Source organism: Streptomyces sp. NPDC031121 (genome assembly GCF_055570615.1).
Genome location: NZ_JBVIGV010000003.1, coordinates 465731 through 560434, shown reverse-complemented (window position 1 = coordinate 560434; position 94704 = coordinate 465731). Strand labels below are relative to the sequence as shown.

Here is a 94704-nt window from a genome sequence, read left to right as displayed (position 1 = left end):
TACAAGCACCGCAACGTCGTGGAACGGTGCTTCAACCGCCTCAAGCAGTGGCGAGGCATCGCCACCCGCTACGACAAGACCGCCCAGTCCTACAAAGCAGCCGTCACCCTCGCATCGATCCTGATGTGGGCCTGACACTTTGACGACAACTCCTAGTGGTGGGTGCCGCCGTCGATGCGGATCTCGGTGCCGGTGATGAACGCGCCGTCCTCGGAGCCCAGCATCGCGACGACGCCGGCGACCGTCTCCGGCGGCGCGAAGCCCTGGCCGATCGCGGGGGCGAGCTTGGCGAACAGGCTCCAGTCGGTGTCCTCGGGCAGGCCGGGGCCGGCGCCGGTGGTCATGCCGGACTCGATGGACCCGGGCGCGACGGCGACGAAGCGCAGGCCCCGCTTGCTGTACTCGGCGGACAGGGCGTGCGTCATGGACTGGATGCCGCCCTTGCTGGCCGCGTACGCGGCCATGTAGGGGTGGGCGAAGGACGCCGAGGTGGAGCTGAAGTTCACGACGACCGGCCGGTCGCCCTCCAGCAGCGCCGGCAGCGACTCGCGGATCATGAGGAAGGTGCCGGTCAGGTTGACGGCGAGGACCTTGTTCCACAGGTCGAGCGGGGTCTGGTGGGTGTGGGCGCAGCGCAGGATGCCGGCGGCGTTGACGAGCACGTCGAGCCCGCCGAGGGCGGCGACGGCGGCGGGCACGGCCGCGGCGACGGCGGCCTCGTCGGATATGTCGAGGACGGCGGTGGTGAGCCGGTCCGCGTGCCCGTCGGCGGCAGCCTGCCCGGCGGTGGCCTTCAGGCCTGCCTCGTCGACGTCGGCGGTGTGGACACGGCCGCCCTCGGCCAGGATGCGGTGCACGGTGGCCCGGCCGATGCCGGAGCCACCGCCGGTGATGAGGACGCGTCGTCCCTCGTAACGGTTCATGCGCTGAGAGTACCCATACGGTGACACGCTTTGCCAGCATGCCAAAACGCGCATTCCGGGCTCGCGGGAGGGGTAGGCTGTCCCCCCGTGAGATCCCCTCGTCCGTACTCCCCCCGGACCGGCCCCGCCGCCGCCCAGTCCCTGACCGAGCGCCGCAAGGCCGCCACCCAGCTCGACATCGCCCGCGCCGCCTGCGCCCTGTTCGCCGAGCACGGCCCCGACGGCACCACCGCGGAGGACATCGCCCACCGCGCCGGCGTCGCCCTGCGCACCTTCTACCGCTACTTCCGCAACAAGCAGGAGGCCGTCGCCCCGCTCCTCGCCACCGGCGCGGACACCTGGCGCGCGATGCTCGCCGAGGAAACCCCCGGCACCCCGGTCGCGGAAGCACTGGAACGCGCGATCACCCGCACCCTCACCGCCCCTCAGGCCGTCGGCGAAGGCCTGGAGGTCACCCGCGGCCTCCTCCGCGCCGCCGCGACCGACCCGGCCCTGCGCGCCGTCTGGTACCGCGTCAACCAGGACTCCGAGGAGGCCCTGGTCCCGCTCCTCACCCGCCTCACGGCCGGAACGGCGGACCCCCTCTCCGTCCGCCTCCTGGCCGCGGCCGCCACGGACGCCATCCGCATCGCCCTGGAACTCTGGTCCGCCACGGACACCCCCTGCACGGGCCCGGACTCCCCGCACCAGCTGGCCATCCGCTCCCTCCGCGCCCTGACGGCGTCGCTCCCCCTTCCCCAGGGCCGGACCGTGCCTGCGCCGTGAGGCCGCGCACCCGCCGCACCGGGGTCGGTTTGCAACCATGCAACCTTTTTTGTTGCATGGTTGCATGCTGTTTCGGATCCCCTCCCTGGCTGATGACGATCTGCGGGTCCTCGAGGAGATCGAGGAGCTCCGCGGCGAACTGGACCTCTACCTCAAGCCCACGGTGCGAGGGACAAAGCAGTTGCGCAGGAATCTGACCGCGCGGGCCATCGCCGGCTCCAACACGATTGAGGGCTATGCCGCCTCCGTCGACGACGTCGAAGCCCTCATGGCAGGAGAGCAGCCGCTCGACGCCAGCGAGACGACCCGCAAGGAGCTTGATGGCTACCAGCGGGCCATGACGTACATCCAGTCCCTGCACGATGTGCCGAAGGAGGACTTCCGATACGACCTGGGCCTCCTCAACGGCATCCACTTCATGATCCAGGAACACCACCCCGCCAAGCGGCCCGGCCGGCTCCGGCTAGGCCCGGTGTTCGTGACCAATCCCGACGACAGCACGATCATGGACTACACGGGGCCGGATCACGAGCGGGTCCCCGGCCTCGTAGCCGAGCTGCTGGAGTGGCTGAACGAGGGCGACCTCGATCAGCCGGTACACGTGCGGGCGTCGATGGCCCACTTGAACCTGGTGAAGATCCATCCCTGGGCCGACGGCAACGGCAGGACATCACGCTCCCTGTCGACGCTGGTCTTCTCCCGCGAGGCACGGATGCCGGCAGAGTTCTCCTCCATCGAGGAGTGGCTCGGCCTCGGCGCCAACACCTTCCGCTACTACGACATGCTCAAGGAGGTCGGCGGAGAAGTCTGGAGTCCGCAGCGGGACGCGGGGCCGTGGATCAAATTCTGTCTGGGCGCCCACCATATGCAGGCGCAGATGACCAAGCGGCGCATCGGCTTCTTCCGCGACGCGTGGGGCCTTCTCGTCGAGGCGGCCACCGCCTCCGGCCTCGACGAGCGGACGGTCTTCGCGCTGCTGCCCGCCCTGGCAGGATCGAGGGTGCGGCGCACGGTCTACCAGCAGGACGCCGAGCTGAGCGCGGACACGGCAATGCGGGACATGAAGGCGATGGTGGCCGCGGGGTGGCTGGAGGCGCACGGCCAGGCTCGCGGACGCTTCTACACGGCCGGTGAGGCGATGGGCGCGGTGCGGGAGAAGGTACGGCAGTCGACGAGGCCCGTACGGAATCCCTACAACCGCTGACGCCCCCGGTCCCCCCAGGTTTCCGGGCCCGCACCCGACCGCCCGAGGCCGGCCCGGGAACGGCGAAGGGCCCCGCTGCTCCCGGGTGGGAGCGGCGGGGCCCTTCGGCTGCCGGCTTAGAGGTCGAAGTAGAGCTCGAACTCGTGCGGGTGCGGGCGCAGGGCGATCGGGGCGATCTCGTGGGTGCGCTTGTAGTCGATCCACGTCTCGATCAGGTCCGCGGTGAAGACGCCGCCGGCGAGGAGGTACTCGTGGTCGTCCTCCAGGGCCTTGAGGACGTTCTCCAGGCTGGTCGGGACCTGCGGGACGTTCGCGTGCTCCTCGGGAGCCAGCTCGTACAGGTCCTTGTCGATCGGCTCCATCGGCTCGATCTTGTTCTTGACGCCGTCGAGACCGGCCAGCAGCAGCGCCGAGAACGCCAGGTACGGGTTCGAGGACGGGTCCGGGGCGCGGAACTCGACGCGCTTCGCCTTCGGGTTCGAGCCCGTGATCGGGATGCGCATCGCGGCGGAGCGGTTGCGCTGCGAGTACACCAGGTTCACCGGCGCCTCGAAGCCCGGCACCAGGCGGTGGTACGAGTTCACCGTCGGGTTGGTGAAGGCCAGCAGCGACGGGGCGTGCTTGAGGATGCCGCCGATGTAGTAGCGGGCGGTGTCCGACAGGCCCGCGTAGCCCGCCTCGTCGTAGAAGAGCGGCTCGCCGCCCTGCCACAGCGACTGGTGGACGTGCATGCCGGAGCCGTTGTCGCCGAAGATCGGCTTCGGCATGAAGGTCGCGGTCTTGCCGTTGCGCCAGGCGACGTTCTTCACGATGTACTTGAAGAGCATCAGGTCGTCGGCCGCGGCGAGCAGCGTGTTGAACTTGTAGTTGATCTCGGCCTGGCCGCCGGTGCCGACCTCGTGGTGCTGGCGCTCGACCTGGAGGCCCTGGGCGTCCAGCTCCAGGGAGATCTCGGCGCGCAGGTCGGCGAAGTGGTCGACCGGGGCGACCGGGAAGTAGCCGCCCTTGTAGCGGACCTTGTAGCCGCGGTTGTTCTCCTCGGAGCCGGTGTTCCAGGCGCCGGCCTCGGAGTCGATGTGGTAGAAGCCCTCGTTCGCGGTGGTCGCGAAGCGCACGCTGTCGAAGATGTAGAACTCGGCCTCGGGCCCGAAGAACGCGGTGTCGGCGATGCCGGTGGAGGCGAGGTACGCCTCGGCCTTCTTCGCGATGTTGCGCGGGTCGCGGCTGTAGGCCTCGCCCGTGATCGGGTCGTGGATGAAGAAGTTGATGTTCAGCGTCTTGTCGCGGCGGAACGGGTCCAGGCGGGCGGTGCTGATGTCGGCACGCAGCGCCATGTCGGACTCGTGGATCGCCTGGAAGCCGCGGATCGAGGAGCCGTCGAAGGCGAGCTCCTCGGCCGGGTCGAACGCCTTCGCCGGGATGGTGAAGTGCTGCATCACACCGGGCAGGTCGCAGAACCGGACGTCGACGAACTTGACGTCGTTGTCCGCGATGTACTTCTTGATCTCGTCGGCGTTCTGGAACATCCAACTCCTCCTACTCCCGATCCCGGGGGAGGGACGGGCTGTATAGCTCGTGGTGCGTCAGTGCGGTGCCGCACGCTGACCCGACCATAAGCAGGCGGGATTTCTCAGGCATGACCCATTTGTTTCGCCCAAGTTAACCAGGGTCCGCCCGAAGCGCCGGGGAGCACCACAGGTACCGTGGTCCGGTGGACAACAGGCAAGCAATCGGATCGTGGCTCTCCGGCCCCCGCGCGGCGGCCGAGGACATGGGCGTGGAGTTCGGCTATCCGGGCCAGCAGCTCGGCCTGCCGGAGCAGGGCCCGGGCTCGGTGGCGCGTTTCGGGCGCCGGCTGGGCGCGGTCGCCGTCGACTGGATCGGCTGCCAGGTGATCGCATACGGGCTGATCACGGGCGGCGACATGTCCGCGACGGGCAACTGGACGCTCGGCCTGTTCCTGGGCCTCACCCTCCTGACCGTGGGCACGGTCGGCTCCACCCCGGGCAAGCGCCTCCTGGGCCTGCGCGTCGTCTCCCTGGACGGCGGCCGCCTCGGCTTCGGCAGGGTGCTGCTGCGCACCGCGCTGCTGGCCCTCGCCATCCCGGCCCTGATCTGGGACCGCGACGGCCGCGGCCTCCACGACCGCGTGTCCCGCGCCGTCCAGGTCAGGATCTGAGCCCGGACGGCAAGAAGGGCGCCCTGGCGGCCATCCGGCCGGCCAGTGGCGCCCTTTTCCGTCTGTCTGCGTATACGGCTCGGAAGAAGCTTCCCGGGTGGGACATGACCGGCAGGGGGCCCTGCCGGTCACCGTCTCGCCGCCGGCTAGCGCCCGCGGGGCGGGCGGGCGGAACCGCCGCGCCCGGGGATCGGGCCCTTCGGGAGCGGCATGTTGCTCATGAGGTCGCCCATGGCGCGGAGCTTGTCGTTGACCTGGGTGACCTGGGGGCCGGAGAGGACGCGGGGCAGCTTGAGCAGGGTGGTGCGGACCTTCTTCAGCGGCACCTGGCCCTCGCCGGTGCCGACGATGAAGTCGTGGACCGGGACGTCCGGCATGATGCGGGCGAGCTTGCGCTTCTCGGCGGCCAGCAGGGCCTTGACCCGGTTCGGGTTGCCCTCGGCGATCAGGACGACGCCGGCCTTGCCGACGGCGCGGTGGACGAGGTCCTGGCTGCGGTTCATCGCGATGGCCGGGGTGGTGGTCCAGCCGCGGCCCACGTTGTCCAGGACGGCCGCGGCGGCGCCGGGCTGGCCCTCCATCTGGCCGAACGCGGCCCGCTCGGCGCGGCGGCCGAAGATGATCGCCATCGCGAGGAACGCCACCAGGAAGCCCAGGATGCCCAGGTAGACCGGGTGGTCGATCAGGAAGCCGATCGCAAGGAAGACACCGAAGGTGACGATTCCCACGCCCGCGACGACCAGGCCGACCTTCGGGTCGGCCTTCCGCGTCATTTTGTACGTCAGGGCGATCTGCTTCAGTCGCCCGGGGTTCGCAGCAGTCTCTGCGTTTGCCTTCCTCGCCATAAGCGCAGTTTACGTGGCCTGCGGGGTCCGGGTCGCCGCGGCCTCGAGTACGTGCTCGGTTTCGACGCGGTCCCTGGCCCGGCGCCGGTCCTCCAGGACTGCGGCCCAGGCGTTGCGCCGGGCGCCGCTCATGAGGAGCGACTCGAAGCCCCGGAAGGCCTGGGTGAACGACGGGATGGCAATGGCGCGTACGGGCGCGGCCTGCATGGTCTCGTTCCCTTTCACGGTGCTCTCGTCGGTCTGGAGCGCACGGCGGGGGACGGCGGCGGGCCCGGCGGCGTGCGCGGTGCGTTGACCCATGGTCACTGTCCGGTGTTACCAGGGCGTGACCGGCTGGTCAAACGGTGATGAAACATTTACGCGGCCCGTCGGTCCTCTTCCCACGAAGAGCCTACGGGCCGCGTCCATGCGTATTACCGTCCGGTAATAACCTGTGCGGGAGTTCACACCACGCCGTCAGGCGAGGGTTTCGGCTCCGCTCCGCTTCTCCATCGCCTGCTGGTAGAGGCGGCCGGCCCGGTACGAGGAGCGGACCAGCGGCCCGGACATGACGCCTGAGAAGCCGATCTCCTCGGCCTCCTTCGCCAGCTCGACGAACTCGGCGGGCTTCACCCACCGCTCCACGGGGTGGTGCCGCGGCGAGGGCCGCAGGTACTGGGTGATGGTGATGAGCTCGCAGCCGGCCTCGTGCAGGTCGCGCAGGGCCTGCGTGACCTCCTCGCGCTCCTCGCCCATGCCGAGGATCAGGTTCGACTTGGTGACCAGGCCGTACGCGCGGGCCTTGGTGATCACTTCGAGGGAGCGCTCGTAGCGGAAGCCGGGCCGGATCCGGCGGAAGATCCGCGGGACCGTCTCGACGTTGTGCGCGAAGACCTCGGGGCGGGAGGCGAAGACCTCCTCCAGCAGCTCCGGGACCGCGTTGAAGTCGGGGGCGAGCAGTTCGACCTTGGTGCGGCCGGCCTCGCGGCCCGCCGTCTGCTCGTGGATCTGGCGCACGGTCTCGGCGTACAGCCAGGCGCCGCCGTCGGCCAGGTCGTCACGGGCGACGCCGGTGATGGTGGCGTAGTTGAGGTCCATCGTGACGACGGACTCGCCGACGCGGCGGGGCTCGTCGCGGTCCAGGGCCTCGGGCTTGCCGGTGTCGATCTGGCAGAAGTCGCAGCGGCGGGTGCACTGGTCGCCGCCGATGAGGAAGGTGGCCTCGCGGTCCTCCCAGCACTCGTAGATGTTCGGGCAGCCGGCCTCCTGGCACACGGTGTGCAGGCCCTCGCCCTTCACGAGGTTCTGCATCTTCGTGTACTCGGGACCCATCTTCGCCCGGGTCTTGATCCACTCGGGCTTGCGCTCGATGGGGGTCTGGCTGTTGCGGACCTCCAGGCGCAGCATCTTGCGTCCGTCGGGTGCGACTGCGCTCACGACCGGCTCCCTGTGACTTCGATTCCTCGGCGACCACCAGGGTACGCCCGTAATTTCGTACGCTCTTACGTCGGCCAACCCGGGGAGGGGCGGGCCCATTCCCGGCGGGCTACGCCCCGGCCGCGCCCTCGACGGGGCGGGGCCGCAGGTCGGCGTTCTCCAGGATGTCCTTCAGGTGCTTCTCCGCCACCGGCACGACCTCGGCGACGGTGACCTCGCGGCCCAGTTCGTACGAGAGCGAGGTCACACCGGCGTCGCGGATGCCACAGGGCACGATCCGGTCGAACCAGGTGTTGTCCGGATTCACGTTCAGCGAGAAGCCGTGCATCGTGACGCCCTTCGCGACGCGGATGCCGATCGCGGCGAGCTTGCGGTCCTCGCGGCGCTGGCCGGCGTTGGAGGGGGCGTACTCGGGGCCGTTCAGCCGGGGGTCGAACTCGTCGTCGTGGAGCCGGGGGTCGAGGTCGAGGGAGAGGCCGCCGATCCTGGGGCGCTCCTCGACGGGGTCGCCGAGCACCCACACCCCGGAGCGGCCCTCTACGCGGGTGGTCTCCAGGCCGAAGTCGGCGGCGGTGCGGATCAGCGCCTCCTCCAGGCGGCGCACGTGCGCGACGACGTCCACGGGCCGGGGCAGCTTCATGATCGGGTAGCCGACGAGCTGGCCGGGGCCGTGCCAGGTGATCTTGCCGCCGCGGTCGACGTCCACGACGGGGGTGCCGTCGAGGGGGCGCTCGCTGTCGGCGGTGCGCCGCCCGGCCGTGTACACGGGCCGGTGCTCCAGCAGCAGGCAGGTGTCGGCGATCTCGTCGGCGAAGCGCGCCGCGTGGACCCGCCGCTGCTCGTCCCACGCCTCGGTGTACTCGACGTAGTCCGGCCCGAAGCCCAGGTGGACGAATTCCAGCTCAGCCACGGCAGCGCCTCCTCGTTGAAACTGCTGTGTGCACGTATCGCACGAGCCAAGGGTACGGCGCCCCCTTCCGGGCCCCTCCTGGGGTCGGCGGCAGCCGGAGCCCGGCCCCTGGGCCGCTGCTCAGCGGCCGCTCTCCGGGAGCGGGCCGGGCAGCAGCCGGGGCGGCCTGCGGCCGGCGGGCGGGCGGTCCGGGTCCTCGTCGGCGCGCGGCAGCCGCCGGTGGCCCTCCGAGTGGTCGTTGACCCAGCCGCAGACCCCGCACGCGTACCGCCCGTCGAGCCCCGCGATGTACGTGCCGCACCGGCGGCACTCGGCCTCGGTGATCTCGGGCGCGGGCAGCGGCGCGGGGGCGGCGGCGGACGGCTCCGCCTTGGTGGGCCTGGGGGTCATGGGGCGCAGCGTACGCGGCCGGCGTCGACGCGGCCGTAAAGAGCCCTGCCGATTCTGCACACGATCGGATGAATATGGGGCAGAGAGGGCGGCACGGGGGTAGTTCGCCGCTACATTCACGCCGTTCACAGGGCCGGGACCCCGGTCCGGCACGTCAGGAAACCGTGGAGCCGATGACGGAACGACCCGCGCAGCACGTCCCCAACCGCCAGCTCGCGGCGCTGATCGCGGAAGCCGGTTTCTCCAACGCCGGTCTGGCCCGCCGCGTCGACCAGCTGGGCCTGGAGCACGGCCTCGACCTCCGGTACGACAAGACCTCCGTGACCCGGTGGCTGCGCGGGCAGCAGCCCCGCGGCACGACTCCGGCGCTCATCGCCGAGGTCTTCACCCGGCGCCTGGGCCGCCGGCTCTCCGCACAGGATCTGGGCCTGGACGCGTGCGCCCCCGTCTACGCCGGGCTGGAGTTCGCGGCCACGCCGGAGGAGGCCGTGGACATCGCCAGCGGGCTGTGGCGCAAGGACTCCGGCTCGCACGCCGAACTGCGGAAGATCGCCTTCACCCCGGCCGGGCTGGTCGTGCCCAGCCGCGACTGGCTGATCGGCCGGCCCGACGAGCGGGTCGGCCGCGGCGCCGACCCGGCCGCCGCCGCCGCACGCGTCCCCGTCCAGGGTCGCGGCAGCGTGCCCCGCCAGCGCCAGATCGACCGCGGGCCCGGCCAGCGCGTCACCGGCGGGGACATCGCGGCGCTGCGCTCGGTCGGCGAGCTGTTCCGGACCCTGGACCAGGCGTACGGCGGCGGGCACGCCCGCCAGGCGCTGGTGCGCTATCTGGAGCACGAGGCGGAGCCGATGCTCCGCGGCACCTACGGGGAGACCACCGGCCGCCGGCTGTTCGCGGCCGCCGCGGACCTGACCCGGCTGGCCGGCTGGACCTCGTACGACATCGCCGCGCACGGGCTGGCGCAGCGGTACTTCGTGCAGGCGCTGCGGCTCGCGCAGGCCGCCGCGGACCGGCCGTACGGGGCGTACGTGCTGGTCACGATGAGCCGGCAGGCGGTCTACCTGGGGCACGGCCGGGAGGCGGTGCAGCTTGCCCGCGTCGCCCAGCAGGGCGTGGGCTCCGGCCCGCCGCCGCTGGTCCAGGCCCTGCTGCACGCCGCGGAGGCCCGGGGGCACGCGGTGCTCGGCGAGGTCCGGGCCGCGACGGCGTCGCTGGTGCGGGCCGAGCGCTGCCTGGGCGCGGCGCGGCCCGGCGACGACGTGCCGCACTGGGCGAAGTCCTTCGACGAGGCGACGCTCGCCGACGAGTTCGGGCACTGCCACCGCGACCTCCAGCAGTACCGGGCCGCGGCCCAGCATGCGGAGCGCTCGCTCCAGTTGCGCGCGCCGGCGTACGCCCGCTCGCGCCTCTTCTGCAAGGTGGTGCTGGCCACGGCACGCCTCGGCCTGGGCGAACTCGACCAGGCGTGCGCGCTCGGCGCGGAGGCGGCGCAGCAGGCCATGGAGATGCGCTCGGTGCGCGCGGTGGAGTACGTACGGGACTTCGAGCGCCGGCTGGAGCCGTACCGGGACGCCTCGGCCGTGCGGACGTACCGGGACCGGGTCGCGGCCCTGTCCTAGCTAGGGGGTGTGGCCGCACGCAGTCGGGCCCGGCCGCCCCGCCGGGGGACCGGGCACCGGGCCTCTGTGGTTCTCAGGCCACCGCTGGCAGGGCCTCCCCGGCGCCGGCCGGGAGCCGGATGCCGAAGTCGCGCAGGACGGCCCCGGCGGCGCGGCGGGCCGAGTGCAGGGCGCCCTGGACGGTGTTCGCGTCACGGTGGTCGCCGCACACGTACAGCCCGGCGAGGACCCGGACCGGTCGCCGCAGGTCGTACGGGGGCGGCATCGCGGGGACGGCCTCGGGGGCGTGGTGGACGGCGAGCGGCTCCCAGTCCCGGGTGGCGGTGTCGTACAGCCGGGCCAGCCGGGAGGCGACGGTGCGCACGGGCGGCGGAGGGCCGAGGACGGTGGTGGTGACGAGGCTGCGCCCGGCCGGCGCCCGCGTCGGGTCGACCGCGCTCATGACGGCGGTGTGGGCGACGGGCCAGCGGGGGTCGCCGTCGAGGAGGAGGGAGCCGTCCCAGGGCAGGGGGGCGGCGGTGGCGTGGTGGATGACGGTCACCTCGTGGAAGGTTGGCACCCGCAGCCCCGGCAGGAGCGCGGCGGCGGCCCGCGCGCCCGTGGCGAGGACGAGGGAGCGGCAGGCGAAGTCGCCGTGGTCCTCGGTGGTGACGAGGTTCGTCGCGACCGACCGGACGCGGACGCCGGTGCGGACGGTGCCCGGCGGCAGTCCGGTGGCGAGCAGCCGGGGCAGGGCCGCGGCCCCGCCCTCGGGCACGGCGAGCCGCCCGCGGGCGAAGGTGCGCAGGGCCAGGTCGGCGACCCGGCTGGAGGTGGTGAGGTCCGGGTCCCGCAGCAGGGCGGAGAGCAGCGGGCGCAGCGTGCTGCCCATGCCCCGGGTGCGGAGGGCCTGTGCGGCGGTGCGCTCGGGCCGGGCGAGGACGCGGTCGGCGGGCAGGGCGGCGAGCCGCCCGAGGTAGGCGCTGAGCCGGGCCTGGTCGAAGGAGCCGCTGGCCAGTGCGCGGGCGGGGGTGAGTGCCCCGGCCCGCAGTTGCCGGCCTTCGGCGTGGACGAGGACGCCGGGGGCGAAGGGCCGCAGCACGAGGGCGGCGAGGCCGGGCGTCCGGTCGAGTTCGGTGTACGAGGTGTTGAGCAACTGGCCGACCCGGTCGAGCCGGAACCCGTCCGCGTGCTCGGTGGCCATGCGGCCGCCGCTGTCCTCCGCGGCCTCCAGGACGGTGACGGTGACCCCCGCCGCGATCAGGTGCTGTGCCGCCGCGAGTCCTGAGACCCCGGCTCCTACGATGACGACGTCCGCATGCTGTGCGGCGCGGTGCGAGCTGCTGAGCACGTGCCCCTCCCCGAGGTCGGCGCGGCTGTGTGGGGATGCTCCTTCCCCCAACGGACTCAAGGGGAACCCGAGTTCGGTGCGCTATTCCGGTCGGATCCGGTCGCACGGCGGTCGCATCCGGGTCACGAACGGTCGCACGACGCCCTTTTGTGCGCTGCCGTGGGAGCCGTGGGACGGGCGCGCCGCGACGTGTCGCGTGCGGCGACGCGGGCGGGCGGCGGGCCGGGCGGCGCGGGGCGCCGCGGTGCGGTCAGGGGGCCGCGGGGGCGGCGAGCGCCGCGCGCAGCGCGTCCTCGATGCCCGGGTGCCGGAACGCGAACCCCGACCTCAGCAGCCTGAGGGGGCGCGCACGCTGACTGCCCAGCACGTCCTGCGCGAGCTCGCCGAGGACCAGGCGCAGCGCCGGGGCGGGCACCGCCAGCAGTGTCGGCCGGTGCAGGACCCGGCCCATCGCGGCGGTCACCTCCCGGTTGGTCGCCGGCTCCGGCGCGGCCAGGTTCACCGGCCCGGACAGCTCGGGGGTGTCGAGGAGGTGCCGCAGTGCCGCGACCTCGTCGTGCAGGGAGATGAACGGCCAGAACTGGCGGCCGCTGCCGAGCCGCCCGCCGAGCCCCGCCCGGAACAGCGGGAACATCCGCCCCCAGGCTCCCCCGCGGCCGGAGACGACCAGCCCGGTCCGTGCGAACACCGTCCGCACGCCCGCCTCCCGGACCGGGTCGGCCGCGGCCTCCCACGCCTGGCACACCTCCGGCAGGAAGCCGCTCCCGGCGGGGGCGGTCTCGTCGACGACGCGGTCGCCGGCGTCCCCGTAGTAGCCGACGGCCGAGCCGCTGACGAACACCGCGGGCGGCTCGTCCATCGCGGCGACGGCCCGCGCCAGCGCGTCCGTCCCCTGTACCCGGCTGTCCCGGATCTCCTTCTTGTACGCCGGCGTCCACCGGTGGTCGCCGATGCCGGCGCCCGCCAGGTGGACCACGGCCCCGCACCCGGCGAGCCCCGCCGGGTCGACCCGCCCGCCCCGCGGGTCCCACCGCGCCTCGTCAGGTCCGGCGGGCGCCCGCCGGACGAAGCGGACGACGTCGTGGCCGTCCGCCCGCAGGGACTGCACGAGGGCACTGCCGATGAGGCCGGTGGAACCGGTGACCGCGATGCGCATGGGCCCCATGATGCCGCCGCGCCCGTCCCCCGGGCGGCGGAACACCGCCGGGCGTGTCCGCGGCGCCGCGGCCGCCGGCCGGGGGTCAGACCCCGGCCGCCGTCCCCAGCCAGGTCCCGACCGCGTAGGTGACCCCCATCGCCAGCGCACCGCCCGCCACGTTCCGCACGACCGCCCGCCCCGCCGGCGCCCCGCCCAGCCGGGCGCTGACCACCCCGCACAGCACCAGCGCCGCCGCCACGGACGCCGCCGTGACCGGGACCCGCTCCGACGGCCCGGGCAGGACGATCGCCAGGAGCGGCAGCAGCGCCCCCACCGTGAACGCGGCCAGACTGGCCAGCGCCGCGTGCCACGGGTTCGCCAGCGCCTCCGGGTCGATGCCCAGCTCCACCCCGGCGTGCGCGCGCAGCGCGTCCCGCTCGGTCAGCTGCACCGCCGCCTCCCGGGCGAGGTTCCGGCTCAGCCCGCGCGCCGCCAGCAGGTCGGTCAGCTCGTCCAGCTCCGCCTCCGGCTCGTCCACGAGCTCCCGGCGCTCCTGGTCGAGCGCGGCCCGCTCGGAGTCCCGCTGGGAGCTCACCGACACGTACTCCCCCGCCGCCATGGACAGTGCCCCCGCCAGCAGCCCGGCCACGCCCGCCGCGAGGATCGCCGCCCGCGACGTGGTCGCCCCGGCCACGCCCACGACCAGGCCGGCGGTGGAGATGATCCCGTCGTTCGCGCCGAGCACTCCGGCCCTCAGCCAGTTCATCCGCGTGCTCATCGCCCCGTCGGGCTGCGCCCGGCCCGGCGGGGCCGTCCGCCGCGGCTCCGGTTCCGTCACGGCTCCACTGTCGGCGCGCGCGCCCCGCACGGCCACCCGGCGCACCGCCGGGGTGCGCGGCAGTGGCCGGCGGGGCGGTGCGCTCACTCCAGCAGCCGCAGCGACGTCTCCGCGATGCCCAGGCGTACGCTCTGCCCCCAGGTCAGCTGGAGGGCGTCGGCCTCCATGCCGTCGCCGAAGACCACGATCCGGTCCGACTCCACGGTCAGCCGCAGCCCCTGCCGGTCCTCCAGGTGGCCGGAGACCCGCGTCGTCCCGGTGGCGGGCGACGGCCACGCCTCGCGGACGAACCACAGGAGCCGGCGGTCGCACGGCGCGGGCAGCGGCAGGGCGCTGCCGCGCTCCAGCCACAGGGAGCGCAGCCAGCCGGTGGCGCCGGTGCCGGTGCCGACGAGGACCCCGGAGGACGCCTGGGCCTCGCCGGGCCCGGTCTCGCCGTCGGGGCCGAGGCGGTAGCGGGCCGTCTGGTGGCCGGGCGGGCCCAGGTAGACCTCGTTCAGGGCGAGGAGGCGCTGGGTGTCGTCGGCGACGGCCTCGACCATGGTGAGGTCCTCCGTCCGCCCGCCGGCGGTCGCGGCACGCAGGAGGGCGGCCGTGTCGGTGCTGCGGTGGCGGACCAGGACTCCGGCGTTGCGCCCCGGGTCGGTGTCGATGCCGACCACCGGCTGCCCGCTCAGGTACTTGGCGGCGTTGGCGACCAGGCCGTCCTGCCCGACGACGACCACCACGTCCTCCGGCGCGAACGGGAAGCGGTCCAGGTCCGCCCGCTCCACCCGGGAGCTGCGCCAGGTGAGCGGGACCGCCGCCGCCACCTCGCGCAGCGCCTGCCGGGTCCGGTGGTGGCGGCCGGCCACCTCGTCGATGGAGCGGCCCCGGCTGGAGAGGAAGAACGCGGCCTGCCCGTGCGTGCCGTGCCGGTCGACCAGTTCCTCGTACTCGGTCCTGCGGTGCACGAGCACCGCGCGAGGGGCCAGGCTCACGCGTCGGCCCCGGGCTGCGGGCGCCCGAGCCTGCCGAGGAGGCCGGTGAGGACGTCCGGGGTGAGCGTGATGCTGTCGACGCGCGGCAGGTTCTCCGCCAGCCGCGTCGCCGCCAGGGCGTACAGGGTGCCCGGGCCGGTCTCGCCGTGCACCTGCAGCCAGGCGGCCTGGGCCTCGGCCCGTGCGGCGCCCGTCTCGCGCGCCGCCGCGGCGTCCGCGCGAGCCAGGGCGACCTTGCGGGCCGCCTCGGCCTCGGTCCGCACGCTGTCGGCCGCCGCCTTCTCCTCGGCCTCGCGGCGGGCGTTGACGCCCCGCTGCTCGACGAGCTGCTCCTCGCGGCGGGCCAGTTCGATCTTGCTGGCCAGCTCGTTCTCGGCGATCGCCCGCTCGCGCTCGACGGCGACGGCCCGCCGCTCGTAGGTGGCCCGGTCCGCCTCCTGCTGGATCTGCTCGCGGGCCGGTGTGCGCAGGGCCCGTTCCACCTCCGCCTCGGGCCGGATCGCGACGACGCGCACGGCCACCACCTCGATGCCGGTGTCCGGCAGCCTGGGCTCGGCGGCGAGGCCGGCGGCGACGCTCTGCCGTACGGACGCGACGCCGTCCACCAGGGCGGCCGCCAGCGGGGTCCGGGCCAGCACGTCCAGCGCGTGCTGCTGCGCGGTCTCGGTGAGGAGGGTGGAGATCTGCTCCAGGGGCGCGCCGCGCCAGCTCCCGGTGTCCGGGTCCACGGAGAAGTCGAGGCGGTCGGCCGCCGCGGCGGGGTCGCTGATCCGGTAGGTGACGGTGGCCTGCACGGTGACGTCCTGGAAGTCGGCCGTACGGGCGTGGAAGGCCATGGCCAGCTCGCGGTCGTCGACGGGCACCTCGGACAGGGCGGCCGACAGCGAGCGGTACCAGAAACTGAGCCCCCGGCCGTCGTGGACGAGCCGGCCGCGCCGGTGGTGGCGGATGTGGGCGGTGGGCGCGGAGCGCAGATGGCGCCAGCCGAGGCGCCGGGTGATGTCGGCCATGGGACCCCCTGATTTCGTCATCATGACGATAATCGGGGGCCCTGATATCGTCAAGCGGACGAGAACAGGCGCGTGCGGCGGAGCCGCCGCACGCACATATCCGGGGGGACAGCGAGTGAGCACGGCAGGAACGCGGGCGGACCACGAGGCAACGGGGCCGCTCGCCACGGTCAACGAGCTCTTCCTCGCCTTCATGGGCAGCCACGCGCCGGACGCGGACGAACGTCCGGACGACCGGCTCATACGCAGGATGCAGACCGCGCGGACCCTCCTCGGCCTGGGCGGCGCCGTGTGGCTCGTCCTGGCCTACCCGCTCAGCTCCGGCCGGGAGGAGTTCGTCCTCGGCAAACTCGTCGAACTCGGCATGGCCTGCGCCGTCCTGCTGGCCGGCAGCATCTTCGGCATCACCGCCTTCCTCGCGGCGGGCACACCGGACCGCCGCCGCGCCTTCGCCCGGCGGCTCGCGGGGCCGCTCGTGTGCGTGCTGGCGCTCGCCCTGGGCCCCGCCCTCTTCTGGCTGGCCCTCTCCACCGTCAAGGGCGACCTCGTCGGCGAAGTGGAGCTGGTGAACTTCTACTCCTCGCTCCTGGGCCGCGGCATCCTCTGCTCCCTCCTCAGCTTCCTCACCCTCGTGGTCGGCTGCCTGCTCGCCATCGCCGTGCTGATCGTCTCCGTCCCCTACACGGTCGTCACGGCGTACGCCTGCGTGACCTCCTGCTTCCGCGCCTCGGACGTCCACCAGCTGCTCCCCGCGCTGCTCTCTCCCCTGCTGGTGTGGTCCCTCTTCGCCTTCCAGCTCTTCAACGGCCCCGACGTCGCCGCACCGCCGGAGGTGCTCTACACCTTCCTCCTCGGCGGCCCCCTCTCGGTGACCGCTCTCTCCGTCTGGGAGGTGCGCCGCCTGCGCACCCGGTACGGGATCACCCTGCGCAGCGCCCTGGGACGCTGACCGCCGCGCACGCGCACCGCCACCCGGCGCACCGTCCGGGTGCGCGGCCCGCGCGCCCGTACCAGGGTGGAGGGGTGAGACGCCGACGCCAGGAGCCGGGGTGGCTGCGCGGGGCACCGCCGCCGCGCTGGGCCCGCATCGCCCCCGCGGTCGCCCTGGTCGTGCTCGTGCTCGCCCAGCGGCTCACGCCCGCCGCCGAACTCGGCTTCTTCCTCGCCGGACTGCCGCCCGTCGCCGCCTTCGCGTACGGCCCCGCCGGCACCGCCGTCTGCGCCGCCGTGACGCTCGCGGCACTCGCCGTGCCGTCCGTCGCCGGCACGCACCCGCGCGGCTCCGACCTGGCGACCGTCGCCGCGATCGGCCTGCTCAGCGTGGTCATCGCCTGGGTGCGCCGAAGACGCGACACCCAGCTCGTGAACGTCCGCACCGTCGCCGAGGCCGCCCAGATGGCCGTCCTGCCGCCGGTGCCGCAGCGGGTGGGCCCGGTGCGCTGCGCCGGCCTGTACCGGGCCGCGCAGCGCGGCACGCTCGTCGGCGGCGACCTGTACGACGTACGGGCCGGGCCGTACGGGGTGCGCGCCCTCGTCGGGGACGTGCAGGGCCACGGCCTCGCCGCGGTCGGCACGGTCGCCGCGCTGCTCGGCGCCTTCCGGGAAGGCGTCCTCGACGATGCCGGGCTCGCCGCGGTGGCCGCCCGGCTGGACCGCAGGCTCCTCGCGGACGCCGCCGGCACGGCCGACGCCCCGGCGGGGCAGCCCGAACTGTTCGCGACCGCGCTGCTCCTGGAGTTCCCGCCCGACCTGGACCTCGTACGCGTCGTCTCCTGCGGCCATCCCCCGGCCCTTCTGCTGCGCGGTATACGGGTCGCCGAAGTGGACGTCGAACCGGGCCCGCCGCTCGGCCTCGGCCTCACCGCGGCGACCGCGCCCGCCGTCGCGGACGTCCCGCTGCTGCCGGGCGACCGGCTCCTCGCCTACACCGACGGCGTCACCGAGGCCCGCGATGCGGGCGGCTCCTTCTACCCCCTCGCCACCCGCATCCCCGTGGTCGCCTCCCCCGCCCGGGTCCGCGACCCGGACCGCCTGGTCGAGGCCCTCTGGCACGACCTCGCCGACTACACCCGGGGTGGCCCCCGCGACGACGTCGCCCTCCTGGCCCTGTGTGCCGCGGACGACTGAGCCGCGCCCCCGCCGGACGGCCGACCGGGGCGCGGACAGCGGACGCGTCAGCCCGCGTTGCTCACGATGAACGCGCGCACCAGCTTGCAGGTGGTGTTGGACGGCCGGTGGACGCCCGTCCGCACCGCCATCGTGCGGATCTTGCGATTGGTGGCGCGCCGGGCGTCGTACGTCCCGGAGTCGAGCAGGGATATCGCCAGCCGCATCGCCTTCAGACGGCGGTTGTGGCTCTCGTACCACTCCCGGGGCAGACCCGCGGGAAGGGGCTTCTTCTTGACGGGCATCGGGGTCCTGGCAGTGGCCATCTACAGCCTCCCAAACGGTAGTTGGCGTCCTGTCCTACTCCCTGAATTCTACCGGCGGGCGCTGACAGAACCCCCTGGCCACACCCCCTCTGACTACCCTGTGGGCCATGGAGATCTGGATCAATCCCGCCTGCTCGAAGTGCCGCAGCGCCCTCACCCTGCTGGACGCGGAGGGCGCCGACTACACCGTCCGCCGCTACCTGGAGGACGTCCCGTCAGAAACCGAGATCCGCGACGTCCTGACCCGCCTCGGCCTGGAGCCCTGGGACATCACCCGCACCGCGGACCCCCTCGCGAAGGAAACCGGCGTACGAGACCTCCCGCGCGAGCCGACGGAGGCATCCCGCACCCGCTGGATCACCCACCTGGCCACCCACCCGAAGCTGATCCAGCGCCCCATCATCACGGCAGACGACGGCACGGCGGTGGTGGCCCGCTCGGAGGAAGCGGTCCGCGAGGCCCTGTCCCGGCGGGGGTAGACGGGGCGGGGGCAGGGAGTAGGGGGGAGCCAGAGGCTCGGCGGAGGCAGGCGACGGCGGGGGTGGGGGGAACGACGGGAGCCGACGACTCGGGGTCGGGGTCGTGCTGGGGGCGTCCCGTCAGCCCATTGTCGTTCCGGCGCGGGCCGCCCTGTAAAGGGCGCGCCCGTTGGGCGCGTCGCTGCGCGATGGCCCTTGCGGGCCACCCTTGACAGGACGTCCCACACCGGAAAGACAACAAGCTGCCGGGAAGCCCCCAGAGGGAGGAACGGCCTGGGGGAGCTTGGCCACAGGGGCGTGTCAGAGCCCTTGCTCCCCCGCCCCGGCTACCCCTTCCACCCCACCGGCATCAGCCGACCCGTCGGCGGCAGCCCGGCTGGCTCTGACCGTACGAAACGACGCCCAGAGCATCATCCGCAGACAGGACCGCCCAGATCGCTACACGCCCCCCTCTGTTGGGCGCCCGTCCGCCGCCCTGGGCAGCGGAGCGCCCCAGATCGCTACACGGTCCGGTCGGATCGGCGACCGACCGCCGCCCTGGGCAGCGAAGCGCCCCAGTCCACTGCGCGTCCCTGTCTTCTCGGCGACCGCCGGTCGCCGTGGGTCGCGAAGCGGCCCAGCCCGCTCCACTCTCCTCGCGTCCGACGGTCAGCCGCCGATCCGACCGGACCGTGTAGCGATCCGACGCGCTCCCCGCCCCGGCCGGCCGCCAGACGCCGAGAAGACGGAGGCGTGTAGCGATCTGGGGCGGTCCTGTCTGCGGATGATGCTCTGGGCGTCGTTTCCTGCGGTCAAGCCAGCCGGGCCCCGGCCGACGGGTCGGCTGATGCCGGTGGCGCGCAGGGGGCCCCTGGGGCGGGAGGGCAAGCTCTCTGATGGCCCCTGATGCCTCCTGGTCCCACCAGGCCATTCCCCTGGGGGCTTCCCGGCAGCTTGTTGGCATTCCGGGGCGGGTCGTCCTGTCAAGGGTGGCCGCAAGGCCATCGCGCAGCGACGCGCCCAACGGGCGCGCCCTTTACAGGGCGGCCCGCACCGGAAGGACAATGGGCTGCCGGGACACCCCCAGTACCACCCGGCCCCGAGCCACAGGCTCCCGCCCACCCACAGCCCGCCGACGCCCTCCGACCCCGACCGCGCAGCCCCCTACTCCCCCAGCCGCCCCTCCGCCTCCGCCAGGATCTCCGTCAGCCGGGCCGCGAACCTCGCGTCGCACGCGTGCGGCGTGGCCGTGCGGGCCGCCGTCAGGAGGGCGTCCAGGGCGCGACCGTAGGCCGCCGGGACGTCCGTCCAGTTGGGGAGGGAGTGGACGCCCTCCGTGCCGCGGAGTTCCAGGCCCACCCCGGCGGCTGCGACCGGGGCGCCCAGGCTGAGGACCGCGGTGCTGGCCGCGCCGGAGGCGTGGCGCAGGGCCAGTTGGACCACGTCGGACGGCCCGCGGGCTGCCGTGACGGCAGTGACGTCGCCGAGGACCGGGATCAGGACGGACAGGACGTGCGGGCCGACGTCCCACAGCCCGCCCTTGTCCTTGCGCCACGGCGAGTCCGCGTACGCGCTGGGCGCGCCGTCCGGCGGGAAGACGGCGCCCAGCCAGTGCGCGGCCGCGGTGAACCACCCGGCGCGGCCGGTCTGCTCGCGCACCCAGGAGGCGGCCGGCTCGGCGAAGCGCAGGGTGAGGAAGACGACGGAGGAGACGCCGTGCCGGTCGGCGGCGTCGGCGACGGCGCGGGCGTCGGCGACGGTCGTGGCGACGGGCTTGTCGAGCAGCAGGTGGCAGCCGGCTGCGGCGGCTCGGACGGCGAGGGGGGCCTGGACGTCGGGCGGGAGGGCGAAGGCGGCGATGTCGCAGTCGGCGAAGAGCGCGTCGGGATCGTCGTACACCTTCACGCCGTACGTGTCGGCGAGTTCGGCGGCGGCTTCGGGCCTGCGGCCCCAGACGCCGGCGAAGTCGGTGCCTGCGTGGGCGGCGAGGGCGGGGGCGTGGGTGCGGTGCGCCCAGGGTCCTGTGCCCAGCAGGCCGACACGGGGGCGAACGGGCGGAGGGGTGGGGTCCGCGGGGTCGCCTGTGGCGATCAAATCGTACGAAATGCTCACCCGGTCAGTGTGCCGCACCCGGGCGGTGGCACGGGACGCGACCCGCACGGGCGGCCGGACCGGGTGCGTAAACGCCGGTAACACGGGGTTCACAGCCGGGCAACGGCCGGGAAATCGCGACGGGGCACGCTGCGGTCTGAACCACAGCACGCAGCGCGCAGCACGCAGCGCCCACACCCAGCACACCCACCAACACACCCCACCACGCACCGCACCCCGCACCACCCCCGCAGCCCCCGCCGGGTCTGCGCCGGAGCGACGCACCGAAGGACGGGTCCCGTGAGCTACAAGGCCGAGTACATCTGGATCGACGGCACGGCGCCGACGGCGAAGCTGCGCTCCAAGACGAAGATCCTCGCGGACGGCGCCGAGCTGCCGATCTGGGGCTTCGACGGGTCGAGCACGAACCAGGCCGAGGGCCACGCGTCCGACCGCGTCCTCCAGCCGGTGTTCTCCTGCCCGGACCCGATCCGCGGCGGGAACAACGTCCTGGTGCTGTGCGAGGTCCTGAACATCGACATGACCCCGCACGAGTCGAACACCCGCGCCCTGCTCCGCCCGGTCGCGGAGAAGTACGCGGCGCAGGAGCCGATCTTCGGCATCGAGCAGGAGTACACCTTCTTCGACGGCCAGCGCCCGCTCGGCTTCCCGGTCGGGGGCTTCCCCGCCGCGCAGGGCGGCTACTACTGCGGTGTCGGCTCGGACGAGATCTTCGGCCGGGACATCGTGGAGAAGCACCTCGACCACTGCCTGGCGGCGGGCCTGGACATCTCCGGCATCAACGCCGAGGTCATGCCCGGGCAGTGGGAGTTCCAGGTGGGCCCGCTCGGCCCGCTGGAGGTCGCGGACCAGCTGTGGGTGGCGCGCTGGCTGCTGTACCGGACCGCGGAGGACTTCAACGTCTCGGCGACGCTGAACCCGAAGCCGGTGAAGGGCGACTGGAACGGCGCGGGCGCGCACACGAACTTCTCCACGAAGGCGATGCGCGAGGACTACCGCGCGATCATCTCGGCGTGCGAGGCGCTGGGTGAGGGCGGCAAGCCGCTCGACCACGTCAAGAACTACGGCGCCGGCATCGACGAGCGCCTGACGGGCCTCCACGAGACGGCCCCGTGGAACGAGTTCAGCTACGGCGTCTCCGACCGCGGCGCGTCGGTGCGCATCCCGTGGCAGGTGGAGAAGGACGGCAAGGGCTACATCGAGGACCGCCGCCCGAACGCCAACGTGGACCCGTACGTGGTGACGCGCCTGATCACGGACACCTGCTGCGCCGGCCTGGAGAAGGACGGGCTGGTCTGACCGGCCTCCACCCCCGGCCCTGGGCCCCTGGCCCCCGGCCCCACCGGCCCACCGGCCGACGCCCCGCCCGCCGAACCCCGCTGGTTCCGGCGGGCGTTCGCGTCCCCACAACTGAATATGGGATTCCGCTCCACGGAGTGGGACGCGCCCTGCCCGGTCCGGGGCGCATCTGCTTCAATGGGCCCATGGCCAGCCCTTCGCACACCTCGACCGGTCGCAGCGACCTCGAGCCGTTCTGGCCCTCCCGTCAGGACCACGATTTCGACCGGGTGTGTTGCCGCGCGGTGAACGCGCCGGCCCTCTAAAGCCTTCCGGGACCGCCCTGCGCGGCTGTCCTGCACCGAGGCCTTCGGTCTGCGCGCGGAACGAGGACGTACGCACGTCTCCTGCCGACCACTCGCGTGAAAGAGCCGACCACCCATGTCCCAGACCCGTTCCCTGACGCCCGCCGCCGCCTCCGCGTCCGCTGCGACCGCCGCCGCCCCCGTCTTCCCCCCGCCCGGTGCGCGCCATCGGCTGCGGGCCGTCTCCGCCGGCGAGCCGGCCGGCGTGGCCGGCGTGGCCGGCCTGCTCCCGCCGGGTGCCACCTGGCTGCCGGCGCCGCAGCACACCCTGCCGGTGCTGCCGGGCCGACCGCCGATGGTCGGCTACCTGGTGCTGGTGCCGGCCGACGAACAACCGGTCCCGTCCACCCCGCAGTCCACCCCGCAGTCCGCCCCGCCCGCCATCACGGGCGACGGCCTCGTCCGCATCGACCCCGACCGGCGCACGGCCGAGGTCGGGGGCCGCGTACTCGACCTGACGTACCTGGAGTTCGAGCTGCTGGCGCACCTGGTCGCACACCCGCACCGCGTGCACACCCGCGACCAGCTGGTGACGACGGTGTGGGGGTACGGGCACGTGGGCGACGGCCGGACCGTGGACGTGCACGTCGCCCGCCTGCGCCGCAAGCTGGGCGCCGCCCACCGGGGCGCGATCCAGACGGTGCGCCGCGTCGGCTACAAGTACGCCCCCTGAGCACCGGCGGCCCGCCGGGCCGAGACGGCAGCGGGCCCGTACTCCCCCCTGTGGAGTACGGGCCCGCACGGTGCCGGTCCGGGCCGGTCCGGGCCGGTCCGGACCGGGTCTAGCCGGCGGCCTCCGCCTTGGCGCGGCGGCCGGCGAGGGCGCCGAGCAGCATGTCGACGGCGAGGAACGCCACGAGGCTGAGGCCGAGCAGCGGCACGAACCAGCCGACGGCGGCGGTCGCGGCGGCGAGCGGCAGCAGGAGCGTCACGGGCAGCTTGCGCCAGGCGCCGCGCGGCTGGGCGCGCCCGGCCGACAGGGCGCGCTCCTTGGTGGGCCGGCGCAGCCACCACATGCGGTAGCCCCAGAAGACGAGCAGCATGAGCGCGACGGCGAGGGCCGCCAGGGCGATCTGGTTGGCGAGCCCGAAGGTCTGGCCCATGTGCAGGTCGATGCCGAAGCGGGTCAGCTTGGCGAGGAGCGGGTAGTCGGAGAAGCGCAGGACGTCCATGACGCGCCCGTCGGCGGGGTCGACGGCGACGGTGTCGAAGTTGACCGGGAACTCGCGGTCCTTCTCCTTGACGACGTAGCCCTTGCCCTTCGCGGGCAGGGTGACCTGGAGGGACTCGGTGGCGCCGGCCTCGCGGGCGGCGGCGACGGCCCGGTCGATGCCGATGTCGGCGGTCGGGGGTGCCGGGGGCATCTCCATGTCCTCGGTCATGACGTGCCCGGCGTGCTCGTCGCCGCCGGCGGCCTGGCCCGGGGTGAGGGAGGCGGAGACGGAGGGAGTGGCACCGCCGAGGCGGTCCTGGAGCTGCCCGATGTTCTCGCCGGCGTACTTCGACCAGGTCAGGCCGGTCGCGGAGAGAGCGACGAGGCCGAGGGCGGCCCACAGGCCGACGGTGCCGTGCCAGGAGAGCGTCCTGCGGCGGCCGGTGGCCTTGCGGTCGGGGAGGACGAGGAGGGCCTTGCGGCTGCGGCGGCGGCCGATCCAGAGGGCGGCGCCGCCGAGGGCGACCACCCACAGCCAGCTCGCGGCGAGTTCGCTGTAGTTCCGGCCGAACTCGCCGAGCTGGAGGCTGGCGTGGAACTCGCTGAGCCAGGCGCGCAGCGGCAGGGCGTCGCCCTGCGTGGTCAGGGTGCCGTCGATCTGGGCGGTGTACGGGTCGACGAACACGGTGCGGGTCTCGCCCTCGGCGAGGCCCGGCGCCTCCATGATCACGCGCGTGGTGGCCTCGGCGTCGGGCGCGGGCCACACGGCGACGACCTTGCCTTCGGGTTCGGCGTGCCGGGCGGCGGCGACCTGGGTGCTGAGCGGTACGGCGGCCTCGCCGACGCGGTCGACGGTCAGCTCGTCCGCGTAGAGGAGCTTCTCGGCCTGCCAGGAGCCCGCGTAGAGCAGGCCGGTGGCGGCGGCGAGGAAGAGCAGCGGGGCTATGAGGAGGCCCGCGTAGAAGTGCATGCGCAGCAGGAGCGGCCGCAGGGCCGCCCATCCGCCGGGCCTGGCCTCGGGGCCGGCCGGGTCGGGGGCCGGCCCGCCGGCCGGCGCGGGTCGGGATGCAGGGATGCCGGTGCCGGTATCGGTGTCGGTGTCGGTGTCGGCGGCGTCCGCGGTGCGGGCGCCTTGGGCCTCGTCGAGAGACATGGGTGTCCTGTCGTATGGGCGAAGACATGGGGAACGGGCCCCCTGTCTCGCCCCGCCCCGCCTCCTCGCGTGGCGGGAGGCGCGCCGGTCAGGCGCGGGCGGCACGGCCGGGGGCCGTGGAGGTGGTGCCGAGGGCACTGCCGGGCCGGCGGGGCGGTCCGCGGCGTACGAGCGCGTGGGCGTGGACGGCGCCGCGCAGCCGGCGCGGCGGCGCGTACGCGGGCCGCCGGGTTGCGGGCGGCCGCGGGGTGAGGGCGGCGCGCGCCCGTACGAGGGCCAGGGCGCGGGCGAGCGGGCGGGCGGCGTGGACGGCGGCCGCGCCGAGGGCTGCGGCGAGCCGGAAGACGGCGGCCTCGCCCCGGGCGAGCCAGGCGGCGCACAGGAGCGCGGCGAGCAGGTGGGCGGCGACCATGCCGGGGCCGCCGTGCCCGGCCGTGTCGGCCAGTCGGGCCGCGGCGTCGGCGAGGGAGGTGCCTCCGGCGGCGAGGGCGTCGGCGCCCGCGGCGGCGTGCGTGTCGGCGGCTCCGGCGGGGAGCACCGTGCCGTGGAGGTGGGGGTGGCCGGGCATCGGCACGGCGGGGGCGGGCGCGGCGGCGTGGTGGTGGCCGGCCGCGGTCCCGGAGAAGGCGAGGTGCAGGGCTGCCTGGGCGGCGAGCAGGGCCGCGCCGATCGGGAGGGGGCCGCGGCGGCGTCCGGCGGCGAGCCAGGCGAGTGCGCCGGTCGCCGCGAAGGCGGCGAGGAGGCCGCGGGGCGGGATGTCGGCGCCGGACATCAGGGCGTGCCCTGCGGCGCCCAGCGCGGTGCACACCGCCGCGAAGAGCGCGGCTCGTGTGGCGCGCAGGGGCGCGGGTTGACCTGACATGGCCGGAACATGCTCGCACAGCCCGCGGCGAAGGCGGAACGTCCGCTACCGGACCCGGCGGCGCGCGCCGTGGGAGCTTGGCCGATCATGGGCGGATGAATCCGACGCCTTCGCCGGGGCCGGTCCCGGCGCGGGGGCCGCGCCCCGCGCCCGCGCCGTCGCCGGCCGCCGCACGGCCCGCCCCCGCCCCGCGGCCGGCGGTGTCCCCGTCCGGCCCGCCGCCCACCACGGGGCCGTGGCCGCTGCCCGGGGCGTGGCGCCTGCCCGCCGCCCGCCCTCTGCCGCTGGGCGGGGCCGTGTACACGGTCGGGGTGCAGCTCGGGGCGTACGCGCTGCGCGCGGTGGAGGTCCCCGGGCGGGAGCGGCTGCTGCGCGGCTGCTCGACGAACGTCGACAACCTCTCCGCGGGCCGCTGGGAGACGCTGCTGAGCAGTGCCCTGGTGGTCGAGGAGCCGTTGCCGCTGCCGTACGCGCTCCTGCTGGTCGCGGTGCTCGGGTACGCGGAGTACGCGTACGGGGCCTGGTGGACGGCCGGGGTCTTCCTGTTCGGGCACGTCGCGGCGACGCTGCTGGTGTACGGGGCGCTGCGCGGCCGGGCCGGCCCGGAGACCCGGCGGGCCCTGGACGTGGGGACGAGCTACGGGTTCAACGCCGTGCTCGGCGCGCTCACGTCGGCGCTGCCGCGCGGGCCGGTCCGCACGGCGACCCGGGTCGGGCTGCTGGCCGCCGCCGTGCAGCCGGTGCTGCGGCGCGGGCGGACGTTCACGGACGCCGGGCACCTGGCGGCGCTGGGGATAGGGGTCGGGCTGTCGCTCGCCTTCGATTACCTCTCCGCCCGAAAAGCACTGAAAATCGGATGAACCGGAACGACCGGCGCCACCTCGACGCCTCCCCTGCGCCACGCCCGCCCGTCCCTCCCCGCCGACCGAGCCCTGGAGCCGCCCGATGACCGCCACCGCCACGCCCTCGACCACCGTCGCCAACCTGCGCGACCTCGGCGGCACGCCCCTGGCCGGCGGCCGCACCGTGCGGCCGGGCCTGGTGCTGCGCTCCGGCCAGCTCGACCGGCTGGACGTGGCCGCCGACCCGGCGGTGGCGGCCCTCGGCCTGCGCACGGTGATCGACTTCCGGACGGCAGTGGAGCGCGCCGACCACCCGGACCGGATACCGCCGGGCGTGCGCCTGGTCGTGGAGGACGTCCTGGCGGACAAGGTGACTGCGGGGCGGATGCCGGCCGCGTCGCAGCTGAAGGACCTGCTGGCGGATCCGGCGCTGGCGGAGGAGCACCTGGGCGGCGGCAAGGTGACGGTGCTGTTCGCCGACATCTACCGGTCGCTGGTGAGCCTGCCGTCGGCGCAGGCCGCGTACCGGACGCTGCTGACGGAGCTGGCCGCCCCGGACGCGGGCCCGCTGCTGTTCCACTGCACGGCCGGGAAAGACCGCACGGGCTGGGGTGCGACGGTGGTGCTGGCGCTGCTCGGCGCCGACGACGACACCCTGATGGCCGAGTACCTGTCGGTGAATCCGGCCGTCCGGCAGGCGTTCGCCCGGATGATCGAGGGCTTCACCGTTTCGGGCGGCGACCCGGACATCGCGCTGGGCCTGATCGGGGTGTTCCCCTCCTACCTGGAGGCGGCACTGGACGAGGTGAGCACGCGGTACGGCTCGATGGAGAAGTACGTGCGCGAGGGGCTCGGCGTCCCGGACGGGACGGTGGAGGCGCTGCGCACCCGCCTCGTCCACTGAAACGGCTGACACGGCTGGCACGGCTGGCACGGCTGGCACGGCTGGCACCGGGGAAACGATCCGGCGGCGGGCCCCGGAGCGGTGACCATCCGGCCATTCGCTCGTTCTGCTGAACGTGACTGCGCCGGACACCGCCACCCGCCACCCGTCCCCCGCGCCGCCCGGCGTGGACGAGGCCGAGGCCGCGATCGTCGAGCACTACCCGCGGCTGGTGCGGCTCGCCTACCTGGTGCTGCCGCCCTCGCTGGGCCGCCACCGGCGCGTGCTCGGCGCCCACGCGCTGACCCAGCGGGCGCTGCCGCGCGGCACCCGGCGCACCGCCCGCGGCGGCCGGCGGGCGCGGCAGGGCCTTCCCGGGCAGCGCGGCGGGGCGGGGGCCGGCGAGGCCGGGTACGCGTACGTCCGGCTGCGCGTGCTGCGCTCCGCCCTGGAGGCCGGCGTTCCGCTGACGTTCCGGGCGCTGCCGAAGCGGGCGCAGCTGCCCGGCCTGCTGCCGCAGGTGTGGGGGCTGCGGCTGTTCCCCCGTGCGGGCGGGGCCGAGGAGCTGGCCCTGGACCAGTGGCTGGCCACCCTCGACGGGCCGGGCCGCGCCGCGTGCGTGCTGCGCGCGCTGGAGGGGCTGCCCGGGCCGGAGGTGCTGCGGGTGCTCGCCGAGGCGGGGGTCGCCGATCCGGCCGCGGCGGTCGCGGAGTCGGGGGACCCGGTCCACGACGCCCTGTTCGCCGCCCCCGAGTTCGATCCGTGCGTGCTCCAGGCGCGCCCCACCGACCTGCTGCGCCGGCGCCGCCTCGGGCGGGCCGCGCTGGCGGCCGGAGCGGCGCTCGCCGTGGGCGGGGCGCTGCTCGCGCTGCCCGGCGGCGGGTGGGGGGCGGACGGGGCCGCGGCTCCGCCGTACGCGCGGAACGCGGCAGCCGAGCAGGCCCTGGACCCCGCCAAGCTGATCCGGGTCGTGCCCTCGCTGTGGCGTACGTCGTCCCGTACGGGCTTCTCGACCTGGCCGGCCCGTGGCGACCGTGTCGGCGACTCCGCGCTGCTGCGCCGCGCGCTGGCGGTGTGGGCGCGGCCCGGCGCGGCCGTCGCCGCGTCGGCGACGCCCGGCACCCCGCCCGGTCCGCCGATGGGCCCGGCGCAGCTGCTGTTCGCGGGGACCGTCGACCAGGCGGTCGTGGTACTGCTGTACGACGGCCTGCGCGTGGTCCGGTACGCGGAGCCGGTCGCGGGGACCTCGGTGGCGGCGCTGGACTTCGCGCGGACCGACGGCGCGTCCGCGGAGACCGCGTCGGCACTGGTGCTGGGCCGGGTCGACGGCAACGTCCGCTTCCTGACGGCGCCGTGGGTGACCGGTGCGGCGGTCCGGGACCTGCTGAAGCCGGGCGAGCAGGCGACGGCCCTGACGCGGGACGCGCACGGGGTCACCCCGCCCGTGCCGAGCCCCGCGCCCGGCGGCACCTGCGCCTCCTGGAACGCGCTGGCGCTCACCGGCGAGGGCGGGGCCCGGCTGGTCACCGACCTCGGCGAGCTGGTCCCGGCCCGGCTGACCTCGGGCGCGCCGGGCGCGGAGCGGGACGTGGCGCAGGCCGGGGAACTGGGCGAGTGGTCGCGGATCGCCTGCCTGCTGCCGTCGTTCCGCTCGAACGGGGTCCGCTCGGTGAACGCCTGGGCGTACGCCCGGCAGGCACTGCCGGAGGGCGGGGGCACGGCGTCGTGGCTGTGCACGCGGGCCGAGACCTGGGCGGGCGTACGGGACCGGGTGCAGGCGCAGTTCGTGGCGCCGGGCGAGGCGGTGGCCGCGCTGGTGGCGCAGGCGGAGGGCTCGCCGGCCTGCGGTCCGCGGGAGCCGCGCGTCCTGGCGGGCGTGCAGTGGAAGTCGAAGGGCGGCCAGTGGTACGTGCTGGCCGCGGGCAGTGCGCAGTTCGCCTCGCTGTCCGTGTCGGGCGGCGGGGTGAGCGGGGCGTCGGCGGGGAGCCGGCTGGCGGTGAAGACGCCGGCGGGCGCGCAGGTCGCCGTGTCGGGCAGGCTCACGGACGGGACGAAGGCGGGCCCGCTGGGCGGACCCCGGCCCTGACGGCGCCCGCCGGGCGGACCCCGGCCCTGACGGCGGGCCTCGCCCGCCTGCGGCCTCCTCCGGTGGCGCCGGGGGGTTTTCCCGCTCCCCGCCCGCCAGTACATTGACGCCATGTCTAACAAGCCGCTCGCCCCCGCCCGCGTGGCGTCGGAGCACACGGAGCTCAAGGCGCGGAACGTGTCCTTCGGATGGGAGGACACCCCGCTCCACTGGCTGCCCGGCGACCCCTTCGCCACGCACACCATCAACGTGCTGCACCTGCTCCTGCCCGCGGGCGAGCGGTGGTTCGTGCACGTGTACAAGCAGGTCCTCCCCCACATACGGGACGAGCGGCTGCGCGCGGACGTCATCGGGTTCATCGGGCAGGAGGCCGTGCACGCCGCCGCGCACGACGACGTGCTGCCCCACCTCCGGAGGCAGGGCCTCGACCCCACCCCGTACACCGCCCAGGTGGACTGGCTCTTCGAGAAGCTGCTCGGCGACCGGACCCTGCCGCCCGGCAGGGCGCGGCACTGGTGGCTCATGGAGCGGGTGGCGATGATCGCGGCGATCGAGCACTACACGGCGTTCCTCGGCGACTGGATCCTGAACGCGGACGAGTTGGACCGCCGCGGCGCCGACCCCGTGATGCTCGACCTGCTGCGCTGGCACGGCGCCGAGGAGGTCGAGCACCGCTCGGTGGCCTTCGACCTCTTCCTGCACGTCGACGGCGGCTACCGGCGGCGCGTGCGGACCTGGGCGACCGCGTTCGCGTCGCTGGTGTGGCTGTGGCAGCGCGGCGTCCGCTTCTTCATGGACAACGATCCCGAGCTGGTCGCCGCCAGGGCCTCGCTCGGGCAGTTCTTCCGGGCCGGCCAGCAGGGGGTCCTGCCGTCCACCGGGGCGATGCTGAGGTCCATACCGACCTACCTGTCCCGTACCTACCACCCGTCGCAGGAGGGTTCCACGGCGCAGGCGGCGGCCTACCTCGCCTCCTCCCCCGGCGCGAACGGGGGTGCCCGGCCGTGACGCGGGCCCTCAAGGCCGCCGCGGTGGCCGGCGCGGTCCTCGTGGCGCGCCGCGCCCTGCGCGCCCGCATCTCCCGCTCGCCGCTGTGGCCGCTGCCCGCGCTGGCGGAGCCGGTGTCCGGGCACTCGCCGCGCCGACGGCTGCGCGCGCGGATCGCCTCGCGCACCGAGCCCGCCCAGGGCGTGGTACGGCTGGTGCTGGAGTCGCCCGAGCTGCCGGAGTGGGCTCCCGGGGCGCACGTCGACGTTGTGCTGCCGTCCGGGCTGGTCCGCCAGTACAGCCTGTGCGGCGACCCGGCCGACCGCGGCCGCTACACGATCGCGGTCCGGCTGGTGGCGGACGGGCGGGGCGGCTCCCGCGAGGTGCACGACCGGCTCGCGGAGGGCGGTGTGCTGGAACTGCGGCCGCCGCGCAACCGGTTCGCGCTGGAGCCGGCCGCCTCCTACGTGTTCGTCGCCGGCGGCATCGGCATCACCCCGATCCTGCCGATGGTCCGCGCGGCCGCCGCGGCCGGCGCCGGCTGGACGCTGCTGTACGGGGGCCGCAGCCGCGCCACGATGCCGTTCCTGCCGGAACTCGCCGAACTCGCCGCGTCCGCCGGGCCGTCCGCCCGGGTCGCCGTCGTCCCCGAGGACGAGGCGGGCCTGCCCGACCTGGCCGCCCTGCTCGCCGCGTCCGCCCCGGACGCGCTCGTCTACGCCTGCGGGCCCGAGCCGCTGACGGCCGCGCTCCTCGCCGCCGCCCCGGACCCCTCGCGCGTACGGCTGGAACGTTTCGCCCCGGCATCGTCCTCCGGCGGCGCCGGCGACCGGCCGTTCACCATCGAACTGCGCCGCTCCGGCCGCACGGTCGAGGTCGCGGCCGGTGAGTCGGCGCTGGCCGCCGTCCGCCGCGAGCTGCCCGACACCCCGTACTCCTGCGGGCAGGGCTTCTGCGGCACCTGTCGGCAGCGGGTCCTGGCGGGCCCCGTGGACCACCGTGACGGGCTCCTCACCGACGCCGAGCAGGGGGACTCGATGCTGCTGTGCGTCTCCCGCGCGCGGGAGGAACGCCTGGTCCTGGACCTCTGAGCGGCGGGGCGGCGCCCCAAGGCCCCGCGCGGGGCGGGCAGTAGGGTGTCGGCATGACAACCGGGGTGCGGCGCAGGATGGGTGTCGAGGAGCGGCGGGAGCAGCTGATCGGGGTGGCCCTCCAGCTGTTCAGCGACCGGGCGCCCGAGGACGTGTCGATCGACGAGATCGCGGCGGCGGCCGGCATATCGCGGCCGCTCGTCTACCACTACTTCCCGGGGAAGCTGAGCCTGTACGAGGCCGCGCTGCGGCGGGCGGCCGACGAGTTGGCGCAGCGGTTCGTCGAACCGCAGGAGGGGCCGCTCGGGACGAGGCTGCTGCGGGTGATGGGCCGGTTCTTCGCGTTCGTCGACGACCACGGGCCCGGTTTCTCCGCTCTGATGCGGGGCGGGCCGGCCGTCGGGTCCACACGGACCAACGCGATGATCGACGAGGTGCGGCAGGCGGCGTACGAGCAGATCCTGCGGCACCTGGGGATCGGCGAGCCTCCGGCGCGGCTCCGGCTGGTGGTCCGCTCGTGGGTCTCGCTCGCCGAGTCGACGGCGCTGCTGTGGCTGGACGGGCGGGAGATCCCGCGGTCGGAGCTGGAGCTCCAGCTGGTGCACGACTTCGCGGCCCTGGCGGCCGTGAGCGCCGCGTACGACGCGGAGATGGCCGGTGTGCTGGCGCGGATCCTGGCGCACGAGCCGGCGGACGGGCCGTTCGGCGAACTGGTGGCGCGCCTGGCGTCGCTGGTCCCGGGTGACGCGGGCCCGGCGCCCGGGACGGCCTCCGGACCGGCCCCGGAAGCCCGTTGATCATCGCGTGATAATACGCGCGTGAGCATTGACGACATGATCCTGTTCCGGCGGGCCGTGGAGACGGATGCCGGCATGCTGGCGGGCCTGTTCGACCGGGCCGCCCGCTGGATGCAGCAGAACGGCATCGAGCAGTGGAAGCCCGGGGACAGGGACGCCGCGCACTTCGCGGCGCGGATGCGCGACGGCGAGGTGTGGCTCGCGGTCGGCTCCGAGGGGCGGATCGCCGGCGCCTACGAGCTGTGGTGGTCGGACGAGGAGGCCTGGGGCGTGCAGCCCCCGGTCGCCGGGTACGTCCACCGGCTGATGGTGGAGCGCAGGACCGCGCCCGCGGGGACCGGCCGGCGGATGCTCGAACACGCCGAGCGCCGGATCGCCGGCTCGGGTCTGCCGCGGGCGCGGCTGGACTGCCTCTCCACCAACCCCCGGCTGCTCGCGTACTACCAGGACGCGGGCTACCGGGTGGTCGGGGAGTTCCCCCACAAGGAGGGCAGGGACGGCCGCGTCTACGGGGTGGTGCTCCTGGAGAAGCGGCTCGACCGGCTCAGCGTCGTGTGAAGACCGCGACCGTCCGCGCCGGGACGGTGAACCCTCCCGTCCTCGCCTCGTACCCGGCCTGCCGGGCCACCGGGTCGGAGCCCGCGGCCTGCACCGGGTGGAGCCGGTAGCCGGTGCCCGCGAGGGCGGGGACGCGCTGCTCCTGGGTCTGCGGGGTGGCGTTGAAGACGACGGTGAGGTCGCCGAGCACCATCGTGATCACGCCGGGCGTCTCCTCCTTCCCGGAGAGCGGGAAGGCGAGCGCCGCCTGGATCTGTTCCGCGGTGCCTAGCCGGAAGGACGGCTCGGTGGTGCGGATGCGCAGCAGGTCGCGGTAGGCGGCCGAGGCGCCGTTGATGTCGGAGCAGCCGGGGGCGGGGCCGGTCAGCAGGGGCTTGGCGTACGTCCACTTCGGCTTGTTGTCGGCTGCCGGGGGCAGGCCGCGGCCGAATCCGTTGCCGGCGCGGCAGTCCCAGTGGATGGCGTTGAACCAGTCCCCGCTGTCGTAGGAGTTGCGGTCGAGGGACTTGGAGCGGAGCAGGTCCGTGCCCGCCTGGGACAGGGCGGGGCCCTGGGAGAGGGCGGAGACGGCCATCGCCAGGACCTGCATGCGGGCCCGGTCGGCGGTGGGGGTGTCCTGCGGGAGCTTGAACGCCAGGGCGTCGTAGAGGGTTTCGTTGTCGTGGGCGTCGGAGTAGGCGAGGGCGTCGCCGGGGGCGGCCGCGTAGCCGGCCGGGGCGCCGTTGTAGTCGACCTCGGAGCCCTTGACGCGGCGCCCGGAGGTGTCGGTGAAGGTGTACGAGGCGAGGTTGCCGGAGAGGCCGACCTTGATCAGGTCCTGGTCGTGCAGCAGGCGGGCCCGCTGCTCGGCCGGGCCGCCGTTCGCGGGCGAGCCGTTGGGGGCGGTGAACAGGCCGGAGGCGAAGCCCTGGACGCGCGGGTCCTCGTCGAAGGGGCCGCCGCCTCGGACGGCGTCGCGGGCCCGGTCGGAGAAGGTGGCGATGCCGGTGCCCGCCATGTTGGCCTGGGTGGCCTGGACGAAGCGGGCGTCGTTCGCGACCTCGCCGAAGTTCCAGCCCTCGCCGTACAGGACGATCCGCTTGCCGTCGACGCCGTCCTTCTCCATGGTCAGGGCGTCGAGGGCCTTGCGGACGGCCAGGATGTTGTCCTTCGGGTGGTGCCCCATCAGGTCGAAGCGGAACCCGTCGACCTTGTACTCCTTCGCCCAGGTGGTGATCGAGTCGACGACGAGGCGGCCCATCATGGCGTTCTCGGGCGCGGTGTTGGCGCAGCAGGTGGAGGTGGCGACGCTGCCGTCCGGCAGGAGCCGCTGGTAGTAGCCGGGGACGATCCGGTCGAGGACGGACTTGCCGTCCTGCCCGGAGGCCACGGTGTGGTTGTAGACGACGTCCATGACGGTGCGCAGGCCGGCGCCGTTCAGCGACTGGACCATCTTGCGGAACTCGACGGTCCGGGCGGTGCCGTCCGGGTTGCTGGCGTAGCTGCCCTCGGGGACGGTGTAGTGCAGGGGGTCGTAGCCCCAGTTGTAGGAGTCCTTCGCGGCCGCGGCGGCGATGCAGGCCTGCTGCTCCTCGGAGTCCGGTGCGTACATCTTCAGGTCGCAGGCCGGTTCGGTGCGGTCGCCGGGCTTCTCGGGGATGGTGCCGATGTCGAACGCCGGCAGGAGGTGGACGTAGGAGGTTCCGGCGGCGGCGAGGTCGCGCAGGTGCCGCATGCCCTTGGAGTCGGCGTCGGTGAAGGCCAGGTACTGGCCGGGGTGTTTGCTGGTGGGGTCGGCGACGGAGAAGTCGCGGATGTGGAGTTCCTGGATCTGCGCCGAGGTGAAGGGGACGGCGGCGGGCTTGTTCAGCTGCCGCCAGCCGGGCGGGGCGAGCTTCGGGTCGGCGAGGTCGACGGCGAGGCTGGCCGCCGAGTCGGCGGTGAGGGCGGTGGAGTAGGGGTCGGTGACGAGGTTGCGGACGATCCGGCGGGGGCCGGGCGCCCAGACGGTGACGGCGTACCGGTAGGGCTTGCCGGTCCAGGAGCGCTCGCCGCGCGCCGACCAGACGCCGGTGGCGTCGTCGCGGCGCATCGGCAGGATGCGGCCGTCGAGTTCGAGCTCGACGGTGCGGGCGGTCGGCGCCCACACCGACAGGGTGGGCCGGCCGTCCTTGAAGACGGGGCCGAGCGCGCTCTTGTTCGCGTACAGGTCGTCGAGGACTCCGGCGAGCTGGACGCCGGTGGCGGCGAGGACCGCCCCGTTCGCGGCCCGTGCGGAGGCCGCGAGCTGGCCGCGCAGGGCGTCCCGGACGCGGTCGCGGTCCCGGGCGTCCACGCGGTGCGCGGTGTATCCGGCGAGGTGGGGGAACTTCTGCTTCTGCGCGTCGGTCAGCTGGGCCGGGGTGAGCCGGATCCACTGCGCCGTCCCGGTCAGGGTGCCGTTCTCGGCCTTGACCGACCCGTCGGCGGAGGCGAGGAGCTGGACGGACGCGGCGGCCGCGGGGGCGTTCCAGGCGAGGGTGTCCCGGTCGATCCAGACGGCGTGCGCCGTGCCGAGGTCGAGGGCGGCGGCGGAGCCCGCCGGCTGCGGCAGCAGGTAGGGGGCCCGTCCGGCGAGCATCCACACCTCGTGGCCGACGGCTTTGAGGTCGAGCGACTGGTCGGTGGGCAGGTCCTTCTCGTCGCCCTTGTGGACGATGTAGCTCAGCGACTCGGCTCCGGCCGCGAGGGGCACCTCGAAGACGGCTCCGTAGGAGTCGATGCGGGCGGGGGCCAGCGGCTTGGACCAGTCGGTGGGGGCGGCGGCGCCGGCCCAGACGTGCAGGCCCCAGCCGTCGTAGCGGCCGTCGGCGCGCTGGTAGTGCAGGACGGCCTTGGAGCGGTCCTGCGGCGGGTACGCGGGCCGCTCGGTGCGCACGGCCTCCTGGCCCTGCTCCAGCCAGACCTCGCCGGTGCGGGTCACGTCGAGGGTGCGGTCCGCGGCGACGTCCTTGTTGCCGTCCTTGTCGATGACGAGGTAGCCGATCGAGGAGGCGCCGGGCTTGAGGCGGACGTACGCGAACGCCCCGTAGGCGTCGCGGCCGGTGAAGGCGTGCCCCTCGGGCCAGGGGGTCGCCTCGCCTTCGGCGAGGTCGCCCCAGGCGTAGAGCCGCCAGTTCGTGTAGTCGCCGTCGGGGCGGCGGTAGTGGACGACGGCGTACTCGCGCTGTGTGGCGGTGGGCACCCCGACGGGCGGCAGCTGCCCGGCCGACGAGGCGGCGAGCGCGCTCGCGGTGCGCCCGGCGGCGTCGACGACGACGGCCTTGTACCGCAGCGGGGTGCCGGGCTTGGCGTCGACGTGCTGGGTCACCTGGTAGGGGGCGTGGTCGGCGGAGCCGAGGACCTGCCAGGGGCCGTTGCCGGCCTGCGCGGCGAAGACGACCCGGTTCAGGCCGCCGCCGCTGACCTCGGCGGACACCTCGACGGTTCCGGCGGCGCCGGCCGCGGGGGCCTTCAGGGTCAGGGCGGGCTTGGCCGCCGGCGCGGCGACCGGGTCGAGGGCCCGGAGGACGACCGTGCCGAGGGCGGGCAGCGGGACGGTCAGCTTGCCGTCGGCGGTGGCGCGGATGATCGCGGTGCCGCCGTACAGGGTGCGGTACTGGGCTCCGGCCGGGGCGTCGATGCGGACGGTGCGCTCCTCGGTCGCGTTGTTCGCGGCGACGAGGTACTCGTGGCGCGGGGCGGGGCGGGCCTTGTCCCTGCCGCCCTTGCCCTTGCCGCCCTTGTCCGCGGCGGGGGCGTCGGTGCGGGCGAAGGCGTAGACGGAGCCGTCGTTCAGGCGCTCGCTCTGGACGCCGTCCCGCAGGGCCGGGTGCTCGCGGGTGAGCTTGGAGAGCGCGGCGATCTGCCGGTAGAGGGGGTGGGAGGGGTCGTAGGCGTCGGCGGCGTGGGTGCGGTCGGTGCCGAGCTGGTCGTCGTCGAGGTAGTCGGCGCTCTTGGACGCGAAGAGGGGCTGGCGGGCGTCCTTGTCGCCGCCGGCTCCGGTGAAGCCCTGCTCGTCGCCGGAGTAGACGACGGGGTTGCCGCGGTTGAGGAACATCAGCTCGTTGGCGAGCCGGTAGCGGGCCAGGAGCTCCTTCTCCTCCGCGCCGGGCCGGTCCTGGCGCAGGAAGGTGCCGAAGCGGCCCATGTCGTGGTTGCCGAGGAAGGTGACCTGCTCGTAGGCGTTCGCCTTGTCGGTGGTGTACCGGTAGTCGTCGGCGAGGACCGCGGAGAGGCGTCCGGCGCCGGCGCCCTGGGAGGCGTAGGCGCGGATGGCGTCCTGGAGCGGGAAGTCGAGGGTGGCGTCGAGGCGGCCGCGGGTGACGTAGGGGGAGGTGACGGCGGTGTCGGCGGAGTAGACCTCGCCGAACATGAAGAAGTCCTTGCGGCCCTGCTTTGCGGCGTACTTGTCGAGGGCGGTGGCCCACTGGGTCCAGAAGCCGGTGTTGACGTGCTTGACCGTGTCGATGCGGAAGCCGTCGATACGGAAGTCCTTGACCCACTTCTCGTAGATCTTCTGCATGCCGCTGACGACCTCGGGGCGCTCGGTCCACAGGTCGTCGAGGCCGAAGAAGTCGCCGTGCTCGGAGGACTCGCCGGCGAAGGTGGAGTCGCCCCGGTTGTGGTACATCGCCGGGTCGTTGAGCCAGGCGGGGACCTTGAGGTTCTTCTTGGCCTCGGGGACGAAGGGGGTGCGGGGGAACGCGGAGAGGTCGGTGGCGGGGAACTTCCGGCCGCCGGCCGCGTAGTCGGCGTCGTCGAAGGGGACGCCGTCCTTGGTGAGGTAGGGGAAGGCGCCCTTCGACAGGTAGGAGTAGGACTGCTCCTTGTAGTCGACGACGTCGGCGGTGTGGTTGGTGATGACGTCGAAGAAGACCTTCATCCCCTTGGCGTGCGCCTTGTCGATGAGCCGGGTCAGGTCGTCGTTGGTGCCGAAGTGGGGGTCGACCTGCGTGAAGTCGGTGATCCAGTAGCCGTGGTAGCCGGCGGAGACGTCGTCGCCCTTGCCCTGCACGGGCTGGTTCTTGAAGATCGGCGCCATCCAGATGGCGGTGGTGCCGAGGCCCTTGATGTAGTCGAGCCGGTCGGTGAGGCCCTTGAGGTCGCCGCCCTGGTAGAAGCCCTTGTCGGCGGGGTCGAAGCCGGTTTCCAGGCGGGTGCCGGTCAGGCCGCCGGTGTCGTTGCGGCGGTCGCCGTTGGCGAACCGGTCGGGGAGGACGAAGTAGAACTGCTCGCGGGTGAGGTCGTGCCGCGCGGGCTCGGCGGCGAGGGCCGCGTCGGAGGGCGGGGCCGGCGGCCGGGCGGCTGTGGCGGCCGCGGCGGGCAGGGCGGGCAGGAGCGTCGCCGCCAGGGCGGCGGCGAGGACTCCTGCGGCTGGGCGGTTCAAGGCGTCGTCTCCTCGGGTGCGGGGCGGCGGGCCGCCCGGCGCGGGCGGATGCGGCGCCGGGCGGCCCTGGGCCGTGGGGGTGGGTCAGTTGCGCCAGGTGTCGAACAGGGCGACCTTGCCGTCGGCCGGGACGGTGGCGGTGCGGTTGGCTCCGCTCTCCCAGGCGGTGTTGCCGGCGGCGTCGCGGCGGATGTACTTGTACGAGAACACGGTCCCGGGCGGCAGCTGCACGTCGAGCTTCCACACCGGGTAGGCGGCGGGGTCGAGCTTGGGCGCGGCGGCGGGGTTCCAGGCGCCGAGTTCGGGCCGGTCGCCGGCGATGTGGATGTTCTGGCCGGGGACGGTGGTGGCGGTGACGGCGAAGGAGGCGCCGCCGGCCGCCGCGGCGGTGCAGGAGCGGGCTCCGGCGTGCAGGGCGAGGGCGGTGCCCGGGGCGACGGTGGCGGTGAACCGGCCGTCGGCGCCTACGGTGACGGCCCGTCCGCTCTGCACGTCGCAGTATTCGCCGCCGGGCAGGGAGGTCTCGAAGGTGCGGGTGAGGGCGGAGGACTCGTGGTTCAGTGCCACGTACGCCTTGCTGCCGCGGCCGAAGGCGATCTGGTCGCCGCCGTTGTCCCACCAGTCGGTGACGGCCTGCCCGCGGGCGGTGTTGCGGAAGGCGACCATGGAGGAGACCTCGCGCCAGGCGTGCTGGCACTTCCAGCCGTCGCTGTAACAGGCGTTGACGGTGCCGCCGTTGGGCGGGCCGGCGTCCTTGTCGGTCCACTCGTAGCCGGAGTGGACGTCCGGGGAGCCGTAGGGCCAGGCCAGCATGAAGACGTTGGCGAGGGTGTAGGCGGAGCCGTTCTTGTAGTTGAGGGTCTCGCCGTTGCGCTCGGTGTCGTGGTTGTCGACGAAGACGCCGGACTTGCCCGACGGCATGTGGCCCCAGGCCTCGCCGAAGTTCTTCAGGTAGGCGAGGTTCTCGTTCTGGAAAACCCGCTTGAGGTCGCGGGCGTAGCGGAACTCCTGGACGTCGCCGGTGCCGAGGTACTCGGACGGGTCGACGGCCTCGCCGGCTCCGAAGATCGCCTCCTGCTTCCAGTAGGCGCCCGGGTTGGTCAGCCGGGACTTGATGTTCGCGAGGTCGGCGGCCGGCATGTGCTTGGCGGCGTCGATGCGGAAGCCGTCGACGCCCAGGGAGAGCAGGTCGTTGAGGTAGCCGGCGATCCGTGCGCGGACGTACTCCTCGCCGGTGTCGAGGTCGGCGAGCTGGACGAGTTCGCAGTTCTGGACGTTGCCGCGGTCGCGGTAGTTGTCGCCGATGGCGGTGCGGCAGTCGTCCATGTCGGCCCCGGAGTAGATGCCGGGGTACTCGTACTTGCGGTAGGTGCTGCCGCCGGTGCCCGTGAGGGTGGCGTTCGGGTCGGCGGGACCGGCCATGTGGTTGATGACGGAGTCGGCGACGACCTTGACGCCGGCGGCGTGGCAGGTGTCGATCATCGACTTGAAGGCGGCGCGGTCGCCGAGCCGTGAGGCGATCTTGTAGCTGACCGGCTGGTACGAGGTCCACCACTGGCTGCCCTGGACGTGCTCCTGGGGCGGGGAGACCTGGACGTATCCGTATCCGGCGGGGCCCAGGGTGGTGGTGCAGGCCTGGGCGACCGAGGCGAAGCGCCATTCGAACAGGACGGCGGTCACGTCCTTTTCGCCGGGTGGTGAGGCCTGGGCGGGGGGTGCCTGCGCGGTGAGGGTCGCGGCGGCGAGGGCGGTGGCGGCGAGCAGCGCGGCGGCGCCGGCCCGGCGCGTGGGGGCGGCGGGCGGTCTGGCGTCGGTGACAGACATGCGGGGACCTCCTGGCGGGAGAGGTGGGGATTGCTGGCGACCGTAGGGGCCGCCCCCGCGTGTTGCAAGACTTTGCGCAAGAGATTGCAGAATTGTTTCCGGCCAGTAGGCCCCGGTCGGCCCGGCCCGGCCCCGCAGGCCCCGGACATGGCGGCGCCGGGACCCCGTGATCGGGGCCCCGGCGCCGGGCGGGGTCTCGGGGGTCGGCCCCGAGCTTTCAGGTGCGCGGCGGCGGGGCCGTCGAGCCCCGGACCACCAGCTCCGGTTGGAAGATGTATTCGGTTCTCTGGACGGGCGTCCCGCCGACCGCCTCCAGCAGCGCGCCGACCGCGGCGGTCGCCATGGCGCGCACCGGCTGGCGGACGGTCGTCAGCGGCGGGTCGGTGAAGGCGATCAGCGGCGAGTCGTCGAACCCGACGACCGACACGTCCTCGGGGACGCGCAGCCCGCGCGCCCGGGCCGCCCGTATCACGCCGAGCGCCATCGGGTCGCTGCCGCAGACGATGCCGGTGCAGCCCCGGTCGAGGAGGGCGACGCCGGCGGCGTGGCCGCCCTCGACCGTGAACAGGGTGCGCTGGATCAGCCCCTCGGCCTCCGCCCCCGGCACGGCCGCGGTGAAGCCCTGCTCCTTGCGGGCCGACGGCACGTAACGGGTCGGCCCGATCGCCAGGCCGATCCGCCGGTGCCCGAGGGCCTCCAGGTGCCGGACGGCCATGTCGGCCGCGGCCCGGTCGTCCGGGGAGATGAACGGGGCGTTCACCTGCTCGTTGAAGCCGTTGATCATCACGAAGGGCACACCGCGGGAGGCGAGCCGCTGGTAGCGGGCCGGGTCGGCGTGCGAGTCGGCGTGCAGGCCGGACAGGAACACGATCCCGGTGACGCCGCGCGCCTCCAGCTGCTCGACGAGCTCGTCCTCCGTGGCCCCGCCGGGCGTCTGCGTGCACAGCACCGGCGTGTAGCCGTGGCCGGCCAGCGCCTGCTCTATGACCTGCGCGAACGCCGGGAAGATCGGGTTGGTCAGCTCGGGTATGAGCAGCCCGACCAGCCCGTTGCTGCGGCGCCGCAACCGGACGGGCCGCTCGTAGCCGAGCAGGTCCATCGCGGCCAGCACCTTGTGGCGGGTGCCGGCCGCGACGCCCGCCTTTCCGTTGAGGACCCGGCTGACGGTCGCCTCGCTGACCTGGGCCTGCGCGGCGATGTCCGTCAGCCGGAGGGGTGTGTCCCCGCTGGTCACTCCTCCCACCACACCGCCGTGTCGGCGGGCAGAGTGCCCGGGTCTTCGAGGACGGCGCTGGCCAGCAGCACGGTCCCCGGGGAGGGCAGTGCGACCGGCTCGGCCGTCGTGTTGACGGTGCAGACGAACCCGCCGCGGCGGAACGCCAGCACCCCGTCCGGCGCGGGCAGCCACTCGACCGCGTCTCCGGCGCCGAGGCCGGCGTGCTCGCGGCGGATCCGCAGCGCGGCCCGGTACAGCTCCAGCGTGGAGTCCGGGTCGCCGGTCTGCGCCTCGACGCTCAGCTCGGCCCACTCGGCCGGCTGGGGCAGCCAGCTGCCGCCGTCGCCGAAGCCGTACGGGGCCTCGGTGCCGGACCACGGGATCGGGACGCGGCAGCCGTCGCGGAAACCGTCCTGGCCCGCCGCGCGGAAGAACGACGGGTCCTGGCGCACCTCGTCGGGCAGGTCGGTGACGTCGGGCAGGCCGAGCTCCTCGCCCTGGTAGACGTACGCGGAGCCGGGCAGCGCCAGCATCAGCAGCGTGGCGGCCCGGGCGCGGCGCAGGCCCAGCTCGCGGTCGCCCTGCTCGCGCAGCTGCGTGCCGAGGCCGGGCGGGTTCGCGAAGCGGGTGGCGTGCCGGGTGACGTCGTGGTTGGACAGCACCCAGGTGGTGGGGGCGCCGACGGGGCGCATCGCGGCGAGCGAGCCGTCGATGACCTCGCGCAGCTCCCCGGCGTTCCAGCCGGCCGTCAGGTACTGGAAGTTGAACGCCTGGTGCATCTCGTCGGGGCGGACGTACAGGGCGGTGCGCTCGACGGTCGGGGTCCAGGCCTCGGCGACGAGGACGCGGTCGCCCTCGTACTCGTCGAGGATCCGCCGCCAGGAGCGGTAGATCTCGTGGACGCCCTCCTGGTCGAAGAACGGCATGACGTCGTTGCCGAGGAGCTTCAGCTGGTCGCCGGAGCCGATGTCGGGCAGGCCGGGGGCCTTGACCAGGCCGTGGGCGACGTCGACGCGGAAGCCGTCGGCGCCGAGGTCCAGCCAGAAGCGCAGGATGGAGCGGAACTCGTCCTGGACGGCCGGGTGCTCCCAGTTGAAGTCGGGCTGCTCGGGCGCGAAGAGGTGCAGGTACCACTCGCCGTCCGCGACGCGGGTCCAGGCGGGGCCGCCGAAGATGGACTCCCAGTCGTTGGGCGGGAGTTCGCCGTTCTCGCCCTTGCCGGGGCGGAAGTGGAAGCGTTCGCGCAGCCGGGAGCCGGCGCCTTCGCGGACGGCCTGCCTGAACCAGTCGTGCTGGTCGGAGCAGTGGTTGGGGACGAGGTCGACGATGATGCGCAGGCCCAGTTCGTGGGCGTCGCGGATCACGGCGTCGGCGTCGTGGAGGGTGCCGAACATGGGGTCGATGGCCCGGTAGTCGGCGACGTCGTATCCGGCGTCCGCCTGCGGGGAGGCGTAGAACGGGCTGAGCCAGACGGCGTCGACGCCCAGCTCCTTGAGGTAGGGCAGTCTGCTGCGGATGCCTTCGAGGTCCCCCATGCCGTCCCCGTTGGAGTCGGCGAAGCTGCGCGGATAGACCTGGTAGATCACCGCGTCTCTCCACCAACCGGGCAGGGTGCCGGTCGGGGTGTGGAGTGTTTCGGCGAGGTGCTGGGTCATGACGTCCTTGAGGGTCGGGCCGGGGGTGTGTGGGGGCGGGAGCCGGGTGGTCAGCCCTTGGTGGCGCCCGCCGTCATCCCGGCGACGAGGTGACGCTGGGCGAAGACGAAGAAGAGGGCGGCGGGGATCGCGATGAGGACCGAGGCGGCCGTCATGGGACCCCAGTTGGCGGTGTACTGCGTGACGAAGGTCTGCAGGCCGCCGGCGAGGGTGAGGTTCTCGTCGCCGACCATGAAGGCGGAGGCGTACGCGACCTCTCCCCACGCGGTGATGAAGGAGTAGAAGGCGGTCACGGCCAGGCCGGGGCGGGCCAGCGGCAGGATGAGCCGCCAGAAGGTGCCGAAGGGGGTGAGCCCGTCGACGCGTCCGGATTCGTCGATCTCCGCGGGGATGGTGTCGAAGAAGCCCTTCATCATCCAGGCGCAGAAGGGCACCGCGATGGTGAGGTAGGTGATGATCAGGCCGACGGGCTGGTTGAGCAGCCCGAGCTGTCCCATGAGGTTGTAGAGCGGGACGATGAGGATGGCCATGGGGAACATCTGCGTGATGAGCAGGGTCCACATCAGGGGCTTCATGCCGGGGAACCGGAACCGGCTGACGGCGTAGCCGGTGGTCGCGGCGATGAACACGCCGAGGACGGTGGTGATGCCTGCCACCAGCAGGGAGTTGCCGAACCAGGTGAAGAAGGAGGTCTCCTCCACCAGGTAGCGGTAGTTCTCCAGGGTGGGGTCCTTGACGAAGTCGGTCGTGATCGCGTGCTGGGCGGGCTTGAGCGAGGTCAGCAGGACCCACAGCACGGGGAACACGGCGACGACGGCGGCGACGGCGAGCGTCGCGTGGAGCCCGAAGGAGGCGAGCGGCGAGCGCTGCCCGCGCGCGCGGACCTTCCCGGGGGTCGCGGCGGTCTTCCCGGCCTCGGTCGGGGCCGTGGTCGTGGAGGCGGCCATGGTCACCACACCTCTCCCTGCTTGCGCAGCGCGCGCCGGTAGACCAGCGCGAAGATCATGAGGAGGGCGAGGATGAGCACGCCCCAGGTCGCGGAGCCGGCGAAGTCGCGCGGGCTCGCCACGAAGGCCTCGCGGAAGGCCTGGGTCACCAGGATCTCGGTGGAGTCGCCCGGTCCGCCCCGCGTCAGCAGGAAGATCACCGGGAACATGTTGAAGGTCCAGATGGTGGAGAGCAGGATCACCGTCATGCTGACCGAGCGCAGTCCGGGCAGGGTGATGTGCCGGAACCGCTGCCAGGTGGTGGCGCCGTCCATCTCGGCGGCCTCGTAGAGCTCGCCCGGGATGGACTGCAGGCCGCCGAGGAGGGCGACCATCATGAAGGGGATGCCCAGCCACACGTTGACCGTGATCACCGAGAGCTTGGCCCAGGTGGGGTCGTCGAGCCACGGGATCGCGGCGATCCCGCCGCCGTCGAGCAGCTTGTTGAGGATGCCGTTGTCGCGGTTGAAGAGGAACCGCCAGGCGAAGACGGAGACGAACCCGGGGACGGCCCAGGGCAGGATGAGCGCCATGCGGTAGAAGGCGCGGCCCTTGAACTCGCGGTTGAGCATGTTCGCCAGGGCGAGGCCGAGCGCGAAGGTGACGGTCACGCACGCAACGGTCCACACCACCGTCCACACCAGCCGCTGCCAGAACACCGGGTCGCCGAGGACGGCCGCGTAGTTGTCGAGTCCGACGAACGTGTACGTGGCCTCGATGTGGTTGGCGCCGATCGTGCGGGCGACGTTCCGCTCGTTGGCGTCGGTCAGCGACAGGTAGACGCCGCGGACGAGCGGCCAGCCGATGATGATGCCGAGGACGAGCACGACCGGGGCGACCATCGCCCAGGCGTACCAGTGCGTGGCGAAAGCACGCTTGAGCCCGCCGCGGTTCGCGGCGCGCTGGGGCCCGTCAGTCCTGCGGCTCCGGCCGCGGGCGACGTCGGTCTCGTCGCCCGCGGCCTTCGCCACAGACTGGCTGGTGTGAGCAGCCATGGTCTTCTTTACTTCCAGCCCTTGAGGATCTTGCGGAACTCGGCGCCGGCGGCCTTGGCCGCGTCCTCGGGGCTGGACGCCCCGGTGATCGCCTTCGTGTACTCGACCTTCAGCGGCTCGAAGAGGGAGCCGTTCTCCGGGATCCAGGCGCGCTCGACGGCCTTGTCGACGGCCGGCTTGAAGAACTGGACCATCTCGCTGGACTTGACGTCGGGCTGCTCGTAGGCGGCGGTCCGGGTCGGGAGCAGGCTGAGCTCCTTGGCGGACTGGACCTGCACCTCCTGCGAGGTCATGTACTCGACGAAGGCGTGCGCGGCGGCGCGGTTCTTGGAGCCGGCGTAGACGGCGAGGTCGTGGCCGCCCTGCGGGGCGCCGGCCTTGACGGAGCCGGCCGGGACGGCGGCGACGCCGAGGTTCGACTTGTCCTTGAACTGCTCGCCGGAGTAGCTGTCGGCGACGGCCCACGGGCCGTTGATCATCATGGCGGCCTCGCCGGACTTGAAGGCCGTCTGCATGTTGTTCCAGCCGTCGGTGGCGTTGGTGATCGCCGCGCCGGAGGTGACGAGGTCGCGGGCCGTCTTGAAGGCCTTGACGCCGGCCTCGTTGTCGACGGTGACCGTCTTGTTCTTCGCGTCGACGAGGTCGCCGCCCTCGCCGTAGATCAGCGGGAGGAACCAGTAGGAGTCGTCGCCGCGCAGGTAGAGGCCGGCCTTGCCGGTCTTCGCCTTGATCGCGGCCGAGGCGGCCTTCAGCTCCTCCAGGGTCTTGGGGGGCTGGACGCCGGCGTCGGCGAGCATCTTCTTGTTGTAGAAGAGGCCGAGGGTGTCGATGACCTGCGGGACCGCGTAGGTCTTGCCCTCGTACTTGCCGCTGGCCGCGGCCTGGGGCAGGAACTCGGCGTCGACCTTCTTCGCGGTCTCGGCGGGGACCTCGTCGAGGTAGCCGAGGGAGGCGAAGTCCGCGACCCAGCCGACGTCGGCGCGGATCACGTCCGGGGCCTCGGCGCCGCTGCTGAAGGCGTTCTTGACCTTGTTCTGCGCGTCACCGTAGGGCACGTTGACGTACTTGACGGTGACCTTGGGGTGCTTCGCGGTGAACGCCTCGGCGATCTTCTGGAAGCTGGCCTTCTCGGCATCGTTCGAGGTGTCCCACCACGTGACCGTGCCGGAGAGCTCCCCGCCCGCCTTGGTCGCGCCGCCGTCGTCCTTGGTGTCACCGCCGCAAGCCGTCGCCGCGAGCGCCAGGGTCGCGACCAGCGCGGTGGCCGCTATGCCACGCCGCATATGAACTCCTTCGATGATCCCGGCCGCGCCCTCGCGGTCCCGAGTTGCAGGGAACGTAACAAGCCTGAAAGCTGACCGAAAGAGCTTGCGGCAATTTTCTGCAAGGACGGGGGATCGTTACATCCGTGTGTCCGGACGGTTGCCGCCTCTTGCTGGCCGTTCGAACTTCCTTCGGGTCGTCAGGCGCGCAACCAGGGGCGGTGTCGCCGCGTTGACCCCGGTATGACCCATGAGCTGACCGCCCCCCGGCTTGCAAGCGCTTCCAGCAAGACCACCGAAAGCGTCGGCTGGTGGCGCGATGCCGTCATCTACCAGGTGTACGTCCGCTCCTTCGCGGACAGCGACGGCGACGGCGTCGGCGACCTCCGCGGGGTGCGCTCCCGGCTCCCGCACCTGGCCCGGCTGGGCGTGGACGCCGTCTGGCTGACCCCCTTCTACGTCTCCCCGCAGGCCGACGGCGGGTACGACGTCGCCGACTACCGGGCCGTCGACCCCCTCTTCGGGGCCCTCTCCGACGCCGAGGAGCTGGTCGGCGCCGCCCACGCGCTGGGCCTGCGGGTCATCGTCGACGTGGTCCCCAACCACACCTCCGACCGGCACCCCTGGTTCCGGGAGGCGCTCGCCGAGGGCCCCGGGGGCCCGGCCCGCGCCCGCTACCACTTCCGCCCCGGCCGCGGCCCCGGCGGGATGGTGCCGCCCAACGACTGGGAGTCCGTCTTCGGCGGCCCCGCCTGGACCCGCGCCCCCGGCGGCGAGTGGTACCTGCACCTGTTCGCCCCGCAGCAGCCCGACCTGAACTGGGAGCACCCGGAGGTCGCCGAGGAGTTCGCCTCCGTCCTGCGGTTCTGGCTCGACCTCGGCGTCGACGGCTTCCGCGTGGACGTCGCCCACGGCATGGTCAAGGCCCCCGGCCTGCCCGACATCGGCCGCGGCGCCCAGGCCACCCTGATCGGGACCGAGGCGCTGCCGTTCTTCGACCAGGACGGCGTCCACGACATCCACCGCTCCTGGCGCCGCCTCCTCGACGAGTACGGCGGCGACCGCATCGGCGTCGCCGAGGCCTGGGCGCCCACCTCGGAGCGCCTGGCCCTGTACGTCCGCCCCGACGAGATGCACCAGGCGTTCAACTTCCGGTTCCTGACCTGCCCCTGGGACCCGGCCCTGATGCGGACCGTGATCGACGAGTCGCTCGCCGCGACCGCCGCGGTCGGCGCCACCACCACGTGGGTCCTCTCCAACCACGACGTGGTCCGGCACGTCACCCGCTACGGCGGCGGCGCGCAGGGCCTGGCGCGGGCGCGGGCCGCCGGCCTGCTGATGCTGGCGCTGCCCGGGTCGGCGTACCTCTACCAGGGCGAGGAGCTGGGCCTGCCCGAGGTGGCCGACCTGCCCGACGAGGTCCGCCGCGACCCTGCGTTCCTGCGCACCGCCGGGCAGGACGGGCTGCGCGACGGCTGCCGGATCCCGCTGCCCTGGTCGGGGCAGGAGCCCCCGTACGGCTTCGGCCCGGCCGGGAGCTGGCTGCCGCAGCCCCGGGACTGGGCCGGCCTGAGCGTGGCCGCGCAGACCGGCGACCCGCACTCCACGCTGGAGCTGTACCGGGCCGCCCTGGAGCTGCGCCGGGCCCTGCCGGGCCTCGGCTCCCCCGACGCCGGCCCGCTGGTGTGGCAGCCGTCCCCGGAGGGGGTGCTCCTCTTCACCCGGCCCGGCTTCGCCTGCACCCTCAACGGGCGGGGGACGGTGGTGGAGCTGCCGTCGCCGGGACGCCCGGTCCTCTCCAGCGCCCCCGTGGAGACGGACGGCCGCTCGGTCCGCCTGCCGCAGGATTCGTGCACCTGGTGGGCTTTGTGACGTGCGACCGGTACAGTCCAATCCCGTGACCGCACGGCTTGCCGACATCGCAGCCCAGGCGGGGGTCAGCGAAGCCACAGTCAGCCGCGTGCTCAACGGCAAGCCCGGTGTGGCCGCAGGCACCCGCGAGTCCGTGCTGGCCGCGCTCGACGTGCTGGGCTACGAGCGGCCCGTGAAGCTGCGGCAGCGCAGCGCGGGCCTCGTCGGGCTGATAACCCCCGAGCTGGACAACCCCATCTTCCCGGCGCTCGCCCAGGTCATCGGCCAGGCGCTGACCCGCCAGGGGTACACGCCCGTCCTCGCGACGCAGACCCCCGGCGGGTCCACCGAGGACGAGCTGACGGAGATGCTCGTCGACCGCGGCGTCTCCGGGATCATCTTCGTGTCCGGCCTGCACGCCGACACCACCGCCGACACCGGCCGGTATGACCAACTCCGCGCGCAGGGCGTACCGTTCGTCCTGATCAACGGCTTCTCCGAGAAGGTCCAGGCTCCCTTCGTCTCCCCCGACGACCGGGCGGCGATGCAGCTGGCCGTCACCCACTTGACCGCGCTCGGCCACACCCGGATCGGGCTGGCCGTCGGCCCCAAGCGGTTCGTGCCCGTCCTGCGCAAGATCGAGGGCTTCCGCCTCGGGATGAAGGAGCGCCTCGGCCTCGACGAGGAGGCCGTCGAGGAGCTGATCCAGCACTCCCTGTACTCCCTGGAGGGCGGGCAGGCAGCCGCGACCTCGCTCATCGCCCGCGGCTGCACCGCCGTCGTGTGCGCGAGCGACATGATGGCGCTCGGCGCGATCCGGGCCGCCCGCCAGCAGGGCCTGCGGGTCCCGCAGGACGTCTCCGTGGTGGGCTTCGACGACTCCCCCCTGATAGCGTTCACCGACCCGCCGCTGACGACCATCCGCCAGCCCGTACAGGCCATGGGGCAGGCCGCCGTGCGGACGCTGCTGGAGGAGATCGGCGGCACCCCGGCCCCCCACACCGAGTTCGTGTTCCTGCCCGAACTGGTGGTCCGCGGGTCCACCGCGTCCGGCCCCGGGCAGACCAGGGGCCCGTCTCGTCCTCAAGGCTGAGCGGCCGCGGCAAGGATGCTTCCGCGGGATGATCGTAGGCGGGAAGGCATCTGGCAGACTCTCGTCCCATGGCTGAAGCGAGCGTGAAGACACTGGAAACCCGGACGGATGTCTCGACGCCCGCTGCCGTCGACGCGGCGGCCCCGCCGCAGACCCGGCCCGACCTCCTCAGCCGCCTCCGGGCACCCCGCCGCCCGCGGATCTGGTTCGAGATCCTCCTGATCGCGGTCAGCTACTGGACGTACTCGCTCATCCGGAACGCGGTGCCCGAGCAGAAGGCCGTCGCCCTCGCCAACGCCGACTTCCTGTGGCGCCTGGAGCAGGCCCTCGGCATCGCCGTGGAGAAGACCGTCAACCACACCGTGAACTCGGTGACGTGGCTGGTCGTCGGCATGAACTACTACTACGCCACCCTCCACTTCGTGGTGACCCTCGGCGTCCTGGCGTGGATCTACCGCCGCCACCCGGGCCGGTACGCGCCGACCCGCCTCGTGCTCTTCGCGACGACGGGTGTCGCCCTGGTCGGCTACTACTTCTACCCGCTGGCGCCACCGCGGCTGATGGAGACCGAGCACTTCATCGACACGGTGCTCGTCCACCACACCTGGGGCTCGATGGCCTCCGGCAACCTCAAGAACATGTCGAACCAGTACGCCGCCATGCCGTCCATGCACATAGGGTGGTCGCTCTGGTGCGGGCTGACGATCTGGGCGGTGGCGACCGTCCCGTGGGCCCGCGTGCTGGGCCTCCTCTACCCGACGGCGACGCTCGTCGTCATCGTCGCCACCGCCAACCACTTCTGGCTGGACGCGGTCGGCGGCATGATCTGCCTCGCGTTCGGCTACGCGGTCTCGCGCGCCTGGTACGGCGACATGCCGCACCGGCTGCCCCGCCACCCCCTCCACACCGGCCCGCACCCGGCCACGGCCGCCCTGCTGAACCGGTTCCGCGCGCCGCGCACCTGACACTGCCGGGCGCCTACTGCTGCCCGAGGGCCATCCACTTCTGCGGGAACGCGAGCGGCTCGAAGCCCTGCCGGGCGTACACCTCGTGCGCGTCCGCCGTGGCGAGGAGGATCCGGCGCAGCCCGAACGGCTCCAGGTGCGCCCGCACCGCCCCCACCAGCGCCCCGCCGAGGCCCTTGCCACGCACGGCCGGATCGACGTACACGTCGCACAGCCACGCGAACGTGGCCCGGTCGGTGACCACCCGGGCGTACGCCGCCTGCTCGCCCGAGGCGCTGTCGTACACCCCGAAGTTCAGGGAGCCGGCGATGGCGGCCTCCTGCTTCTCCCGGCTGCGGCCCAGCGCCCAGTAGGCGTCCTCCGACAGCCAGCGGTGGATCCGGGGCACGTCGAGGCGGGAGGGGTCGGCGGAGATCTCGTACCCGTCGGGCAGCGCGTCAGTGCTCATCGCGCCATCCAAGCAGGCCGCGCAGGCGCGGGGCAGGGGATATCCCGGGATCCGAGACGGGGACGGGTCCCGTGCCCGTGAGCCAGGGGAGGACGGCCGGCGGTGTGGCGTCGGGGACGGCCCCGGTGATCCGGGTCAGGGCCTCGGCCAGGGTGCGGGTGAAGTCGTCGTCCACCAGGATCCGCTTCCGCTCCCACGGCTCCCGGACCCGCTCCTCCCGCTCCAGCAGCCGGACCAGCACCGGCACCGCGGCGACGGCGGCCGGGCCGATCGCGCCCAGGTGCCGGACCGCGGTCGGGGTGACGTCCGCGGGGTGGCCGTCGAAGTCCGGACCGACTCCCTCGAGGAGCACCGGCACGGCGGGCTCCGGATCGCCCGTGATCCGCCACCAGGCGTACGCGGCCGCGACCCGGGTCCAGGAGCCCGGCGAACCCGTCAGGGCGCGCACCGCGTCGGCGTGCCCGGCGGCGGCCGGGCCGAGGTCCGCCAGGTATGGCAGTACCCGGCTGCCGCGCCCTGCCGCGAGGTCGGCGGTGCAGGCCCGTCGGAGGAGGGTGTCGTCGCCGGTGGTGCGCCAGTGCGCCCAGGCGGCCATGCGGACCCCGTGCCAGGCGCGGGCGGCCTCCGGGCCGTACAGGCCCTCCGGGCGCGCGGCGCCCGTCGCGAACTCCGCCAGCCGGCCCGCGGCCGCGGCAGCCGGAGGCCCGATCCGGCCGAGGACGCGGGCGGCGTCGTAGGCGCACTCCCGCTCCAGGTGCGGGACCACCTCGGGCAGGGCCGGGGCGGCGGCCGCGCCCAGCTCGGCGAGGACGCGGAGCAGGTCGGAGGTCGACATGCGGGTGTGCCGCAGCTCGGCCCGCACCAGCGGGAGCAGGTCGGCGGCGGGCAGCACGGCGAGGGGACGCGCGTCGATGAGGAACCAGTCCGCCGCGGACAGGTTCCTCAGGGCCGGCATGGCTCGCACATCGCCCGTCCCGGCCAGGGCGAGGGCCAGCATCTGGACGTCCCACTGGGATTCGTTGCCGACGCCGAGGTGGCCTCGGCCTAGGCGGCGGGCCAGGCGGTCCGCGTACGGGGCGAGCGCGAACCGGCCCTGCATGACCGCGTCCCCGGCCCTCCACCGGTCCTCGGGCGGGCCGCAGGCCGCCTCGACGACCGCCGCCCAGGCGGCCGGATCCGGCCACCGCTCGCGGAGGACGGCCTGCACGGCCGCCTCCGCGCCGCGGGGCTCGCGCAGGCGTCTAAGCAACGGCGGATGCCAGGAACCCGGCCCAGGCGGCCGGAGCCATGGCGAGCCGGCCGCCGTCGGGAACCTTGGAGTCCCGGACGAGGACGGTGCCGGTGAGGTGGGCCACCTCTACGCAATCGGGGCCGTCAGCAGTGCTATAGCTGCTCTTGGTCCAGGCGACCTCGACGCAATCGTTGCTGTCGCTTGCGCTGTAGCTGCTCTTGACCCACGTCAGTGCGGAAGGGCCGCGGCCCGAGGGCGTGATGCTCATGTGTCTCCCAGCACTTTCTCGATGAAGAGGCGCGACTCCCGCGGACTGAGAGCCTGCGAACGGATGATCCCATACCGCAGTTCGAGGATCTGGATGTCCTTGGGGTCCGTCACCAGCCGGCTCATCAGTTGTGCTTCGACGTAGCCCACCGTCGACCCACCTCGCAGCTTCAGCACCTGGATCTGGCCTCCCATCCCGGCGTGGTCCTCGGAGGCCGTCGGCATCACTTGGATCTCGACGTTGCGCATAGAGCTGATCTCCAACAACCGCTCCAACTGCCTACGCAGGACCCCCGACCCGCCGAGCCGACGCTCAAGGATCACCTGCTCCAGCACGAAGGTCATTGCCGGGGCTGGCTGCCGATGGAACATGGACTGGCGAGCCATCCGCGCCGACACATGACGCTCAACCTCGTCGGGCGAGTAGGCCGGCCGCCGAATCTCGTACAGCGCCCGGGCGTACTCCTCGGTCTGGAGCAGTCCGTGCAGATTGTGGTTGCCGTATGCGCCGAGCTCAACCGCCTCTGACTCTAACTTGGCCAGATCGCGAACGGTTTTGGGATAGCGGGCCTTTTGAACATCGACCTTCATCGCGGCGATTTTCCCGCCCGCTCCAAGGACCTCGTCCGCCTTGTCCAGGAACTCCGGGCGGGGAATGCGGGTGCCGCGTTCGATCTTGTAGATGAGGTTCGGGCCGTATCCCATCCGCTGGCCGAACTTGGCGCGGTCGAGGCCCGCGGCCTCGCGCCACATTTTCAACTGGCGTCCCACCGCGGCGATCACCGCCCCCGATTCGTCCTCCGGGTCGAGTTCCCAGCTCGACTCGTCGGCGCCGTCTGTGTTCACTTCCCACCTCCGCGGGGACCGTCAGGACAGCACGCAACTGCCGTGGACAGCAGCCGTACACAGCCGCCTCGGCACTGTTCAGGTTACGCAGGGGCGGCCACGCTGAGTCACGTGAATCAGGAAATCTCCCTCGTCGCGACCCTCCCGGCGACCCCGCGCGGCGCTCGCGCCGCACGTGCCCTCACCGTCTCCCAACTGCTGGAACATCGACTTCCGTTCGCGGACGCCGCGCAGGTCGTCGCCGAGCTGGCCGCGAACGCGGTGACGCACGGGAGGGTGCCGGGGCGCGGGTTCCGGCTGCGGCTGCGGACGGGGCCCGGGCCTACGCTCCGTATCGAGGTGTCGGACACGCGCGCCGAGGCGGCCCCGCGGTGCGAACCGGCCGTTCCCGACGCGGCGGCAGAGTCCGGACGGGGGCTGCTGCTGGTGTCCGCGCTCGCCTCGCGGTGGGGCGTCGAGCGGGGGCCGGTTCCACTGAAGACGGTCTGGGCGGAAATGGATTTCGGCGGTCCGCTTTCACCGGATCGAGGTTCTCACGTCCCGGTGGACTGGGTTCCGGTGGCGCACGACCCTAAATGAAATAACCGGAGGTAAAACGACCTCACCCAACCTCCCCCCTCCCCCTCTCACCCGGTCGGGTGAATCACCCAAACCCCCCTGGCGGACCCGCCAATTCCCGGTGCACGATTTCCCCACAACCCCAGAAACGCGAACGGCCCTCGACCGGGACTGCCATCCCGAACCGAGGGCCTGACCACAGTGGAAGTGAGCCCTTCCCCATGGCTGACCAGCAGCCTAGCGCGCCCGCGTGCCCCACGGCGGGCATCCGGCACATCAACCGCGATCACACCCGGCGGTACGTCAAGGTGGGCAACCACCTCGCCCAGCACCGCAAATTGAGCCTGACGGCGATCGGCCTGGCCGTGCACATCCAGTCGCTGCCCAGCGGCGCCCGGGTCACCATCAAGGGCCTGGCCGGGCGTTTCCCGGAGGGCGAGGTGCGCATCGCCGCCGCCATGCGGGAGTTGGAGCACCACGGCTACCTGCGCCGCCACCAGCAGCGCGCGGCGTCGGGGCGGGTCGTGACCTGCACGGAGTCGTACAACAACCCGCCCGCCCTGCGGGAGGAGGCCCGCGCCGCCCGCGAGGCCGCACCCCTGAAACCCGTAGCGGCCCACCCGCAGGAGGCCGCCCCGGCACCGGAGCCGACCCCCGCCGCCGACGAGGAGGAAGAGCCCGACCCGGAACCGGAGGCACGGCCCGCGCGGCCGGAGGCGTACGACCTGCTGGCTCGGCTCCGCCTGCGCGACCCGCGACTGGTCCTCTCGAACCGGGACGTGGAGCGCCTCGCGCCCGCCGTGTCGGAGTGGCTGGACCAGGGGCTTCCCGTGGCCGCCGTCAGCGCCTCCCTCACCAACGGGCTGCCGCTCGCGCCGATCCACTCCCCGTACGGGCTGCTGCTCCACCGCATCCGCGAACTGGCGCCCGCCCGCCTGCCCACGGCCCTGCCGATCGGCGCGGCGCGTCCCGACCGGGTGGTACACCCCCTCCGCACCTGCCCGACCTGCGACAAGGCCCACCGCTCCCCCACCCCGGGGGAATGCCCGCCCTGCACCCGCCGCCGCGCGGCCGCCTGACGCGTCAGGCTTCGGCCGGGGGCCGGACGGCCGCGCCCGCACCGGTCCGCGGCGCGGCCGCAGTCGCCGCCGCACGCTCGTCGGCCGGGGCGAGCCAGAACCAGAGGGGCGGCAGCACCAGCTCGACCACCGTCAGCACGAGCTGGAACCAGTGCGGCCGGCCGTGCACCGCCAGGGACAGCAGCCGCCCCGCACCACCGAGCAGGAACACCGCGGCCAGCCACCTCACCGCGGCCGCCGGGACCGGCGACTGCCGGGCCGCCCAGATCCAGGCGAGCCCGTACCCGGCGAAGATCGCGCCGAGGAAGCGGCCCAGGCTGTCGACGGTGGCACCGGCGTCCCCCTCGCCCGGAATCGCGGCGTTGCCGCCGAGCACGTGCAGCAGCCCGATCCCCACGCACGCGATCCCCATCACCCACGCGGATCCCCGCAGTACCCCGGCCATGCGCAAGCCACCCCGTCCCGCTTTTGGTTGACATCCGTCTACCAACGATGAGAAGCCACCAGTAGACACATGTCAACTAACCTGGGGGCGTGCCTCCCCACTCCCTCCCCCGCCGGCGCCTCGACCCGGCCGAACGCCGCGCCCAACTCCTCGCCGTCGGCGCCCGCTCCTTCGCGGCCCACCCGTACGACGACGTCACGATGGAGGAAGTCGCCCGCGAGGCAGGCGTCTCGCGCGCCCTGCTCTACCGCCACTTCCCGAGCAAGCACGCCCTCTTCGCCGCCGTCTACCGGCAGGCCGCCGACCAGCTCCTCGCGGCCACGCGCCTCGACCCCGGGGCCACCCTCGTCGAGCAGCTCGCCCAGGGCCTCGACGCCCACCTCGACTACTTCATCGCCAACCGCCACGCCGTACTCGCCGCGAACCGTGTGCTCGCCGGCGACCCGGTCATCCAGACGATCATGACGAACGAGCTGGACGCCCTCCGCTCGCGCCTGCTCGACGTCCTCCCCCTGGCCGACGACCGCACCCGCGACGCCGTGTCCGCCGTGCTCAAGGCGTGGCTGGTGTTCGTCCAGGTCCTCTGCGTGGACTGGCTCGACCGGGAGACCTGCCACCGCACCGAACTGCGCGACGCCTGCATCGGCGCCGTCGTCGGCGCACTCCGCCCCCTCCTCCCCTCCGGACTCCCCGAGACGGCCGCCTCCTGGTGATCAACGCCGGCCTGGCATCGGGGGACCGTTCCACTCGTCCCAAACGCGAGGTCGCATTTCCGCCAGCGTCGGTGGGTCCGCCCACGGGAGAGTCGGCGATGGTTCGTGTTCCTGATCGCGAGCCCGTCCGTCTGGCACTCCGCGAAAGGCGCAGCGCATGCACGTCGTCCCCGGGCTCAAGGTCCTGTACTTCGGAACTCCGGTGGTGCTGATCAGTTCACTCAACGAGGACGGCACGTCGAACCTGATGCCGATGTCCTCGGCGTGGTGGCTGGGCCAGTCCTGCATGCTCGGTCTCGGCGACGACGCCCAAACCACCGCGAACCTGCTGCGGGAGGGCGAGTGCGTGCTCAACCTGCCCTCGTCGGCGATGGTCGATGCCGTCGACCGGATCGCGCTCACCACCGGGAAGCCGGCCGTGCCGGACTACAAGGTGAAGCAGGGGTACCGGCACGAGCCGGACAAGTTCTCGACCGCACGGCTGACCGAACAGGCATCAGACCTGGTCCGGGCCCCCAGGGTTGCGGAGTGCCCGGTCCAGCTGGAATGCAGGGTCGTCTCGGTCCATCCTTTCGGCGGTCTCGAACCGCACGCCACCGCCTTCGAGGTCGAGGTCCTTCGCGCCCATGTCGAGGAGGACCTGGTCATCCCGGGGACGCGCTACGTGGACCCGCTCGGCTGGGACCCGCTGATCATGAAGTTCTGCGAGTTCTTCGGCGGGGGACGCAACGTTCACCCGTCGAGACTCGCCGAGGGCTGGAACATGCCGCACCAACTCCAGTCGACGACTGTCTGAGCAGGCATCCGGCGCCCAGCCTCCCCCGCCTCGCCAGACTGCAGGCCGCCCGCGCACCCGGTGGGCAGACCCCCACCGCAACCCCACGGGCTGCGACAGGGCCGCCGCGACGGATCACCCGGCCACAGGAAGCCGAGCCGCTTGCTCGTTACTGACCCACGCTCCCGGCCGGACGGCCGCCGCGTCCTCCTGATCGCCCCCTCGCCGAACACACGGGAACACACCCCCGGGGGGGGCGGCCGGCAGGCGCGGCTCACGGGCCCGGCCACTCACGGCAGCCCGGACCCGCGTCCACCCGGAGGACGTACGCCGGTCCGGCCGCGGAGCCGTCCGTCCGGAGGGTCTGCCGGAAGCCGCAGCGGAGCCGGAGCTCCGGCGCCGACCAGGCCTCGTCGAACAGCCCGTGCGCGTAGGCCCGCGTGACGTCCCGCAGCCCGGCGGTGTCCAGGGCGGGGGCCGCCTCCGCGAGCAGCGCCCGCAGCCCGCCCGCCTGCTCCCGGCCCTCCCACGGCCGGTGGAACGACACGCAGTGCAGGAAGCCGGGCTCCCCGCACGCCTGCACCTGCCAGGCACCGAGCCGCACCGCCAGCCAGGTGACGCCCTCCCGCGGGCGGTCGCAGCCCAGCGCGAAGCCGGGCGCCGAGAACCGCTCCCGCAGCTCCGGCGAGACCAGGGCGTCGTACAGGGCCATCGACGCCACCGGATCCGGCCCGAACCCGACACCGAGGAGCCCGGCCAGCTCGGCGGCGGCCCGCCGCAACACCTCGGGCCCGTCGATCCGCACCCCCTCCGGCGGAGGCACGACGAGCTGCGCCCCACCGAGCAGCGACCGCCGCGAGGGCACGGGCACGGGCGGCGGCACGGCCAGGCCGTCCAGGGAGTGGCCGCCGGGGAGGTGGTCGCGGGCGATCACGTCGGCGGGGATCACGGGGCGGATGGCGCGGCCCCCACCGTCAGCGAGAAGACGCGGCCCGGGGCGTGGGAGTTCGCCTTGACCTCGAAGTAGAACGTGCCGGCTTCCCGCGGCACCCCGGTGATCATGCCGGTGGCTTCCAGGGAGAGGCCCTGCGGCAGCATGCCCGCCTCCAGCGTCAGCACGGGAGCGAAGTACGTCCCGGCCATGTTCGGGGGGATCTCCAGGACGTGCGCCGGGAACGCCGCCTGCGCCCGGTCGCCGTAGTCCTGCGAGGTGACCGCCACCGTCTCCTCCTCGCGGGGGATCAGCCACGCGTAGGGGGCGCCCTGCACCGCGTCGGGCAGCACGTCGTTGGGACCGAACCGGTGGAAGGCGACCCGCCGGCCGGCGTGGACGGCCTGGCCGTCGAACCCCTCGCGGTCCAGGGCCGCGTCGTGCAGGACCCCGCCGACCCGCGCGATGGCGTGGTACTGGAAATCCCAGCCCTGCTGGGCCTGGCCCGGGTGCCACCGGGTGTCGAGGGCCTGCACGTTGGTCAGGTTGACCATGTTGCCGACACCGCCGGCCCACACCATCTGGTCGTTCGCGAAGAACCCGCCCCAGACCATGACCGTGTTCGCCGGCAGGCCGACCGTCTGGGCCAGGAGGACCAGCAGGTTGGCGTAGTCCGCGCACACGCCCCGCCCGTCGGTGAGGACGGTCAGCGGATCGTCGTTGATCGGGTCGGACGGGTCGTACTGCACCGTCGCCCGGAGGGAACGGCGCAGTGCCGTCGCCACCGCCTGCGCGTCGGTCTCCCCGGCCAGCATGCCCATGGCCGCCACGACGGCGTCGGCGCGGGCCTGCGTGTGTGGGGTGCCGTACAGGCGGTGGACCTCGTGCGCGGTGGTGCCGATCTCCTGGCCCTGACCGGGTGTGTTCTCGCGCGCCAGCCTCCACGAGACGCCGTGCACGGCGGTGCCGACGCCCTGTACGGGCAGCCGCAGCTGGGACATGAGGAAGAGATTCTGACCGGCGATCGGCGCGACGAACGAGGATTCGCCGACCTGCTGGTTCCCGGACCAGGCCTGCAACTGCACCCGCGCGGCCGACGTCCCGAGACCGGAGACCGCCACGATGGCGGACGGGGTGTCTGCCGTGCGGTACGTGAGGTTCGCCGTCAGGGGGAAACCCGACTCCCACGTCGTCAGCTGAAGCCCGTCCAACGCGATGCCGCCCCCGAACTCGATCCTGTCGAGCGTGGGCCCGGCAGGCGCGGGGGCCTGGCCCTGCGGGGCGGGAGCGGGAGCCGCGGTGGCCGCGTTCATGCGCTGCACCGGAGCCGGGCCCGACCCCTCCGCGGCGGGCGGCCCCGCGGCCGCAGAGGCCTCCCGTACCGGCGACGGGACGGACGCCATCGCGCGCACCGCGTTGGCCTCCGCCTCGCGTTCGAAGCGGTCCCCCGGGTCGCTGATGCTCAGGCCCGCCCCGTTGTCGGTGCCGGCGACGGGGCCCCGGCGCTGCTGGATGACGTGCGTCAGCTCGTGCGCGAGGGTGTGCCGGTCCGCGCCGCCTTCCCCGATTACGACATGGCTGCCGCTGGTGTACGCGCGGGCCCCGATCTCGGCGGCGGACCGGCGGGCCGCGGAGTCGTCGTGGACGCGGACGTCCCCGAAGTCGGCGCCCAGGCGGGCCTCCATGTCGGCGCGCACGCCCGCCTCCAGCGGCCGGCCCGCCGACCGCAGCACCTCGTGGACCGCGGACCGCTGCACCGCAGCCGGCGCCTCCTCGGCGGCGTGCCCGCAGCCCGCGCCGTGCCGGTGCGCCCCCGGATCGGCGACGGACCGCTGCGCATGCGCCCAGGCGTGCCCGGACCGGCGGAGCATCTGCACGACGGCGGCGTTGCCGGCCGTGCGCTGGAGCGCGGCCAGGGCGGCGGCCCCCGTCGGCGCAGGCGCCGTACTGCGGGCCGGGCTCCGCACGGGAGCGGAGCGCACGGCGCCGTCATGGCCGGGTACGGGCGTAGGGAAGCGCATCGGATCCTCACGGACGGGCGGCGGACGGGCCCCTCCTGGATACGCGGCCCGGACCGCACGGCACCAGGTACCGCCGGGCAGCATCGGCAGTCCGATCGGGAAGCCGGCGGCGGCCCCCACCCCCCGCACCCGACCGGAACGGGCACGGGATGTCGGGTGCGGCAGGCTGGGGTCTCCCTAGCGTGGCGGTCGAAAGGAAAGGAGGGCCGGGGGTGCTGGACCGGCTGAACCAGGCCATGGGGTACATCGAGGACCACCTCGACCGGGAGATCGACGTGTCCGAACTGGCCCGGATCACGGCGACGTCGGAGTACCACTTCCGGCGGCTGTTCTCGTCGCTGGCGGGGATGCCGCTGTCGGAGTACGTCCGGCGCAGGCGGCTCACCGTCGCGGGGGCCGACGTACTGGCAGGGACGCCGTCCCTGCTGGAGATCGCCGTCCGCTGGGGCTACGGCTCGGGCGAGGCGTTCGCCCGGGCGTTCCGCGCCGTGCACGGCGTCGGCCCCGGCGAGGCCCGGCGCACCGGCGCGGCCCTCAACGCCCAGCCCCGGCTCTCCTTCCGCCTCACCGTCGAAGGGAGCAGCACCATGCGGTACCGCATCGTCGAGAAGGAAGCGTTCCGGATCGTGGGCAGGAAGGCCCGCGTCCCGCTCATCCACGAGGGGGCCAACCCGCACATCGCCGAGCACATCCGCAGCATCCCGCCGGAGACGCTCCAGCGGATCGCGGCCCTGTCCGACCAGGACCCGCGGGGCGTGGTGTCGGCGACGGTCCGCGTGTCGGACGGCTTCGAGGAGGGCGCCGACCTGGACTACTACCACGCGGCGGCGACGTCAGCGGAGACGCCGCCCGAGGACCTGGACGTCCTGGAGTGCCCGGCGGGCACGTGGGCGGTCTTCGAGAACACGGGCCCGTTCCCGCAGGCGCTCCAGCAGATGTGGGCCGACGTCGCGGCCCACTGGATGCCGTCGAACCCGTACGAGTACCGCCCGGGCCCGGAAATCCTCCGCGTCACCCCGCCGGACTCCGACCCGCCCCACGCGACGGCCCACCTGTGGATCCCGGTGAGCCGCACCACCACGCCCTGACTCAGGCACCGCCGTCGGCGGCGGCCAGGACGACGCGGGACCGTGCCGGATCCACGGAAACGACCCGCACCCGCACGTCCTGGCCCTCGCGGACGCCCTCCGCCGAGCCGCTCACCGGAACGAGCCCTTCGACACAGTCGGCGATGCGCACGAAGTACCCGATCGACGCGATCTTCGTGACACGCCCGGCGACGGTCTGACCCACACGGTCGACGAACCCGGGCAGCAGGTCCTCGTGCTCCGCCCACTCGCGGAGCGAGATGCGCACCTGGCGGTTGTGCTCGTCGTGCCAGACGACCGTGCCGGTGACGCGCTGCCCCACGACCGGCAGTTCCATGCACCTGGGCATCCTGACGATATCGGCCAGTCCGGCGGCTTCGGGCCGGCCGTCGATGGAGAGGAAGACCCCGAAGGGCCGCCTGCCGACAACCTCACCGGTGATCGGAGACCCGACGGGCAGCGCCCGAACCGTCTCCGGCCAGACCTCGGCGGCAGTGAATGCCCGGTAGCCACCGCTCTCGGAAGGCCGGGAGTACTCAGTCACGCGTTGATCATCACACGGAAGCCCGCTCGGGCGGGTCTCCGCATATCTGTCTGATTCTGTGCGTGTCGGAAGAGCAAAACCAGGCGTACACCAGCGCATCATGCAGAATCACGTTCGATTGCAAAGGGCTGCGGGGGGGCGCAGCCCGGATGGTGGCGGGAAGGCTTCGGGGTGGGGTTCGACGAGGAATGGGGCGTCCTGCGCTCCGAGGCCGCAACACGGCCTGCGGCACCGGTCGTTGATGCGTACGAGGTGGCGCGGGCGGCGGCGCTGCAGCGCCTCGCGGACTTCCGGGACGGCATCGTGCTGGTGCCGTCGGATGAGCAGGGCGGCCCGTGGACGACGCAACTCCACGGTCTGGACTGGATATGCGCCTTCTCGGACGAGGAGGCCCTGTACCGGTTCGCGGTGGCGCGCGACGAGGCAGACCGCGAGTGGCCGTACCGGCGTATCAGCGGTGCCCGGCTGCTGGACGAGGTGCTGCCGGCGCTGGACTTCCCGTGCGGGGTGGCCCTGAACGCCGCCGGTCCGGACGGCGCGGTGTTCCCGCCGGTGCGTGGGATCGTTCCCGAGGCGGCGGCGCTCGACGGGGAGCGTGCCGCATGAGCGGGGACGACAAGGACCTCGACGTCTCGAAGCAGGCCCTGGGGCAGATAGCCAAGGGCATCACGGATGCGCTGTCCGAGCTGGGCGAACTCGGCCAGGTCGGCGACGCGAGCATGGGCCGCGGCTTCTCCAAGCTGGCCCTGACCGGTGTGCAGACGGGCCATGACGGCCTGACCGCCGCGATGAAGACGTTCTGCGAGCGCTGGGAGTGGGGGGTGCGCTCCCTGGTCCAGCAGGGCAACGCCTTCGCCGTGAACGTCGGCCTGTCGGCCGGCATGATCCACGAGCAGGACCAGTACCTCCAGGGCGCCTTCAAGATCTTCGTGAACGCCGGGATGGGCAACCCGTACGCCTCCGAGGACGAGATCACCAAGAAGGGCTGGACCGAGGTCCTGGCCGACAACCCCTACACGCAGATCCGCGACGCGGACTACAGCCCCGAGTCGCGTGCGCGCGCCGACGCGAACAGCAAGGAGGCGTGGAAGGCCGCGATCCGTGACGTGAACAGCTCCGGCATCCTGCCGTCCAACCAGGTGATCGACGCGGCGGGGCTGGGCGACGAGCAGGACGCCCTCGTCGAGGGCATGGTCGGACCGGCTCCCCGGCCGGCAGCGCAGTCGGAGGGCGAGCACTGATGGCGGACTGGCGCGACCTGGTCAACAAGGGTCTGGAGAAGGCGGAGCACGGCTGGGACTCCGCCATGAAGTCGGTCGGCGAGGGGGTCGACAGGGCCACCGAGGGCATCGGCGCCGCGCTCGACCACGTCGGCGCCCATGACGCCGCCGACAAGGTGGAGGACTGGGGCGACCGCTTCGCCTCCGGCGCGGGTGTCACCGTACGCGAGCAGAACCTCGGAGAGACGGAGCAGGCCGACGAACTCGTCCACGGCTCGCCGTCCGCGATCCGCGAGTCGGCGGCGCACCTGAAGGACTTCCAGGCGGCGTTCGAGAACGTCGGCGGCGGCATGCGCGCCCTGGACACCGGGCAGTGGAAGGGCGCGGCGGCCGACGCGTTCCGCGAGAAGTTCGCGCTACACCCGGGCGACTGGCTGCGCGCCGCGTCCGCCTGTGAATCCGCAGCCCAGGCCCTGAACGCCTACGCGGAGATCGTCGAGTGGGCGCAGGCCCAGGCACAGCTGGCGATCGAGGCGTACCGGCAGGGCAAGAAGGCCACCGAGGATGCCAAGGCGGCCCACCGCAAGGCCCTCACGACCTACGAGACGGCAGCCGCGTCCGGCGGTGACGCCGGACCGCGGCCGACCGATCCCGGCGACGTGGGCAAGGCGAGCCGCGACCGGGCCGAGGAGATCCTCAAGGCGGCCCGCAGCCAGCGCGACGACGTGGCCCGTATGGCGCAGAAGGCTTTCGACGCGGCAGTGGAGCACGCCCCGTCGAAGCCTTCGGCCGCACAGCGGGCCCTGGCGAACGCCATGGACCACCAGGGCGCCCAGGCCGTCGAAGCGACCCACGTCCTCGGCGGCGCGATCAAGGGCGTGGCGGGCGCCGTCAGCTTCGGCCGGGGATTCCTGAACCCCCTCGACCCCTACAACCTGACCCACCCGGCCGAGCACTCCGAACACGTCAACACGACGCTGGCGGGCCTCGTCTCGAACGCCTCCCACCCCGAACGCATACCCGGCCCGCTGATCGACTCCTTCCTGGCCGACCCGTCCGAGTTCGGCGGCCGCCTCTTCCCGGAGGTCCTCGCCGGCAAGGGCGCGGGCCTGACCCGTACCGCAGCCCGGCTCGCGGACGACCTGCCCAAGTCCCCGAAGGCGCCCAACGGCACGAAGGGGCCGGAGACGCCGTCCGCAGCCGACGAGCTGCAGAAGGATCCGCACGGGAACTCCCGGGAGTGTGACGCGAAGACCTGCCGCGAGGACCCGGTCGACGTCGCCACGGGCCGGATGACCCTCCCGCAGACCGACCTCGTCCTCCCCGCCTCCCTGCCCCTGGTACTCGCCCGGACCTTCGAGTCGTCCTACCGCCTGGGCCGCTGGTTCGGCCCCACCTGGGCGTGCACGCTCGACCAGCGGCTGGAAATCGACGACGAGAGCATCGTCCTCGTCGGCGAGGACGGCAGCCTGCTCGGCTACCCGCACCCGGCGGCAGACGGCGCCCCCGTCCTCCCCCACCTGGGCCGGCCCTGGCCGCTGGAACGGCAGTCGGACGGCGGCTACACCGTCACCGACCCCGAGACGGGCCGGGTCCGCCACTTCACGGACGACGGTCTGCTGACCCAGCTCGACGACCGCAACGGCGCCTGGCTCTCCTACGCGTACGACGAGACCGGCGCGCCCACCGCCGTCTCCCACAGCGGCGGCTACGAGGTCCGCTTCACGACGGCGGACGGCCGAATAACCGGCCTCGCGCTCGGCGACGGCACGCAGATCCTCCGCTACGGCTACACCGACGGCCACCTCACGGAGGTCGTCAACTCCTCCGGCCGCCCCCTCCGCTTCGGCTACGACGACCTGGGCCGGATCACCTCCTGGACCGACACGAACGACCGCCACTTCACGTACGTCTACGACGACGAGCACCGCTGCATCGCCCAGTCGGGCACCAACGGCCACCTGAACGTCCGCTTCGACTACGAGCCGGGCCTCACCACCCTCACCGACTCCCTCGGCAACCGCACACGGTTCCTCGTCAACGACCGCGCGCAGATCACCGCGGAGATCGACCCGACGGGCGCCACCACCCGCTTCGAACACGACCGCCGCAACCGCCTGCTCGCACACACGGACCCCCTGGGCCGCACGACCCGCCTCACCTACGACGAGGCCGGCCGCCTGACCACCGTGACCCGCCCGGACGGCCGCCGGTCCCGGGCCGAGTACAACGAACTCGGCCTCCCCGTCCTGGTGGAGAGCCCGGACAGCAGGGTGGTCCGCCAGACGTACGACGCACACGGCAACCGCACCTCGGTGACCGACCCGTCCGGCGCCACGACACGCTTCGCGTACGACATCCGCGGCCACCTCTCCTCGGTGACGGACGCCCTGGGCAACACCACCACGGTCCACTGCGACCCGGCAGGACGGATCGTCTCGGCCACCGACCCGCTGGGCGGCACCACCGCGTACGCGCACGACGCGTTCGGCCGCCCGACCACGATCACGGACCCGCTGGGCCACACGACCCGCCTCACGTGGAGCGTCGAGGGCCGCCTCCTGCGCCGGGTGCACGCCGACGGCACGGAGGAGTCCTGGACCTACGACGGCGAAGGCAACTGCCTGACCCACACGGACCCGATGGGCGGCGTCACGGTCTCCGAATACGGCGACTTCGACCTCCTCACCGCCCGCACCGGCCCCGACGGCACCCGCCACACCTTCGACCACGACACCCAGCTCCACCTCACCGCCGTCACCAACCCCCAGGGCCTGACCTGGAGCTACACATACGACCCGGCCGGCCGCCTGGCCTCGGAGACGGACTTCGACGGGCGCACCCTCACGTACGCGTACGACGCGGCGGGCCTCCTGACCTCCCGCACCAACGTCCTCGGCGAGACGACCACGTACACGCACAACACACTCGGCCAGACGATCCGCCAGGAGGCAGGAGACCGAGCCACCACGTACGAGTACGACGCGTTCGACCTCCTCGCGAAAGCGTCCTCGCCCGAGGCCACGGTCACCTGGCACCGCGACGAGACGGGCCGGCTCCTGTCGGAGACGGTGAACGGCCGCACCCTCTCGTACGCCTACGACGACCTGGGCCGCCGCACCACCCGCACCACCCCCACAGGCACCGAAGCCCATTGGACGTACGACCAGGCGGGCCGCCGCGCCTCGCTCACCACCGCCGGCCGCACCCTGACCTTCGAGCGGGACGCAGCGGGCCAGGAGCTGACCCGCACCCTGAACCCGTCCCTCTCCCTCACCCACGAGTACGACGCCATGGGCCGCCGCACCGCCCAGTCGGTGATCGGCCGGGGCGGGCGCACCCTCCAACGCCGCGGGTACAGCTACCGTGCCGACGGCTACCTGACGGGCATCGACGACTCCGTCACCGGCCTGCGCACGTTCACCCTCGACGCGGCCGCCCGCGTCACGGCCGTGGACGCCGACTCCTGGTCCGAGCGGTACGCCTACGACAGCGCGGGCAACCAGACCAGCGCCTCCTGGCCGGCCGACCACCCGGGCGGGGAAGCCCAAGGCGTACGCACGTACACGGGCACCCGCATCACCCGCGCGGGCGCGATCCGCTACGAGCACGACGCCTTGGGCCGCGTCACCCTCCGCCAGAAGACCCGCCTCTCCCGCAAACCGGACACCTGGCGCTACGAGTGGAACGCGCAGGACCAGCTGGTCGGGCTGATCACCCCGGATGGCACCCGCTGGCGCTACCTCTACGACCCGCTGGGCCGCCGCACGGCCAAGCAGCGCCTGTCGGACACCGGGTCGGTTGTCGAGGAAACCCTGTTCACGTGGGACGGCACCACCCTCTGCGAGGAAACGAACGGCCAGGTCACCCTGACGTGGACCCACCAGGGCCTGCACCCGATCACGCAGACGGAACACCTCAACCAGTCCGAGGTCGACGACCGCTTCTTCGCGATCGTCACGGACCTGGTCGGCACCCCCACGCACCTCCTCGCGGAGGACGGCACCACGGCGTGGCACACCCGCAGCACCCTGTGGGGCACCACAACCTGGAACCGCGACGCAACGGCCTACACCCCGCTCCGCTTCCCGGGCCAGTACTACGACCCGGAATCAGGCCTCCACCACAACTACTTCCGCACCTACGACCCCGAAACCGCCCGCTACCTCACCCCGGACCCCCTGGGCCTCACCCCCGCCCCGAACCCGGCCACGTACCCCCACAACCCCCACACGTGGTCCGACCCCCTCGGCCTGGCTCCCGAGGGATGCCCCGAAGAACTGGTCAAACCGCACGGCACATCCCCCGCCGAGATCAGTGGAGGCAGACTCGCTCAGGAATCCGGCGACTCTTATGAAGACTTCCTAGTAAACCACCTTGGAGGGGGAGGCGGGTTCTTCGAAAGAAAGATCTCAGGCGGGAATACTAGGCAATTTGACGGTGCATTCATCGACGAAACCTCAGGGCGAGGGACGTGGTACGAGGCAAAATCTGGCAAATTCTGGGAAAATACGCTAAACGACCCGAAACGGCTAGAGAAATTCCTTGGAGTGGAGGGAGAAAAGCTCGCCATAGCCCGAGAAAAAGGGATTGATTTTCGCATCATTTCAGAAAATCCCATACCGGCCAAATTTACTTCATGGTTCGAGAAAAAGGGCATTCCGTGGGAGATTCTCCCGCGGGCACAGTGAGAAATCGGATCGAGTTACGACGTTGCCGAACGATCAGGAGGATTCGAGTGGGCTTGTGCCTATTCCCCGGCGACGGGGAGATCGACGGGCCGGATGCATGCTTCTCGTACAAGGAATTTTCCTTGTTTCGCAGACGCCTAGCTTCAGCAGAGGGCTTTCCCTTGGGGAGTATGCAGGGGTTCGGTGGAGACACCCCCTGGAGTGACGTAAATACGGCTCTTGAGCCGCTACTTAATCACCCAGATGACCATGGAAGGAGCTTGACCGCGGAAGAGTGCGAGAGAATACTGCGGCGCCTTGAGGAAATCCTTCCAGATTGGCTATCAGGTGCCGACTCTGATCCCGACACGCGAAACCAGGTCAGAGAACTCCGCGACCTGATTACGGTCCTACAAGTCTGCGTCCATAAAAGCGTAGAGATGCATTTTGTGTAAGATTCGGAGCAGGAGTTCAGTGGTCCTATACGCTGGGCCCGGAGTCGGTTGCATAAAAAGGGTCCTGTTCGGGCGCACACTGGGTTGGTTGCCACTTGCGGCGACCATGCCAGCACTTCCATCGCCTATAAACCCAGCGTCCGGGTCTGACGTTGCGGAACAATATGCGGCAGGTAATAGACATGCCCAGCTTCGCCATCCAGCGCCGCTCGGGCACCGGAACTGCGGCTGAGGAACCTCTTTCACCCGGCGCATTTTAAGGTTTAAGTGAAGGGTGGTGGCCAGGCCGGCCGGGGGGCGGCCCAGTCGTCACATTGGCCCGTGACGCCGTCGGTCATGTGCCAGTTGCTGCTCAACTCGATCACCGCTACATGGACCGCTTTCCCCGACACCGAAGCAGTCCCGGGTCCGAACCCGAGGCGGTCAACCACTTCCCCGGGGCGAGTCGGCATCCAGCTCGACGTGCAGTGCGGAGCAAACGTCACTCCTTGGGCTGGTCAAGCACCGCGATCGACGTGCTGGCCAGCGCCACGAGAGCTACAGCAGATACCGCGACGGCGTCCGCTCAAGTGGCGCGAATGAGAAGAGTCGGACTCCAGATCATGAGTGCTGAGTGCCGGGCCAGGCGCGGGCGGCGAGGTGGCCGACGGTGGGCGTAGTCCCGATACCGCATCAAGCAATCGGTGGGCCCCGAGGTCGGTCGACTCTGCCGAGGCGATTTCAGCGGAATCGGGAGGGGTGCGAGTCCCCTACGCAGACCTCACCCGCCGTAGAAGAGGTCGTCGACGACGGCGCGGGCGCGGCGGGTGGTGCGGCGGTAGTCGTCCAGCATTTCGCCGACCGTGCCCTCCGCGTAGCCCAGGTAGCGGCCGACCGCGCCCAGTTCGCGGGTCTCCGTCGGGAAAGTGTCGCCGGCGCGGCCGCGGACCAGCATGACCGCGTTGCGGACGCGGGAGGCCAGGACCCAGGCCTCGTCCAGAACCTGCGCCTCCTCCGTCCCGATGAGGCCGGCCGCGTGGGCCGCCGCCAGGGCTTCGCGGGTGCGGGTGGTGCGCAGGCCCGGTTCGGCCCAGGCGTGCCGCATCTGGAGCAGCTGTACCGTCCACTCGACGTCGCTGAGTCCGCCGCGGCCCAGCTTCGTGTGGAGGGTGGGGTCGGCGCCGCGCGGCAGGCGTTCGGATTCCATGCGGGCCTTCAGGCGGCGGATCTCGCGGACCGCGTCGTCGCCGAGGCCCTCGGCCGGGTAGCGCAGCGGGTCGATCAGGTCGATGAAGCGGCGGCCGAGGTCGGGGTCGCCGGCGACCGGCACGGCCCGCAGCAGGGCCTGGCTCTCCCAGGTGAGGGACCAGCGGCGGTAGTAGGCGGCGTACGAGGCGAGGGTGCGGACCAGCGGCCCGGAGCGGCCTTCGGGGCGCAGGTCGGCGTCGATGAGGAGCGGCGGGTCGGCGGTGGGGAGCTGCAGGAGCCGGCGCATCTCGGCGATGACGGCCTGGGCGGCCTTCGCGGCCTCCTGTTCGTCGACGCCTTCGCGGGGTTCGTGGACGAAAAGGACGTCGGCGTCGGAGCCGTAGCCCAGTTCGTGGCCGCCGAAGCGGCCGACGCCGATGACGGCGAACCGGGTGGGGAGGGTGTCGCCCCACTGGTCGCGGACGGCGGCGCGCAGGGCTCCGGCGATGGTGGCGGCGGTGAGGTCGGTGACGGCCCGGCCGACGCGGTCGACGAGGGCGCCGAGGTCCTCCTCGGCGGGGCGGTCCTCCGTACCGTACGAGCCGATGATGTCGGCGGCGGCGGTGCGGAACAGCTCCCGCCGCCGCACTCCGCGGGCGGAGGTGACGGCGGCTTCGGCGCTGTCGGCGCGGCCGACGGCGGCGAGGACCTCCTGCTCCAGGGCGTCGGGGGTGCGCGGCTGGAGGCCCTCGGGGTCGCCGAGGAGGGCGACGGCCTCGGGGGCGCGCAGCAGCAGGTCGGGGGCGAGGCGGCCGGCGGACAGGACGCGGGCCAGGTTCTCGGCGGCGGCGCCCTCGTCGCGCAGGAGGCGCAGGTACCAGGGGGTCTTGCCGAGGGCGTCGGAGACCTTCCGGAAGTTGAGCAGGCCCGCGTCCGGGTCGGCGGAGTCGGCGAACCAGCCCAGCATGACCGGCAGCAGGGTCCGCTGGATGGCGGCCTTGCGGGTGACGCCGGAGGCGAGGGCCTCCAGGTGGCGCAGGGCGGCGGCCGGGTCGGCGTACCCGAGGGCCTCCAGCCGCTGGCCGGCGGCGCGCGGGGAGAGCCGGGTCTCGCCGGGGGCGAGCTGGGCGACGGCGTCGAGGAGCGGCCGGTAGAACAGCTTCTCGTGGAGGCGGCGGACCACGGAGGCGTGGCGGCGCCAGGCCCGGTTCAGTTCGGCGACGGGCTCGGTGCGCAGCCCGAGGGAGCGGCCGAGGCGGCGCAGGTCGGCCTCGTCCTCGGGGACGAGGTGGGTGCGGCGCAGCCGGTACAGCTGGATGCGGTGCTCCATGGCCCGCAGGAAGCGGTAGGCGTCGCCGAGCTGGGCGGCGTCCGTACGCCCGACGTAGCCGCCGGCGGCGAGGGCGTGCAGGGCGTCGAGGGTGGTGCGGGAGTGCAGGGTGGTGTCGCTGCGGCCGTGGACGAGCTGGAGCAGCTGCACGGCGAACTCGACGTCGCGGAGCCCGCCGGGGCCGAGCTTGAGCTCGCGGTCGACGTGGGCGACGGGGATGTTGTCGACGACGCGGCGGCGCATGTGCTGCACGTCCGCGACGAAGTTCTCCCGCTCGGCAGCCTGCCAGACCAGCGGCGTTATGGCGTCGACGTACTGGGCGCCGAGGTCGGGGTCGCCGGCGACGGCGCGGGCCTTGAGGAGCGCCTGGAACTCCCATGTCTTGGCCCAGCGCTGGTAGTAGGCGAGGTGGGAGGAGAGGGTGCGGACGAGGGGGCCGTTGCGGCCCTCGGGGCGCAGGTTGGCGTCGACGGGCCAGATGGTGCCCTCGACGGTGGTCTCGGAGCAGATCCGCATCAGGTGGGAGGCGAGGCGGGTCGCGGCGCGGAGGGCGGCGGACTCGTCGGCGCCGTTCGCGGCGTCGCCGACGAAGATGACGTCGACGTCGGAGACGTAGTTCAGCTCGTTGCCGCCGCACTTGCCCATCGCGATGACGGCAAGGCGGCACTGGGCGGCGTCCTCGGGGGCGGCGGCGGTCGCGATGCGCAGGGCGGCGCGGAGGGTGGCGGTGGCGAGGTCGGCGAGCTCGGCGGCGGTCTCGGCGACGTCGATGGTGCCGCAGACGTCGCGGGCGGCGATCGACAGCAGGCACCGGCGGTAGGCGACGCGCAGCCGTACGGGGTCGTGGGCGTCGGCGAGGCACTGCTCGAAGTCGGCGAGGCCGGGGTGCAGGTCGGCGGGCTCGTACGTTTCGAGGGCGTGCCAGTCGGCTGGGTGGCGGGCCAGGTGGTCGGCGAGGGCCTCGGACGCGCCGAGGACGCCGAGGAGGCGGTCGCGCAGCGGCTTGGACCGCAGGAGGGTGTCGAGGAGGACGCGTCGGCCGGGCTCGTCCTCGGCCTCCGCGAGGCGGACCAGGCCGCGCAGGGCCAGGTCGGGGTCGGCGGTCGCGCCGAGGGCGTCGAGGAGCACCGGGTCGTTGCGTACGGCGGCCAGCGCGTCGGCGTCGAGCAGCGCGGCCGCGGCCGACGGATCGGTGAAGCCGCTGCGGAGCAGCCTCATGAAGGTACTGCTCCTGCGTCCGGGGACCGTCATCCCGCTGCCTCCCGCGCACGTTCACGCCGCTGTGCCGACTGACCTCGTATGCCTTGGAGGGGAGCCTAGCCGGAGCAGGCGTTCGACTCACGGGCACACCCGGCACGTATCATGAGGCGGAATTGTCGGGTTATCCGAGGAATGCCGCAGGCCAGACCGCCGGAAACCCGTCGAACCCCCTGCACAGACACCGCTGCCGCCGGGCCACCGGCCCCGGCACCGCACCCGCCTGCGCGCACCCAAGCGCCAACCCGCCCCTGACAACCGGCCCGCCTCCGCCCCCGGAGGCGGACACCCGCCGAACGGACCCGCCCCAGAGGACCCCCCATGCCCGACCACCACCCCGGCCAGGGCCGCCGCCATGCGGGCGGCGCGGCGCCGGCCGGAACGGGGGCCGGGGCGGCGGAGGCGGCCGCAGCGGCCGGGACCGGGCCCGAGACCGGAATCCGGGTGACCAAAGCCACAACGCCCGGGGCAGGCGCGACGGATACGCCCGGGTCCGGCGCTGTGGAGACGGCCGGGGCCGGCGCGCAAGCGACGGCCGGGGCCGGCGCGACGGGGACTGCCGGGGCCGGCGCGACGGGGACGGCCGGGGCCAGCGCGACGGGGACTGCCGGGCGGCAGACGCCACCGCCCTCCGGGCCCCCGATCCCGGCCCCCCGCCCGGAGGGCGGCCGAACCCTGCCCCCGCGCCCCGGCTCCCAGCCGGGGCAGCCCGTATCCCAGCATCCCGGCCCGTACGCACACTCGGGCCCCCGCCCCGCGACCGGCCGCCCCCGGCTGCGAGCAGAATCACACCCGCAGTCCCAGCTTCTGGCACCCCCGCAACCGATCCCGGGCCCGCGCCCCGAGGGCGGCCAAGGCCTGCCCCGGCAGGCCGGATCGCAGCGCGGGCCGCAGCCCCTCGCAGGCCCGCACCTGCACACCGCCCCGACCCCGGAAGCCCCCCGGCTGCACCCCGTACAGGGTCCGCGCCCCGAGGGCGGCCGCGGCCTGCCCCCGCAAGCCGGATCACCACGCAGGACCGAGGCCCAGCCGCCCGCGGGCCCGCACCATGACACCGTCCCGACCCCGGAGACCCCCCGGCCGCACCCCCTCCCGGGCCCGCGCCCCGAGGGCGGCCGCGGCCTGCCCCCGCAAGCCGGATCACCACGCAGGACCGAGGCGCAGCCGCCCGCGCCGCCGTACCCGTACGCCGCCCCGGGCCCCGAGGGCGCCCGGCCGCACCCGGGGGCCGAGAAGGCTCCGGGCGGGCTGCCCGGTCAGGCGCCGGCGCGGGTGTCCGGGCAGGGTCCGGGTCGGGAGGTCGACGGGCTGCCGGGCGAGTACGCGCCCGGGGTCGGCGAGTCCGAGGCCCGGCCCCTCGATGCTGCCCGGGTCGGGCCCGGCCACCCGCAGGGCATATCCAGCACAACGGACATACCGGGCCAGCGGATTCCGTCCCCCGAGCACGCCCACGGGGCCCCCGACGACGCGTTCGGCAGCGGCGCAGCCCCGCACCCCGACGACCCGGCGGCAGACGGCGCAGGCTCCGCCTCCGCCGAGGCGGCCGACCCGGCGACGCCGGGGCCTCCCGGCATCCCCGTGCAGCGGCCCGGCGGCCGTCCCACGGGTTGGCGGCGCGGCCGAGCCGTTCCCGGCCCGCGGCAGCCCGCCACCCCGGCCGCGGCCACCGCAGACCCCGCGGCCGCGGCGACAGCAGACGCCCACACCGAAGCCCACGCCGAAGCCCAAGCCCAAGCCGCCGCGCGCCGCCTCGGGCGCCGCGTCGTCAAGGCCGTCGGGTTCTGCGCAGCCGTCGCCGCCGGCACGATGCTCCTGCTCCGCGGCAACGAAGCCCTCACCGGCCTCGCCACCGCCCCCGCCGCCCCCTCGGCGGCCAAGGCCCCGGCCGTACCCGCGGCCGCGCCCGACCCCGGACGCGTCGTGCAGATCGTCGCCCACCCCGACGACGACCTGTACTTCATGAACCCGGAGCTGCGGCACTCCATATCCGCCGGCGCCGGCCACAGCGTCACGTCCGTCTACCTGACCTCCGGCGAGGCCGACGGCGTCAATGCCGGGGCCGCCGGGCGCGCGTCCGCCCGCCCCGACAAGCGCGCCTATGCCGAGGCCCGCCAGAACGGCATCCGCGCCGCCTACGCCAAGATGGCCACCGGCGACCGCGCCGGCGCGTGGAAGCGGACCTCCGTCGCCACCCGCGGCGGGGGCCGCGCCGAGGTCGACGTCCTCGTCGCCCGCCCCGACGTCCACCTCGTCTGGCTGCAGCTCCGCGAGGCCGGCACCGTTCACGCCGAGGTCCCCGACAGCCTGCGCGGCCTCTGGGACGGCAAGGTGTCCCGCCTGGAATCCGTACTGGCCTCCGGCAGCCCCGTCACCGAGCCGTACGCGTACTCCCGCGACGACCTCGTCCGCACCCTCGTCGGCATACTCGACCACTACCGGCCGACGACCGTCCGCGCCCAGGACCCCACCCCCGGCCGTGCGCCCGCCACCGGGCGGTTCACCGACCACCAGGACCACTTCTACGGCGCCCGCTTCGCCCAGGCGGCGCTCGCCGCGTACGCGGCCGAGGTCAAGGACCGGCCGCACTTCGCCGTGCAGAACTACGTCGGCTACTCCAACGGCTCCCTGCCCGGCACCCTCGACCCGCAGACTTCAGCGGACAAGCTGGACATCATGGATGTCTACGCCTGGGTGGACCGGGAGAACCACTGCGGCAGCAGCGCCGGCTGCGGCGACCTCAAGGTCGCGGACCACCCCGCGGGCAACAACTGGACCTCGTCCATCAACCACGCCCGCGGCTCCGGCACCTCCTGGCTGGCCTCCGACCGGCAGCACGGCCTGTGGGCGTTCCAGGTCCTCGACGGCCAGGTCGCCCTCTGGCACCGCACCGGCCCGCTCGGCCCGTGGAGCGGGCCGCACCTGCTGCCGGGCACCGGCATGGACCCGGGCGTGTCCACGGTCACCCTCCCGGACGGGCGGATCGCGGCGTTCGCGACGCGCACCACGCTCGGGGAGCGGCCGTCGGACTACCGGCGCGAGGTCGTGTACGCCGTCCAACGCACCCCCGGCGCAACGGAGTTCGGCGCCTGGGAGTCGCTGGGCACCCCGGAGGCGTCCGACGCGGACCGCACCTCCGACATCAGCGCGCCCGCGGTCTCCGTGGACGGCGCGGGCCGGCTCGCGGCGTACGTACGCGACGGCGGCCACACCCTCCGCGGCCGCGAGCAGCGGGCGGACGGCACCTGGGGCCCCTGGGAGGCGCACGGCGGCTCCGGCCTGCTCGGCACCCCGGTGGCGGCCGCCGACGCGGCGGGCCGGCGCATGGTCTTCGCGGCGACCGCGGCCTCGGTGACGGCCTGGGCCCAGCCGGCCCCGGGCGCCCCCCTGGGCCCGCCGACCCCGACGGGCCTCCCTCAGACGGCCCTGCCCCTCACGGCGGACGCCCGCGAGGGCGGAGTGCGCCTGTGGCTCCGCACACCGGGCTCGGGCGACGTCCGCACCGCCCTGGCGACGACCACCCCCGACGGCGCACCCGCGGTCCGCGGCCTCACCGACCTGGGCGGCCTCCAGGGCTTCGGCGCGGTCGCCGCAGGCGGCCACGTCCTGGCGGCCCGCTCGGCCGGCGGCCACCTCGGCTCCGAACTCGGCGAGGGCCGCCCCTGGGAACGCTCCCCCCTCCTCTTCGTGGGCGACCCCTCGGCCGCCGTCACGGGCAACGGCACCACGGTCAACCTGGCGGTGGTCGGCCTCGACGCCCGCCTGTACGTCACGTCCTCCCCGGACACCCCGAAGGCCTACCTGACCCCCTGGCAGCCGGTAGGCCCGAGCAACACGGGACAGCCGCAGCCGTGACGCCCGCGCTCAGTACGGCGGTGCGAGCGCCACGACCCGGCACACGTGGTCGGCGTCCTCCGCCCACCCGAGCAGCGCGTCCCGGTCGACCAGCAGGATCCCGTGCCGTTCCCCCCAGGCGGCGGCGTCACGGGTGAACGACCCGTTCGTCACGACCATCGACTGCGCGGCCCCGTACACGGGCCCGGCCGTCCCGTTGATCCGGTACAGCACCTCGGCACCGACCCTGCGGCCGCCGACGGTGTGCTTGCACTGCACCGCGAGTCTGCGGCCGGCGGCGTCGACCGCGAGCACGTCGACTGCCTGGTCCCCGCGGCCGCCGACGACCTCGGCCCGCAGGCCGTCCCGCTCCAGCAGACGGCGCACGATCTCCTCGAACCCGGCGGGCGACGCCCCGTCCACCTCACGGGCGTCGGGGCTGTACTCCGCCTTGCGGGCCCTCTGGCCGGCCTCGACCCCCGCCTCCCACGCCTTCCGCTGCAGCAGCAGCTGCGCCTCCTTCTCCCGCACCCGCGCACGACGCAGCAGCTCCTTGCGCCGCCGCAGCTCGGCCTCCAGGCTCTTCTCCCGCTCCCGGAGCCGATCCGCCTCCGCACGCAGGCAGCTGGTCTCCTCCTCGTAGCGCCGCACCCGGCGCCGGTGCGCGGTGCGGGCGGCGAATTCGACGGGCAAGGCGAGCAGCAGACCCAGCGTCAGCGCGGCGGACACGTCCTGGATCCGCATCGCCCCGCCGGCCAGGTTGTCGAGCACGGGCACCGCGAGCGTCCCGAGCACGATCAGCCACAGCCTCAACCCGGCGACCACCCCGTACGGAAACTCCGGCCTGCCCCGCCCCACGCCCGCCTCCCCGACACCCCGCCAACCCCGGGAAACCCTAAGCGCCCCCACCGACACCGTCGCCGCCCCGCCGGGGTGCACGGGGCTGCGGGTCCCGCCGACTCCCGCCCGACTGCTTCGCCGATGCAGCCGCGTGGACGGCTTGTCGTCTGAAGCGACCGAGGGCAGACGCTTTGGGAACGTCAGCCCTCGGCGCTGCGGGCCCGCGCGCCCCTCCGTGCTTCGGACTACGACACCGGCCGATTCTTCCTGAGTTTGAAGGCGTGACCTCCGAGCGGTGATCCTCCCACTGCTGTTTCTTGTGTTGCGCAGGCAGCGGGGAGCCTTCCGCACCGTCGGGCGCCGGCTGCTGAGCTACGTCGCAGCGACCCGGGACTAGGAGTTGTCGTCAAAGTGTCAGGCCCACATCAGGATCGATGCGAGGGTGACGGCTGCCTTGTAGGACTGGGCGGTCTTGTCGTAGCGGGTGGCGATGCCTCGCCACTGCTTGAGGCGGTTGAAGCACCGTTCCACGACGTTGCGGTGCTTGTAGACCTCCTTGTCGAAGGCCGGAGGGCGGCCGCCGAGGCTGCCCTTGCGGGCCCGGTTGCGGACCTGGTCGGCCCGTTCGGGGATGGTGTGCCTGATGCCGCGGCGCCGCAGCCAGGTGCGGATCGCCTTCGAGCTGTAGCCCTTGTCGCCGATGACGTGATCGGGCCTGGCCCGGGGCCGGCCCTGACCGGTCCGGGGCACCCGGATGGCGTCCATCACCGCGGTGAACTGCGTGCAGTCGTTGGTGTTCCCGCCGGTCAGGACGAACGCGAGCGGTCGGCCGGCCGCGTCGCAGGCGAGGTGCAGCTTGCTGGTCAGTCCGCCCCGGGACCGACCGAGGGCAGGGCTTCGGGGCCCCCTTTTCGGGCCCCGGCGGCGTGCTGGTGGGCCCGGACAATGGTGGAGTCGACCGACACCAGCCAGTCGATGTCACCCGCGGCGTCTGCCTTCGCCTGGACGGCCTGCAGCATCCGGTCGAAGGTGCCGTCGGCTGCCCAACGGCGGAAGCGGGTGTGGAGGCTGGTCCACGAGCCGTATCGCTCGGGGATGTCCCGCCAGGGAACACCGGTGCGGAACTTCCACACGATCCCGTTGAGGACCATCCGGTCGTCCAGCCGGGGCCGCCCCAGCGCAGGCCGGGGCAGCAACGGGCGTATGAGGTCCCACTCGGCGTCGGACAGTTCATGGCGACGTATCACCACTCCATGATCCACAATCCAAGATCACTTTGACGACAGGCTCTAGTGGTGGGCGTCGGTGCCCCTGGGCCGCCCCAGGACGGCCCCGAGACGGCCCGGCTCTCCACTGCACGCTTCGGCGTTGAAAATCTCCACAACCGAGAACAGAGCTGGGGGATCTTCGTGGAGGGTCACTCCTCGGTATTCTTCGTCTGACTACTTTCGATTGCTGTATCGAAAGTCGAGCATCAGACGTCGGCGCTCGATTCCTTGGCCTTTTGCAGTAGAGCCTCCTGGTTGCGACGGCTGCGCACATCGTCCTTGCGCAAACTCCTACCCTCGTTCAAGACGGGCTGAAACTGCTCGGCGGCAAGCTTGACTGCAGTAGTGATCGCTACTTCAATCCTCTCAGAGTCCGAGACCTTGAACTTCAGCTTCTTGGCGCCCCTCAGCCGCCGCTTTGCTGTCTCTATGTCAGAGGTCTCGAAGATGGGAATAAGTTCTGGCGTGATCAGAGCGGACACCATCATCGCGATGTGATACTTCGCAGCTTTGAGAGTGGTCGAGTCGGGCGTTCGGGCGAAGAATCTATCTACCCGATACAAGATCCAGGCCGCATAGTAGTAAGCCTCAACGGAATATTCGCCCCAAACGAACGACCCCTCAGCCTCTAGCTCCTTCGGAGCGCCGATCGCTCGGAAGGAGTCACCGAACAGCGTCGCAGCGACTGCACGGTTGAGTTCGGGAGTCGTGACGACACGAGTCCGCGGAAAGTCGAGAGAGGCATGTTGGCTCTGCCTCAGGTAACGCAGGCCGTTTACGCCAGACTGACTGAAATACTCTTCAACGTCTTTCGCCACCTGAGAACTCGCCTGTATGTCAGTTGAGCCGATGGGTGTTTGCAGGTTAGTAGCGATTGCCACGCTCGTTCGCACCCCAACGTCTCCTGAGCTGACTATCTTCACCGGGATCCATAGGTCAGAAAGAAAGTCCGGCTTGGCCTTAACCGCTTCACTTGCCGCCCATCTAACGAGTTGGTGACTCGTCTGCCCGCCATTCACGATCTGGTACCCCGAGATGAAGAATCTGTCACCCGACCCTCGGAGAGATGTCGCAATGATCGTAAGTCCGTTGTTAAGGAAGGGGAAGTGCTCGCGGTCGTCACTCTGAAGGGTTCTAGCGATCCGGGCATTCACAGGGTTCTGGCTACCCAGATCGAGACGCACATTGTCGTCGAAGATACCTGGTCGCAAGGAGCCCGTTTCATCCATAAGCAGCTTCATCACCTCCGTGCCCGACAACAGTCCGATGTAGGCCTCACTCACCCGTTCAGTCGCAGGAATGGTCTGCCGCTTCTCGAAGTTGAACCGAATGTTCTGCGGCCCGTGACGCTCTTTCAGCTTTGCAGCCAGTGCATCATGGCCATGGGTGTTGAGGCGCAGGGGTTCTGAATAGATTCCGAGAGCTCGAATACGATCGATCGCTTCTGTGACCTGAAGCTCTTGCTGCGCACTCTTCCCGTCATTGCCACTGGTGGTGACGTAGAAGAGTTCGCAAGGGATTCGCGTGTCTTGAAACTTGTCGCCACTCTCTGCGATCCGATCAATCAAAGCAGCCAGGTCGACGAGGGCCGGAGGAAGCTTGACGCTCGTCGGCTTGATCGCATACCTTGTAACGGCTTCGACACCGTGGAGGAATTTCGCGATCAGCTTAGAATCGTAGGACTCGCTCGTCTTAGCCTGGATGAAGAACACCCTTGCCGAATTGGACGCCTGGTCTGAGATAAGATCGTCGATTTCTGACGGTTCGAAGACGATCTGTCCGTTGACTACGACGGCAGCGATGTCAATGCCCTCGTCGGTCCCACCGCCGAGAACAGCGCGCTCAATCTGCTCAACATCGTCCCGCACATAAGGGAAGAGATAATTGGCTGCGACGTACAGCTCGAACTGCTTCGCCTCGCTCCCCTCGAAGCCGAAATCTCGTGCAAACTTGGTCACTCGCTTTCCCGTGAGCGTGTGCACCTTCTCCCCCTAACCAGCGCGAGCGCTGATCGTCATCACGGTGTGTTTCTCAGTGAGCGTAGCGTCTGTGTTGCCGTCGACGTGAGCGAACGGTCAGACAACCTGACTTACCCTCTACAGCCTCGGTCGAGCTTCCTCCGCCGACGAGCCTCGATGTGATCAGTCAGGAGGATCCCCCGACTGACCCTCCCCAGTTCGATCCCCAAGTGCAGAGCTACATGCTGAGCGAAGTTCTCGAGCAGCGTGTCGGCGGCGAGCCGCTCCGATCCGCCGAGGGCGAGGTTGCGCATCCGGGCGATGCCGAGCATTGCGTGGTGGACGCCGTCGCCTTTGAGGCGGCAGTCGCGGATCTTCCAGGTCTTCATCGGACGAAGACATGATCGACGCGGGCTCGGACCTGCTTGTGGGACTTGTTGTGTTCCTCTTTCCAGTCCTGGAGTTCGATCTGGCCGCGCTCGCGGCGGTGCGGGATGACGAGTCCGGTGCCCGGGTATCCGCCGTCGGCGATCTGAGGGTCTTGCCGACCGCGGCCTTGGCCCCGGATTCCTCCCACGCCTTGCAGTCGTTGCGGTTCCCGGCGAGTGGCCGGCCGACCACGACGACCAGGCGGTTGTCGGCGTCGATGACGACCTGGTGGTTGGTGGAGTACCGGTAGTTCTTCGCCCGCTCGGCGACGGTGTGGTCGCGGGTGGGGACTAACGTGCCGTCCACGATAAGCACGGCGTCCTTGGCGAACCGCTTGCGGGGCTGGAGGGCAAGCATCGGTCCCAGGTTGTCGATGATGCGGTCCGCCGCCGACTTCGACACCCCAAACAGCGGGGCGAGTTGGCGCATGGGCAAGTTCGTTCGCCCGTACGCCGCGACCAGCAGTGCCCGGCCCTTCAGCGGAAGGCTCCACGGCCGGCCCGTGCGGACCGCGCCCACGCCCTCACGACGCAGCACCGTCATCAGCTTGCCGAACTGCCTCAGGCTCAACCCGGTGAACGGGGCTACCCAGGACGGCTCCAACTCCGTGAGCTTCTTCGATGTGGCCACCGATCGGGTGACGGCCCGTGAAGCGCAACGAGCGAGGCCCCCGGGCTGTTGATCGAGATGTCTGACGTCTCAATCACGCTGCTCGGGGGCCTCGTTGGTCATCCATCCTGCCGCACTCGACCTGCCGCATGCACTCGTGGAGTGGGTCACCATGTTGATCATCACTCGTGAGGGCGACCGGCGCTGCAAGCTCCGTCCGTCCCAGCGAGCGATGGCGGCACTGGTGTACCTGCGAGAGCACATCACCCTAGCGAAGATCGCTGCCGGGTTCGGGATCAGCGAGTCCACCGCCCATGCCTACACCAGCGCGGTCGTCGACCTCCTCGCCGCCCGTGCACCGGGTCTACTGAAGACGCTGCGCGACCACGATCCCGACTTCGTCCTGATCGACGGCACTCTCGCTGAATGCGACCGGGTCGGCGACGGCCGGGCCGACCACTCCCACAAACACCGACGCCACGGCGTGAACGTCCAGGTCGTCACCGATCCCGGCGGCCGGCTGCTGTGGCTCTCACCCGCCCTGCCGGGCCGCACCCACGACCTGACCGCCGCCCGCACCCACCGGGATCATCCGGATCTGCGAGCACCAGGGCGTTCCGATCGTGGCCGATCTCGCCTACCAGGGCGCCGGTCCGTGGCTGACCACGGGCATCAAGCGCAGGCCCCTGAAGAAACCGACTCCCACCGAGAAGACTCGCAACCGTGCCCTGGCCGCCACACGGCCACCCGTCGAACGTGGAGTCGCCCGCCTGAAGTCCTGGCGGATCTTCCGCAGGTTCCCATGCAGTCCCAACCGCATGACGTCAATCGCCAAGGCCGTCCTCACCCTGGAGCTGCAACGCTAAAGAAGCTCATTAACACGTCGTTTTGATCTTGCAGTCGGGATCGCCGTTCTGGGACAGGACCCGAGCCTGGAGTGGTGCGAGGGCAGCAAGTGGGATGGTTGCCGGTGGGATGACGATGTCGTGTGCTTCGAGCAGTTTCCTAATCTTCAGCAGGGTGCGGTGCATGGCTGTGCGGCTGCTGCCGAAGAGAACGGCGAGGGGTTCCGCGGCCAGGGCGAGGTGCAGGTGGAACACGGCGGCCAGGACTCGGGGCGGGGCGGGCGGCCGCGCTGGGTGTCCCCGTCCGGTGCCAGGGTCTGGACCAGGTCGTGCAGCTGATCCGGAGACATCCCGGTCAGCGCTGAGGCGGACAACATGGCCGGTGTCCACTCCCGCTCGCACGGTTCCGGCGCCCGGGGTGGGGGGATGGCCGGGGCTGGCTTGGGGTGCAGCACGTAGTTCCAGTCGCCGTGGAAGGCGTGCCGGGTCACTGGCAGAGCCGCCATCTCCGCGTCCCCGATCTGCACTCCGGCCGGGTAGGTGCCGGTGTCGAGTTGGGCATGCACCCGCAGCCCGGTGCGGGTGGTGGTTGCTGCGATGGACTGGACGATGATTTCGTGGCCGGTCAGCGGGCGGCCACGCCGGTTCATGGTGATGTGGGAGAAGAGCCGGTGCTCGATCTTGTTCCACTTCGATGTGCCCGGCGGCAGGTGGCAGACCGTGATCGTCAGTCCCGTCTCGGCGGCGAGCGGGCGAGTTCGAGTTTCCCAGGCCTGGGTGCGGTAGCCGTTGGAGCCGCCCGCGTCGGCGGTGATCAGCAGCCGTGTCGCCTGCGGGTAGGCGGCGTGGTCCAGGCCGTGCCACCAGCGGCGGACCGATTCCACTGCGAACGCGGCGGTGTCGTGATCGGTGCCCACGTTGACCCAGCCGGTGTTCGCCGCCAGGTCGTAGACCCCGTACGGGATCGCCTTGCCGTCATTCTTGAACTCGCCGACGAGCGACTTCTTCTTGGTGTCCACGCTGATGACCGGCTCGCCGGCATCCCGGTGCCCGCGGGCCTGCTCGTTGAGGTCACGGAATTGCCCGTCCTGGTTTACGTGCTGGCTGCCCTCGAGTTTCTTGGCGTTGGCCTGCAGGCTGAAGCCTTCCTCCCGCAGCAGAACGTCGACGGTGTCGGCACTGACCCGGTGTCCGGCCCGCGTCAGTTCTCTGGCGAGTGCGCGGGTCGACTTCACCGTCCATCGCAGCGGCGACATCGGATCACCCCGCACCTCCGGCTCGACCAGCGCCGGCAGAGCCGGCCGCAGCTCCGTATCGAGATCCGCGACCCGCTTGCGGCCGCCGCCCGGCCGCCGCACCCGCCCCAAGGGCTCCTCACCGGCCTCCAGCTCGAACACCCCCTTGCCGGACTGTCGTCTCACTCACCGCGGCCGCCAGCGCGACAGCCCGGACGCCGCCGTGCCCCAGGACACGCGCCTCGGCAGCCATCAACAGTCGACGCTGCCGCTCGTCCAGGTGCGGGAACAACGCCTCTAACTCCCAGAGAGTTGGCTACGAGTCTCGTCCGGAATGCGCATACCACAACAACGAGCCTCAGAACGGGAAGCAACACCTTGATTCCCTGCAAACCCTTAGGTGGGCCAGTTCCAAAGCGCCGACGGCGGTCCGCTCCGTCCAAGCCGGTGTCATTCCGGAGCCCAAGGAAGGCCAGCAGTCCAGGCGGCACATGAGCACGGAATGCACGCGTTGCGGCACCTCTACGCATCCGTGCATTGCGACATCGGCGAGAACATCACGGCGCTCAACTCGTACTCGGTCACGGCGATCCCGGGTGTACACGTACCTGATGCCCAGGAGCCACGGACGGTCCGCCGGGTAGTGGACGGGCTCTGTGAGGCCCCGATCCACGTCCGGCGGCCTATAGACGGCCCATACCGAGTATGACGGCTCAGGGCCGACGGTTGCCCTCCGTCGGCCCTCAGCCTCGCTTCCGGTGGTGTAACCACCGAACTGCGGCTACAGCACCGGCAGGTTCTTGCGGAGTTCGAAGGCCGTTACCTCCGAGCGGTATTCCTCCCACTCCTGCTTCTTGTTGCGCAGGAAGAAGTCGAAGACGTGCTCGCCGAGCGTTTCTGCGACCAGTTCGCTGCGCTCCATCAGGGAGATCGCCTCGCCCAGGTTCTGCGGGAGCGGTTCGATGCCCATCGCGCGGCGTTCCGAGTCCGACAGGGCCCAGACGTCGTCGTCGGCGCCGGCCGGGAGTTCGTAGCCCTCCTCGATGCCCTTCAGGCCCGCCGCCAGCAGGACCGCGTACGTCAGGTACGGGTTGGCGCCGGAGTCGATCGAGCGGACCTCGATGCGCGAGGAGCCCATCTTGCCCGGCTTGTACATCGGGACGCGGATCAGCGCCGAGCGGTTGTTGTGGCCCCAGCAGATGTACGAGGGGGCCTCGCCGCCGGAGCCGGCCGTGCGGGTGGAGCCGCCCCAGATGCGCTTGTACGAGTTCACCCACTGGTTCGTGACCGCGGAGGTCTCCGCCGCGTGACGGAGCAGGCCCGCGATGAAGGAGCGGCCGACCTTCGAGAGCTGGTACTCGGCGCCGGACTCGTAGAAGGCGTTGCGGTCGCCCTCGAAGAGGGACAGGTGGGTGTGCATGCCGGAACCGGGGTACTCCGAGAACGGCTTCGGCATGAACGTGGCCTGCACGCCCTGCTCCAGCGCGACCTGCTTCATGACCAGGCGGAACGTCATGATGTTGTCGGCGGTGGACAGTGCGTCGGCGTAGCGCAGGTCGATCTCCTGCTGGCCGGGGGCGCCCTCGTGGTGGCTGAACTCGACCGAGATGCCCATCGATTCGAGCATGGTGATCGCCTGGCGGCGGAAGTCCATGCCCACGTTCTGCGGAGTGTGGTCGAAGTAGCCGGAGTTGTCGGCGGGCACCGGCCGGGAGCCGTCCAGCGGCTTGTCCTTCAGCAGGAAGAACTCGATCTCCGGGTGGGTGTAGAAGGTGAAGCCCAGGTCGGAGGTCTTGGCAAGGATCCGCTTGAGGACGAAGCGGGGGTCCGCAAACGACGGCGACCCGTCCGGCATGAGGATGTCGCAGAACATCCGGGCGGTCCCGGGGGCCTCCGCGCGCCAGGGCAGTATCTGGAAAGTGCCCGGGTCCGGCTTGGCGATCATGTCGGATTCGTAGACCCGCGCGAAGCCCTCGATCGCCGAGCCGTCGAAGCCGATGCCCTCGTCGAAGGCCTGCTCCAGCTCGGCCGGTGCCACCGCGACGGACTTGAGGAAGCCCAGCACGTCGGTGAACCACAGGCGCACGAAGCGGATGTCGCGCTCCTCAAGCGTCCGGAGGACGAATTCCTGCTGCTTGTCCATGCCTTCATCCTCGCAGTTCAGACGGCCTGTGCACCACCGCCGTCGGGGGTGGGCGCGGGGTGGGCGGGCCCAGTATCGCCAGCCGCGGTTTCCGCCACATTACGCACCATCGAAACCTCGTGGCACCCCTGCACTGACCGGGGGGGCGTCCTGGCCACTACCATCTGCCGCCATGGGGGGCTGGGAGCACATACGGGAGGGGCGCGGCGCGGGCCGCCCGCCCCGGCGTGCCGTGTTCGCGGTGGCGCTGTCGGTGCTGCTCGGGGCGCTGCTGCTGTGCGTGCGCCCCGGTGAGCCCCACACCTCCCCTGCCTCGCCTGCCAGGGCCGCCGCCCCTGTCACCGCCGCACCGGCCCCCCACGGCCCCCCGCACGCCGTGTGCGCGGACCCGGGGCACCGGCCCGGCTGCTCGCCGTTCTCCCACGTCACCCCCGGCGTCCTGCCCGCCCCGCCGCCCGCGCTCCCCGTCGCGGCGGGCGCCGCCGATCCGGCCGGGCACGCCGCCGCCGGCCTCGGGGCCCGGCCGTACGACGCCCCGGCGCGCGCTCCCGACCTGCACGCCCTCCAGGTGCTGCGGACCTGACGGGTCCCGGCGCGCCGCATCCGACGCCCCGCGCCCCCGGAGACCCGACCCCACCACCCCCCCTCACGAAGGAACCAGGTCACATGGCCGGCACCAACCCGACCCCCAACCCCTCCCGCCAGGCGCGCATAGCCGAGATGCGCCGGGCAGAACGCTCCCGCGAGCGCCGCAACAAGATCCTCGCGATCTCGGTGTCGACGGCGCTCGTCGCGGGCCTCGTCGGCCTCGGCGCGTGGGTGCTGCTGGAGCAGAAGGCCGAGGAGAAGGCGGCGGCCCGCGAGGCCGAGACCGCCCGCACCACGCCCGTGGCCGCCGAGCAGTCCTGGGACGCGAAGTCGCTGGGCCGCAACCACGTCGAGACGCCCGTCTCGTACCCGATGAACCCGCCGGTCGGCGGGGACCACCACCCGCGCTGGATGAACTGCGACGGCAACGTCTACAAGGAGCCGGTGCCGCGGGAGAACGCCGTGCACTCGCTGGAGCACGGCGCCGTGTGGGTGACGTACAACGACAAGGCGTCCGCCGCGGACGTCGCCGAACTCGCCCGGACCGTGGAGAAGACCCCGTACTCGCTGATGAGCCCGGTCGCCGACCAGTCCGGGGCGATCATGCTGAGCGCCTGGGGCAGGCAGGTCACCGTCGACAGCGCCGCCGACCCGCGCGTGAAGCAGTTCTTCACCAAGTACGTGCAGGGCCCGCAGACCCCCGAGCCGGGCGCGGCCTGCACGATGGGGGTGGCCGGCAAGTGAGGCGTACGTACTGGGCGGCCGGCTCCGCGGTGCTGCTCGCCCTGCTCTTCGCGGTGGCGGCCACGGTCGCCGCCGCGAGCGGCGGGCGCCCCGCCGGGGCCGCCGCCCGTACGCCCGCCCTGTACTCGCCGGACGCGGGCTTCGCCCGGGACATGGCGGTGCACCACCAGCAGGCGGTGGAGATGTCGTTCCTGGTGCGGGACCGCACGCAGGACGAGGCGGTGCGCAGCCTCGCCTACGACATCGCCAACACGCAGGCGAACCAGCGCGGCATGCTGCTGGGCTGGCTGGACCTGTGGGGGCTGCCGAAGGTGCTGGCGGGCGAGCCGCCGATGTCCTGGATGGCCCCCGGCGGGGACGCCCCCGCGGGCGGCTCCCACGGCGGGGACGGCTCCCACGGCTCCCACGGCGGCCACGGCATGGACGGCGTTCCGGCCAAGCCGGGAGCGCTGATGCCCGGCATGGCCGCCAAGGAGGAGATCGCCGCGCTCGGCGCCGCGCAGGGCCGGGACGCCGAGGTGCTGTTCCTTCAGCTGATGACCGACCACCACAAGGGCGGGGTGGCGATGGCCCGCGGCTGCGCCGTGCAGTGCGTGACGCCCGCCGAGCGGGCGCTGGCCCAGGGCATGGTCGAGGCCCAGCAGTCCGAACTCACCCTGATGGCGGACATGCTCCGCGCCCGCGGGGCCGCGCCGCGCGGGTGACGGGACGCGCCCGTACGGTGGTGGGAGGGCGCCCTTCGCGGCCCTCCCACCCCACCGGCCGGCCCCGCCGGGGCTCCGCGGCGGGCGCTCGGCGCGCCCCCGCCGGCCGTCGCAACGGCATGCTCAGGAGGTTGACGCCATGACCACCGCGGCAGACATCATGCACCCCGGGGCCCAGTGGATCCCGGCGACGGAGACCCTGGACCGGGCCGCCGAGCTCATGCGCCGGCTGAACGTCGGCGCCCTGCCCGTCAGCGACGCGGACGAGCGGCTGTGCGGCATCGTCACCGACCGCGACATCGTCGTGAAGTGCGTGGCCATGGGCCGCAACCCGGCCGAGGTGACCTGCGGCGACCTGTGCGAGGGGACGCCCCGCTGGATCGCTGCCGACGCGGACGTCTCGGCCGTCCTGGACGAGATGGAGTCCCACCAGATCAAGCGCCTGCCGGTCATCGAGAACAAGCGGCTCGTCGGCATGATCAGCGAGGCCGACCTGGCGCAGCACCTGCCGGACGAGCAGCTCGCGGGCTTCGTCGAGAAGGTCTACGCCCGCCGCTGATCCCCGGGATCCCCGGGGTACCCGAGGAGGAGGGCCCGGGCCACCTGCTCCGGCCGGTCCAGCATGACCAGGTGGCCCGCGGGCTCGGCGGCCTCGAAGCGGGCGCCCAGCGCTTCGGCGAGCGCCCGCTGCCGGTCGAGCCAGCGGGCCGCCGCCCGGCTGCCGGAGCCGTCGTCGCCGGCGAGGACCGTCGCCGGTGCGGCCAGGGGGTGCCGGGCGCGCAGCGCGAGGACCTCGGCGGCCATGTCCGGGTAGCGGGAGTTCTCCAGCAGCACGCCGCGCCACACCCGGCCGGTGCGGTAGCAGCGGCGTACGAGGTCCCCGGGCGCCGGGTCGGCGCCGCCGGTGCGGGAGAGGCGTACGGCGGCCCGGCGCGCGGCGGGGCCGAGCGCGGCCGGCAGTCCGGCGGCGGTGAGGGCGCGGCCCGCGGCGCGGGCGGCGCCGGTGCGCAGGGCCGGGGGCAGGAGGGTGCGGGGGTGTTCCTCGACGCTGCCGTCGAGGAGGACGAGCGCGGCGGTGCGCCGCGGGTACAGGCGGGCGAAGGCCTCGGCGTGGAAGGCGGCGATCGAGTGCCCGGCCACGGTGGCGGGGGTGCCGCCGAGGCCGAGGGCGTCCAGCAGCCCGGCGATGCGGCCGGCTTCCCCGGCGGCGGTCGGCGGGGCGGTCGCGGGGCCGCTCAGCCCGTGGCCGGGGCGGTCGAAGCGGACGACGGTGCGGCCCGCGGCGGCGAGGAGGGCGGCGACCGGATCCCAGTCGAACCAGGCCATGGCGAGCCCGGCGCTCAGCACGACGGGCGGCCCGGAGCCTTCGACGACGACGTGCAGGGCGGTGCCGTCGACCCGGACGAAGCGCGGCCCACGCGTCCCGTACGCCTCGTACGTCACGTACGCCGCTCCTTGTGCACGGACCAGGCCAGCAGGCCGAGCCACAGCGCGACGAGGAGGACCTGGAGGCGCTGGCCGGCGCCGAGGGCCCAGGTCCCGCGGCCGGCGGTGAACATCGCTATGGCGGCCAGCGTCCAGACGGTGGCGACCATCTCCATCACGACCAGCGCGGGCCCGTGGGCGGCGAGGGGGGCGAAGATGCGGTAGCGGCGGGCGGCGACGGTCAGGGCGACGATGCCGACGAGTGCGCCCGTCATGGCGAGGCTGCTGCTGACGGCGTGCGCCTGGTGCGTGGCGGGGACGAGCCCGGCGGTCTCGCGGGCGGCGCACACCGGGTCGGCCGTGGGCGTGCAGCTCAGCGGCAGCCAGGCGTCGGCGGCGGTCGCCGCGCCGAAGAGGGTGACGCCTGCCCAGCCCGTGACGGACCAGAAGCGGCGGGACTCGGGGTGGGTGCGCAGCCGGAGGAGGGCCAGCAGGCCGCCGCAGAAGGCGAGGACGCCGGCGGTGAAGTCGGTGGCGCGGAAGAGGCCGCCGAGCGGCTGGTCCTGGGCGGCGAGTTCGCTCACGTACGTCTCGATGGGGTTGAGGCCGGTGGAGAGCACCACCTCCAGTACCCAGGCCGTGTACGCGGCCGCGCCGAGGCCGATGAGGAGGGCGACGATCCAGGTGCGTCCGGGCCGGGGCGCCGCGGTCTCGGGGGCCGCCGGGGCCGCGGCGGACTCCACCAGCGGCCTCGCGGGCCCGGCGTGGCCCGGCTGGCCCGGCTGGCCCGGCTGGCCGGCGTGCCGCGTGTGGCCTGCGCGTGCGGTGTGGCGGGTGTGGCCCGCGCGCCAGGTGGGGGTCGTGCGCCCCGCGCGCCGCTCATGGTTCCTGCGCTTATCAGCCCGTATGGCCATGTTTACATCATCCTCAAGACTGCGGTCCCCGTAATCTGCGCGGATCCCCGGCCCGGGTGCGGGCCGACGGGGTCCGCTCCCCGTCCGCGCTCCCCCGGCCACCCGGCGGCGCTGCTGCGGCGGCAGCCGCCGCGCCGGTCGTGCGCGTCGTCGCCGTGCAGGTGCCGTGTCCGTCCGGGGCGGCTCCGGCCTGGAAGACGTGGATCGGGGCGATTGCGTTGCCTGCGGTCCGAGTGCGGCGGGCCACACCGCGCCGGCCGGCGGTGAACTCGTTTGGCGGGCATCCCGCCCCGTGGCACCCTTTCGGATCATCAGACCGCATGACACGAGGACAGCCCCCACTCCATGAGCACGCCTCCGAACCCGCCCGGCACCCCCTCGGAGCCGGAACGCGAGGGCATACCCGTTCACCGGCCGGAGGCGGAGCCGACTCCTGCACCGGCCGCCGAGCCGCCGCTCCGGACGACTCCGGAGCCCGGCACAGGAGCCCCGCAGCCCCCCGCCCCGGCCGAGCCCGCCGGGCCGTCCCTCCGGAAGGAGCCCGCCCCGGCCGAGGCGCCCGCCCCGCAGGCAGCGGCCCCCGCCGCACCGTCCGCCGGCCAGGAGCCCGCCGCAGGCGCAGCACCCGCGCCCGAGGCGGAAGCCCCGGCCGAGCCCGCCGGGCCGTCCCTCCGCAAGCAGCCCGCCCCCGCCGAGGCGGCCACGCCGAAGGCAGCCGCCGCGCCGTCCCTCCGCAAGGAGACCGCCGCACCTGCGCCCGCGTCGGGCGAGGCACCCGCGCCGGAGGCGGTGGCAGCCGCCGAGCCGTCTCCGGCCCCTGCGGAGCAGCCGGACGCCGCCCCCGAGGCGGCCGTCGCGAACGCCGGCTCGGCCCCGCCCGCGCCGGACGCCGCCCTCGCCGCGGACGCGCCGCCCGCAGCAGCCGCCCCCACCCAGGCACCGCCGCCCGCGACCGGCCCGGAGGGCTACGCCGCCCCCGGCATGCCCGGCGGCGGCGCGCCCCTCCCGCCCGGCGCCGCCGTCCCGCCCGGCCACCCCGGCCACCCCGGCCACCCCGGCCACCCCGACGCCCCCGGCCACCCCGGCGCGCCCGTTCCGCCGCCGCCCGGCAACCCGTGGGCGTACCACGGCGCCGGCGGCGCGGGGCCCTGGGGTGCGCCCGTCCAGGAGAGCAACGGCCTCGCCGTGGCCTCCCTCGTCCTCGGCGCCTGCGCGATCTTCTTCGGCCCGGTCCCGCTCCTCTTCTGGGGCGGCGGCATCCTCGGCCTGATCGCCATCGGCACGGGCCTCGGCGGCATCAAGCGCGCCTCGGCCGGGCTCGGCCGGAAGGCCATGGCCGTCGCCGGCACCGCCCTCGGCCTCCTCGGCCTCCTCTGCTCGGTCGGCGGGTACTTCCTGACCGAGCGGCTCGTCGACAGCGCCCGCCACGGCATCGAGCGGGAGATCGACTCCTGGCCGGAGCCGGACACGGAGGGCCTGGAGATCGACCCGGAGGAGTTCGGGTCCGACGACCCGTGGCCGGCGCGCCCCGGCCGGCCGACCCCCGCCCCGTCCCGCGGCGACGTACCCGGCATGACCTCCCCGCTGCCGTTCGGCGAGACGTTCGCCTACCCCGACGGGATCAAGGTGAGCCTTTCGCAGCCGAAGCCGTACAAGACGAAGAACCGCTACGCCGACGTCGGCAACGCCGTCCAGATGACGCTCACCATCACCAACGACTCGTCCAGGAACCACAACGTCATCTACGCCGTCCCGAACGTCCGCGACGACAAGGGCATGACCGCCAAGCTCGTCTTCGACGGCGACGTGCCGAAGCTCGTCAAGGGCGACATCCTGCCGGGCCAGTCCGCCAGCGGCGTGATCGTCTTCGAGGTTCCCGACGGCACCACCAGCCTGAGCGCCGACATCTCCCCCGGCACCCTCATGCAGAGCGTGAAGTTCAGCGGGAAGATCGGCTGACCGCAACCGCCGCGAACCGCCCGGGCACGGGGCCGCCACCCCATAGCGTCAGAAAGACGATTACACTGGCCCCGTGCCCCAACTTCGCCTCGCTCTCAATCAGATCGACTCGCACGTGGGCGACATCGCCGCCAACGCCGACTCGGTCGTGCACTGGACCCGGCACTCCGCCGAGCAGGGCGCCCACCTCGCGGCGTTCCCCGAGATGATGCTCACCGGCTACCCCGTGGAGGACCTCGCCCTGCGCGGCTCCTTCGTGGAGGCCTCCCGCTCCGCCCTGTCCGCGCTGGCCGGGCGGCTGGCCGACGAGGGCCTCGGCGAGCTGCCGGTCGTCGTCGGCTACCTCGACCGCAGCGAGCGGGCCACCCCCCGCCTGGGCCTCCCCGCAGGCTCCCCGGAGAACGCTGCCGCCGTCCTCCACCGCGGGAAGGTCGTGCTCCGCTTCGCCAAGCACCACCTCCCCAACTACGGCGTCTTCGACGAGTTCCGCTACTTCGTGCCGGGCGACACCCAGCCGGTGATCCGGGTCCGCGGTGTCGACGTAGCCCTCGCGATCTGCGAGGACCTCTGGCAGGAGGGCGGGCGCGTGCCCGCCACCCGCTCCGCCGGCGCCGGGCTGCTGATCTCCGTGAACGCCTCCCCGTACGAGCGGAACAAGGACGACGTCCGCCTCGAACTGGTCCGCAAGCGCGCCCAGGAGGCCGGCTGCACCCTCGCCTACCTCGCGATGATCGGCGGCCAGGACGACCTGGTCTTCGACGGGGACTCGATCGTCGTCGGCGCGGACGGCGAGGTGATCGCCCGCGCCCCGCAGTTCTCCGAGGGCTGCGTCCTGGTCGACCTCGACCTGCCGGCGGCCCGGCCCGGCGCGCCCGAGGGCGTCGTCGACGACGGGCTGCGCATCGACCGCGTCGTCCTGTCCGAGGAGCCCGTCGAGCCGTACGAGCCGGTCGCGGCCGGCGGCGGCGCCGACCGGCTCGACGACGACGAGGAGGTGTACGACGCGCTGGTCGTGGGCCTGCGCGCCTACGTACGGAAGAACGGCTTCCGCTCGGTCCTGATCGGGCTGTCCGGCGGCATCGACTCCGCTCTCGTCGCCGCCATCGCCTGCGACGCCGTCGGCGCGCAGAACGTGTACGGCGTCTCCATGCCGTCGAAGTACTCCTCGGAGCACTCCAGGGAGGACGCCGCCGAACTGGCCCGGCGCACCGGCCTCAACCTCCGGACCGTCTCCATCGAGCCGATGTTCGACGCCTACATGGGCTCCCTCGGCCTGACCGGCCTCGCCGAGGAGAACCTCCAGTCCCGGCTGCGCGGCACCCTGCTGATGGCCCTGTCCAACCAGGAGGGCCACATCGTCCTCGCCCCGGGCAACAAGTCGGAGCTGGCCGTCGGCTACTCCACCCTGTACGGCGACTCCGTCGGCGCGTACGGCCCGATCAAGGACGTCTACAAGTCGGACGTGTTCCGCCTGGCCCGGTACCGCAACCGGGCCGCCGAGGAGCGCGGGGAGACCCCGCCGATCCCGGAGAACTCGATCGCCAAGCCGCCGAGCGCCGAGCTGCGGCCCGGCCAGGTGGACACCGACTCGCTGCCGGACTACCCGGTACTGGACGCGATCCTCGCCCTGTACGTGGACCGCGACCAGGGGCTGGAGGAGATCGCCGCCGCCGGCTTCGACCGCGGGCTGGTGGCGAGGACGCTGCGGATGGTGGACGCGGCGGAGTACAAGCGGCGCCAGTACCCGCCGGGTACGAAGATCTCCGCGAAGGGCTTCGGCAAGGACCGCCGCCTGCCCGTCACCAGCGGCTGGCGCGAACGGGCCTGACGCCCGCGGCTACCCGACCGTCACCCGGGCGGCCACCGGAAGGTGGTCGCTCGCGGTGCGCGGCAGCGTCCAGGAGGCCTCCGGCGTCATCCCGCGGACCAGGATGTGGTCGATCCGCGCCATCGGGAACGCGGCCGGCCAGCTGAACCCGAAGCCGTCGCCGGCGGCGCCCTGCGTGGAGCGCATCTGCGAGGTGACCTCGCGCAGGGAGCGGTCGTTCATGGTGCCGTTGAGGTCGCCGAGCAGGACCACCTTGCCCAGCGGCTCGGCGGCGAGCGCTGCGCCGAGCGCGCCGGCGCTGTTGTCGCGCTGGTTCGCGGTGAAGCCGGCGTTCAGCTTCACCCGGACGGACGGCAGGTGCGCGACGTAGACGGCGATCCTGCCCTGCGGGCTCTGCACGGTGGTGCGCATGGCCCGCGTCCAGCCCATCCGGATGTCGACGGGCCCGCTGGCGGTCAGCGGGTACTTGCTCCACACGCCGACCGTGCCCTCCACGGCGTGGTACTTGTACGTGCCCGCCAGGGCCTTCTCGTACGAGGGGACGGCGCTGCCCTTCAGCTCGGTCAGGGCCAGGACGTCGGCCCCCGAGCGGGCCACCGACTCGGCGGTGGCCCGCGGGTCGGGGTTGGCGGCGTCGACGTTGTGGGTGGCGACGACGAGGTCGCCGCCGGACCCGGAACTGCCGGTGAGCAGGCCGCCGAAGAGGTTGAGCCAGACGACCGCCGGCAGCAGGCAGGCGATCAGCGCGGTCGCCGAGCGGCGGAACGCGGCGCACGCGAGCAGGACGGGCACGAGCAGCCCCAGCCAGGGCAGGAACGTCTCCGTGAGGCTGCCCAGGTTGCCGACGTCGTTCGGCAGCTGCGCATGGAAGATCATGACCAGGGCGAGGACGACCGCCAGGGCGGCGGTGGCGATCCCGCGCCGCCAGATCCCTCTGTCGCGGCGCAGTTCGGCCAGGCGGCGCCGGAGGCCGGATCCGGAGGGCTCGCGCTCCGAGCCGCCGTTCCCGGTCTCCGCCATGTACGCCTGTGCCATGCCACTGCCCTCGCTGCCCTGCTCGCGCTCCGTTCCCGCACCATGACCCTAGGCGATGGACGGAGCCTCCCGTGCCGGTGTTCCGGCCGTACGTCCGGGAGGACGAACGGCCGTGCGGCGCGGGTTCCGGTTGTCACGAAACGCGCACATTCGCTCGGACGCGTGCCGTTCGCGCCGCCGAACGGCCGCGGCGCGGACGCCCGCCCCGCCCTCGCGGAAACCTCGCGGCGGCGTCGGAGCGGTCTCGGGGCCGACTCGTCCCCGGCGGGCGGTGTGACGCACCGGTCGCTCCCCCACTTTCGCGGCGGCCCGGCCAGGTGCCACCATGGTGGGTGAGTCCGGGGACGCCGTCAGGGCGCCTCGAGATGACACAAGGAGCAGTTGCCATGACGCATGCCGTTTCGCCTGCCCGCGAAGCAGCCGCCCCCACCCTGTACGGGGGCACCGGCACCCGGCGGATCACCGTCCGCGACCTCACCCTCGCCAAGGAGCGCGGCGAGAAGTGGCCCATGCTCACCGCGTACGACGCGATGACCGCGTCCGTGTTCGACGAGGCCGGCATCCCCGTGATCCTCGTCGGCGACTCCATGGGCAACTGCCACCTCGGCTACGAGAACACCGTCCCGGTCACGATGGACCAGATGACCCTGCTGTCCGCGGCCGTCGTGCGCGGCACCAGCCGGGCCCTCGTCGTCGGCGACCTGCCGTTCGGCTCGTACCAGGAGGGCGCCGTGCAGGCGCTGCGGAGCGCCACCCGGCTGGTGAAGGAGGCGGGCGTCGGCGCGGTGAAGCTGGAGGGCGGCGAGCGCTCGCTGCCCCAGACCGAGCTGATCGTGCAGTCCGGCATCCCGGTCATGTCCCACCTCGGCCTGACCCCGCAGTCCGTCAACGCGATGGGCTACCGGGTGCAGGGCCGCGGCGACGAGGCCGCGCACCAGCTGCTCCGCGACGCCAAGGCCGCACAGGACGCGGGCGCCTTCGCGGTGGTCCTGGAGCTGGTCCCGGCGGAGCTGGCCGCCGAGGTCACCCGCTCCCTGCACATCCCCACGGTCGGCATCGGCGCGGGCGCGGACTGCGACGCGCAGGTGCTGGTGTGGACGGACATGATGGGCCTGACCGGCGGCAAGATGCCGAAGTTCGTCAAGCAGTACGCCGACCTGCGCGCCACGATGACGGGCGCGGCGAAGGCGTTCGCCGAGGACGTTGTCGGCGGGGCGTTCCCGCAGGAGCAGCACAGCTTCCACTGATCCACTGATCCACTGATCCACTGATCCACTGATCCACAGGTCCCCGCCGAGCGGCTCCGGACCACCGGGCCGGCAGGCCGCCGACCGCCCCGCGCGGCCGGCGGGCTGCCGGCCCGGCGGCCGGTTGGGGCCCGTTGGTGGGGTTTCGGGGGTCTGTTGGGGGGGGGGGGGTGTATGGGGGGCGTGGAAGAAACAAAAAAAAACACACAAAAAGGACCAC

At 72.9% G+C, this 94704-nt stretch carries 76 protein-coding genes and 2 pseudogenes; 37 read left to right on the top strand and 41 right to left on the bottom strand.

Translation table 11 applies throughout. The features are described 5' to 3' along the window. Window positions 1–135 (top strand): transposase (locus tag ACZ462_RS08120; protein ID WP_467809346.1); only part of this gene is annotated, 135 nt, incomplete at its 5' end. Window positions 136–152: 17 nt separating this feature from the next. Here the strand turns inward: ACZ462_RS08120 and ACZ462_RS08115 are convergent. Further along, a complete protein-coding gene (locus ACZ462_RS08115; protein ID WP_467806871.1) occupies window positions 153–923 on the bottom strand; it encodes an SDR family NAD(P)-dependent oxidoreductase in 771 nt (256 codons plus the stop codon). Between the two features lie 87 nt (window positions 924–1010). Between ACZ462_RS08115 and ACZ462_RS08110 the strand changes: the two genes are divergently transcribed. Continuing rightward, a complete protein-coding gene (locus tag ACZ462_RS08110) occupies window positions 1011–1688 on the top strand; it encodes a TetR/AcrR family transcriptional regulator (protein ID WP_467806870.1) in 678 nt (225 codons plus the stop codon). A gap of 64 nt (window positions 1689–1752) precedes the next feature. Then, complete coding sequence (locus ACZ462_RS08105) at window positions 1753–2892, top strand: Fic family protein (RefSeq protein WP_467806869.1); 1140 nt, start codon at window positions 1753–1755, stop codon at window positions 2890–2892. A 116-nt stretch (window positions 2893–3008) separates the two neighbouring features. On the opposite strand, the gene glnA is transcribed toward ACZ462_RS08105, so the two are convergent. Further along, complete coding sequence (gene glnA / locus ACZ462_RS08100; RefSeq protein WP_114057286.1) at window positions 3009–4418, bottom strand: type I glutamate--ammonia ligase; 1410 nt, start codon at window positions 4416–4418, stop codon at window positions 3009–3011. A gap of 185 nt (window positions 4419–4603) precedes the next feature. Here glnA and ACZ462_RS08095 point away from each other — a divergent pair, with 185 nt between their 5' ends. Further along, a complete protein-coding gene (locus tag ACZ462_RS08095) occupies window positions 4604–5071 on the top strand; it encodes an RDD family protein (protein ID WP_114057287.1) in 468 nt (155 codons plus the stop codon). A 146-nt stretch (window positions 5072–5217) separates the two neighbouring features. On the opposite strand, the gene ACZ462_RS08090 is transcribed toward ACZ462_RS08095, so the two are convergent. The 5 genes from ACZ462_RS08090 to ACZ462_RS08070 all read right to left on the bottom strand — a co-directional run bounded on the left by ACZ462_RS08090 (window position 5218) and on the right by ACZ462_RS08070 (window position 8632). Further along, entirely contained in the window at window positions 5218–5916 is a 699-nt protein-coding gene (locus ACZ462_RS08090) for a DUF4191 domain-containing protein (protein WP_467806867.1), read from the bottom strand. A 9-nt stretch (window positions 5917–5925) separates the two neighbouring features. Further along, window positions 5926–6123, bottom strand: a complete 198-nt coding sequence (locus ACZ462_RS08085; RefSeq protein ID WP_467806878.1) for an SCO2195 family GlnR-regulated protein — start codon at window positions 6121–6123, stop codon at window positions 5926–5928. 249 nt (window positions 6124–6372) lie between these two features. Continuing rightward, window positions 6373–7332, bottom strand: a complete 960-nt coding sequence (gene lipA / locus ACZ462_RS08080) for a lipoyl synthase (protein WP_467806866.1) — start codon at window positions 7330–7332, stop codon at window positions 6373–6375. Between the two features lie 109 nt (window positions 7333–7441). Then, a complete protein-coding gene (lipB, locus tag ACZ462_RS08075) occupies window positions 7442–8242 on the bottom strand; it encodes a lipoyl(octanoyl) transferase LipB (RefSeq protein WP_467806865.1) in 801 nt (266 codons plus the stop codon). A gap of 120 nt (window positions 8243–8362) precedes the next feature. Then, the gene (locus ACZ462_RS08070) at window positions 8363–8632 is read right to left on the bottom strand and encodes a hypothetical protein (RefSeq protein WP_467806864.1); all 270 of its coding nucleotides are present in this window, start codon (window positions 8630–8632) and stop codon (window positions 8363–8365) included. A gap of 173 nt (window positions 8633–8805) precedes the next feature. Between ACZ462_RS08070 and ACZ462_RS08065 the strand changes: the two genes are divergently transcribed. Beyond that, on the top strand, window positions 8806–10251 hold the full coding sequence (locus ACZ462_RS08065; protein ID WP_467806863.1) for a regulator: 1446 nt from the start codon (window positions 8806–8808) through the stop codon (window positions 10249–10251). Window positions 10252–10324: 73 nt separating this feature from the next. Here the strand turns inward: ACZ462_RS08065 and ACZ462_RS08060 are convergent, their stop codons facing one another. The 5 genes from ACZ462_RS08060 to ACZ462_RS08040 form a co-directional block, all read right to left on the bottom strand. Beyond that, window positions 10325–11581 (bottom strand): NAD(P)/FAD-dependent oxidoreductase, encoded by a 1257-nt coding sequence (locus ACZ462_RS08060; protein ID WP_467806861.1) that lies wholly within the window; start codon window positions 11579–11581, stop codon window positions 10325–10327. Window positions 11582–11831: 250 nt separating this feature from the next. Then, complete coding sequence (locus ACZ462_RS08055) at window positions 11832–12737, bottom strand: TIGR01777 family oxidoreductase (RefSeq protein WP_467806860.1); 906 nt, start codon at window positions 12735–12737, stop codon at window positions 11832–11834. An 85-nt stretch (window positions 12738–12822) separates the two neighbouring features. Next, a complete protein-coding gene (locus ACZ462_RS08050; RefSeq protein ID WP_467806876.1) occupies window positions 12823–13497 on the bottom strand; it encodes a VIT1/CCC1 transporter family protein in 675 nt (224 codons plus the stop codon). A gap of 143 nt (window positions 13498–13640) precedes the next feature. Then, the gene (locus ACZ462_RS08045; RefSeq protein ID WP_467806858.1) at window positions 13641–14537 is read right to left on the bottom strand and encodes a hypothetical protein; all 897 of its coding nucleotides are present in this window, start codon (window positions 14535–14537) and stop codon (window positions 13641–13643) included. Further along, window positions 14534–15547, bottom strand: coding sequence for an SPFH domain-containing protein (locus ACZ462_RS08040; RefSeq protein ID WP_467806857.1), 1014 nt, complete (start codon window positions 15545–15547; stop codon window positions 14534–14536). The genes ACZ462_RS08045 and ACZ462_RS08040 overlap by 4 nt, the downstream gene beginning before the upstream one ends. A gap of 115 nt (window positions 15548–15662) precedes the next feature. Here ACZ462_RS08040 and ACZ462_RS08035 point away from each other — a divergent pair, with 115 nt between their 5' ends. Together ACZ462_RS08035 and ACZ462_RS08030 are read left to right on the top strand one after the other, a co-directional pair. After that, complete coding sequence (locus ACZ462_RS08035; RefSeq protein WP_467806856.1) at window positions 15663–16496, top strand: hypothetical protein; 834 nt, start codon at window positions 15663–15665, stop codon at window positions 16494–16496. 74 nt (window positions 16497–16570) lie between these two features. Next, the gene (locus tag ACZ462_RS08030; protein ID WP_467806854.1) at window positions 16571–17674 is read left to right on the top strand and encodes a PP2C family protein-serine/threonine phosphatase; all 1104 of its coding nucleotides are present in this window, start codon (window positions 16571–16573) and stop codon (window positions 17672–17674) included. Window positions 17675–17721: 47 nt separating this feature from the next. On the opposite strand, the gene ACZ462_RS08025 is transcribed toward ACZ462_RS08030, so the two are convergent. Further along, on the bottom strand, window positions 17722–17979 hold the full coding sequence (locus tag ACZ462_RS08025; protein WP_467806852.1) for a hypothetical protein: 258 nt from the start codon (window positions 17977–17979) through the stop codon (window positions 17722–17724). Between the two features lie 107 nt (window positions 17980–18086). On the opposite strand from ACZ462_RS08025, the gene ACZ462_RS08020 reads away from it, so the two are divergent. Beyond that, window positions 18087–18458, top strand: coding sequence for an ArsC/Spx/MgsR family protein (locus tag ACZ462_RS08020; protein WP_467806850.1), 372 nt, complete (start codon window positions 18087–18089; stop codon window positions 18456–18458). A 1143-nt stretch (window positions 18459–19601) separates the two neighbouring features. Here ACZ462_RS08020 and ACZ462_RS08015 read toward each other — a convergent pair. Beyond that, the gene (locus tag ACZ462_RS08015; RefSeq protein WP_467806875.1) at window positions 19602–20543 is read right to left on the bottom strand and encodes a Gfo/Idh/MocA family protein; all 942 of its coding nucleotides are present in this window, start codon (window positions 20541–20543) and stop codon (window positions 19602–19604) included. Between the two features lie 285 nt (window positions 20544–20828). Between ACZ462_RS08015 and glnII the strand changes: the two genes are divergently transcribed. Further along, complete coding sequence (gene glnII, locus ACZ462_RS08010; protein ID WP_467806849.1) at window positions 20829–21848, top strand: glutamine synthetase; 1020 nt, start codon at window positions 20829–20831, stop codon at window positions 21846–21848. Between the two features lie 420 nt (window positions 21849–22268). Then, window positions 22269–22865 (top strand): winged helix-turn-helix domain-containing protein, encoded by a 597-nt coding sequence (locus ACZ462_RS08005; RefSeq protein WP_467806848.1) that lies wholly within the window; start codon window positions 22269–22271, stop codon window positions 22863–22865. Window positions 22866–22974: 109 nt separating this feature from the next. Here the strand turns inward: ACZ462_RS08005 and ACZ462_RS08000 are convergent, their stop codons facing one another. Then, window positions 22975–24498: a PepSY-associated TM helix domain-containing protein gene (locus ACZ462_RS08000; RefSeq protein ID WP_467806846.1), complete on the bottom strand. Its 1524-nt coding sequence runs from the start codon at window positions 24496–24498 to the stop codon at window positions 22975–22977. Window positions 24499–24586: 88 nt separating this feature from the next. After that, entirely contained in the window at window positions 24587–25360 is a 774-nt protein-coding gene (locus ACZ462_RS07995) for a hypothetical protein (protein ID WP_467806845.1), read from the bottom strand. A 95-nt stretch (window positions 25361–25455) separates the two neighbouring features. On the opposite strand from ACZ462_RS07995, the gene ACZ462_RS07990 reads away from it, so the two are divergent. From ACZ462_RS07990 to ACZ462_RS07960, 7 genes are all read left to right on the top strand, one after another. After that, window positions 25456–26220 carry a rhomboid-like protein gene (locus tag ACZ462_RS07990; RefSeq protein WP_467806844.1) on the top strand — a complete coding sequence of 255 codons (765 nt, stop codon included), beginning with the start codon at window positions 25456–25458 and terminating at the stop codon, window positions 26218–26220. An 85-nt stretch (window positions 26221–26305) separates the two neighbouring features. Continuing rightward, window positions 26306–27106: a tyrosine-protein phosphatase gene (locus ACZ462_RS07985; protein WP_467806843.1), complete on the top strand. Its 801-nt coding sequence runs from the start codon at window positions 26306–26308 to the stop codon at window positions 27104–27106. Between the two features lie 115 nt (window positions 27107–27221). Next, window positions 27222–29171, top strand: coding sequence for a hypothetical protein (locus tag ACZ462_RS07980; RefSeq protein ID WP_467806842.1), 1950 nt, complete (start codon window positions 27222–27224; stop codon window positions 29169–29171). 111 nt (window positions 29172–29282) lie between these two features. Beyond that, on the top strand, window positions 29283–30179 hold the full coding sequence (locus ACZ462_RS07975; protein WP_467806841.1) for a metal-dependent hydrolase: 897 nt from the start codon (window positions 29283–29285) through the stop codon (window positions 30177–30179). Next, entirely contained in the window at window positions 30176–31249 is a 1074-nt protein-coding gene (locus ACZ462_RS07970; RefSeq protein WP_467806839.1) for a PDR/VanB family oxidoreductase, read from the top strand. The genes ACZ462_RS07975 and ACZ462_RS07970 overlap by 4 nt, the downstream gene beginning before the upstream one ends. 53 nt (window positions 31250–31302) lie before the next feature. Further along, on the top strand, window positions 31303–32046 hold the full coding sequence (locus tag ACZ462_RS07965; protein ID WP_467806838.1) for a TetR/AcrR family transcriptional regulator: 744 nt from the start codon (window positions 31303–31305) through the stop codon (window positions 32044–32046). A 36-nt stretch (window positions 32047–32082) separates the two neighbouring features. Next, window positions 32083–32604 (top strand): GNAT family N-acetyltransferase, encoded by a 522-nt coding sequence (locus tag ACZ462_RS07960; RefSeq protein ID WP_467806874.1) that lies wholly within the window; start codon window positions 32083–32085, stop codon window positions 32602–32604. Here ACZ462_RS07960 and pulA read toward each other — a convergent pair. From pulA to ACZ462_RS07925, 7 genes are all read right to left on the bottom strand, one after another. Then, window positions 32591–37990 (bottom strand): pullulanase-type alpha-1,6-glucosidase, encoded by a 5400-nt coding sequence (pulA, locus tag ACZ462_RS07955; RefSeq protein ID WP_467806837.1) that lies wholly within the window; start codon window positions 37988–37990, stop codon window positions 32591–32593. The genes ACZ462_RS07960 and pulA overlap by 14 nt on opposite strands. Before the next feature lie 84 nt (window positions 37991–38074). Continuing rightward, entirely contained in the window at window positions 38075–39814 is a 1740-nt protein-coding gene (locus ACZ462_RS07950) for a carbohydrate-binding module family 20 domain-containing protein (RefSeq protein WP_467806836.1), read from the bottom strand. A gap of 217 nt (window positions 39815–40031) precedes the next feature. Beyond that, window positions 40032–41057 (bottom strand): LacI family DNA-binding transcriptional regulator, encoded by a 1026-nt coding sequence (locus tag ACZ462_RS07945; RefSeq protein ID WP_467806834.1) that lies wholly within the window; start codon window positions 41055–41057, stop codon window positions 40032–40034. Continuing rightward, window positions 41045–42685, bottom strand: coding sequence for a glycoside hydrolase family 13 protein (locus tag ACZ462_RS07940; protein WP_467806832.1), 1641 nt, complete (start codon window positions 42683–42685; stop codon window positions 41045–41047). Before ACZ462_RS07940 ends, ACZ462_RS07945 begins: the two co-directional genes overlap by 13 nt. A gap of 50 nt (window positions 42686–42735) precedes the next feature. Next, a complete protein-coding gene (locus ACZ462_RS07935) occupies window positions 42736–43632 on the bottom strand; it encodes a sugar ABC transporter permease (protein WP_467806831.1) in 897 nt (298 codons plus the stop codon). A 2-nt stretch (window positions 43633–43634) separates the two neighbouring features. Then, window positions 43635–44666: a carbohydrate ABC transporter permease gene (locus ACZ462_RS07930; RefSeq protein ID WP_467806829.1), complete on the bottom strand. Its 1032-nt coding sequence runs from the start codon at window positions 44664–44666 to the stop codon at window positions 43635–43637. Window positions 44667–44674: 8 nt separating this feature from the next. Beyond that, window positions 44675–45949 carry an extracellular solute-binding protein gene (locus ACZ462_RS07925; RefSeq protein WP_467806827.1) on the bottom strand — a complete coding sequence of 425 codons (1275 nt, stop codon included), beginning with the start codon at window positions 45947–45949 and terminating at the stop codon, window positions 44675–44677. Window positions 45950–46171: 222 nt separating this feature from the next. On the opposite strand from ACZ462_RS07925, the gene ACZ462_RS07920 reads away from it, so the two are divergent. From ACZ462_RS07920 to ACZ462_RS07910, 3 genes are all read left to right on the top strand, one after another. Next, window positions 46172–47800 carry a glycoside hydrolase family 13 protein gene (locus tag ACZ462_RS07920; protein ID WP_467806825.1) on the top strand — a complete coding sequence of 543 codons (1629 nt, stop codon included), beginning with the start codon at window positions 46172–46174 and terminating at the stop codon, window positions 47798–47800. Window positions 47801–47825: 25 nt separating this feature from the next. Beyond that, the gene (locus ACZ462_RS07915) at window positions 47826–48872 is read left to right on the top strand and encodes a LacI family DNA-binding transcriptional regulator (protein WP_467806824.1); all 1047 of its coding nucleotides are present in this window, start codon (window positions 47826–47828) and stop codon (window positions 48870–48872) included. Window positions 48873–48940: 68 nt separating this feature from the next. Continuing rightward, complete coding sequence (locus tag ACZ462_RS07910) at window positions 48941–49837, top strand: phosphatase PAP2 family protein (protein WP_467806822.1); 897 nt, start codon at window positions 48941–48943, stop codon at window positions 49835–49837. Between the two features lie 13 nt (window positions 49838–49850). On the opposite strand, the gene ACZ462_RS07905 is transcribed toward ACZ462_RS07910, so the two are convergent. The 4 genes from ACZ462_RS07905 to ACZ462_RS07890 are packed head-to-tail and all read right to left on the bottom strand — an operon-like array spanning window position 49851 to window position 52629. Next, on the bottom strand, window positions 49851–50285 hold the full coding sequence (locus ACZ462_RS07905) for a GNAT family N-acetyltransferase (RefSeq protein WP_467806820.1): 435 nt from the start codon (window positions 50283–50285) through the stop codon (window positions 49851–49853). Next, window positions 50275–51534: a hypothetical protein gene (locus tag ACZ462_RS07900; RefSeq protein WP_467806818.1), complete on the bottom strand. Its 1260-nt coding sequence runs from the start codon at window positions 51532–51534 to the stop codon at window positions 50275–50277. The genes ACZ462_RS07905 and ACZ462_RS07900 overlap by 11 nt, the downstream gene beginning before the upstream one ends. After that, window positions 51527–51784: a DUF397 domain-containing protein gene (locus ACZ462_RS07895; RefSeq protein ID WP_467806816.1), complete on the bottom strand. Its 258-nt coding sequence runs from the start codon at window positions 51782–51784 to the stop codon at window positions 51527–51529. The genes ACZ462_RS07900 and ACZ462_RS07895 overlap by 8 nt, the downstream gene beginning before the upstream one ends. Then, window positions 51781–52629 (bottom strand): helix-turn-helix domain-containing protein, encoded by an 849-nt coding sequence (locus ACZ462_RS07890; RefSeq protein ID WP_467806814.1) that lies wholly within the window; start codon window positions 52627–52629, stop codon window positions 51781–51783. The genes ACZ462_RS07895 and ACZ462_RS07890 overlap by 4 nt, the downstream gene beginning before the upstream one ends. A 111-nt stretch (window positions 52630–52740) precedes the next feature. On the opposite strand from ACZ462_RS07890, the gene ACZ462_RS07885 reads away from it, so the two are divergent. Beyond that, a complete protein-coding gene (locus ACZ462_RS07885; protein WP_467806812.1) occupies window positions 52741–53208 on the top strand; it encodes an ATP-binding protein in 468 nt (155 codons plus the stop codon). Window positions 53209–53408: 200 nt separating this feature from the next. After that, entirely contained in the window at window positions 53409–54266 is an 858-nt protein-coding gene (locus ACZ462_RS07880; protein ID WP_467806810.1) for a helix-turn-helix domain-containing protein, read from the top strand. A 4-nt stretch (window positions 54267–54270) separates the two neighbouring features. Here ACZ462_RS07880 and ACZ462_RS07875 read toward each other — a convergent pair whose 3' ends face one another. Beyond that, complete coding sequence (locus ACZ462_RS07875; protein WP_467806808.1) at window positions 54271–54711, bottom strand: DUF4345 domain-containing protein; 441 nt, start codon at window positions 54709–54711, stop codon at window positions 54271–54273. 89 nt (window positions 54712–54800) lie between these two features. Here ACZ462_RS07875 and ACZ462_RS07870 point away from each other — a divergent pair, with 89 nt between their 5' ends. Further along, complete coding sequence (locus tag ACZ462_RS07870; protein WP_467806807.1) at window positions 54801–55424, top strand: TetR/AcrR family transcriptional regulator; 624 nt, start codon at window positions 54801–54803, stop codon at window positions 55422–55424. Between the two features lie 157 nt (window positions 55425–55581). Further along, on the top strand, window positions 55582–56220 hold the full coding sequence (locus ACZ462_RS07865) for a flavin reductase family protein (RefSeq protein ID WP_467806805.1): 639 nt from the start codon (window positions 55582–55584) through the stop codon (window positions 56218–56220). Between the two features lie 253 nt (window positions 56221–56473). Here the strand turns inward: ACZ462_RS07865 and ACZ462_RS07860 are convergent, their stop codons facing one another. Both ACZ462_RS07860 and ACZ462_RS07855 read right to left on the bottom strand, forming a co-directional pair. Then, entirely contained in the window at window positions 56474–57148 is a 675-nt protein-coding gene (locus tag ACZ462_RS07860; protein WP_467806804.1) for a hypothetical protein, read from the bottom strand. Continuing rightward, window positions 57145–59151, bottom strand: a complete 2007-nt coding sequence (locus ACZ462_RS07855; RefSeq protein WP_467806802.1) for an eCIS core domain-containing protein — start codon at window positions 59149–59151, stop codon at window positions 57145–57147. Before ACZ462_RS07855 ends, ACZ462_RS07860 begins: the two co-directional genes overlap by 4 nt. Before the next feature lie 212 nt (window positions 59152–59363). Between ACZ462_RS07855 and ACZ462_RS07850 the strand changes: the two genes are divergently transcribed. Further along, the gene (locus tag ACZ462_RS07850) at window positions 59364–60239 is read left to right on the top strand and encodes an AraC family transcriptional regulator (protein ID WP_467806801.1); all 876 of its coding nucleotides are present in this window, start codon (window positions 59364–59366) and stop codon (window positions 60237–60239) included. Window position 60240: 1 nt separating this feature from the next. Here ACZ462_RS07850 and ACZ462_RS07845 read toward each other — a convergent pair whose 3' ends face one another. Beyond that, complete coding sequence (locus ACZ462_RS07845; RefSeq protein ID WP_467806799.1) at window positions 60241–60783, bottom strand: S1 RNA-binding domain-containing protein; 543 nt, start codon at window positions 60781–60783, stop codon at window positions 60241–60243. 171 nt (window positions 60784–60954) lie between these two features. On the opposite strand from ACZ462_RS07845, the gene ACZ462_RS07840 reads away from it, so the two are divergent. The 3 genes from ACZ462_RS07840 to ACZ462_RS07830 are packed head-to-tail and all read left to right on the top strand — an operon-like array spanning window position 60955 to window position 66694. After that, a complete protein-coding gene (locus ACZ462_RS07840; RefSeq protein WP_467806797.1) occupies window positions 60955–61389 on the top strand; it encodes a hypothetical protein in 435 nt (144 codons plus the stop codon). Then, window positions 61386–62024, top strand: coding sequence for a hypothetical protein (locus ACZ462_RS07835; protein ID WP_467806795.1), 639 nt, complete (start codon window positions 61386–61388; stop codon window positions 62022–62024). The genes ACZ462_RS07840 and ACZ462_RS07835 overlap by 4 nt, the downstream gene beginning before the upstream one ends. Beyond that, window positions 62024–66694 carry a putative T7SS-secreted protein gene (locus ACZ462_RS07830; protein WP_467806794.1) on the top strand — a complete coding sequence of 1557 codons (4671 nt, stop codon included), beginning with the start codon at window positions 62024–62026 and terminating at the stop codon, window positions 66692–66694. The genes ACZ462_RS07835 and ACZ462_RS07830 overlap by 1 nt, the downstream gene beginning before the upstream one ends. Before the next feature lie 1194 nt (window positions 66695–67888). Here the strand turns inward: ACZ462_RS07830 and ACZ462_RS07825 are convergent. Next, a complete protein-coding gene (locus ACZ462_RS07825) occupies window positions 67889–70876 on the bottom strand; it encodes a bifunctional [glutamine synthetase] adenylyltransferase/[glutamine synthetase]-adenylyl-L-tyrosine phosphorylase (protein ID WP_467806792.1) in 2988 nt (995 codons plus the stop codon). Between the two features lie 1278 nt (window positions 70877–72154). Here ACZ462_RS07825 and ACZ462_RS07820 point away from each other — a divergent pair. Continuing rightward, window positions 72155–74734: a PIG-L family deacetylase gene (locus tag ACZ462_RS07820; RefSeq protein ID WP_467806791.1), complete on the top strand. Its 2580-nt coding sequence runs from the start codon at window positions 72155–72157 to the stop codon at window positions 74732–74734. 9 nt (window positions 74735–74743) lie between these two features. Here ACZ462_RS07820 and ACZ462_RS07815 read toward each other — a convergent pair whose 3' ends face one another. From ACZ462_RS07815 to ACZ462_RS07800, 4 genes and pseudogenes are all read right to left on the bottom strand, one after another. Next, window positions 74744–75571 (bottom strand): restriction endonuclease, encoded by an 828-nt coding sequence (locus tag ACZ462_RS07815; RefSeq protein ID WP_467806789.1) that lies wholly within the window; start codon window positions 75569–75571, stop codon window positions 74744–74746. A gap of 396 nt (window positions 75572–75967) precedes the next feature. Next, window positions 75968–76797 (bottom strand): IS5 family transposase gene (locus tag ACZ462_RS07810; RefSeq protein WP_467806873.1). Its coding sequence is split into 2 segments (ribosomal slippage): window positions 75968–76449 and window positions 76449–76797, totalling 831 coding nucleotides; the frame shifts between segments, so codons are not numbered across the junction. 230 nt (window positions 76798–77027) lie between these two features. Further along, complete coding sequence (locus ACZ462_RS07805) at window positions 77028–78779, bottom strand: AIPR family protein (protein ID WP_467806787.1); 1752 nt, start codon at window positions 78777–78779, stop codon at window positions 77028–77030. A gap of 290 nt (window positions 78780–79069) precedes the next feature. Next, window positions 79070–79838: pseudogene (locus ACZ462_RS07800) on the bottom strand (transposase); the annotation flags it as partial. Window positions 79839–79989: 151 nt separating this feature from the next. On the opposite strand from ACZ462_RS07800, the gene ACZ462_RS07795 reads away from it, so the two are divergent. Continuing rightward, window positions 79990–80709: a transposase family protein gene (locus ACZ462_RS07795; protein ID WP_467806785.1), complete on the top strand. Its 720-nt coding sequence runs from the start codon at window positions 79990–79992 to the stop codon at window positions 80707–80709. Here the strand turns inward: ACZ462_RS07795 and ACZ462_RS07790 are convergent. Together ACZ462_RS07790 and ACZ462_RS07785 are read right to left on the bottom strand one after the other, a co-directional pair. Beyond that, window positions 80693–82239: pseudogene (locus ACZ462_RS07790) on the bottom strand (ISAzo13 family transposase). The gene ACZ462_RS07795 and the pseudogene ACZ462_RS07790 overlap by 17 nt on opposite strands. Before the next feature lie 439 nt (window positions 82240–82678). Beyond that, a complete protein-coding gene (locus tag ACZ462_RS07785) occupies window positions 82679–84040 on the bottom strand; it encodes a glutamine synthetase family protein (protein WP_114057339.1) in 1362 nt (453 codons plus the stop codon). A gap of 172 nt (window positions 84041–84212) precedes the next feature. Between ACZ462_RS07785 and ACZ462_RS07780 the strand changes: the two genes are divergently transcribed. The 4 genes from ACZ462_RS07780 (at window position 84213) to ACZ462_RS07765 (ending at window position 86635) form a co-directional block, all read left to right on the top strand. Continuing rightward, on the top strand, window positions 84213–84623 hold the full coding sequence (locus ACZ462_RS07780; protein WP_467806783.1) for a hypothetical protein: 411 nt from the start codon (window positions 84213–84215) through the stop codon (window positions 84621–84623). 83 nt (window positions 84624–84706) lie between these two features. Further along, a complete protein-coding gene (locus ACZ462_RS07775; protein WP_467806781.1) occupies window positions 84707–85372 on the top strand; it encodes a DUF3105 domain-containing protein in 666 nt (221 codons plus the stop codon). After that, the gene (locus tag ACZ462_RS07770) at window positions 85369–86076 is read left to right on the top strand and encodes a DUF305 domain-containing protein (protein ID WP_467806779.1); all 708 of its coding nucleotides are present in this window, start codon (window positions 85369–85371) and stop codon (window positions 86074–86076) included. Before ACZ462_RS07775 ends, ACZ462_RS07770 begins: the two co-directional genes overlap by 4 nt. 139 nt (window positions 86077–86215) lie before the next feature. Further along, window positions 86216–86635, top strand: a complete 420-nt coding sequence (locus ACZ462_RS07765) for a CBS domain-containing protein (protein WP_467806778.1) — start codon at window positions 86216–86218, stop codon at window positions 86633–86635. On the opposite strand, the gene ACZ462_RS07760 is transcribed toward ACZ462_RS07765, so the two are convergent. Beyond that, window positions 86620–87519, bottom strand: a complete 900-nt coding sequence (locus ACZ462_RS07760; protein WP_467806776.1) for an alpha/beta fold hydrolase — start codon at window positions 87517–87519, stop codon at window positions 86620–86622. The genes ACZ462_RS07765 and ACZ462_RS07760 overlap by 16 nt on opposite strands. Then, entirely contained in the window at window positions 87516–88181 is a 666-nt protein-coding gene (locus ACZ462_RS07755) for a DUF998 domain-containing protein (RefSeq protein ID WP_467806872.1), read from the bottom strand. The genes ACZ462_RS07760 and ACZ462_RS07755 overlap by 4 nt, the downstream gene beginning before the upstream one ends. 579 nt (window positions 88182–88760) lie before the next feature. On the opposite strand from ACZ462_RS07755, the gene ACZ462_RS07750 reads away from it, so the two are divergent. Further along, window positions 88761–90374: a DUF4352 domain-containing protein gene (locus ACZ462_RS07750; protein WP_467806774.1), complete on the top strand. Its 1614-nt coding sequence runs from the start codon at window positions 88761–88763 to the stop codon at window positions 90372–90374. A 73-nt stretch (window positions 90375–90447) separates the two neighbouring features. After that, the gene (locus tag ACZ462_RS07745) at window positions 90448–92202 is read left to right on the top strand and encodes an NAD+ synthase (protein WP_467806772.1); all 1755 of its coding nucleotides are present in this window, start codon (window positions 90448–90450) and stop codon (window positions 92200–92202) included. 9 nt (window positions 92203–92211) lie between these two features. Here the strand turns inward: ACZ462_RS07745 and ACZ462_RS07740 are convergent, their stop codons facing one another. Further along, window positions 92212–93237: an endonuclease/exonuclease/phosphatase family protein gene (locus ACZ462_RS07740; protein WP_467806770.1), complete on the bottom strand. Its 1026-nt coding sequence runs from the start codon at window positions 93235–93237 to the stop codon at window positions 92212–92214. A gap of 386 nt (window positions 93238–93623) precedes the next feature. Between ACZ462_RS07740 and panB the strand changes: the two genes are divergently transcribed. Further along, window positions 93624–94484: a 3-methyl-2-oxobutanoate hydroxymethyltransferase gene (panB, locus tag ACZ462_RS07735; RefSeq protein ID WP_467806768.1), complete on the top strand. Its 861-nt coding sequence runs from the start codon at window positions 93624–93626 to the stop codon at window positions 94482–94484. The last annotated feature ends 220 nt before the right edge of the window (window positions 94485–94704 follow it).

Coding starts and splice junctions, on each gene's coding strand:
- ACZ462_RS07990 (WP_467806844.1), top strand. CDS start 25,456: ATGAATCCGACGCCTTCGCCGGGGCCGGTCCCGGCGCGGGGGCCGCGC.
- ACZ462_RS08025 (WP_467806852.1), bottom strand. CDS start 17,979: ATGGCCACTGCCAGGACCCCGATGCCCGTCAAGAAGAAGCCCCTTCCC.
- ACZ462_RS07965 (WP_467806838.1), top strand. CDS start 31,303: ATGACAACCGGGGTGCGGCGCAGGATGGGTGTCGAGGAGCGGCGGGAG.
- ACZ462_RS07880 (WP_467806810.1), top strand. CDS start 53,409: ATGGCTGACCAGCAGCCTAGCGCGCCCGCGTGCCCCACGGCGGGCATC.
- ACZ462_RS07940 (WP_467806832.1), bottom strand. CDS start 42,685: ATGACCCAGCACCTCGCCGAAACACTCCACACCCCGACCGGCACCCTG.
- ACZ462_RS08105 (WP_467806869.1), top strand. CDS start 1,753: ATGCTGTTTCGGATCCCCTCCCTGGCTGATGACGATCTGCGGGTCCTC.
- ACZ462_RS08115 (WP_467806871.1), bottom strand. CDS start 923: ATGAACCGTTACGAGGGACGACGCGTCCTCATCACCGGCGGTGGCTCC.
- ACZ462_RS08085 (WP_467806878.1), bottom strand. CDS start 6,123: ATGCAGGCCGCGCCCGTACGCGCCATTGCCATCCCGTCGTTCACCCAG.
- ACZ462_RS08005 (WP_467806848.1), top strand. CDS start 22,269: ATGTCCCAGACCCGTTCCCTGACGCCCGCCGCCGCCTCCGCGTCCGCT.
- ACZ462_RS08050 (WP_467806876.1), bottom strand. CDS start 13,497: ATGAGCACGCGGATGAACTGGCTGAGGGCCGGAGTGCTCGGCGCGAAC.
- ACZ462_RS08065 (WP_467806863.1), top strand. CDS start 8,806: ATGACGGAACGACCCGCGCAGCACGTCCCCAACCGCCAGCTCGCGGCG.
- ACZ462_RS07960 (WP_467806874.1), top strand. CDS start 32,083: ATGATCCTGTTCCGGCGGGCCGTGGAGACGGATGCCGGCATGCTGGCG.
- ACZ462_RS07925 (WP_467806827.1), bottom strand. CDS start 45,949: ATGCGGCGTGGCATAGCGGCCACCGCGCTGGTCGCGACCCTGGCGCTC.
- ACZ462_RS07780 (WP_467806783.1), top strand. CDS start 84,213: ATGGGGGGCTGGGAGCACATACGGGAGGGGCGCGGCGCGGGCCGCCCG.
- ACZ462_RS08090 (WP_467806867.1), bottom strand. CDS start 5,916: ATGGCGAGGAAGGCAAACGCAGAGACTGCTGCGAACCCCGGGCGACTG.
- ACZ462_RS08055 (WP_467806860.1), bottom strand. CDS start 12,737: ATGCGCATCGCGGTCACCGGTTCCACCGGCCTCATCGGCAGTGCCCTC.
- ACZ462_RS07910 (WP_467806822.1), top strand. CDS start 48,941: ATGGCTGAAGCGAGCGTGAAGACACTGGAAACCCGGACGGATGTCTCG.
- ACZ462_RS07935 (WP_467806831.1), bottom strand. CDS start 43,632: ATGGCCGCCTCCACGACCACGGCCCCGACCGAGGCCGGGAAGACCGCC.
- ACZ462_RS07740 (WP_467806770.1), bottom strand. CDS start 93,237: ATGGCACAGGCGTACATGGCGGAGACCGGGAACGGCGGCTCGGAGCGC.
- ACZ462_RS07985 (WP_467806843.1), top strand. CDS start 26,306: ATGACCGCCACCGCCACGCCCTCGACCACCGTCGCCAACCTGCGCGAC.
- ACZ462_RS07895 (WP_467806816.1), bottom strand. CDS start 51,784: ATGAGCATCACGCCCTCGGGCCGCGGCCCTTCCGCACTGACGTGGGTC.
- ACZ462_RS07995 (WP_467806845.1), bottom strand. CDS start 25,360: ATGTCAGGTCAACCCGCGCCCCTGCGCGCCACACGAGCCGCGCTCTTC.
- ACZ462_RS08070 (WP_467806864.1), bottom strand. CDS start 8,632: ATGACCCCCAGGCCCACCAAGGCGGAGCCGTCCGCCGCCGCCCCCGCG.
- ACZ462_RS07765 (WP_467806778.1), top strand. CDS start 86,216: ATGACCACCGCGGCAGACATCATGCACCCCGGGGCCCAGTGGATCCCG.
- ACZ462_RS07930 (WP_467806829.1), bottom strand. CDS start 44,666: ATGGCTGCTCACACCAGCCAGTCTGTGGCGAAGGCCGCGGGCGACGAG.
- glnA (WP_114057286.1), bottom strand. CDS start 4,418: ATGTTCCAGAACGCCGACGAGATCAAGAAGTACATCGCGGACAACGAC.
- ACZ462_RS07750 (WP_467806774.1), top strand. CDS start 88,761: ATGAGCACGCCTCCGAACCCGCCCGGCACCCCCTCGGAGCCGGAACGC.
- ACZ462_RS07775 (WP_467806781.1), top strand. CDS start 84,707: ATGGCCGGCACCAACCCGACCCCCAACCCCTCCCGCCAGGCGCGCATA.
- ACZ462_RS07835 (WP_467806795.1), top strand. CDS start 61,386: ATGAGCGGGGACGACAAGGACCTCGACGTCTCGAAGCAGGCCCTGGGG.
- ACZ462_RS07950 (WP_467806836.1), bottom strand. CDS start 39,814: ATGTCTGTCACCGACGCCAGACCGCCCGCCGCCCCCACGCGCCGGGCC.
- ACZ462_RS07975 (WP_467806841.1), top strand. CDS start 29,283: ATGTCTAACAAGCCGCTCGCCCCCGCCCGCGTGGCGTCGGAGCACACG.
- ACZ462_RS08020 (WP_467806850.1), top strand. CDS start 18,087: ATGGAGATCTGGATCAATCCCGCCTGCTCGAAGTGCCGCAGCGCCCTC.
- ACZ462_RS07830 (WP_467806794.1), top strand. CDS start 62,024: ATGGCGGACTGGCGCGACCTGGTCAACAAGGGTCTGGAGAAGGCGGAG.
- ACZ462_RS07795 (WP_467806785.1), top strand. CDS start 79,990: ATGTTGATCATCACTCGTGAGGGCGACCGGCGCTGCAAGCTCCGTCCG.
- ACZ462_RS07920 (WP_467806825.1), top strand. CDS start 46,172: ATGACCCATGAGCTGACCGCCCCCCGGCTTGCAAGCGCTTCCAGCAAG.
- ACZ462_RS08000 (WP_467806846.1), bottom strand. CDS start 24,498: ATGTCTCTCGACGAGGCCCAAGGCGCCCGCACCGCGGACGCCGCCGAC.
- ACZ462_RS07785 (WP_114057339.1), bottom strand. CDS start 84,040: ATGGACAAGCAGCAGGAATTCGTCCTCCGGACGCTTGAGGAGCGCGAC.
- ACZ462_RS07875 (WP_467806808.1), bottom strand. CDS start 54,711: ATGGCCGGGGTACTGCGGGGATCCGCGTGGGTGATGGGGATCGCGTGC.
- ACZ462_RS07905 (WP_467806820.1), bottom strand. CDS start 50,285: ATGAGCACTGACGCGCTGCCCGACGGGTACGAGATCTCCGCCGACCCC.
- ACZ462_RS07825 (WP_467806792.1), bottom strand. CDS start 70,876: ATGACGGTCCCCGGACGCAGGAGCAGTACCTTCATGAGGCTGCTCCGC.
- ACZ462_RS07855 (WP_467806802.1), bottom strand. CDS start 59,151: ATGCGCTTCCCTACGCCCGTACCCGGCCATGACGGCGCCGTGCGCTCC.
- panB (WP_467806768.1), top strand. CDS start 93,624: ATGACGCATGCCGTTTCGCCTGCCCGCGAAGCAGCCGCCCCCACCCTG.
- ACZ462_RS07865 (WP_467806805.1), top strand. CDS start 55,582: ATGCACGTCGTCCCCGGGCTCAAGGTCCTGTACTTCGGAACTCCGGTG.
- ACZ462_RS08040 (WP_467806857.1), bottom strand. CDS start 15,547: ATGGCCGACATCACCCGGCGCCTCGGCTGGCGCCATCTGCGCTCCGCG.